Origin of the sequence: Burkholderia pyrrocinia (assembly GCF_018417535.1) — a bacterium.
GTDB classification, from domain to species: domain Bacteria; phylum Pseudomonadota; class Gammaproteobacteria; order Burkholderiales; family Burkholderiaceae; genus Burkholderia; species Burkholderia pyrrocinia_E.
Genome location: NZ_CP070979.1, coordinates 692059 through 807401 on the forward strand (window position 1 = coordinate 692059; position 115343 = coordinate 807401).

General features: G+C 65.2%; 99 protein-coding genes and 2 pseudogenes (2 of these 101 only partly in view). 42 read left to right on the top strand and 59 right to left on the bottom strand.

Annotation, left to right across the window (positions count from 1 at the left end):
• The 4 genes from JYG32_RS36080 to JYG32_RS36095 all read right to left on the bottom strand — a co-directional run.
• Positions 1 to 47: the beginning of an A24 family peptidase gene (locus JYG32_RS36080; RefSeq protein WP_213267565.1), read on the bottom strand. 493 nt of this gene lie to the left of the window's left edge; only the first 47 of its 540 coding nucleotides appear in the window; the start codon lies at positions 45 to 47; its stop codon lies off the left edge, out of view.
• 28 nt (positions 48 to 75) lie between these two features.
• Entirely contained in the window at positions 76 to 282 is a 207-nt protein-coding gene (locus JYG32_RS36085; protein ID WP_174383636.1) for a Flp family type IVb pilin, read from the bottom strand.
• A gap of 82 nt (positions 283 to 364) precedes the next feature.
• Positions 365 to 556: a Flp family type IVb pilin gene (locus JYG32_RS36090; protein WP_213267566.1), complete on the bottom strand. Its 192-nt coding sequence runs from the start codon at positions 554 to 556 to the stop codon at positions 365 to 367.
• A gap of 141 nt (positions 557 to 697) precedes the next feature.
• A complete protein-coding gene (locus JYG32_RS36095) occupies positions 698 to 889 on the bottom strand; it encodes a Flp family type IVb pilin (protein ID WP_213267567.1) in 192 nt (63 codons plus the stop codon).
• A 691-nt stretch (positions 890 to 1580) separates the two neighbouring features.
• Here JYG32_RS36095 and JYG32_RS36100 point away from each other — a divergent pair.
• The 6 genes from JYG32_RS36100 to JYG32_RS39800 all read left to right on the top strand — a co-directional run bounded on the left by JYG32_RS36100 (position 1581) and on the right by JYG32_RS39800 (position 6380).
• Positions 1581 to 1997, top strand: a complete 417-nt coding sequence (locus JYG32_RS36100; RefSeq protein ID WP_213267568.1) for a hypothetical protein — start codon at positions 1581 to 1583, stop codon at positions 1995 to 1997.
• Positions 1940 to 3178 carry a glycosyltransferase family 87 protein gene (locus JYG32_RS36105; protein WP_213267569.1) on the top strand — a complete coding sequence of 413 codons (1239 nt, stop codon included), beginning with the start codon at positions 1940 to 1942 and terminating at the stop codon, positions 3176 to 3178. Before JYG32_RS36100 ends, JYG32_RS36105 begins: the two co-directional genes overlap by 58 nt.
• Positions 3175 to 4554, top strand: coding sequence for a glycosyltransferase family 87 protein (locus JYG32_RS36110; RefSeq protein WP_213267570.1), 1380 nt, complete (start codon positions 3175 to 3177; stop codon positions 4552 to 4554). Before JYG32_RS36105 ends, JYG32_RS36110 begins: the two co-directional genes overlap by 4 nt.
• Before the next feature lie 24 nt (positions 4555 to 4578).
• On the top strand, positions 4579 to 5622 hold the full coding sequence (locus JYG32_RS36115) for a glycosyltransferase family 2 protein (protein WP_174383630.1): 1044 nt from the start codon (positions 4579 to 4581) through the stop codon (positions 5620 to 5622).
• A 16-nt stretch (positions 5623 to 5638) separates the two neighbouring features.
• Positions 5639 to 6022 carry a GtrA family protein gene (locus JYG32_RS36120; protein ID WP_174383629.1) on the top strand — a complete coding sequence of 128 codons (384 nt, stop codon included), beginning with the start codon at positions 5639 to 5641 and terminating at the stop codon, positions 6020 to 6022.
• A 103-nt stretch (positions 6023 to 6125) separates the two neighbouring features.
• Entirely contained in the window at positions 6126 to 6380 is a 255-nt protein-coding gene (locus tag JYG32_RS39800; protein ID WP_433960891.1) for a fucose-binding lectin II, read from the top strand.
• 27 nt (positions 6381 to 6407) lie between these two features.
• Here JYG32_RS39800 and JYG32_RS36130 read toward each other — a convergent pair whose 3' ends face one another.
• Both JYG32_RS36130 and JYG32_RS36135 read right to left on the bottom strand, forming a co-directional pair.
• The gene (locus tag JYG32_RS36130) at positions 6408 to 7346 is read right to left on the bottom strand and encodes an ABC transporter substrate-binding protein (protein WP_213267571.1); all 939 of its coding nucleotides are present in this window, start codon (positions 7344 to 7346) and stop codon (positions 6408 to 6410) included.
• 110 nt (positions 7347 to 7456) lie between these two features.
• Complete coding sequence (locus JYG32_RS36135) at positions 7457 to 8575, bottom strand: TauD/TfdA family dioxygenase (protein ID WP_213267572.1); 1119 nt, start codon at positions 8573 to 8575, stop codon at positions 7457 to 7459.
• Positions 8576 to 9015: 440 nt separating this feature from the next.
• Here JYG32_RS36135 and JYG32_RS36140 point away from each other — a divergent pair, with 440 nt between their 5' ends.
• Both JYG32_RS36140 and JYG32_RS36145 read left to right on the top strand, forming a co-directional pair.
• Positions 9016 to 10449, top strand: a complete 1434-nt coding sequence (locus JYG32_RS36140; RefSeq protein ID WP_213267573.1) for an MFS transporter — start codon at positions 9016 to 9018, stop codon at positions 10447 to 10449.
• 51 nt (positions 10450 to 10500) lie between these two features.
• Positions 10501 to 11778, top strand: coding sequence for an ATP-grasp domain-containing protein (locus JYG32_RS36145; protein WP_213267574.1), 1278 nt, complete (start codon positions 10501 to 10503; stop codon positions 11776 to 11778).
• Positions 11779 to 11801: 23 nt separating this feature from the next.
• Here JYG32_RS36145 and JYG32_RS36150 read toward each other — a convergent pair whose 3' ends face one another.
• Positions 11802 to 12677, bottom strand: coding sequence for a LysR family transcriptional regulator (locus JYG32_RS36150; protein WP_174378209.1), 876 nt, complete (start codon positions 12675 to 12677; stop codon positions 11802 to 11804).
• A gap of 167 nt (positions 12678 to 12844) precedes the next feature.
• Between JYG32_RS36150 and JYG32_RS36155 the strand changes: the two genes are divergently transcribed.
• Both JYG32_RS36155 and JYG32_RS36160 read left to right on the top strand, forming a co-directional pair.
• Positions 12845 to 13789 (top strand): hypothetical protein, encoded by a 945-nt coding sequence (locus JYG32_RS36155; RefSeq protein ID WP_213267575.1) that lies wholly within the window; start codon positions 12845 to 12847, stop codon positions 13787 to 13789.
• A gap of 42 nt (positions 13790 to 13831) precedes the next feature.
• Positions 13832 to 15040, top strand: coding sequence for an ATP-grasp domain-containing protein (locus JYG32_RS36160; RefSeq protein WP_249744900.1), 1209 nt, complete (start codon positions 13832 to 13834; stop codon positions 15038 to 15040).
• 1122 nt (positions 15041 to 16162) lie between these two features.
• Here the strand turns inward: JYG32_RS36160 and JYG32_RS36165 are convergent.
• Positions 16163 to 18232 carry a Na/Pi cotransporter family protein gene (locus tag JYG32_RS36165; protein WP_213267576.1) on the bottom strand — a complete coding sequence of 690 codons (2070 nt, stop codon included), beginning with the start codon at positions 18230 to 18232 and terminating at the stop codon, positions 16163 to 16165.
• Between the two features lie 409 nt (positions 18233 to 18641).
• On the opposite strand from JYG32_RS36165, the gene JYG32_RS39355 reads away from it, so the two are divergent.
• The 3 genes from JYG32_RS39355 (at position 18642) to JYG32_RS36180 (ending at position 21613) form a co-directional block, all read left to right on the top strand.
• The gene (locus JYG32_RS39355; protein ID WP_249744901.1) at positions 18642 to 19052 is read left to right on the top strand and encodes a hypothetical protein; all 411 of its coding nucleotides are present in this window, start codon (positions 18642 to 18644) and stop codon (positions 19050 to 19052) included.
• A gap of 74 nt (positions 19053 to 19126) precedes the next feature.
• Positions 19127 to 19834 (top strand): phosphate signaling complex protein PhoU, encoded by a 708-nt coding sequence (phoU, locus tag JYG32_RS36175; RefSeq protein ID WP_174378205.1) that lies wholly within the window; start codon positions 19127 to 19129, stop codon positions 19832 to 19834.
• Between the two features lie 117 nt (positions 19835 to 19951).
• Positions 19952 to 21613 carry a Na/Pi cotransporter family protein gene (locus JYG32_RS36180; protein ID WP_213267577.1) on the top strand — a complete coding sequence of 554 codons (1662 nt, stop codon included), beginning with the start codon at positions 19952 to 19954 and terminating at the stop codon, positions 21611 to 21613.
• Between the two features lie 116 nt (positions 21614 to 21729).
• Here the strand turns inward: JYG32_RS36180 and JYG32_RS36185 are convergent, their stop codons facing one another.
• The 6 genes from JYG32_RS36185 to JYG32_RS36210 all read right to left on the bottom strand — a co-directional run bounded on the left by JYG32_RS36185 (position 21730) and on the right by JYG32_RS36210 (position 28597).
• Positions 21730 to 22191: a chromate resistance protein ChrB domain-containing protein gene (locus JYG32_RS36185; RefSeq protein ID WP_213267578.1), complete on the bottom strand. Its 462-nt coding sequence runs from the start codon at positions 22189 to 22191 to the stop codon at positions 21730 to 21732.
• A 14-nt stretch (positions 22192 to 22205) separates the two neighbouring features.
• Entirely contained in the window at positions 22206 to 23378 is a 1173-nt protein-coding gene (locus tag JYG32_RS36190) for a chromate transporter (RefSeq protein ID WP_213267579.1), read from the bottom strand.
• Between the two features lie 20 nt (positions 23379 to 23398).
• Positions 23399 to 24361, bottom strand: coding sequence for a chromate resistance protein ChrB domain-containing protein (locus tag JYG32_RS36195; RefSeq protein WP_174378249.1), 963 nt, complete (start codon positions 24359 to 24361; stop codon positions 23399 to 23401).
• Positions 24362 to 24719: 358 nt separating this feature from the next.
• Positions 24720 to 26489 (bottom strand): histidine kinase, encoded by a 1770-nt coding sequence (locus JYG32_RS36200; protein ID WP_213267580.1) that lies wholly within the window; start codon positions 26487 to 26489, stop codon positions 24720 to 24722.
• An 84-nt stretch (positions 26490 to 26573) separates the two neighbouring features.
• Positions 26574 to 27986: an HD domain-containing phosphohydrolase gene (locus JYG32_RS36205; protein ID WP_213267581.1), complete on the bottom strand. Its 1413-nt coding sequence runs from the start codon at positions 27984 to 27986 to the stop codon at positions 26574 to 26576.
• A 221-nt stretch (positions 27987 to 28207) separates the two neighbouring features.
• On the bottom strand, positions 28208 to 28597 hold the full coding sequence (locus JYG32_RS36210; protein ID WP_249744902.1) for a helix-turn-helix domain-containing protein: 390 nt from the start codon (positions 28595 to 28597) through the stop codon (positions 28208 to 28210).
• 932 nt (positions 28598 to 29529) lie between these two features.
• Here JYG32_RS36210 and JYG32_RS36215 point away from each other — a divergent pair.
• The 3 genes from JYG32_RS36215 to JYG32_RS36225 are packed head-to-tail and all read left to right on the top strand — an operon-like array spanning position 29530 to position 31816.
• On the top strand, positions 29530 to 30327 hold the full coding sequence (locus JYG32_RS36215; RefSeq protein WP_174378198.1) for a transporter substrate-binding domain-containing protein: 798 nt from the start codon (positions 29530 to 29532) through the stop codon (positions 30325 to 30327).
• 46 nt (positions 30328 to 30373) lie between these two features.
• Positions 30374 to 31033 carry an amino acid ABC transporter permease gene (locus JYG32_RS36220; protein ID WP_174378197.1) on the top strand — a complete coding sequence of 220 codons (660 nt, stop codon included), beginning with the start codon at positions 30374 to 30376 and terminating at the stop codon, positions 31031 to 31033.
• Positions 31034 to 31090: 57 nt separating this feature from the next.
• A complete protein-coding gene (locus tag JYG32_RS36225; RefSeq protein ID WP_213267582.1) occupies positions 31091 to 31816 on the top strand; it encodes an amino acid ABC transporter ATP-binding protein in 726 nt (241 codons plus the stop codon).
• A gap of 338 nt (positions 31817 to 32154) precedes the next feature.
• On the opposite strand, the gene JYG32_RS36230 is transcribed toward JYG32_RS36225, so the two are convergent.
• Positions 32155 to 33390 carry a pyridoxal phosphate-dependent aminotransferase gene (locus tag JYG32_RS36230; protein WP_213267583.1) on the bottom strand — a complete coding sequence of 412 codons (1236 nt, stop codon included), beginning with the start codon at positions 33388 to 33390 and terminating at the stop codon, positions 32155 to 32157.
• 183 nt (positions 33391 to 33573) lie between these two features.
• The gene (locus JYG32_RS36235; protein ID WP_213268309.1) at positions 33574 to 35115 is read right to left on the bottom strand and encodes an acetolactate synthase large subunit; all 1542 of its coding nucleotides are present in this window, start codon (positions 35113 to 35115) and stop codon (positions 33574 to 33576) included.
• Positions 35116 to 35321: 206 nt separating this feature from the next.
• Here JYG32_RS36235 and JYG32_RS36240 point away from each other — a divergent pair, with 206 nt between their 5' ends.
• Both JYG32_RS36240 and JYG32_RS36245 read left to right on the top strand, forming a co-directional pair.
• Positions 35322 to 36215: a LysR family transcriptional regulator gene (locus tag JYG32_RS36240; RefSeq protein ID WP_213267584.1), complete on the top strand. Its 894-nt coding sequence runs from the start codon at positions 35322 to 35324 to the stop codon at positions 36213 to 36215.
• A 15-nt stretch (positions 36216 to 36230) separates the two neighbouring features.
• Positions 36231 to 36575: pseudogene (locus JYG32_RS36245) on the top strand (aldo/keto reductase); the annotation flags it as partial.
• A 270-nt stretch (positions 36576 to 36845) separates the two neighbouring features.
• Here JYG32_RS36245 and JYG32_RS36250 read toward each other — a convergent pair.
• The gene (locus tag JYG32_RS36250) at positions 36846 to 37160 is read right to left on the bottom strand and encodes a hypothetical protein (RefSeq protein ID WP_213267585.1); all 315 of its coding nucleotides are present in this window, start codon (positions 37158 to 37160) and stop codon (positions 36846 to 36848) included.
• Positions 37161 to 37363: 203 nt separating this feature from the next.
• On the opposite strand from JYG32_RS36250, the gene JYG32_RS36255 reads away from it, so the two are divergent.
• The 3 genes from JYG32_RS36255 (at position 37364) to pstS (ending at position 39170) form a co-directional block, all read left to right on the top strand.
• Positions 37364 to 37579 carry a hypothetical protein gene (locus JYG32_RS36255; protein ID WP_213267586.1) on the top strand — a complete coding sequence of 72 codons (216 nt, stop codon included), beginning with the start codon at positions 37364 to 37366 and terminating at the stop codon, positions 37577 to 37579.
• Positions 37580 to 37674: 95 nt separating this feature from the next.
• On the top strand, positions 37675 to 37941 hold the full coding sequence (locus JYG32_RS36260) for a hypothetical protein (RefSeq protein ID WP_213267587.1): 267 nt from the start codon (positions 37675 to 37677) through the stop codon (positions 37939 to 37941).
• A 203-nt stretch (positions 37942 to 38144) separates the two neighbouring features.
• Positions 38145 to 39170: a phosphate ABC transporter substrate-binding protein PstS gene (gene pstS, locus JYG32_RS36265; RefSeq protein ID WP_213267588.1), complete on the top strand. Its 1026-nt coding sequence runs from the start codon at positions 38145 to 38147 to the stop codon at positions 39168 to 39170.
• Between the two features lie 151 nt (positions 39171 to 39321).
• Here the strand turns inward: pstS and JYG32_RS36270 are convergent, their stop codons facing one another.
• The 4 genes from JYG32_RS36270 to JYG32_RS36285 all read right to left on the bottom strand — a co-directional run bounded on the left by JYG32_RS36270 (position 39322) and on the right by JYG32_RS36285 (position 42521).
• On the bottom strand, positions 39322 to 40029 hold the full coding sequence (locus JYG32_RS36270; RefSeq protein WP_213267589.1) for a methyltransferase family protein: 708 nt from the start codon (positions 40027 to 40029) through the stop codon (positions 39322 to 39324).
• A gap of 489 nt (positions 40030 to 40518) precedes the next feature.
• Positions 40519 to 41322 carry a hypothetical protein gene (locus JYG32_RS36275; RefSeq protein WP_213267590.1) on the bottom strand — a complete coding sequence of 268 codons (804 nt, stop codon included), beginning with the start codon at positions 41320 to 41322 and terminating at the stop codon, positions 40519 to 40521.
• Positions 41323 to 41690: 368 nt separating this feature from the next.
• A complete protein-coding gene (locus JYG32_RS36280; protein WP_213267591.1) occupies positions 41691 to 41981 on the bottom strand; it encodes a toxin-antitoxin system YwqK family antitoxin in 291 nt (96 codons plus the stop codon).
• 36 nt (positions 41982 to 42017) lie between these two features.
• Positions 42018 to 42521 (bottom strand): hypothetical protein, encoded by a 504-nt coding sequence (locus tag JYG32_RS36285; protein ID WP_213267592.1) that lies wholly within the window; start codon positions 42519 to 42521, stop codon positions 42018 to 42020.
• 363 nt (positions 42522 to 42884) lie between these two features.
• On the opposite strand from JYG32_RS36285, the gene JYG32_RS36290 reads away from it, so the two are divergent.
• A complete protein-coding gene (locus JYG32_RS36290; RefSeq protein ID WP_213267593.1) occupies positions 42885 to 43421 on the top strand; it encodes a 2'-5' RNA ligase family protein in 537 nt (178 codons plus the stop codon).
• Between the two features lie 65 nt (positions 43422 to 43486).
• Here JYG32_RS36290 and JYG32_RS36295 read toward each other — a convergent pair whose 3' ends face one another.
• A complete protein-coding gene (locus JYG32_RS36295; protein WP_349631821.1) occupies positions 43487 to 44182 on the bottom strand; it encodes a nucleotidyltransferase family protein in 696 nt (231 codons plus the stop codon).
• Positions 44183 to 45178: 996 nt separating this feature from the next.
• On the opposite strand from JYG32_RS36295, the gene JYG32_RS36300 reads away from it, so the two are divergent.
• Positions 45179 to 45907, top strand: a complete 729-nt coding sequence (locus tag JYG32_RS36300; protein ID WP_213267594.1) for an ABC transporter substrate-binding protein — start codon at positions 45179 to 45181, stop codon at positions 45905 to 45907.
• Between the two features lie 81 nt (positions 45908 to 45988).
• Here the strand turns inward: JYG32_RS36300 and JYG32_RS36305 are convergent, their stop codons facing one another.
• From JYG32_RS36305 to JYG32_RS36320, 4 genes are all read right to left on the bottom strand, one after another.
• Positions 45989 to 47293 carry an MFS family transporter gene (locus JYG32_RS36305; RefSeq protein WP_213267595.1) on the bottom strand — a complete coding sequence of 435 codons (1305 nt, stop codon included), beginning with the start codon at positions 47291 to 47293 and terminating at the stop codon, positions 45989 to 45991.
• 100 nt (positions 47294 to 47393) lie between these two features.
• The gene (locus JYG32_RS36310; protein WP_213267596.1) at positions 47394 to 48872 is read right to left on the bottom strand and encodes an aldehyde dehydrogenase; all 1479 of its coding nucleotides are present in this window, start codon (positions 48870 to 48872) and stop codon (positions 47394 to 47396) included.
• 125 nt (positions 48873 to 48997) lie between these two features.
• Positions 48998 to 49591, bottom strand: coding sequence for a thiamine pyrophosphate-dependent enzyme (locus JYG32_RS36315; protein WP_213267597.1), 594 nt, complete (start codon positions 49589 to 49591; stop codon positions 48998 to 49000).
• Positions 49591 to 50127: a phosphonopyruvate decarboxylase gene (locus tag JYG32_RS36320; RefSeq protein ID WP_213267598.1), complete on the bottom strand. Its 537-nt coding sequence runs from the start codon at positions 50125 to 50127 to the stop codon at positions 49591 to 49593. The genes JYG32_RS36315 and JYG32_RS36320 overlap by 1 nt, the downstream gene beginning before the upstream one ends.
• 96 nt (positions 50128 to 50223) lie before the next feature.
• Between JYG32_RS36320 and JYG32_RS36325 the strand changes: the two genes are divergently transcribed.
• Entirely contained in the window at positions 50224 to 51156 is a 933-nt protein-coding gene (locus JYG32_RS36325) for a LysR family transcriptional regulator (RefSeq protein WP_213267599.1), read from the top strand.
• Between the two features lie 18 nt (positions 51157 to 51174).
• Here JYG32_RS36325 and JYG32_RS36330 read toward each other — a convergent pair whose 3' ends face one another.
• Entirely contained in the window at positions 51175 to 52125 is a 951-nt protein-coding gene (locus JYG32_RS36330; protein WP_213267600.1) for a LysR substrate-binding domain-containing protein, read from the bottom strand.
• 140 nt (positions 52126 to 52265) lie between these two features.
• Here JYG32_RS36330 and JYG32_RS36335 point away from each other — a divergent pair, with 140 nt between their 5' ends.
• The 4 genes from JYG32_RS36335 to JYG32_RS36350 all read left to right on the top strand — a co-directional run bounded on the left by JYG32_RS36335 (position 52266) and on the right by JYG32_RS36350 (position 56990).
• Positions 52266 to 53111: an FAS1-like dehydratase domain-containing protein gene (locus JYG32_RS36335; protein WP_249744903.1), complete on the top strand. Its 846-nt coding sequence runs from the start codon at positions 52266 to 52268 to the stop codon at positions 53109 to 53111.
• A gap of 30 nt (positions 53112 to 53141) precedes the next feature.
• Positions 53142 to 54302, top strand: a complete 1161-nt coding sequence (locus tag JYG32_RS36340) for an acyl-CoA dehydrogenase family protein (RefSeq protein ID WP_213267602.1) — start codon at positions 53142 to 53144, stop codon at positions 54300 to 54302.
• A 15-nt stretch (positions 54303 to 54317) separates the two neighbouring features.
• A complete protein-coding gene (locus tag JYG32_RS36345; protein ID WP_213267603.1) occupies positions 54318 to 55496 on the top strand; it encodes a CaiB/BaiF CoA transferase family protein in 1179 nt (392 codons plus the stop codon).
• Between the two features lie 105 nt (positions 55497 to 55601).
• Entirely contained in the window at positions 55602 to 56990 is a 1389-nt protein-coding gene (locus tag JYG32_RS36350) for an MFS transporter (RefSeq protein WP_213267604.1), read from the top strand.
• A 210-nt stretch (positions 56991 to 57200) separates the two neighbouring features.
• On the opposite strand, the gene JYG32_RS36355 is transcribed toward JYG32_RS36350, so the two are convergent.
• From JYG32_RS36355 to JYG32_RS36380, 6 genes are all read right to left on the bottom strand, one after another.
• Positions 57201 to 58040 carry an HpcH/HpaI aldolase/citrate lyase family protein gene (locus JYG32_RS36355; RefSeq protein ID WP_213268311.1) on the bottom strand — a complete coding sequence of 280 codons (840 nt, stop codon included), beginning with the start codon at positions 58038 to 58040 and terminating at the stop codon, positions 57201 to 57203.
• A gap of 44 nt (positions 58041 to 58084) precedes the next feature.
• Positions 58085 to 59059: an electron transfer flavoprotein subunit alpha/FixB family protein gene (locus tag JYG32_RS36360; protein WP_213267605.1), complete on the bottom strand. Its 975-nt coding sequence runs from the start codon at positions 59057 to 59059 to the stop codon at positions 58085 to 58087.
• Between the two features lie 16 nt (positions 59060 to 59075).
• Positions 59076 to 59825, bottom strand: coding sequence for an electron transfer flavoprotein subunit beta/FixA family protein (locus JYG32_RS36365; protein WP_213267606.1), 750 nt, complete (start codon positions 59823 to 59825; stop codon positions 59076 to 59078).
• A gap of 304 nt (positions 59826 to 60129) precedes the next feature.
• Positions 60130 to 66033, bottom strand: a complete 5904-nt coding sequence (uvrA, locus tag JYG32_RS36370) for an excinuclease ABC subunit UvrA (RefSeq protein WP_213267607.1) — start codon at positions 66031 to 66033, stop codon at positions 60130 to 60132.
• A 249-nt stretch (positions 66034 to 66282) separates the two neighbouring features.
• Complete coding sequence (locus tag JYG32_RS36375; protein WP_213267608.1) at positions 66283 to 66945, bottom strand: OmpA family protein; 663 nt, start codon at positions 66943 to 66945, stop codon at positions 66283 to 66285.
• A gap of 121 nt (positions 66946 to 67066) precedes the next feature.
• Positions 67067 to 71713, bottom strand: coding sequence for a YadA-like family protein (locus JYG32_RS36380; RefSeq protein WP_213267609.1), 4647 nt, complete (start codon positions 71711 to 71713; stop codon positions 67067 to 67069).
• 1480 nt (positions 71714 to 73193) lie between these two features.
• Here JYG32_RS36380 and JYG32_RS36385 point away from each other — a divergent pair.
• The 4 genes from JYG32_RS36385 (at position 73194) to JYG32_RS36400 (ending at position 78435) form a co-directional block, all read left to right on the top strand.
• Positions 73194 to 74018, top strand: coding sequence for a response regulator transcription factor (locus JYG32_RS36385; protein WP_213267610.1), 825 nt, complete (start codon positions 73194 to 73196; stop codon positions 74016 to 74018).
• Positions 74011 to 76362, top strand: a complete 2352-nt coding sequence (locus JYG32_RS36390) for a sensor histidine kinase (RefSeq protein WP_213267611.1) — start codon at positions 74011 to 74013, stop codon at positions 76360 to 76362. Before JYG32_RS36385 ends, JYG32_RS36390 begins: the two co-directional genes overlap by 8 nt.
• Complete coding sequence (locus JYG32_RS36395; protein ID WP_213268353.1) at positions 76316 to 76753, top strand: hypothetical protein; 438 nt, start codon at positions 76316 to 76318, stop codon at positions 76751 to 76753. The genes JYG32_RS36390 and JYG32_RS36395 overlap by 47 nt, the downstream gene beginning before the upstream one ends.
• Positions 76754 to 76914: 161 nt before the next feature.
• Positions 76915 to 78435, top strand: a complete 1521-nt coding sequence (locus JYG32_RS36400; protein ID WP_213268312.1) for a sensor domain-containing diguanylate cyclase — start codon at positions 76915 to 76917, stop codon at positions 78433 to 78435.
• Positions 78436 to 78568: 133 nt separating this feature from the next.
• On the opposite strand, the gene JYG32_RS36405 is transcribed toward JYG32_RS36400, so the two are convergent.
• The 6 genes from JYG32_RS36405 to xylA all read right to left on the bottom strand — a co-directional run bounded on the left by JYG32_RS36405 (position 78569) and on the right by xylA (position 85696).
• Positions 78569 to 78898 (bottom strand): hypothetical protein, encoded by a 330-nt coding sequence (locus JYG32_RS36405; protein ID WP_249744904.1) that lies wholly within the window; start codon positions 78896 to 78898, stop codon positions 78569 to 78571.
• Positions 78899 to 78933: 35 nt separating this feature from the next.
• Positions 78934 to 80139, bottom strand: coding sequence for a sugar ABC transporter permease (locus JYG32_RS36410; RefSeq protein WP_213267612.1), 1206 nt, complete (start codon positions 80137 to 80139; stop codon positions 78934 to 78936).
• Positions 80136 to 81695, bottom strand: coding sequence for a D-xylose ABC transporter ATP-binding protein (xylG, locus tag JYG32_RS36415; RefSeq protein WP_174378181.1), 1560 nt, complete (start codon positions 81693 to 81695; stop codon positions 80136 to 80138). Before xylG ends, JYG32_RS36410 begins: the two co-directional genes overlap by 4 nt.
• Before the next feature lie 60 nt (positions 81696 to 81755).
• Positions 81756 to 82784 (bottom strand): D-xylose ABC transporter substrate-binding protein, encoded by a 1029-nt coding sequence (gene xylF / locus JYG32_RS36420; RefSeq protein ID WP_174378180.1) that lies wholly within the window; start codon positions 82782 to 82784, stop codon positions 81756 to 81758.
• Between the two features lie 85 nt (positions 82785 to 82869).
• Positions 82870 to 84369 (bottom strand): xylulokinase, encoded by a 1500-nt coding sequence (gene xylB, locus JYG32_RS36425; protein WP_213267613.1) that lies wholly within the window; start codon positions 84367 to 84369, stop codon positions 82870 to 82872.
• Between the two features lie 4 nt (positions 84370 to 84373).
• Positions 84374 to 85696, bottom strand: a complete 1323-nt coding sequence (xylA, locus tag JYG32_RS36430) for a xylose isomerase (protein WP_213267614.1) — start codon at positions 85694 to 85696, stop codon at positions 84374 to 84376.
• A gap of 273 nt (positions 85697 to 85969) precedes the next feature.
• On the opposite strand from xylA, the gene JYG32_RS36435 reads away from it, so the two are divergent.
• Together JYG32_RS36435 and JYG32_RS36440 are read left to right on the top strand one after the other, a co-directional pair.
• Positions 85970 to 87163: a XylR family transcriptional regulator gene (locus JYG32_RS36435; protein WP_213267615.1), complete on the top strand. Its 1194-nt coding sequence runs from the start codon at positions 85970 to 85972 to the stop codon at positions 87161 to 87163.
• A gap of 27 nt (positions 87164 to 87190) precedes the next feature.
• Entirely contained in the window at positions 87191 to 88279 is a 1089-nt protein-coding gene (locus JYG32_RS36440; protein ID WP_213267616.1) for an aldose epimerase family protein, read from the top strand.
• A gap of 104 nt (positions 88280 to 88383) precedes the next feature.
• Here the strand turns inward: JYG32_RS36440 and yjfF are convergent, their stop codons facing one another.
• From yjfF to JYG32_RS36475, 7 genes are all read right to left on the bottom strand, one after another.
• Positions 88384 to 89472 (bottom strand): galactofuranose ABC transporter, permease protein YjfF, encoded by a 1089-nt coding sequence (gene yjfF / locus JYG32_RS36445; protein WP_213267617.1) that lies wholly within the window; start codon positions 89470 to 89472, stop codon positions 88384 to 88386.
• On the bottom strand, positions 89469 to 90509 hold the full coding sequence (locus JYG32_RS36450) for an ABC transporter permease (RefSeq protein ID WP_213267618.1): 1041 nt from the start codon (positions 90507 to 90509) through the stop codon (positions 89469 to 89471). Before JYG32_RS36450 ends, yjfF begins: the two co-directional genes overlap by 4 nt.
• Complete coding sequence (locus JYG32_RS36455) at positions 90506 to 92020, bottom strand: sugar ABC transporter ATP-binding protein (RefSeq protein WP_213267619.1); 1515 nt, start codon at positions 92018 to 92020, stop codon at positions 90506 to 90508. Before JYG32_RS36455 ends, JYG32_RS36450 begins: the two co-directional genes overlap by 4 nt.
• Positions 92021 to 92080: 60 nt before the next feature.
• Positions 92081 to 93043, bottom strand: a complete 963-nt coding sequence (locus tag JYG32_RS36460) for an ABC transporter substrate-binding protein (RefSeq protein WP_213267620.1) — start codon at positions 93041 to 93043, stop codon at positions 92081 to 92083.
• 607 nt (positions 93044 to 93650) lie between these two features.
• Entirely contained in the window at positions 93651 to 94499 is an 849-nt protein-coding gene (locus JYG32_RS36465) for a pirin family protein (protein ID WP_213267621.1), read from the bottom strand.
• Between the two features lie 100 nt (positions 94500 to 94599).
• Positions 94600 to 95205: an FMN-dependent NADH-azoreductase gene (locus tag JYG32_RS36470; RefSeq protein ID WP_174378170.1), complete on the bottom strand. Its 606-nt coding sequence runs from the start codon at positions 95203 to 95205 to the stop codon at positions 94600 to 94602.
• 19 nt (positions 95206 to 95224) lie between these two features.
• Positions 95225 to 95803 (bottom strand): YceI family protein, encoded by a 579-nt coding sequence (locus tag JYG32_RS36475; protein WP_174378169.1) that lies wholly within the window; start codon positions 95801 to 95803, stop codon positions 95225 to 95227.
• Positions 95804 to 95921: 118 nt separating this feature from the next.
• Here JYG32_RS36475 and JYG32_RS36480 point away from each other — a divergent pair, with 118 nt between their 5' ends.
• A complete protein-coding gene (locus tag JYG32_RS36480; protein WP_213267622.1) occupies positions 95922 to 96845 on the top strand; it encodes a LysR family transcriptional regulator in 924 nt (307 codons plus the stop codon).
• Between the two features lie 130 nt (positions 96846 to 96975).
• Positions 96976 to 98364 carry an MFS transporter gene (locus JYG32_RS36485; RefSeq protein WP_213267623.1) on the top strand — a complete coding sequence of 463 codons (1389 nt, stop codon included), beginning with the start codon at positions 96976 to 96978 and terminating at the stop codon, positions 98362 to 98364.
• A 98-nt stretch (positions 98365 to 98462) separates the two neighbouring features.
• Here JYG32_RS36485 and JYG32_RS36490 read toward each other — a convergent pair whose 3' ends face one another.
• Together JYG32_RS36490 and JYG32_RS36495 are read right to left on the bottom strand one after the other, a co-directional pair.
• The gene (locus tag JYG32_RS36490; protein WP_213267624.1) at positions 98463 to 98759 is read right to left on the bottom strand and encodes a hypothetical protein; all 297 of its coding nucleotides are present in this window, start codon (positions 98757 to 98759) and stop codon (positions 98463 to 98465) included.
• A 15-nt stretch (positions 98760 to 98774) separates the two neighbouring features.
• Positions 98775 to 99053 (bottom strand): DUF4148 domain-containing protein, encoded by a 279-nt coding sequence (locus tag JYG32_RS36495; RefSeq protein WP_174378165.1) that lies wholly within the window; start codon positions 99051 to 99053, stop codon positions 98775 to 98777.
• Between the two features lie 271 nt (positions 99054 to 99324).
• Here JYG32_RS36495 and JYG32_RS36500 point away from each other — a divergent pair, with 271 nt between their 5' ends.
• Genes JYG32_RS36500 through JYG32_RS36510 form a run of 3 tightly spaced genes read left to right on the top strand, consistent with a single transcriptional unit; the run spans position 99325 to position 105548 of the window.
• Positions 99325 to 102564, top strand: a complete 3240-nt coding sequence (locus JYG32_RS36500; RefSeq protein ID WP_213267625.1) for an efflux RND transporter permease subunit — start codon at positions 99325 to 99327, stop codon at positions 102562 to 102564.
• A gap of 49 nt (positions 102565 to 102613) precedes the next feature.
• Positions 102614 to 103978, top strand: coding sequence for an efflux RND transporter periplasmic adaptor subunit (locus JYG32_RS36505; protein ID WP_213267626.1), 1365 nt, complete (start codon positions 102614 to 102616; stop codon positions 103976 to 103978).
• 31 nt (positions 103979 to 104009) lie between these two features.
• The gene (locus tag JYG32_RS36510) at positions 104010 to 105548 is read left to right on the top strand and encodes an efflux transporter outer membrane subunit (protein WP_213267627.1); all 1539 of its coding nucleotides are present in this window, start codon (positions 104010 to 104012) and stop codon (positions 105546 to 105548) included.
• Here JYG32_RS36510 and JYG32_RS36515 read toward each other — a convergent pair.
• Both JYG32_RS36515 and JYG32_RS36520 read right to left on the bottom strand, forming a co-directional pair.
• Positions 105529 to 107010, bottom strand: a complete 1482-nt coding sequence (locus JYG32_RS36515) for a heavy metal sensor histidine kinase (RefSeq protein ID WP_213267628.1) — start codon at positions 107008 to 107010, stop codon at positions 105529 to 105531. The two genes, JYG32_RS36510 and JYG32_RS36515, sit on opposite strands and share 20 nt — an antisense overlap.
• Positions 107007 to 107684 carry a heavy metal response regulator transcription factor gene (locus JYG32_RS36520; protein ID WP_174378160.1) on the bottom strand — a complete coding sequence of 226 codons (678 nt, stop codon included), beginning with the start codon at positions 107682 to 107684 and terminating at the stop codon, positions 107007 to 107009. Before JYG32_RS36520 ends, JYG32_RS36515 begins: the two co-directional genes overlap by 4 nt.
• Positions 107685 to 107880: 196 nt before the next feature.
• On the opposite strand from JYG32_RS36520, the gene JYG32_RS36525 reads away from it, so the two are divergent.
• A complete protein-coding gene (locus tag JYG32_RS36525) occupies positions 107881 to 108138 on the top strand; it encodes a DUF4148 domain-containing protein (protein ID WP_174378159.1) in 258 nt (85 codons plus the stop codon).
• Between the two features lie 462 nt (positions 108139 to 108600).
• Here the strand turns inward: JYG32_RS36525 and JYG32_RS36530 are convergent, their stop codons facing one another.
• The 3 genes from JYG32_RS36530 to JYG32_RS36540 all read right to left on the bottom strand — a co-directional run bounded on the left by JYG32_RS36530 (position 108601) and on the right by JYG32_RS36540 (position 110710).
• Entirely contained in the window at positions 108601 to 108891 is a 291-nt protein-coding gene (locus JYG32_RS36530) for a DUF1330 domain-containing protein (RefSeq protein WP_213267629.1), read from the bottom strand.
• 100 nt (positions 108892 to 108991) lie between these two features.
• Positions 108992 to 110047, bottom strand: coding sequence for an aldo/keto reductase (locus JYG32_RS36535; protein ID WP_213267630.1), 1056 nt, complete (start codon positions 110045 to 110047; stop codon positions 108992 to 108994).
• Positions 110048 to 110119: 72 nt separating this feature from the next.
• Positions 110120 to 110710, bottom strand: coding sequence for a flavodoxin family protein (locus JYG32_RS36540; RefSeq protein WP_174378156.1), 591 nt, complete (start codon positions 110708 to 110710; stop codon positions 110120 to 110122).
• 118 nt (positions 110711 to 110828) lie between these two features.
• Between JYG32_RS36540 and JYG32_RS36545 the strand changes: the two genes are divergently transcribed.
• Entirely contained in the window at positions 110829 to 111734 is a 906-nt protein-coding gene (locus JYG32_RS36545; RefSeq protein ID WP_174378155.1) for a LysR family transcriptional regulator, read from the top strand.
• Between the two features lie 215 nt (positions 111735 to 111949).
• Here JYG32_RS36545 and JYG32_RS36550 read toward each other — a convergent pair whose 3' ends face one another.
• From JYG32_RS36550 to JYG32_RS36570, 5 genes and pseudogenes are all read right to left on the bottom strand, one after another.
• A complete protein-coding gene (locus JYG32_RS36550; protein WP_096476149.1) occupies positions 111950 to 112114 on the bottom strand; it encodes an FmdB family zinc ribbon protein in 165 nt (54 codons plus the stop codon).
• Between the two features lie 199 nt (positions 112115 to 112313).
• Entirely contained in the window at positions 112314 to 113141 is an 828-nt protein-coding gene (locus JYG32_RS36555) for an SDR family oxidoreductase (RefSeq protein WP_213267631.1), read from the bottom strand.
• Between the two features lie 82 nt (positions 113142 to 113223).
• Positions 113224 to 113364: an NAD(P)H-binding protein gene (locus JYG32_RS39370; RefSeq protein WP_249744905.1), complete on the bottom strand. Its 141-nt coding sequence runs from the start codon at positions 113362 to 113364 to the stop codon at positions 113224 to 113226.
• A 32-nt stretch (positions 113365 to 113396) separates the two neighbouring features.
• Positions 113397 to 113558, bottom strand: a pseudogene (locus tag JYG32_RS36565) (aldo/keto reductase); the annotation flags it as partial.
• A 12-nt stretch (positions 113559 to 113570) separates the two neighbouring features.
• Positions 113571 to 113981, bottom strand: coding sequence for a (R)-mandelonitrile lyase (locus JYG32_RS36570; protein ID WP_213268314.1), 411 nt, complete (start codon positions 113979 to 113981; stop codon positions 113571 to 113573).
• A 101-nt stretch (positions 113982 to 114082) separates the two neighbouring features.
• Here JYG32_RS36570 and JYG32_RS36575 point away from each other — a divergent pair, with 101 nt between their 5' ends.
• Entirely contained in the window at positions 114083 to 114994 is a 912-nt protein-coding gene (locus JYG32_RS36575; RefSeq protein ID WP_213267633.1) for a LysR family transcriptional regulator, read from the top strand.
• Positions 114995 to 115166: 172 nt separating this feature from the next.
• Here the strand turns inward: JYG32_RS36575 and JYG32_RS36580 are convergent, their stop codons facing one another.
• A protein-coding gene (locus JYG32_RS36580; RefSeq protein ID WP_213267634.1) for a hypothetical protein crosses the window boundary here: on the bottom strand, positions 115167 to 115343 show its end. It continues 1119 nt past the right edge of the window; the window shows 177 of its 1296 coding nt (coding positions 1120–1296); its start codon lies off the right edge, out of view — the gene reads right to left on this strand; the stop codon is at positions 115167 to 115169.

Here is a 115343-nt window from a genome sequence, read left to right on the forward strand (position 1 = left end):
AGCGTCACGCACAACGGAACCGGGTAAGGCGGCGCAACAGGTAACATGGCGAACCTCGCGGAGCGAATCGATGGATCAGGAAACCATGGCCAACGCAGTGGTCACGGCCGCCGTCACGGCTGTTGCGATCACCTCGTACGTATCGTCCAGCGAGTCTTTCAGCGTGACGACGCTGCCCAGCACCGCAACGGCGAACATGGCTCCGAGCAACGCATATTCGATCGACGTCACGCCCTGCTCGTCGCTGATCCAGCGACGTACTGCACGCACCCTGGCTTGCATGATGGTCTCCGGTTCCGGGTTGATCAGATGACCGGGGACGGCTCGAGCACTGCACCGGCCGAGCCGCCCGCGGCACGGTCCATCAGATGGCTGCGACCGCTGAATCGAGGTCGTCCGCGATCGTGCTGAACACGGTCTTGAGGTCCTTGCCGACCGTCGACAGCGCGGCGATGATGCCGACGGCGATCAGTGCGGCGATCAGGCCGTATTCGATGGCCGTCACACCGTCTTCATCGCGGACGAAACGGCTGACTTGTTGAATGAACTTGGACATGATGATCTCCTTGCGTAGTCACTTTCAAAGCCCTCGCATGCCGGCAGGATCGATTGATCCGGCGTCGATACGTCGAGGCATGGTGTTGATGCCGTGTGGTGCCGACGAACGATTCGGATGAGCCGTTCGTCGTACCGTCCATCAAATGGCTGCTACTACCGAGTCCAGATCGTCGGCGACCGTGCTGAATACGGTCTTCAGATCCGTACCGACCGTCGTCAGCGCGGCAATGATGCCGATCGCGATCAGCGCGGCGATCAGGCCGTATTCAATGGCCGTCACGCCGCCCTGGTCCTGCATGAACCAGGCGATCTTTTCGATGATTCTTGACATGAGCATTCTCCTTTCGGACTGCTATTAAATACCCTTCGTCGGTCAGGACGTTGGGGACGGGCACCACCGGCACTACAAGAAAATCTAAACGCGACGCTCAGCTGCGAGGGCAGGGATGCACACACCTGTCCGTGCGAACGGATTTCAGAAAGAGGGAACGCAAGAGATGCGCGTACGGTTCGACCAGCCGGATAAACCGGGCATGCCGATCGACCGGAACGGCGTGACTGCCGTTCGGCGCATGGAATCCAGTTGAACGGGAGACAAACTCCCGGCGATGCGGTAATTCGTTTCTAACGCGGCCAGCCGGCCGCGATGTGCTTTGGTCTTTCATTTTTATTCCCCATGTGCTGCCATGCCGATTTTCTTGTTGCCCTGACGCTACCGGGTCTCATCGGTCGATCGACGGCGATTCTCGCGGTTCATCGACCTGGAGCTGCGTGTTCCCCGACGCGCTCCGGCCTTCGTTTCCGCACGTGATTCGAATCCGGCTCCCGCTGTCTGTGGTTGGAACCGGCCGGTCATCCCGTCGTCGACTGCCGTGCCAACGCTTACGCAAAGAGCAGGCCATCCCGAGCGAAATCCAGGCGTATCAAGGGTTCCGGCGATCCCCGCGTTCCCCGGCCTGTGACGCAGTGCAGAAAATGTTTCAGATTTGATATACGCGTTCCCGTCAGCGCTGCAAGCCGGAATGCCCGCCGCCGCGCTGTGCAAAGGACCAAAAATTTTTGCTCGGGATTTTCCCGAACGCGGCAAGCCGGTCGCGTGTCGCCGGATCGGCGGCATGCGAACCCGGCGAAAAACGCGGAATGTTTCAAGCCAGAAACATGAATTCCGGCCGGGTCGTTTGTTCATACCAGAAAACGCGGTTTTCACGCGTATTGCTGAACAATCTAAATACCGGCTTTCAGTGCGCGGTTTGCATCACGCGATTTTTTCTTCAACAATGCATTCACCGGACAACGCCGTTTCAGAGCGAATCGATCCGCAGGCACGACAACATGAAATGGCTGCGACAGACCACGCGGCCTCCACTACAGACGGGGCATCATGTACACAGCCAATCGTGGAACGCGCGATCGCGCAATACGCTGTGCTCAATGGCTGACAGCCGACCGCATCATTCCGTACAGCTGCATCATGCTGATGCTCTTCACGGCGTTGCTGGCCGTCTGGGGCATCGTGACGGACGGCTTCACGTCGACCACCACCGTCCGCCCGGGCACCGACTTCTCGGTCTTCTGGACCGCATCGCATCTCGTGTTGCAAGGCCATGCCGCAGCGGCCTACGACATTTCGTCATTCCAGCAGGCCGAGTTCGCGCACTTCGGTGCGTATCTGCAGCACCGGCCGCTTCCCTGGCTCTATCCGCCGACGATGTTGCTGCTCATCGCGCCGGTTGCCCTTGTGCCTTTCCTGCCCGCATATTTCCTCTTTTTAGCGGGCAGTCTTTTATGCTACGCGTTCGCTGTCTCGCGGTTGTCGGGATTGCGCGCGCATCTTCCCTACCCGCGCGCCGCGGCGCTCGTCGTGGTCGCGTATTCGGGGGTGTGCATGTCCGCCCTGTTCGGCCAGAACAGCGTCCTGACCGCCGGCCTCGCCGCGCTCGCGCTGCATCTGCTCGGCAAGCGCCCGGTGGTTGCCGGCGTGCTGATCGGGCTGCTTGCGATCAAGCCGCAACTGGCCGTCATGTTCCCGTTCGTGCTGATCGCGGCGCGGGCATGGCGTACGTTCGCGGCGGCCGCGATCAGCGCGACGCTGTTCGCGGCGGCCGGGATTGCACTGGCTGGCCCTGGCGCGCTGCACGGCCTGAGCCACGCCATGTCGACGGTGCGCGACCAGCATTTCATGCTCGCGTCGTACTGGCTTGCGTCGCCGACGCCGTTCGCCGCATTGCGGCTCGCGGGTGCGCCGGTGGCCGCCTCGCTGGCCGCGCAAGCGGCAGTCGCACTGCTCGCGATCGCCGCGGCTATCGATGTATGGCGCAGCACGCGCGACATGCGCCTGCGCGGCGCAGTGCTGGCGGTCGCCACGCTGCTGACGACGCCGTATCTGTGGCACTACGAACTGACGTGGCTCGGCATCGCGATCTTCTGCCTGATCGCGCACGGCCTCGATGAAGGCTGGCTGCCCGGCGATCAAGGCATCCTCGTGCTCGCGTGGCTGTTGCCGATCTTCGAGATGTTCAACCGGTTGATGAAGCTGCCGCAGATCGGGCCGGTCGTGCTGCTCGCGGTGCTGTTCGTCGTCGTGCGCCGCACGGCACTCGCGTCACGGAGCACGCAATGAAAGCGCCTTCGTTCGCCCGCCATGCGCATTCCACCGTCGATGTCCATCCGGAACTCCCGATCGCGGGCCCGCGCCGCTATCCGCACTGGCTCAATCGCGAACGCGTGCGCCTCTATGCGGCCGCCGTGCTGCTGACGGAACTGCTGTTCATCGGCATCTACTTGATCCGCGTGTTCCTGTCGAACAACGGTGCACCGGAACCGCTTTCGCCGGATTTCTCGCCGATCTGGAGCGCCGCGTGGCTCGCCGCGCACGGACACGGCGCCGACGCATGGCATTTCCCGGCACTGCTCGCGGTCCAGAAGCTGGCGGTCCCGACGATGACGCTCGCGGACGGCTCGCTGCCGTGGCTCTATCCGCCGACGATGCTGCTGCTCGTGCTGCCGCTCGGCTGGCTGCCGTATACGCTGGCGCTCGTGCTGTGGCTCGGCGTCACATCTGCGCTGTTCGCCGCGACGATCCGCGCGACCGTGCAGCGCGATTCCGCGTGGCTGTGCGCGCTCGCGTTCCCCGGCGCGTTCCTCACCGTGATCGTCGGCCAGACCAGTCTCTTTACCGCGATGCTCGCCGGTGTCGGCCTGCTCGCGCTGAACCGCCGCCCCATCTGCGCCGGAATCTGCTTCGGCTTGCTGACGATGAAGCCACAGCTCGCGGTGCTGTTCCCGCTCGCGCTGCTGTGCGCGGGCCAGTGGCGTTCGCTGGCCGCGTGGGCCGCGACGATCGCCGGCAGCGCCGCGCTCGCGACGCTCGCATTCGGTATCGGCCCGTGGGTGACGTTCGCGCATGTGATCGGCAACGTCTACGCGATCGTCGGCACCGGTCACGCCAGGCTCGCGCGCATGCCGACCGTGTTCGCGCTGGCGACGCTGGCCGGCTGGCCCGCGCTCTTCGCGCGCGGCCTTCAGTTGCTGTCGGCTGCAGGCGCCGCGATCGCCGTCGTCTACGCGTGGCGCGGCGCATGTTCGTACGCGTTGCGCGCCGCGACGCTCGCCTGCGCATGCCTGCTCGTCAGCCCTTATCTGTACGACTACGACCTGACCTGGTACGGCATCGTGATCGCGTGGTACGCGCGCTATGCATGGACGCACGGCTGGCGGCATTTCGATCGCGAATGGCTGATGCTGCTGTGGCCGATGCCGCTCGCGGGCCTCGCGGTCGTGCCGTATCTGTCGTTCCAGTTCATGCCGCTCGTGACGCTCGCCTCGCTCGCGCTGCTCGTCAGCCGGATCGCGCAGGAAAGACACGACGTGCCGTCGATGCCCGACGTACGCGACGACTCGACCGAGACCGGCTTCGCGCATCCGGTCCGACCGCACCACCGCCCGGCGCCCGGATTGCGCCGCTCCGGCCGCCCGACCATCGGCGCCGACCGGTGAAGCGACATCACAAGGGGAATCATCATGCGGGAATCCGCCTACACACCGCTCGTCTCGCTGGTCGTGCCGTTCTATAACGAAGGCGAAGCCGTCGAGCGCTTCTTCGACGTCGTGATTCCGTTGCTGACGGCGATCGACGCGATCCGCTTCGAGATCGTCTGCGTGAACGACGGCAGCCGCGACGACACGCTCGAACGCCTGATCCGGATCAGTACCGGCGAGCGGCGCGTGCGCGTGATCGATCTCACCCGCAACTTCGGCAAGGAAGCCGCGCTGACGGCCGGCCTCGACGAAGCCGCCGGCGACGCGGTGATCCCGCTCGACGCCGATCTGCAGGACCCGCCGAGCCTGATCCCGGTGATGATCGAACACTGGCGCGACGGCGCGGAAGTCGTGGCGGCGAAGCGCAGCAACCGCGCGTGCGATTCGTTCGCGAAACGCACGGCAGCCGCGATCTACTACCGCGTGCACAACCTGCTGTCGGACGTGAAACTGCCCGAGAACGTCGGCGATTTCCGGCTGATGGACCGCAAGGTCGTGAACGCGCTGCGCAGCCTGCCCGAGCGGCACCGCTTCATGAAGGGGCTGTTTGCATGGGTCGGCTACCAGACCGTGATCATCGAATACCAGCGCGACCCGCGCAGCGCCGGGCACTCGAAGTTCTCCGGCTGGAAGCTGTGGAATTTCGCGCTGGAAGGGATCACCAGCTTCAGCACGGTGCCGCTGCGCAGCTGGACCTACATCGGCGTCGGCATCGCCGCGCTCGCCTTTCTGTACGGCACGTTCATCATCTTCCGCACGCTGCTGTTCGGCAATCCGGTGCTCGGTTACGCGTCGCTGATCTCGGTCACGCTGTTCATCGGCGGCATCGAGCTGATCGGGATCGGGGTCGTCGGCGAATACATCGGGCGAATCTACGACGAATCGAAGCAACGGCCCGTCTACCTGATCCGCCGCCGCTACCAGGCGCACGGCAAGGTGATCGAACTCCCGGTCGCGCGCGACGCGCGCCGCCAGCTCGCACGCCGGCGCATGCAGCCGAACCGGGCGCGGATCGACGTTCGCTGAACCCGCGCGAGCAACCATGATCGACCTGCTCCATGCCGAGCGCACGCGGCTCGTGCGCTTCGGCTTGTCCGGGCTCTGTTCGACCGCGCTCCATACGCTGGTCGCGTCGGCGCTGTTCGCGCTGTTCGATGCGACGCTGGTCGCCGCGAATGCCGTCGCGTTCCTCTGCGCCACCGCGTTCTCGTATCTCGCGAATACGCTGTGGAGCTTCTCGTCGACGGTACGCACGCGCAACGCGCTGCGTTTTCTTGTCGTCACGCTGGCCGGCTTCGTCGAAACGCTGCTGCTCGCGCGTGCCGCCGAAGCGCTCGACGTGTCGCGCGCGATGAGCATCGTCGCGATCGCGCTGCTGATCCCGCCGACGACGTTCGTGCTGCATCGGCTCTGGACCTACCGGTAAGCATTGGATAGCCGGCCGCCCGGCGGCCCGATAGCTGTCGCGAATCGGCCCCTTCCCGCTCCCGAAACGTCATGCCGACGACCGGCAGGACCTGAAGCTGTTCATCGACGACGCGCCGGAACCGGCCGCGTCGTTCGTCGGCAATGGCAACGACGGCGTCAGGCTGTTCACGCTGAACTCGAAAGGCGGCAAGATCCGGATCGACGCATCGGCCAACGGCAGGCAATCCGCAACCGATGCGCGCCTCGCGCCGCTGTCCGCGGGCGACCAGGTGTGGCTCGGCTGGCTCGGCGCCGAGGACGGTGCCGACAGCGACTACAACGACGGGATCGTCATTCTCCAGTGGCCGATCACGTGAGCGTCCGAGCGTCGCCGCGTACTGCGCTCAGGTGCCCGGCAGTCCCGGCGGATTGGTCTGCGACCGGTCGATCGCTTCGGCATCGAGGCTCCAGCGGCCGAGCACTTTCCGGTAGCTGCCGTTCGCGATCAGCGCATTGATCGCGATCGTCAGCGGATCGGCAAGGCCGCTGCCCTTGCGCGTCGTGATCGCGATGTCCGCGGTGCGCGGCCAGCCGCCGCTCACGGTGCCGATGAGCTTCGCATCGCCGCGCAGCGACGCCTGGTACGCCAGCATCGAATTCACGCTGAAGATCGTGTCGACGCGGCCCGACTGCAGCGCGACCCAGCGCTCGGCCGCATCGGCGTAGTACTGGATCGCGACCGGCGCGAGGCCGTGCGCGACGTTCTGCCGGTTCCATTCGAGCAGGATCTTTTCCTGGTTCGTGCCCGAGTCGGTGACGACGCGCAGCCCGGCAACGTCCTTCGGCTCGCGGATCGCGGTTATCCGGCTGCTGGTCTTCACGTAGAAGCCGAGCTGATCCTTCCGGTAGGTCGAGAAGTCGAACTTCTCCTTGCGCTGCTCGGTGACCGTCACGTTCGAGATCACCGCGTCGACCTTGCCGGACTGCAGCGCGAGCGGCCAGTCGGCCCACGCGAGCGGCACGATCTTCAGCTTGCGCCCGACGCTGTCCGCGATGAGCTGCGCGAGATCGGGATCGAAGCCGACCACCGTGCGCGCGTCAGTCGCATACGTGCTGAGCGGCGGCAGGTTCGGTGCGATGCCGATCGTCAGCGTGTTCGCTTCGGCAAACCTGAAGCCGCCCGGCCATGCCTGCTCGACCGCCGGGTTCACGGTGCCGCGCGGCCGGCCGGGCTGCTCGGGGCTCAGGTCGAACGTCGCGGCCTGCGCGGCGACGCTGCCGCCGATCAGCACGGCGGCCAGCATGCGAACGACGCGCGCAACGGGGAATGCTGTTCTTGTCATGTTTTCCGGATTCCTTTCTGTTCGATGATGCATGGGGCGAACGCAAGCGGGAGCAGCGCGATGGTCAGCGCTGGAATACGTCGGCGCGCCGCGCTGCGTTCCCGGCCCGCTCAAGCGGGCGTCGCTTCGAGTTCGGCTGCAGCGGTGCGCTGAGGCACCGGTTGCGCGACGGGCGACGGGCGCTTCGCTTGCGACTCGCCCGCATACAGCGCCTTCGGATCGAACACCCGTGCCTGCAGCGGCGTGAACGCACGGAAATTCCACAGGCTGCGCGCGACGAACACGCGCTGCACCCAGCGAAACGCGCGGTCGTTCTCGTCGTATTGCGGATCGAAGCGGTCGCGCGAATGCAACGTGAAATGGTTGTTGATCAGCACCAGCTTGCCCGGCGACACCTGGACGCCGAACGACACCTCGCGCACCGCGCGATACAGGTTGGCCAGTGCTTCCTGCGCACGCGTATTGACCGCCAGCACCATGTCCGGATAGAACGCGACCGTCACGCGCGGCGCGTCGAGCGGCCCCGACAGCACGGCGCTCAGGTCGGTGTTGTCGCGCGGCGTCGGCGCCGCGCCACGCCACCGGTACGGCACGCGGATGATGTAGTGCTCGCCGTAGAGCTGCGCGAGATCGTCCGGCGACAGCAGTTGCAGCGCGCGGCGCGCATCGGCGAGCCGCGTGTACGGGCCGCCGCCGGCTTCGCTGCGCACGCCGAGCAGCAGCAACGCGAACGGCGACGTGTCGCCTTCGGGCATGTGCGCCTGCGCGGCATTCTCGATATGGAAATCCAGTTCGACCTCGGAGCCGAGGCCGGTGTATTCGCGCGCGGTCGTCTTGTGCGGCGTCAGGTTGTTCACGAGCTCGCGGCCTTCGTGCGCAATCGAATACGGCTCGCCGGCCAGCGTGCTCAGCGCGACCAGCACGTTCTCGCTCAGCACGCCGGCCTTGAACGAGCGGCCGGTTTCCTCGAACCTCGGGCTGCCCTTCACGTCGTCGTCGATCGGCAGGTTGTCGATCTCGATCGACCCGTGCGCGTCCGCGGTCGACGCCTTCGCGCGGTCGAACGCGTCGACGATCCGGTCGGGAAACGCGTTGTAGGCCAGCTTGCGGACTGCGCTGATGTAGCCGGCGCCGCCGGCGGGATCGTAAGCGAGCGCGCCGAGCGTCTTCCGGATGTGCCCGGACTCCACTGCCGTCAAGACGATACGTTCATCTGCGAGGTAGGTCATAGGTCTCTCGTAAAAAGATCTTGGATCGAAGTGCGGTAGGCACCACCGCCGCGCTTTGCCGTCCTCGGTGCGAAGCGCTCGACAAGACTAGGAGACCGTCATTGCATTGCGAAATGATATTAAGTCGATTGCAAACAAACATTATCGATATAAGTTCAGCAATGCGGCCGGCATCGTGCCGCGTCGCTCGCGCCGTCCCTTAACACGAATACTTGTTAAAAAATCGCTGGTTATTATTTGTATTCGCTAGCGGGTCGATGCTAGTTTTCTGTCGGATTCGACGACGCGGCCGGCTCTCGACGGGCAGCCGCCCCCATCCGCCCTACGGGAACCCGCCATATGAACCGATACCGCCTGCTGCGCTGCGCCTTTGGATACGTCGGATGCGACACGTCGTTGCCGGCACGCCGCGTCGCGAACCGCGTGGCGCGGGGGCAGCGATGAGCGAACGCGTTCCGGCGCTCGACAGCGCACTGGCCGCCGCCGCGCCGCCGCATCGCACGTCGCTGCGTGCGATCTTCCCGACCGTCGCGGCCGCGAGCCTCGGCTTCGCGATCGTCCAGCTCGACGTGACCGTCGTCAACGTCGCGATTCCGAGCCTCGGCCATTCATTCGGATCGAGCGTCCACGGGCTGCAGTGGATCGTCGATGCGTACACGCTGTCGTTCGCCGCGCTGCTGCTGACGTCCGGCACGCTGGCCGACCGCTTCGGCAGCCGCCGGCTGTTCGCGTACGGCCTCGCGCTGTTCCTGCTCGCATCGCTCGGCTGCGCGCTCGCGCCGTCGCTCGCGGCGCTGATCGCCGCGCGTGTCGCACAGGGCGTCGGCGCCGCGATGATCCTGCCCACGTCGCTCGCGCTGATCACGCACGCTTGCGCGAACGACGCCGCCGCGCGCGTGAAGGCCGTCGCGTGGTGGAGCGCGACCGGCGGCGCGATCAGCGCGGCCGGGCCGACGCTCGGCGGGTTGCTGATCGATTCGCTCGGCTGGCGTGCGATCTTCTTCATCAACCTGCCGATCTGCGCGGCCGGGCTGTGGGTCACGCTGCGCCACGTGCAGGATTCGGCCGCCGCGCGCACGCGGCTGTTCGATCCGGCCGGCCAGATCGTCGCGGTGCTCGTGCTCGGGCTGCTGACGGGCGGGATCATCCGGGCCGGCGCGCATGGGCCGGGTGACCCGTATGCGACCAGCGCGCTGGTTGCGTCGGTCGTGCTCGGTGCGCTGTTTGTCGCGATCGAGCGGCGTGTGGCCGCACCGATGCTGCAACTCGCGTTCTTCAGGATCGCGCGCGTACCGGGCGTGCTCGCGATCGGCGCGGTCACGAATGCCGCGTTCTACGGGCTGATCTTCTCGCTGAGCCTCTATTTCCAGAGCGCACGCGGCTTCACTGCGACCGAATCGGGGCTCGCGCTCGCGCCGCTCACGATCATCATGCTTGCCAACCTCGCGAGTGCTCGGCTCGCCGTCCGGTACGGGTTCCGCGCAACCGTCATCGCCGGCCTCGCCGTGTCGCTCGCCGGCTACGTGTGGCTGTGGCAAACGCTCGCCGCGCACACACCGTACGTGCTGCTGGCGCCGGGGCTCGCGGCGATGGCGATCGGCGGCGGCATCGCGATTCCCGCGCTGACGTCGACGATGCTCGGCAGCGTCGAGGCCGGCCGCTCGGCCACCGCGTCCGCGATCCTCAATACCGCGCGCCAGGTAGGCGCCGCCGTCGGCGTCGCGGCGCTCGGTGCGCTGGTCGCGGGCCAGGGCGCGGCGATCGTCGCAGGCGCGTCGCACGCGTTCGCCGTCGCGGCCACGCTCGTCGCCGTCTGCCTCGTGCTGGCCGCGCGCTGGCCGGGCGACGCGCCGGATGCCGGCACGCGGGCCTGACCCGTACCGACCGCTTCCCTTCAACCGATCCCACAGCCGAGCGAGGAATCCATGCAGCATCGCTTCATCGATACCGTCCTGATCGTCGACGGCGCGTCGACGGCCGCCTATCTGGCGCCCGCGTTTCGCGCATACGGCATCCGTTGCGCGCACGTGATCAGCGACCCCGACTTGCCGGAAATCTACCGGAACCAGTTCGTCGCGTCCGACTACATCCGCCAGATCCAGCATCGCGGCGACATCGACGCGACGCTCGCGCAATTGAGCGACCTGCGGATCGGCGCGGTGCTGCACGGCCTCGACGCGGCGCTCGAACTGGCCGACACGCTCGCCGAGCGGCTCGACGTGCCGTATCGGAACCCGCTCGCGACGTCGGCCGCGCGGCGCGACAAGTTCGCGATGAACGAGCGCATCCGCCAGGCCGGCCTGCGCGCACCCGCGCACTTTCACAGCACGTCGGTCGACGAGGCCCTCGCCTGGGCGCGTGCGCACGGCGCGCTGCCGCTCGTGGTGAAGCCGGCACGCAGCGCGGGCGTGACCGGCGTGAAGATCTGCCGGACGCTCGAGCAGGTCGAGCACGCCGCGCGCGACGTGCTGGCCACCCGTTCGCTGTACAACCAGCCGAACGACGACATCGTGATCCAGAGTTATTCCGAGGGCCAGGAATACATCGTCGATTCGGTGTCGTTCGAGGGCCGCCATCGCGTGGTCAGCCTGTGGGAAGTACATCGCGACCGCTCGCACGCGCCGCGGCTCGACAAGATGCTGGTGCTGAACCATGCCGACCCGCGCTACGCGCCGCTGCTCGATTACGCGGCCGACGTGCTCGACGCGCTCGACGTACGCTTCGGGCCGACCCATCTCGAACTGTTCGATACCGCCGACGGCCCGACGATCGTCGAACTGAACGCGCGGCTGCACGGCAGCCTCGATCCGCGGCTGACGAGTGCGGTCAGCGGCGAGAATCACGTGTCGGCCGCCGTCGAAGCCGTGCTGCATCCGGAGCGGCTGTTCGGCGAGGTCGCCGCGCCGACGGATTTTCGCGGCTACTGCGGACACGTGCTGCTGCTGTCGTCGCGCAACGGCGTGCTCGCGCAGGACTTCACGTGGCAGGCGATCCAGGCGCTGCCGTCGTTCGTCGGGCTCAAGCAGTGGATCAAGGTGGGCGACACGCTGCGCGTGACCACCGACCTGCAGACGGCGCTCGGCACGGTCGGCCTTTACAGCCCGACGTTCGAGCGGCTGCTCGAGGATTGCCGGCGCATCCGCGAAATCGAGGCCGATTTCTTCGCGGACGAGCGCGCTGTCGCGCCGGTCCAGCGTTATTGACGCCGCGCTTCGGCTCTCCGGCGCTAGCGCGCGAGCAACGCGCCCGCCTGCCGGCCCAGCACCGCGCGCAATGCGTCGAGTTCGGGCAGCGCGGGCGCTTCGTCGGGCGTGACGAGGTAGGTCGTCACGCTGTCGAGATCGTCGAACGCGTGCGTGCGCAGTTCCTTGCGCGCCACGTGTTCGGTCGTGATCCGCTTCGGCAGGATCGCGACGCCCATCCCGGCCGCCACGCATCCGAGGATCGCGCCGAACGTGCCGAACGACGACACCGATTCGATCGCGAAACCGCGCGCCTTCAGCCAGTGCTCGGCGACCGCGCGATACGGGCAGCCGTCGTGAAACGCCAGCAGCCGCACCGTGTTGTCGGCCAGCAATTGCCGGCGCGTGACCGTGGCCGCGCTCACCAGCACCATGTCTTCGGCGAACGCGGGCTCGTAGCGCAGCCCGGGCCGGACGACCGCGCGCGCGGTGAGCGCGGCGTCGATCCGGCCGCGCAGCAGCGCGTCGGCCAGTTCCGGCTCGCTGCCGATCTGCACCGCGAGGCCGAGGGCCGGATCGTGCGCCTTCAATGCGGCGGCGAGCGCCGGCAGCCGCGTGGCCGCGGTGCTTTCCATCGAGCCGAGCCGGAAGCTGCGCGCGACCGGCGTCTCGCGCACCACCTGCGTCGCTTCGTCGACGAGGCGCAGGATGCGATCGCAATACGGAATCAGCCGGCGCCCGGCTTCGTTCAGCACCAGCCGCTTGCCGTGCCGGTCGAACAGCGGCGCGTCGAGCGATTCTTCGAGCTGGCGAAGCCGCGCGGTCACGTTCGACTGCGTGCAGCCGAGCCGTTCGGCCGCGCGCAACGCACTGCCCTCCTGCACGACAGCACGGAAGGTTTCGAGCAGAGGTATGTTCATATCAGTTTTTCTTGTTACCGATCCAGTTTATATCATTTTACTTCGCATATCATCCGGATTAGCCTAGCGGACATTCCATGCTGGCCGGCCCCTTTCCGAGGAATCCGCATGCCATCCGCCGTCTGTTCCGGCTTCACCTGCGTTCGCCGTCGGCGCGAGGCTTGCCCGTGCGCGCACTGATCGCCGCACTCGTGCGGCGTGGCCCGACCGTGCTCGCGTGCGGCGTCGGCCTCGGCCTGCTGATTCCGCCGCTCGCGGACCTTGCACGGCCGCTGATGCCCGTCACCGTGTTCCTGTTCGTGCTGGGCACGCTGCTGCGCGTCGAGCCCGGCGCCGTGCGCGCGGTCGCGCGACGGCCGGCCGTGTCGCTGCTGCTGCCCGCCGCGACGATGATCGCGTGCCCGGTCGCGCTCGGCATCGCGGCGCGGTTCGCCGGCATGCCGTACGACTGGGTCGTCGCGCTGGTGATTGCGTACTGCGCGCCGCCGTCGAGCGGCACGTCGACGATCGCACGGATGCTGTCGCTCGACGCGAGCGTCGCGCTCGTCGCGACCCTCGCGTCGATGGCGTTCGTTCCGCTCACCGCGCCGCTGCTGACGGCCTGGTTCAGCCACGATGCGGCCGTGTCGATCTCGCCCGTGAGTCTCGCGTTGCGGCTCGCACTGCTGATCGGCAGCGCCGAAGGCGTTGCACTACTCGTGCGGCGGTTTGCCGGTTCGCGGCTCGATCGCTACGCGACGCCCATCGACGCGATCGTCGTCGTCGCGCTGCTGGTGTTCGCGCTGGGCACGATGGCCGGCATGCAGCAGTCGATCATCGACGCGCCGCACCGCGCGTTGACGGCAATCGCACTCGCGTTCGCCGTCAACGCCGGCTTCCAGATCATCGCGTACGCGCTCACGCCCGGCGACGTCCGCACGCGGCTCAACGTCGCGCTGATCGTCGCCAACCGCAACGTCGGCCTGATGTGGGCCGCGCTCGGGCTCGCGACCACGCCGACCATGGCGCTGGTGTTCACGTGTGCGCAACTGCCGATCTATACGCTGCCGCGCGTCGTCCAGCACCTGTTGCCGCGCCTCGAAGCGCAGCGCCTGCGCAGGCGTGCACGCTAGCCGGCACCACCCCGCTCTCCCGTCCTCGATCAAGGATCCAGCATGAAGCGACTCATCGTGATCGGCGCACGCGCCACCGGCAGCAGCCTCGCACTCGTGCGTGCCGCGCTCGCGCGCCGGGTGGCCGTGACCGTCATCACCGCGCCCGGCCATCGTCTCGACGGCGCGTTTCCCGACGGCGTCGAGACCATCAACCTCGAACCCGACGCCGGCCAGCTCGCCGGCTGGCTGCGCGCGCGTTTTCCGGACGAGCTCGACACGCTGCGCGTAACGACCGCACACGACACCTATGCGCGCACCGCCGCGTGGGTCGCCGACGCGCTCGGCCTGCCCGGCCCCGATGCGCGGCACGTCGCGCACGCGGTGTCGAAGTCGAACCAGAAGGCATTGCTCGCCGCGCACGGCATCCCGGCCGCGCAATTCGTCACGGGCACGCTGGGTGCGCCGGCGGCGCTCGCGGCCGCGGCCGACCCGTTGCGCTTTCCGGTCGTCGTCAAGCCGTCGGAAGGCTCGGCGAGCGATGGCGTCCGGCGCTGCGAGAACATCGCCGAAGTGCGCACGCAACTCGATGCGCTCGCCGCCGCGCAAACCGATGCGCGGGCGCTCGCGATGGAACGTGTCGTCGTCGAGGAATTCCTGAGCGGCAGCGAATACTGCGTCGAGTATTTCGACGGCCGCTACGTCGGCGCGCTGCGCAAGCTGAAGCGGCACGGCGCCGGCTTTCTCGAACGCGGCTATACGTCCGAACTCGATCTCGGTGCCGGCACGCTGCGCGCGCTGATCGACGTCGGCACGCGGGCGACCGCGGCCGCCGGGCTCACGTGGGGGCCCGTGCACCTCGACTGCATCGTGCACGACGGCGTGCCGCACGTGATTGAACTGAATCCGCGCATCGCGGGCAGCTTCATCTGCGACATCGTGCGTGACGGATATGGCTTCAACGTGGTCGAATCGTTGCTCGACAAGCTCGACGGACGGACGGTGACGATTCCCGAACTGTTCGAGCCGCACGCGTATGCGCGCGCCGAATTCCTGCTCGACAGCGATCCGGGCGCGTGGCGTTTCGCGCAGGCGGGCGAGATCAACGATGGCGCGGTCACGATCAGTTACGGGCCGCAAGTGTTGCCGGATCGCGAACGGCGCGCGTTTCTTTATGTGCGTGTCGCGTTGCCGGCCGCGCGGGATGTGGCGAAGAAGCCGGGTTTGTCGACCGATGGCGGCAACGTCCAGCAGCCGACGCTGGCCGGATAGCGCGTCGGCCAGCGTGGCGAGACGGGAGCGGTGCGCGCCCTCCCGTCGCGGCGACGGCGTTCCCTGCCTGCGGCGGGCACGCCAACTGAAACTCCGCCACACCGATACATTCGGGCATCCCCTTGCCGCCGCCCTATGGCTCCTGTTCGCGCCCCGCGTTCCAGCACCATCCAGGCTTGTCTAAGCGCCCGAACTGCACGTCGGCGCGATGAGAAGGGTAATCGTCCATCTCGGTAAAATCTGGGGGTTTCGCCTGAGAGCCTTTTGCAACAAGACTTCCGGGGTAATTCCAACTATCGTCTGCAGACTCGGCAGTGATCTGCGGCAAGCGATCTGCCCGCAATTTCCGATTGCGACCTGGACGGGGGCTGCAGATGCCAGGCCTTGAATTTCGCTATGTGAGCCAGGATCGCTTACCCACGCGGCTGTCGGAGTTTGACGTCGAGCGACTAAACGCGAATCATGCCCCTCGATCAAGCACGCCTGACCTCAAAGAGCGAGCCACCATCGTCTGCCGTCAAGGGCAGAAATGATCCGTACCAGGTTCGGCCTGGCCAGGATTGCAGGGGGCATGTCGGCAACCACGACGGCGAACCCTAGTCGTAGTCGGGATCGTCCGACAGCAGCGACGACACGAAACGCTACTTCGAGTTGATGAAACTGTTTCAGCGACGGTACGGATCGGACCGATCACGCGACCGCATGCGGCGATCGCCAACGCCGAATGTGCCGCCTTCGCACGGCCGAGCGTGCGTGCGAGAGGACGAAAGCACGTTTCAGCGTTGATACGGACTGCTCCACTCATGCGGCTGCATTTGACGACCGCTACCGCCGAGCGTGCCGCATGCGCACGGCCAACCGGCGTACCGGAGACGACGGCGCACGCATCAGATTTCCACCCGCTGGTTGGTTGCAAAAGTGAAATCATGTCGCAATAGACAGCGACGCATTCTTCTGACCACACGGTGCAATGACATTGCTCAAGCGGCCCTTGCACGCACGGACACGCGGGCGATCGCCTACCGCAGGCAATGCTCGTTGGCAATGCAGCGACTAAAGCCGTTTGCCGCAGTCACCGGAACTCGATCTGCAGACTTGGTGCAGACTTGGGCTCCAGGGTCGTCACCGCCCCTTGATCAGAAGAACAACGACAAGGATCGCGACCAGCGCCGCGAGCCACTTCAAGCCGGCAAACACGTTGTCGAGCCTTTCCGTCAGCGCTCCGATGGCATTCCCGTCGCCCGCGCGCACCGGCACCTGCGCTGGCCGGCCATCTCCGGGCAGGCTGACTTTCGGGAGATCGATGGCGAGATACACGACATATCCGCTGGCGGTTGCGGGAGCTTCCAACGTGCTGCCGTCCTGGCCGGGTCTCAGGAACACGGGCAACCCACCGGCCTGCGCGGCACCAGACGGAACCGACGTATAGACGCCCCGCAGGCACAGTCCTACCTTGACAGCGGTCACTCGTCCCGCCTCGATGCCGTCAGCAAGAGCCTGCATGCTGCTTGCCGGCACGTCGCACAATGCCCACCACTGAGACGGCTCCTGCATCTCGTCATCTGGTTGGTTGTAGCCGAGCCTTGCCGTGCCAAGCGGATCGTCGGAAAACGCGATACCCAGTTCGTCCTGCAAGTCGCGAAGGCCGTGCCGTTCAGTCGCACCGATCTCGCGGGCCGCGAAGGTGATATGCACCGTGCGCGTACTGTTCTGCACGTCACCGATGATCGACAAGCAGCAATCATCCGGACTTGAAGTCCCCTGCACATAGGTCGAAAGCGTCGAATGGGTTGTCCCGCCCGCAGGCTCCAGCCGTCTGACGACCTGGATGTCCTGCAGCGTGAGCCACAGCGACTTCGCCGGGTAGTACGCCTGTACGTTGCCATCAGTGCCGATGTGCTCGAGCGCGTGGCCGGCGCACTCCCGGATTTCGACGCGATTTTGCGCGTCCTCGTATAGCCTGTCGCCTCCCTCATGCCGGTGCCGTCCATCGTAACCGGCAAGTTGCCCGGCGTCGGGAAATGTCATGGACGTCCGGGGCGCAATCCTGACGTTATCGAGAACGTCGTCGTGGGTACGGATATCCGTGACGAGCATTCCAGCACGGTCGATCGATACAGGACGGGTTCGCAAGAACATACCGTATTGCGTATCGGCGACAGGAAGCACATCGTGGGCCATGTCGGGTGTTATCTCGGGCACCTGCCCCGCGAGCGGATCGATGTGCTGCGGCCGCGGTGCGTCCGAGAGCGTCACGAGCGAAGGAAGCAGCCGGGTCAACAGGTCTGCGTACGGGGTCAGCAACGGCAGGATCACGCAGGCCAGTGACAGGTTGAACAGCGTATGAAAATCGGCCACCACCCGCCCATTGTCCGGTTCGATCCTGACCATGACGCAGCCGATCGGCGTGAGTGCCGCAAGTGCAAGCACCACACCGATCGACAGAATGAGCAGATTGCCGACCGGCGCGCGCCTGGAAGCCGGATCGTGCGTTACCGTCCCCTCCAGCACCGGGTGGATTGCCGCGCCCAGGTTTGCACCCATCACCAGTGCGAACGCGGTATCGGGCGGAATGACGTTCTGCGCGCAGAGCGACATGATCAGGAGAACGATTGCCACGTTCGAATCGGCGGCCCAGGTCAGACCAGCTGCCAGCAAGACGTCGATCAGCGGCGCCGTGGATACGTCGCCCAGCAACATCCGAAGGCTCGGCGCATCCTCGTAGTCCGTCATCAGTTCCTGCAGATGGTGCAATGCGAGCAGCAGCAGGCCCAGACCGATGAGCATACGCCCCAGTTCATGTGCGCGCGCGTTCGATACCTTGCGAAACATCAGCATGCCGACGAGTATCAGCGCCGGCGAGACCGCCGCAACATCGAACGACAACACCTGCACGATCAACGTCGTCCCGACGTTCGCACCGAGCATGACGGCCAGCGCCGGGACAAGGCCGGCGCGCCCCTGCGCGGTGAATTCCCCCGTCATGACTGCGGTCGTCGCGCTGCCCTGCAGCACCGCCGTCACGCCCATGCCACCGAAGAAGGCAGGGACTCGTCCATAAAGCGCCCGCTCCAGGAGCGACCGAAGGCCAGCGCCGAATGCGCGCTGCATGCCGGTCTGAAGCATCTGCGTGCCGAGCAACACCAGCGCGATCGAACCAGCGAGATCGATCAGTGTGAACGTGAATGTCATGATTCCGGTTCCCCGACGCCGACCGGTTGCACTTGCAACGTTTTCTGTCGCGCGATCCACTCGCATGCGCTGTAGGTCCTGAAGGACACGCGAGTCCGAATGCGTGTTGTTGCGGTGTAGAAAACGCAGCCGCTGGAGAAACACGCTCTACTGGTCTGATACGTTCGGTCGCAAGTCCTCGACAGCGCTTGCTACGCAAGTATCGTTCCCGGTTAGGTAACTCATTGCCTTGTGGGGATATACGAAGTTAAGCAGGTAGTGACGATGGCAAAATCAACCGAATGTGTTTCAGGATTGACACGCTTTGCCGCAAGGGGAATCTGCCCCCGCACAGACCACGACCGCTCCATGCGCCCCATGTAAAAGTCGCTATACTGTTTGTACAGTATTGTCAAGATTGCAGGCAATTATGAAGCACCGCGCCGCCAAGGAACAAAGCCGGGATGTCGCCTCGTCGCGCACGCGTGCAAGCTACGGGGAAATGCCGGAATCCGCTGCCGGGAGGCAATCCGCTCCAGCGAAGGCTGGAAAGAGGCTAACAGCGCGTATCGAGGTAGATTCCGCGGACGTTGCTCCTCAGGTCAAGGACCGTCTGAAGAAGGAGAAGGTTGTACGCGACACCTTCACGATGCCACGATCGGACTACGAAAAGATCACGGTGCTGATCCAGCGGTGTCTCGCTGCGGGCATATCGGTGAACAAGGGTGAGCTTCTTCGGGCTGGCCTGATTCTGCTGGCGTCAGCTCCCCAGAAACACCTGCTTGCAGCCGTGTCGGCGGTCGAAAGAGTCAAGACCGGCCGGCCACCAAAATCGCGTTAGGTCGGTCTTGCGGTTGCTTGGACAGGGGCTCGCGAAGCGCATCCACCCGGCTCCTGGTTAAGGAGGATATTCTCGTGTCAGACAAACACATAACGAGCCGATTCGACACGGACCTTCACCACATTTCGTCCAAGGTATTCGAGATGGGCGGGCTCGTTGAGTCACAATTGACCAATGCGATGCAGGCCCTCAGCTGCTTTGACCTCGAGTTGGTCGATAAAGTCATTGCCGTCGAGCATCGACTCAATACGATGGAAATCGAAATTGATGCGGAGTGCGGCAACATCATCGCGCGGCGGCAGCCGGCTGCATCCGATCTACGCCTGCTGATGGCGATCTCGAAAGCGATCACCAATCTCGAGCGAGCTGGCGACGAAGCACACAAGATCGCGAAGCGGACTCGACGAATCGCGAACGACGATGCAGGCAAGACCGTCGACATGGCGGAAATCCAGTTATCCGGCCAGCTAGCGTCAAACATCCTCCATCGCGCACTCGATGCATTCGCTCGACTCGATGTCGTCGCTGCAGCCCAAATTGTCCGCGAGGACGAAGCGATCGACGAGCAATACCGCGCTTTCATGCGCAAGCTGGCGATGTATATGCCCGAACATCCCCGCACCATCGCTTCTGCGCTGGACTATCTGTCCATCGCATCGGCCATCGAGCGTATCGGGGACCATGCAACGAATCTGGCGGAGCTCGTCATTTATGTCGCCAAGGGCACGGATGTACGCCACCTTTCCTGGGAGCAACTTGAGCGTGAAGCCCTGCGTGATTGAGCACCGGGCAGCAAGGAACACCGAACAGGACCCGCAAGGACTCGCGGGCCGGTAATACCGGGCACGCCCTTGGTGAACGTCATATGAGCAACCGCGCGGCATTGAGGGCTCTGGATCATGACATTTACGTTCACGCTGATCGATCTGGCCGGATCCGTTGCGCTGCTGCTGTGGGGCACCCATATGGTTCAAACCGGCATCCAACGCGCCTTCGGTGCCGGTTTACGTTCACTTCTCGGGCGAGCCCTGCACGGACGACTTCGCGCCTTCCTGGCTGGACTGGGCGTCACGGCGGTATTGCAGAGCAGTACGGCGACCGGGCTCATGACGGCTGGCTTTGCCGCAGGCGGGCTGGTTAAGCTGGTCCCCGCGCTCGCTGTCATGCTCGGCGCAAATGTCGGCACGACACTGATCGTGCAGGTGTTGTCGTTCGATGTTGCGGCGGTCTCGCCGGCGCTGATACTCGTCGGCGTGCTGATGTTCCGCAAGGTGTCGAACACGCGTGCACATGACTTGGGCCGTGTGCTGATCGGTCTGGGCCTGATGCTGCTCGCGCTGCACCAGCTGCTTGGTCTGATGACGGACTACGAGGATGCGCCCAGTTTCCGCATGCTGCTGGGTGCCGCATCCACGGTGCCGCTGGTGGATGTGCTGCTGGCAGCGGGGCTGACCTGGGCCGCGCATTCGAGCGTCGCAATCGTGCTGCTCATCATGTCGCTCTGTGCGCAGAACGTGGTGCCGCCTGATACTGCGTTTGCACTGGTCCTGGGTGCGAACCTCGGCACCGCGATCAACCCGCTGCTGGAAGGGACGGCGGCAACCGACCCCGCATCGAAGCGTTTTCCGGTAGGCAACCTGCTCTCGCGGGCAGTGGGCGTCCTGCTGGCACTCGCGGCGTTGGAGCCGATCGGACGTTTCATGGCTGCGATCGAGCCGGACAATGCGCGGGTGGTGGCCGATTTTCATACGCTGTTCAACCTGATTCTTGCGTGCCTGTTCCTGCCAATCCTCACTCCATTTGCGGGACTGCTAGGGCGGCTGCTGCCGCAGCGTACCGACCCCGCCGATCCGTCGCAGCCGCTGTACCTGGATGCGGCCGCGCTGCAAATTCCGATGGTGGCGCTCGGCAACGCGGCACGTGAGGCGCTTCGACTGGCCGATGTGCTCGGCGAGATGCTGGCAGGTGCCCGTGCAGTCCTGGTGGTTGGTGATCGCAAGCTGATCGCGGAGACCCGCCAGCGCGACGACATCCTGGACAGCCTGAATACCGCGATCAAGACTTACCTGACGTCGCTTGACCCCGAGCAACTCGCTGAAAACGATCATCGGCGTTTGCACGAGATCCTGACCTTCGTCATCAACCTCGAGCAGGCTGGCGATGTGGTGGATCTGAATCTGCTTCCGCACGCCACCAAGCGCCTGAAGCGCGGGCTCGCGTTCTCGAAGGAAGGGGAAGCCGAACTATTGGCCATGCTGGATCGCCTGACGGCCAATCTGCGCACGGCAGCGTCGCTGTTCATGACCGAGGACCCACGTACCGCACGCATGCTGGCTGACGAGAAAGTGGCCTTCCGGGAGGCGGAATCGACAGCGACCGCGGCACACTTTGACAGGTTGCGCTCCGGTCGCCTCGATACGGCCCAGACGAGCGCGCTGCATCTCGATCTGCTCCGTGACATGACGCTCATCAATTCGCATATCGTGGCCGCGGCCGCCTACCCGATTCTTGAGCGCACCGGATCCTTGCTGCCCAGCCGGATTGCCGCGGATGAGATGTAGTCTCGACATGCCGCCCGGTCATGCCGAGCGAACGCATACGGCGCGTGGCCACGACGTTGAACGTCCCAAATCGCGACGTCGCGACGCAAACGCCCGGCGAAGAACCGCACGGCCCGTCAATCCGGCATCTTTGGCGGCCACGTGTGGCTTTCCGCCTGACAATGCCTGCACCATGCGTAGAGTGCGTCGTACATCACCAGACCGTGTTCCAGCATGTCGTGATCGTCGGAAAACACCTGCGACAGACCCAGTGAAATCGCGTAAAGCCCGCTCGACTGCGGCGTCAAGTCGAGCCGCGACGTATCCGCGCCCCGAACGATGCGGGCCATTTGCTGCAAGGCCAGATCGTCGCCCAGACCGTATTTGTCGAGAAACGCGTCGAAGCTGCATTGGTCGCCGACATGAGTCAACTCCACGCCCGGAATGTCGTACGGGATCGCGCCGGTCTCGCCGGCGATTCGCAGGACGTCACCCGGTGGTACGTAGAGGAAGTCCGGTGTCTCGTCGATAAAACGAACAATCAGCCAGGGACAGGCCACCCTGTCGATCTTGGGACGTTCGCGCGTAATCCATTGCATGACAGCCTCCTCGGTCAGTGATGCAACAGCGGATACACCACCAGGCCAATCGCGGCGGCCCCGGCGACGAGCGCCGGCTCCGACAGTTTCTTGAACCTGACCAGCAGCACGATAGTCGCGAGCGCCATCAATGCCGTCGGCACATCGACGATCGAACGCCTGGCCAGGACAATCACCGAACCCGTAATAGCGCCCACGGCTGCCGCCGTCACGCCGTCGACAAACGCCTGAATCGCCGGCAGCTTGCCGTACTTCTTGAAATACGGGGCCGGCAACACCGTGAACAGATAGCACGGCAGGAACGTGCCGGCTGCCGCCACGCACGCACCGGGCAGACCCGCTACCAGATAGCCTATGAAGCCCACCGTGATGACGACCGGCCCCGGCGTGATCATCGCGACCGCAACGGCGTCGACGAACTGCTTTTCGTTGAGCCACTGATGCTCCGTGACCACGCCGCCATAGAGGAACGGCACGATGGCGAGCCCGGAGCCGAACACAAAGGCACCTGCCTTGGCAAAGAAGACGGCAAGGTGTGCAAGCTGCGGCCAATCGACGGCACCCAGCAACGCGCTGGCGGCGGATACGGGCACGGCGACAACCGCATCGACGCGCCGTTGGCGTATCCACTTGGGCGGCGAGCGCCTGAACCAGACGAGCAGGCCCGCCGCAAGAAACAGCCACGCCACTTCCGATTCGGTCACGACCGTCACGACAACCAGACCCAGATAGATCGCCCACAGCAGCTTGTCTTTGCCGATGCTCTTTGCGGTCAGCTTGCGCGCGCTGATCGCGATAATTCCGATCACCGCCGCGCCGACGCCGTAGAACACCGACTGCATCCAGGTCAGGCCACCGAATCGGGTGTACGCATAGCCAAGCAGCACGACCATCAGAAACGACGGGAGCACGAAAGCGATCCCGACCAGCGTGGCACCGACGATACGGTAATGCACGTAGCCGAGATAAATCGCCAATTGCGCTGCCAGCGGACCGGGGGCGAGCTGCGCGAGCGCGAGACCTTCCTTGTAGTCTGCGTCGGCGATCCATTTGCGGGTGTCCACGAGGTCTCGATGCATATAGCCGGCGAGCGCAACCGGCCCGCCGAAACCCGTGGTACCGAGCCGGGCGAAGTACCCGATCAGTTGCCACAGCGTATAGGCGGGGTCGTCGCGACGTGTATTCATGTTGCGGGCGAGTAGCAGGGTTACGGCTTTCGATTGCCGCGAAAATGCGCGTACAACGAATCGAGTACGGTGCCGATCTCCTGCAGCAACGCGTCGTCGCCGACAACGCGCTTTCGGGCACCCGCCAGAATGGCCTCGAACCCGCCGGCTTCCGGCACGGTCGAACCGCCCACGTCCAGCGCATGCACCATTGCGCCCAACCGGACGAGTCCTTCGTTGTCGTCCAGTCCGAAGCTGGCGACCAGTACCTCGAATGAAACGCGATCGCCCACATGCGTGAACGGGGCGCCATCGAAATCGAAGCCAAGGGCATCAACCGGACATTCGGCGAGGTTTTCCAGCCACACGAAGCGCGCATGCGGATCGATGAAGCGCTGAATCAGCCACGCGCTGGCGACCCTGTCCACCCAAAGGTGACGGCGCGTCGCCCACAGCCGCCCTTGATACCGGGCAGGATCGCGGCGTGGTATGCCGCCTTGAGCGGCATGCGGCTCGCCGGGGGAGCGCAACGCTTCGACCGCGGTGGTGAAATCCCGCCATTGCGCACTCGCGCGTAGCGCGGTCTCGCCGGGAAAGAAATCGATACGCCGAATCGCGTCATACGTGCGAGCGTGGCGACGCTGCAGGCGATTGAGATCGGCCGCCGCGAGATCGGACAGTGTCTTGCGGTCTTCCGAAAGCTCGGCAAGCCAGTCGGCGTAGTCTCCGGTGCGATCGAACAGTGCCCGGTACGCGTCCTCGTCGGCAGAATCGTCCGCACGGACCTGCAACAACCAGGCTTGCCCCTCTCCGTTACGCGCCTCGTCAGCCAGATCGCGCAACTGCGCTGCCTGCTCGGCATGAGCCGGCAACAGGTATGCGCCGTCCCGCAGTGCGCCACAGCCGAGCGCCTTGACGGCACGCCATATACGCATGCGCGCGGTCGCGCCGGCCGTAGGCAGACTGACGATCAGCAGGAGCCAGGAACGAGAGATCGTATTCATGACGGCAGCATAGGCTGCCGTCATATGTGCTGCAACACTGTAGAGATTGCTACACTACACCACTTCTACCGCAACCGTTGCCGGGCCAACGCCTCCCTCAACTGCCAGCCGGCGGCCATGCTGCCAGCGCACTTCCCGGCACGTGACCGAACCGGACACCCCCGCCGAAACGGTTTTTTCTGGAGGCGCGAACCGGAATCAAACCTGCCGAAACGGCTTGGCGGCTGTCATCGCTTCCTGTTGATCAATCGTCTACTGAAACGTCAGCGTCGCAAGCGACTGCCGCGGCATCCTCCCCGAACGCCACGGCGACGCGCGAAACCCGCCGTGCCTGATGCGGACGACCGCTGTCGCATCCTCATGCCCGCTGCTCCAGTGCCGCCGCGTTCGCGTTGTCGCGAGCCCGCCGGACCGGCAGCCGAACGCAGAATGTCGTGCCGCGCCCGGGTTCGCTCGTCACGTCGATTGCGCCGCGATGGCGCTCGACGATGCCGTGCGATACCGACAAGCCAAGCCCGGTTCCCTGCCCGACCGGCTTCGTCGTGTAGAACGGATCGAAGATCCGCCGGACGACGTCGGGCGTCATGCCCGTTCCGGTGTCGCTGATCGCGATCGACACCTGTTCGCCATCGCTCGACGTGCGGATCGTGATGACGCCACGCTCGGGAATCGCCTGCGCCGCGTTGACCAGCAGGTTCATGAATACCTGGTTCAACTGCGACGGCAGGCATTCGACCTGCGGCACGTCGCCGTAATCGCGCACGATGTCGGCCTTGTACTTGAGTTCGTTATGGACGACGTTGAGCGTGCTCTCGAGGCCCGCACGGAGATCGACCACGCTCCACTCGTCGCTGACCGGGCGCGAGAAATCGCGCAGGTCCTGCACGATGCGCCGCACCCGCACCGCGCCATCGATCGATTCGTCGATCAGCGTCACGATCTCGTCGCGGACGTAGTCCAGATCCGCGGCGCGGCCCCTCGCCGTCAACGCGTCGCGGGCGGCGGGGTCGAGCTGCGGCAGCACGGCTTCATGCGCCGCGACCACATCGAGCAGGCTTCGCACCCACGTCTTCAATGTATTGAGGTTCGCGCTGACGAAGCCGATCGGATTGTTGATCTCGTGCGCGACGCCCGCCGCGAGCTGGCCGATCGACGCGAGTTTTTCCGATTGCAGCAACTGCACGTGGGTTTCCTCGAGCGCATGCAGCAGGCGCCGCTGCTCTTCCTTCTCCTGTTCGAGCCGTGCCTGCGCGGCCTTGCGTTCGTCGATCTCGGTCGCCATGTTCTCGCGCGTGCGCTGCAGCATCTCCGTCGTCTGCTCGTAGCGGTGCAGCGCGCGTTCGAGTTCCGCGGTTCGCATTTGCACGAGCCGCTCGAGCGTATCGGTCATCCCGCGCAGAAAGGTTGTGCGCGCATCGAATCTGGAAAGCAGCAGCGTGACGATCAGCGTCGCCATCGTAAACAGCGCGACGGTCGTCGCAAGCCACGGCGTGTCGATCCCGTTCGCGGCGCCGCATCGCGCGTCCGGCGCGAAATGGGCGGCCGCCATCCCCGTATAGTGCATGCCGGTAATGGCGATGCCCATGATGACGGCCGCGCCGACGCGTTGCGCGGTCGCATGACGCGCCTGCTGCGCGCGCAGCGCCTGCGCAATCCATAGCGCGGCGGTCGATGCGATCACGGCAATGCCGATCGATGCGGCGAACAGCGCGGGGGCGTAGCGAATGCCGGGTTGCATGTGCATCGCGGCCATCCCCGTGTAGTGCATGCCGGCAATCCCGCCGCCCATCAGCGCACCGCCCGCGAACAGTCGCCGCCAGCCCAGCCGTGCGCGCGTGACGACGTTCAGCGCGAAATACGACACGAGCACGGCGATCGCGAGCGACGCGCCCGTGTCCGGCAGTGCATAGCCGAGCGGGATCGGCAGCGAGAACGCGAGCATGCCGACGAAATGCATCGACCAGATCCCGGTTCCCATTGCAGCCGCGCCGCCGCCCAGCCACGCACGCTTGAGTGTCGGGTTGTCGAGCAGCGAAATGAACGCGGCCAGGTCGAGCGTCGTATAGGAGGCCAGCGTCGCGATCGCGAGCGACAGCAGGACGAGCAGGAGGTTATAGGTGCCGTGCATGATCGAGCGCCCGAGTCGGTATGAATGCGTTGCCGCGACGCGCGGTCGAGCGCGCACCGCGGCCATCAGGCCGCGGGTCCGATGTCAGGCCGGCGGCGTACCCGCGGTGGGCGTCTGCGATGACGCGGCCGCGCCGGCCAGGACAAGGATGTCGAACGGCGTCCCTTCCCGCGTCTCGAAGCGGCGCACCAGCTCGATCTGGTGCGCCGACATCACGCTGCCTTTCGTCATCAGCAGCACGCCGCGATGCGTGCGCAGATCGTCGGCGAGCTGCATCCCTTCGCGCAACTGCGCGGACCGGATCTCCGCGACGGACGCCGCGATGCCGAGACTCGCCGGATCCCGCATCAGCTCGATGAAGCGCTCGACGAGCTGCGGGTCATACCGCACGCCGGCCTGCGAGCGCAACGCATCGAGCGCCTGCTCGACCGAATGCGGCGCGCCGATGTCGCCGTTGCGCAGCCCTTCGAAATCGCGCGCGATCGCCACGAGCCGCGAGCCGAGCGGGATCGCATCGCCGGCCAGCCCGTCCGGCGTGCCGCGTCCGTTGAAGCGCTCGTACTGGTGAAGCACGATCGACGCGACCTTGTGCAATTGCGCGACCGGCGTCAGCACCATCTGCGCGCGCAGCGGATGCTGCTGGAACAGCCGGTGTTCGTCCGTCGTCATCCGCGTGAGCGGCTTGTGCAGCAATTCGTCGGGCAGCGACAACTTGCCGATGCCGTGCAGCAGCCCCGCGAAATAGACGTCCTGCGCGTGCAGACTGCTCATCCCGGACGACAGCGCGAGCCGGCGCGCAATCTCGCCGACCCGCATCGCGTGTCCGCCGGCGGTCCCGCAACGCAGCTCGATCATGCTCGCGCAAACCTGGACCATCGCCGTGAAACTGCTTTTCAGGTCGCGTTGCGCCGCTTCGAGGAACATCACGGTCTGGCCGAGTTCCTCGGTGCGCGCGCGCACCTGCGTTTCGAGTTCCGTGTTGAAACGGCGCAGCGCCTCGTTCTGCGCTTCCGTCAGCGCGGCCAGCCGGTCCGCTTCGCGGCGCAAACGCCGCTGCTCCAGCGCCTGTTCGATGGTCAGCAACAGGTCGTGATCGTCCCACGGCTTGTTCAGGTAGCGATACACGCCGCCTTCGTTGACGGCCTGCACGACCGACGCGATCTCCGCATAACCGGTCAGCAGGATGCGCATCGTGTCCGGGTACAGCGCCCGCACGCGGGCCAGAAATTCAGCACCGCTCATGCGCGGCATCCGCATGTCGGACACGATCAGGTCGACTTCGGTCGACGCCAGGATCTCGAGCGCGGCCTCGCCGCTGTCGGCAGTCAGGATGTCGTAATGCGCGGGACGGAACACGCGCTTGAGCGCCGACAGCACGTTCGGCTCGTCGTCGACCAGCAGGATCGACGGTGCGGGGCGTGCGTCGCCGGATGCCGCTGCCGCGTCGGGCGTTTCAATCGATATGGCATTCACACCGTTTGTTGCAGATGTCGTCATAATCGGCCTCGGATCAATTATTTGCATCTTCTCTCCCTGCAACATCGGCTTGTACGGCAGTTTTTATATCGGGAGAAACGCTGATACGTGCCTGTCAGCGGGTCTTGATTCCTTCCGCCCGCGTGGCCAGGAATCGCAGGTACTTGTCGTGCTCGTCCTCGAAGAGCTCCGGGCCGCCGCCCATGTAGGCGCGCATCAGTTCGTCCGCGGCGCGGTCGAGATTACCGAGTTCGAATTGGCACTGCCCGAGCCTCAGGTGCAGAAACAGACAGATCGGCCTTCGCCCTGGACAATTTGGCGACGGTCTCCGCCGTAGTGACGCGCAACCGCTGCCCGGCCTCGGTCAGCCGGCTCGGTATCGAGCCTCGCTCCACCAGCGGCACGCCCGCCCAGCTTTCGAGCGCCTGAATCCGGCGGCTGAACGCTGCTTGCGACACATGGCGCAACTCGGCGGCACGAGTGAAGTTGCCGGTAGCGGCCAATGCCAGGAAATCCTGCAGGAGCTTCATATCCGTAAAAAACAGCGATGCACGATCAGAGGTGATGCGTGATTTGCATGGCATCGGCTCCGCCGCGGTCAACGTTCGTCGTGAGCATTGCGATGTTTGCATAGAATCGGTCTTTTGTCGCGGCATCATCTTTTCATCACTTGGTCATGGTGCTGGCTCGCTAGGTCTATTGCAGGCTGGCGTTCAAGCTGACTTATATGCCCTTGCTTTCGATGCAGATCAAGTATTTCCCCGACGCGGTGGCCGGACAGGTAACAGGGATCATGAATTTTGGCGTGCAACTGTCCGGAGCCACGAGTGTCTGGGGCTGAAATTACGCTCCTTTTTTCACGAGCCGTGTAAACGTCGCAGAGACGTCCGCCCGCTGCCATTGAACGATATTGCCATCATGTTGCAGCACTTTGTCCATCCAAGTTCCAAAGTTCTACAACTGTTCCTCTATCGACTGACATGCCTCTCTGGAAAATTGTTGTGAAATTTTAACAAATTACAGTATTTGATTCAGTTGGTTTTTCGCTCGAGGATTATTCGGCATCGACGTTTATCCGCGATATGGCGCAGGATCACAATATCAGCAAAACGGTTGAGCTGATTCTCGCGTTAAATGACCCGAAGAATCCCTTTGAGTTACTTGCAATGTAGAACGAGCGACGGGGATCAATAATGGTCAAAAACGAACTATTGCGTACAAGATACCCTTCTACCCGTATAGCAACCATCCCGCGCTGAAGTTCATCGCTACATTGATAATTTGTATCACCGTACTGCCGGATATGCGCATGTCTTTGGTTGTGTCGGACGCCCGGGTAGTTGTCGTGTTATCCACCTGAAGATTTATACAAGGAGCGAAGCAAACCCTACTGAATTGTCCATTAATTTATAGTTAAAGGCATATTTTCGGAATTATAACATTCGCAATGCATTGATCAAATTTATGATAATTCTATCTATATTTTTATTACCACCCTATAGATTGTTGAATTTCATCTATCACCTGTCCATAGTGTCATTCAAATAGCGTTGGAGACGAATTCGTGAAGATCCGAAAAACATTTATTTTTGCAGCCATCTCGGCATCAACGATCTGCGCGTCTTTCGGTGCGTATGCGGAAGACCTGCTCGACGCCGTCAAAGCTCGAGGCACGTTGATGATCGGTATGGAGGGAACGTATCCTCCGTTCAATTATCGCGACTCCCAGGGAACACTCCAGGGCTTCGACATCGATATCGCCAGGGCGCTAGCCGCAAAGCTGGGTGTCAAGCCTGACTTCTATGCCGGAGAGTGGTCAGGGCTGATTGGCGGTCTTCAGGCCGGGAAATTCGATGTGGTGGTGAACCAAGTGACCATCACGGAGAAGCGACGGCAATCTCTTGACTTCAGCCCTCCATACGCGTACTCGTCAGTCCAAGTCCTAGAGAAAAATAGCGACAAGAACGAGTACCAAAGTCTCGATCAACTGAAGGGAAAGCGCGTTGCAGTCGCGCTGGGTTCTAACTTTGCCGACTTGGCCAAGTCGGTTCCCGGCATCGTCGTGCAGACTTACCCTGGAATGTCGGAGGCGCTCAGTGATGTCGTGGGCGGTAGAGCCGACGTGTACCTGAACGACCGGTTGTTGGTTCCTTATCTCATCAAAACCTCAAACGTGCCGATTCGTGGCGGCGGCCTTTTGAAGAATACCAGCTATGACATCGGCATTCCTTTTCGAAAGGGAAATCCGAAATTCTCGGCTGCGGTAAACGAAGCGCTAACTTCAATGCGGAACGACGGCACGCTCGCCGCGATCTCAAAGAAGTGGTTCGGCGTGGATGTCAGCCGTCCGGTTGGCAATTAACGATGCTGGGCACCCGGAGGTGCGTCGTACGCTGGAGAGTGACAAGATGGATCGATTCGATTTGGTGGTCAATTCGGCCCCAGTGTTATTGATGGGTGTGCTGTTGACCGTTAAGTTTGCGGTCGCAGCGATGGCCTTCGGGCTCGTAGTCGGTATGCTCACCGCAGTATTGAGAATCAGCCGCAATCGCGGTCTGGGTCGGGTTGCACAAGCCTACGTCAGTGTCATGCGTGGCACGCCGCTTCTGGTGCAGTTGTTCGTCGTGTACTACGGATTGCCTGATGTCGGGATCTCTCTGTCGCCAACGATAGCGGGGATTCTGACACTGACGTTGAATGCCGGGGCTTATTTGTCCGAGAGCATGCGTGGCGCGATTCTGGGTATCCCGCGCGGCCAATGGAGCGCATCGCATAGCTTGGGGCTGACTTATTTCCAAACGTTGCGGTATGTCGTCGGCCCGCAGGCGCTGCGTCTTGCCGTTCCATCGATGGGCAATACGCTGATCAGCCTGATCAAGGATACGTCACTGGTTTCGGTGATCACGGTGACAGAGTTGCTTCGTTCTGCCCAGGAGATCATTGCAACGACATTTCAGCCGTTGCCGTTGTACATCGCTGCAGCAGCGCTGTATTGGGTGCTCAGCTCGCTGTTGGCGGCTGTTCAGAATCGTTTGGAAGGGCGCCTTGCTTTGCAGAGCCGTCACTAAGATCGCGCAGGAATCGCTGCCGGCCATGGAGCAACTTTTCAGATCGGGAGACGCAACGTGATTGATATCGACAACGTTTCAAAGTGGTACGGCCAACATCGTGTACTGGATAGCTGCACGACGGCCGTTCAAAAAGGCGAGGTAGTGGTAATCTGTGGGCCCTCGGGATCCGGAAAATCGACGCTGATCAAGACCATCAATGGGCTGGAAGGATTCCAGCAAGGTTCGATAACCGTCGACGGCGTCAGTGTGGGACACTCGAAAGCAGACCTCACGTCACTGCGCACCCGAGTGGGAATGGTTTTCCAGCATTTCGAGCTGTTCCCCCATATGAGCATTCTTCAGAACCTCACGTTGGCACAGATGAAGGTGCTTCATCGGTCCCGCGAAGAATCCTACTCGAAGGCGATGACGTTGCTCGATCGGGTGGGTCTCAAATCGCATACACATAAGTACCCTGGGCAGATGTCGGGCGGGCAGCAGCAGCGTGTTGCTATCGCGCGTGCATTGTCGATGGACCCGACGGCGATTCTGTTCGACGAGCCTACATCCGCGCTAGATCCCGAGATGATCAACGAAGTGTTGGACGTCATGATCGAGCTTGCGCAAGAAGGAATGACGATGATCTGCGTGACGCATGAGATGGGTTTTGCACGCAAGGTCGCGGATCGTGTGCTTTTCATGGATGCGGGCGTTATCGTGGAGGACTGCGTCAAGGACAGCTTTTTCGATATGCCTCGATCGGAACGGGCGCGGGATTTTCTGGCGAAGGTCCTGCATTGACGTGGATAGGGACCGCGGAAGAGGACGACGGATTCGTCAGCGTTACTTCTGAAGCACAACAAGGCAAATCAGCAATGGAATATCGTGCGGTCATCACGTGCAAGCCCGGGTTCGCAGGTTGTTGCGAAACAGAGTGGATTGTGCATGACACCGTCGGCTAGCGGCGCATTGAGCTTGCAGGCCTGCGCGTCGTCCAATAGCAACTGGACGACGCCGGGAAAGAGCTTCGACTACTAGACATCCTGATGTGAGGACACCGAGCGACGCCTGCATTTCTGGCGTCGTTCGGTATCCTTAGTACTACGTGCAACGGTTCTCGATCGTGTTGCAAAACGGTACTAAGCGAGAGCAGCGCAGGCGGTTCTCAGTAAGGCCATGCCCTCAGAAAGAACGGGAATCGCACCGGCGAATGACACGCGAAAATACCCTGGTGCGCCGAACGGTGCGCCAGGCACAACCCCGACCCCGTACTCGTCCAGCAGATATCGGCAAAATTCCTCATCGGTCCACAGACATTCGCCAGCCTCGGTTGTCTTGCCCATCAGCTCCTTCCAGTCGACAAGCGCGTAGAACGCCCCCTTCGGGGCGATGCAGGAAAGTCCGGGAATGGCGTTGAGGTCCCGAATCACCAGTTCGCGCCGCTCGGCGTATTCCAGCCGGTACCGTTCGACCACGTCCTGCGGCCCCCGTAGTGCTTCGACCGCCGCGGCCTGCGCGATCGAGCAGGCGCATGACGTGGACTGGCTGATGATTGCGACGATCGCCTGCATGAGCGCAGCGGGTCCAACCGCGTAACCGATGCGCCAGCCAGTCATCGCATAGGCCTTCGAAACGCCGTTCACCGTCAGCATGCGGCTGCGCAGATTCGGGCGTATCTGGGAAGGCGTCACGAACTTCACGTCGTCGTAGACAATGTGTTCGTACATGTCGTCCGCCATCAGCCAGACATGCGGATGATTCTCGAGAACGACCAGAAGAGGCACATAGTGTTCGAGTTCGTAAACCGTTCCGGACGGATTCGAAGGTGAATTCAGCAGCAGCCATCGCGTTCTGGGCGTGATCGCTTTTTCGAGATCGTCCGCGTGCAGGCGAAATGCGTCCTCTGGTCGGGTCGGCACCACAACGGCCGTCGCTCCCATCATCTCGATGATGTCGATATAGCTGCCCCAATAGGGGGCGGGCAAAATGACCTCGTCTCCCCGTTCGAGGGTCGCAAAGAGCGCCATGAAGATCAGTGTCTTGGCGCCGGGTGCGATGACGATCTCGTTGAGTTCGATTTTCAGGTCATAGTCGCGGTGAAACTTGTGCTGGACCGCTTCCTTCATGGCGGGGCTGCCGTCCGGCGCCGTATAGTGAGTGTCGCCTGCCTGAATAGCGCGAATCGCCGTCTCCTTGATATGGTCAGGCGTGTCGAAGTCCGGTTCGCCGACATGCAGGCCAATGACTTTTTTTCCATTGCGCTTGCGCTCCGCCACCGCCGCCATCACGCGGGAAATCGCCGAAGGTCCGGTCTTGCCCATATGACTCGACAGATGCAGCAGCGAACGCGAAACGATGTTTGGTACGTGGGTCATGATCGATCCGGAAATTGGAATTCTGTACGCACGCTGCTTGATACACGTGCGCCGCACCTTTGAATTTATATGCAATCCTTACCGCTTGAGCGTCGTGCGGCGACAGGCTTGCCAAATATATGACCGGCAGCGGCGAACTGCATCGCTGGCGTATCGACGCCGACGATTGCGCCGCCGCTTCGGTCAAACCATCAGTTCGATCAGGAACGGGCCCTCCCGCCCGAAGCTTCGGGCCATCAGGTCGGCACATTCTTCCATCGTGGTCGCGCGTGCCGCCTCGACGCCAAGGCCGTCGGCGATCTTCGTCCAGTTGAGCGCCGGGTTGCCGAGGTCGAGCATGCTCATGGCGGTCGGGCCAGGTGTCGCGCCAACGTTCCGATATTCGCCGACGAGAATGTTGTACTTGCTGTTGTTCAGCAGGATCGTCGTGCACGGGAGACGCTCCCGAGCTTGCGTCCATAGCGCCTGCAACGAATACATGGCCGAGCCGTCGGCTTGCAAACTGATCACCCGACGGTTGCCACGCGCACCCATGGCGGCGCCCGTCGCAACCGGCAGACCATCGCCGATTGCGCCGCCGGTCAGCTGAAGCCAATCGTGCGGCGCAGCGGCATGCGTATGACGGTAAAACGAACGGCCGTAGGAAATACTTTCGTCGGAGACGATCGCGTCGTCGGGCATCAGCGCGGCCAGCGTGCGCGCCAGGCCTTCAGGGGTCGGCGCGCCGCTTGCGATCTCCGGACGTGGGCCCGGGTCGGGCATCGCTGCCACTGGCGCGTTCAGCGCGTCGACCAGTGCCTGCAATGCGGCTTCGGGATCTTGGTCATAGCGCGACAGGACATGCAGTTGCGCATGCGACGGATATTGCCTGGACGGCTTGTCCGGGTAGGCGAAAAAGCCGACGGGCGGCTTCGCGTTGACGAGAATGATGTGGTCAAAGCTGGCGAGCGACTCGATGGCGTGATCGGTGCCGTACGGTACGCGTTCGACCGGAAGCCGCCCCTGGCCGCGCGCGAGGCGTCCGTTTACAAAGTCGTAACGAACGGCCGCACCGGTGGCCCGCGCGATGCGCCATGCAAGCGCCTGCGATTTGGCGAGCACGCCGCGCCCGGCCAACAGGATCAGCACATTCTTGCGCTCGCGCAGCACGCGCGCGGCTTGTTCGACTGCGAACGGATCGATCGCCGGCGCGACCGGAACGACGAGCGCTTCGGCCACGACGCCGCCCGCACTCCACGATGCATCGGCCGGCAGGATCATCGTGGCGATCTGACCTGGCGCGGTGCGGGCCGCCTGCACCGCGCTGGCTGCATCATGTCCGACCTCGGCCGAGCTGCCGCTCGTGCGCACCCAACTCGACACCGTGCGCGCGAGGCTGTCGGTGTCCGCCGTCAACGGCGCATCGAACTGGCGGTGATAGGTCGCCTGATCGCCGACGATGTTGACGATGCCGCTGCGTGCACGCCTCGCGTTGTGGAGATTTGCGAGGCCGTTGGCAAGGCCGGGACCACAGTGCAGCAACGTGCAGGCTGGCTTTTCGGCGATCCGGTAGTAGCCATCCGCCATGCCGGTGACGACGTTCTCCTGCAGGCCCAGCACGCAGTGCATGCCGGGGATCTGATCGAGCGCCGCGACGAAATGCATCTCGCTCGTACCGGGATTCGCGAAACAGGTGTCGACACCCGACTGCAACAGCGTTCTTACCAGACTTTCCGCACCATTCACCAAGAACTCCTTATGTGTGGGTGATGCCGTGATGATGAAAAGATGATGCCGCGACAAAAGACCGATTCTATGCAAACATCGCAATGCTCACGACGAACGTTGACCGCGGCGGAGCCGATGCCATGCAAATCACGCATTGAACCGCCCCGGGAATGTAGGAGACTTCGGATCCTGGCTGTCACCTTTGATCGTGCATCCCTATTTTTATGGATACGAAGCTCCTGCAGGATTTCCTGGCATTGGCCGCTACCGGCAACTTCACTCGTGCCGCCGAGTTGCGCCATGTGTCGCAAGCAGCGTTCAGCCGCCGGATTCAGGCGCTCGAAAGCTGGGCGGGCGTGCCGCTGGTGGAGCGAGGCTCGATACCGAGCCGGCTGACCGAGGCCGGGCAGCGGTTGCGCGTCACTGCGGCGGAGACCGTCGCCAAACTGTCCAGGGCGAAGGCCGATCTGTCCGGAGCCGCGCCGCGTCAACAAGAACACATTCGGGTTGGGATCAGCTCGTCGCTGGCCACGCTGTTTTTGCCGCAGTGGTGGTCAGCGTGGACTCGTGACATCCAGTTGACCGCTGAAGTCATGGTCGGCGATATCTATGATCTTGTGACGGCGCTCGCGTCGAATCACGTCGACATCCTGATCACATACGAATGCAACGAATTGCCGCTGCCGTTTTCACCGGAGCGCTACGAGTCGAAGTGGATCAGAGGCGACTGCCTAAAACCGTTCGCATCCCGGCAGTGGATCCAAGAAAAGGGCGTTGTCTGGCCGGGCACGGCTGCTGCCCCCATTCCACTGTTGATGTGGACGAGGGGTCATTATATGGATCGGCTCGTCGAGCGCGTCATCGAAAAAGCGCCGTTTCCGCTGATCGGGACGAGAGTATTCGAGAATCGCTCGCTCGAAGTGCTCCACGCGATGACGTCCCACGGGCATGGGGTAGCCTGGATGCTTGAAACCCTGGTGCTGGCCGCCGGCAATGATTGCGTATCGCTGGGAGGCGCGGCCTGGAGCTTACCGATGTCGGTCCGGGCATTTCGCGAGATAGAGAACGCGAATCCTGCGCTGGAGTGCCTGTGGCAAATGCTTCCGCATAGCACGTGAAAGCGAGGCAGGGTCATCGATTTCATGCGCGGGCTTGGCGTTCAGCCAGAGGCTTGGGCGCCTTTCGCCGAAGGTCGCAACAACCTGTTCGACAACGCGCAACTCGTGGCGATTGCGCAGCGCCACGGCAAGACCGTGGGACAAGTCGTGCTGCGATGGGTGGTTCAGCGCGGAATCGTCGCTCTGGCAAAGTCCGTGCGAAAAGAGCGAATGCTGGAAAACCTGGCCGTCTTCGACTTCGAACTATCCGAGGAAGACATGCAGGCCATCGCAACGCTGGAGACTGGCACGAGCAGTTTCTTCTCCCATCGCGATCCGGCGATCGTGAAGTGGATGAGCGAACGGAAGCTCGGCCTCTGACGCGCAATCGGGGGCCGTCCGGCCAGTCAAACGGGCGGCCCCATCACCGGAAGCGATGACGCGCATGCGTCGAGTTCGCTGCCCTCGGACGACACGTAACCTTCCCTTCCGCGGACCCAACGTTCGCGAACGCACGCAACAGAACCGACGTTCAACCTGAAACAGCAAGGGACCGTTCCGGCACGACAATAGTCGTGCCGTTACGCGTGAACAAACCGTCGTACTGCGCTCAGGCTTCGGCCTTGAGGCTCGTCAACGTCTCTACGGCGCTCATCGTGTCACCGCCCAGGAATCGCGCCCGGCCGACGTCCTGCCCGCTCGGACGAAATGGGAAATGCTCAGAGGGACAGTATCCGCCTTGGCACTCGAACGCGTCTTCCGGGCGGCGCCCAGGATCGGACGCAAGTGCTCATAAAAGCACTCAAGCTGTCGCGCATCGGATGCCAATCGCTCAAGATCGAGCGCCTTCTCGAGAATCGTCCGCGCAATATGAAAACGCTGAAGTCCGCGCCCCACGCGAACCTGAAAGACCACGCCATCGCTGTTGTGCGGCACTCCTGCCCAAACAAGCGAACCGCTATCCATGAAGCCTCCGAAAAATCGCAATCGTCACATCAATATGCCAGCAAGCTCTCGCGGCGCATATTGGTATTTCAAAATTGTGACGCTTGAGGCATCGGTATTTTTACAGCAACCCGAATATTGCGATGCAACAAAAATGCCCGTAGACTGGGTTCGCACCTTCGATGCAGTTGCCCCGCAGTCGCTCCATGACGGGAGAGCACGCCATGACGACTTCTTCACCAGCACGGAGCCACACGCCCCCCGCCCTCCACGTATTCGAACAAGATGGGGGTTGGCATTGGGGCATCACGGTTCCTCGCCCGACGGGATGCGGCTTCAAACTGATCGCATTCAGTGAGCACATCTTTTCCGCTGAAGACACTGCCCAACGCGACGGCGATCGAGCGCTGGCCTCCATCGTGGCGAGCGACGAGTACTGAACTCGGCGTATCGGGCAGTCGCACGCTCCTTGAGTTTTCACATCCGGATGCAATACTCCTATCACCCTTCGATGCAAGACCACCTACCGCGCGCCATGACCGACTCAGCCACTTGTCTGACATACCCGGTCGTCTGCGACGATCTGAGCCTGTCGTTCTCTGCCTATGGCACCGGTTGGGGGTACGTTGCAATCAAGCTCCCGGCGGACGTCATTCGAGAAAAGCTCGACGCAAACACGGCTACACCCGAGCAATTGCTCACCGCGTTCGAAAGCAATCGCGGGAAGATCGCTGTCGCGATCAACCGACACGCATTACCGAACGACGGCCGGCACATCCAGCTCGGCAAATCAGACTTCTAGATCAGAACCAGCATGTGGGCGGCGCATGGATCTTTACCTGTTGCCTGAGCCGACAACCTGGGTCGCCAATTCCGGGCTGCCTGCCGGCTGCGGCTATGCGCGCAGCGGCAGGTGACACAACGATGTCGTCGCAAGTCGCGAAGTAGTCATAAGCCGGCAGTAGCGTGTGGACCAGCATGCCGATAGTAGACGGGAGGTGTTACATGAACATCCGGATCCTGGTTCCCTGCACCCTTGCGCTCGTTGCCATCGCCGCACAAGCTGCCGATATCACCGGCGCAGGCAGCACTTTTGCCGCACCGATTTACACGAAATGGGCCGATGCGTACAAGAAGGCGGGCGGCGGCAAGGTCAACTATCAAGGCATCGGTTCGTCGGGCGGCCTGAAGCGGATCGTCGCGAAGACGGTCGATTTTGCCGGTTCGGACGCGCCGCTGAAGGATGACGAACTCGCGAAGGAAGGCCTGTTCCAGTTCCCGACGGTGATCGGCGGCGTGGTGCCGGTCGTCAACGTGCCGGGCGTGAAGTCGGGCGAGCTGACGCTGTCGGGCCCGCTGCTCGGCGACATCTACCTCGGCAAGATCAAGAAGTGGAACGACCCGGCGATCGCCGCGCTGAACCCGAAGGTCAAGCTGCCGGATACGGACGTCGCGGTGGTTCGCCGCGCTGACGGCTCGGGCACCAGCTTCATCTGGACGAACTACCTGTCGAAGGTCAACGGCGAGTGGAAGTCGAAGATCGGCGAAGGCACGACGGTCAACTGGCCGACGGGCACGGGCGGCAAGGGCAACGACGGCGTCGCGGCCTTCGTGCAGCGCCTGCCGGGCGCGATCGGCTACGTCGAGTGGGCGTACGCGAAGAAGAACAACATGACCTACACCGCGCTGAAGAACTCGACGGGCACGGTGGTCGAGCCGAAGACGGAAACGTTCAAGGCCGCGGCTGCCGGCGCGAACTGGTCGAAATCGTTCTACCAGATCCTGACGGACGAGCCGGGCAAGGACGCATGGCCGGTCGTCGGCGCGACGTTCGTGCTGCTGCACGCGAAGCAGGACAAGCCGGAACAGGGCACGGAAACGCTGAAGTTCTTCGACTGGGCATTCCGCAATGGCAACCAGGCCGCCACGGATCTCGACTACATCTCGCTTCCTGATCCGGTCGTGTCCGAAATCCGCAAGCAATGGAAGGCGAAAATCAAGGACGCCTCCGGTAAAGCGCTTGTGGACTGAGATCGCCGGGTGGGGCGCGATATCGACCGCGTACGTCGCTTGGCGAAGCGGGAGCGTCCCTTCAAAAATCCGTCTCAAATGTCCGTTTGAGCAGCAGCTGTTGGTCGTGATCATCGGAAGCCGGGCGAAAGACGAGCTTTCGGTGTTCCCGTCAAAACACGCCCGGAATCAACCGGTACCGAACTTTCGTCTTGTACGCGCGATAATCCGCATCCTCCGACAACACTCGCTCCTCCATACTGATTCGCCCGATCTGCAACAGCATCCAGATGCTGATCACGAGCAAGTTTCGAGTACTGAAGTTTGCGAGCAGGAAACCGATTTCGGACAACAAGTAACCGGCATAGATCGGGTGACGCATGAACCGGTACGCACCGGTCGAGACCACCCCGCGATTGGCTGGCAGCAGACCGAACGAGCGCCCCAGCGACAGCTTCGCGAACAGCTGCCACGCAATCCCGCAAATTTGCCAGCCTCCTCCGGCCCACTCCGGAATCAGTTGTGTACTGGCGGTCAACTGATACGTGAGGCAGTAGAACGAACCGCCAAGAGAAAAGCACATCGCGACGGGATGCCAGTCGCGCCGCGTCGGCAAATTCGCAAAGGCTGACATTCCGACGGTCAGTACTGCGGAGACCAGCAGCAGGAGCAGCGTGATCCGACTCGGATCCAATCGCCACGGCAGGTAGATCAGATAAGCAAATACGCCCAGCACGGTCACCGAAGACACGCGAGCGCCAAGCTCGATCAGACTGATCCGCTTCGACTCCCCTCCGACAGCTGTCGAGTGCGGCACTAGCGTACTCTGCGCGCACGCTCCCCGCACCCCTGCATCCTGTATGGCCTGTGCCTGCTTCATCTTATTTATCCGTAATTTATTGCGGATTTTTTATATTGCCGAGTCAGACTAGCATGCCCTCTCCATTGAAGAGTGCCCAAGTTGCAATTTTGTGGGGGTGATTAGTGTAAGTCCCGAGGGCAACGCTCGAATAGCGAGCCCGAAGGGCTGGGTTGCGCGGCCTGCCAAACAGTTCGCGGCTCGTATCGTTCTCCGGGCGGACGAGATCATCCCCGCTCTCCGGCAATTGGTTGGCTTGTATCCCGGACGACATGGGTGCCGAGTGAAAGCCACGCACTTCGTGGTCATGATCGAAACCGAACAATGGTGCGACGCCGCGAACTTCGCACCGGCACCCTTTGCGCTGCAGCCGCTGCGTGGCCAATCTACCCGCGTTCCAGGCATACCCTTGGCAGCAGCGACATCTGTCGAAAGGCAACTTCACTGTCGCGCGTCTGGGCCGCGGGTAAACTCGGCCACCGCCGACGGCCTGCTTTTCGTCGACTTCGGTCAGGGCTTCACCTCCCCTTGCCTGGAGCCCAGGGTCGCAGCAATGCGGCTTTGCGCAGCGACGAGTTGGTCATCCGTGGTCGCCACCAGCCACAGACGTGTCTGCTCCTCGATCTGGCGGTTGTGGTCCTTCAACGGGCCCATCGCGGCAGCGGCCTTCCAGACCACTGGGCCGATTCGGCTTTTCCTGCCCGACGGCGCGCCTACCAGCAGGCAGTAAGGCCCCAGCGGAAGCGATACGAACGGAAGTGCCGGACTGGCGCGCACGCGCCAGTCAATGAAGGGCGTGTCGCCGATAAGCAGCGGCATGGGCAGGCCGTGGAGCACGCTGAAATCGTACAGCGCCAGTTGCTCCCGCATGCCGACGTAAATACGCCGGATGTCGCCGACAACCGCCGCGCGGATCTCGTCATCGAACATCGGTTCCTGCGCGTAACGAGCAAATGCCTTTCGAGCCTCCCATTGATATGCGCTGAACAGGCCAATCTCCACGCAATCCTGCACTGCGCGCTGAACATCCGCCACGGAACCGGCTTCCTCTGGCTTACCCAACTGAGCAGCCCGCAAAAACCGGGCAAGTCCTGCCTCGTGGATCGCAGGACGATCCGCGGATGCATCGTCGTCAGCGCCGTTGCCGAGGGGCACGTAGACATATTCCTCGGCTGCGAAATGCGATTTCTTGCCTTCATCAAACTTGATTTCGCCATCAACGCAGTCCAGATAGCGAGTCCCGATTCGACCATGCTCCCAAACCCAATTTTTCAGGAACGGACGTAGTGGATGCGGCCTGTCGTGATCGGTCATTGAATCCTCCAAGTTGCCCAGTATAGTTCCAAGTTGTCGATTGTTCCGTGGAGGGCATGGCGATCGATCAAACCGATGGATCAGCGCTTTCCAATCAGCCGAGCGGAGCCCTGCGAGCTCGGCAGCGACCAGCACACTTGAGAAAGCATTTGCAGAATTGCTGAGCTCGCGGCCAGTTGTCGTGCCCAAGATTTCCTCAGATTGCCTTCCTCTCCCAAGGACGATGCTTGAGATGTCGTTGGGCGTACCAAAGTGCTGACTCGATTCGCGGCGCCCACATCCCGTAGGAATTCGAGGGAATAACTTGGCCGAGCCGTGCACGTCCCGAGCGCTTCGTCATTGAGGCAAAAGCACGACTCCCCCCATAGCTACGCCTCCAGTCGCCCCTCAGCATCCCAGTACGCCCATTTTTCAGCTTCCGTTCCGTGGTCGTAGTTGCCAAGCGCAGCCAGTTGTCCGTTTGGATGGAAATCCTTCCAGGCTCCGTGCTCAACTCCGTGTTCGTAGGTCCCTTCAGATGCGAGCGTACGGTCCTCTCTATAGGCGACAAAAGGACCGTGCCGAATCCATCGGCTCCCATCAGCAGCCAGGTATCTGCAATAGCGGTATCTAAGTGCACCGCTTGCATAAAAGACTTCTGCGATATCCAATTCCGCCATTGCGACATCCCCTTGAACCTACGCCAAGTCCTACGCTCACCCATCTTTGCCCGTTGGCTTGTCTCTGACGTACGGGGCGGCGAAGTCCGCATCGAAAGTGCCTCTCCAAGAACGCACGCGCATCGAGGAGGTGTAGTAATACTCGTAGTTTGCGCGTGGAATCTTGTCCGCTGGAACTGCGGCGCTTGAAAAAACCCCATCTCGTATGATTGAGTCGCCGGTGCAAATGTAAGAGACCACGACAAGTTTTTCGTCGAGTATCTTCCGGATGAACTCGATTGCACCGCCAGCCTCGTCAGCATTGCCCAACACGGAGAAAAAATGCCGATGGGTCGTCGCATAGAAAACCGTCACCTCCTCGTTGTATAAGGAAGAAACCTCCAAGGGACCACCTTTCGATGCCGCGAGCGACGGCACCAGAACTTTGAAGTAGTTCTCTCCAGCGTTGGCAACAATAGAAAGATGGCTCCTCCAGTTCGGGAAAACCGAGAGAAGGTCTCCCGCCATTTGGCGAGAGAAAGGCTCAAGCAGTTCGATCATGATGCCCCCGTAGCTTGCGTATAGAGCAGCGAGACTGCCGGCAATCCTACGCCACAAGTCGATCGACTCTGCTGCTGGCGGATCATGTCCGGCACCCGGCCGGTCACGATCTCCGACAACTGCCCGAACGGCGAACTTCGCGCAGGCACGTTCGAGCCGCTGGTAAACTCGGACTGCCAAGGCAACTTTTCCCGGTCACATGAGCACCCAACCCACCGCCGCACCTGCCAACGTCGCTCCAATGATGCAGCAGTACCTGTGCCTTATCTAATAAGGCTCTGATCGTAAGTTACGCTGCAAGCTACGCCACCGAATTCCTAAAGTATTGCCGTAATACGGCGACCGCCAGAAGGGGATCGTAGTATGTTCACGACAGCGTTTGTCGTTGAGGTTTCCGCAGCCGAACCTGCAGTCGCTGACCTGCGGCGCCGCTTCGATGCTTCCGCAAGCTTGGGGGTCCCGGCACATATCACGCTTCTGTTTCCGTTCATGTCACCCGACGAAATTACGTCGGACGTAATTCGACAATCCGAAAGCGCGTTGAGCCTTGTGCCATCGTTCGATTTTTCGTTGACGCAAATTGGTCGGTTTCCGACCACCACCTATCTCACCCCAGATCCTGTCGAGCCGTTCGTCGCACTGACAACTGCCCTGGTCAAACGCTTTCCCAAATATCGTCCGTACGGCGGCGTACACGATGGCACAATTCCGCATCTGACTGTCGCGCACGGAGACGCCGCAACAGCAAATTCCGCCGCCACCGCGCTGGAAGAACGTCTGCGCATTCTTGAGCCGATTCGAACACGATGTAGTTCCGTGTCTTTGCTTGAAAACTCCTCAGGATGTTGGAAACAGATGCGTGTATTCGATCTTCCCGCAATCAACATGCGGAGCCAGTAGACCGGGCCCCCGCCACGTCCGAAGACCTATTGAACGCCCCTGCCACACCGGTATTCCTCGGATAATCAGCAAGGTACGACGACTACTTGGGGCCAGCGCTTTCGGTATTGCTTTTCCGCTACACGCTTTCGATACGTATCAACACTAACTCGCTGCGGGTTGCGCCGAATGACCATCGAGAAAAGATCGTCCAGCCCATGCGGCGCAATAACGTCGACCGAGTCATCATCACGAAGCACGATCCCGACCGAGGTCGCAAATTCGGGCCAAGATGCGACTGCGTCTTCCAACGAACCAAGCGGTGGAACTGGATGACCAAAGGTTCGCTCGAACCAGAGGTGAACGGTGGCTTGATTGGTAACCTCCCACGGCACACCGGGAAGCATGTCGGTCAAACAACGCTTGAGGCTCGCGTCCCGCGCGGCGGAGAAATCGGTCGAGTCAAAGTAAGCAACATCGATGTCCGATAGCGCGGATGGCGTCCGAAACGCGTGCAGTTCATCCCACACGAGGTTGCGTATCACCCCGGCCCCGATACACCATGAGGATAGATTTAGGCTACGCGCGGCGACGAGTGCAGGCCAGAACCATGCCGATTGGCGCGCGATACTCGTAAGACGTGCTTCCAAGTTGGCTGCTGACATGGACGATTGCTCTCCATTAACGACGCGCTGACTGCCGTCCAAACAGCGCAAGATCCAATGGCGGACATCGGCGATCAGCTTGCCCGCCCCTTTCTGAACGATTGTCGTCCCATCCACGCGTCATCGTCCAACCGTTCGAGCAAGTGATCTGCCACTCGCCCTCACCGGCAACTGGCCGAATGACGAACTTCGAGTAGTCCCGTTCGGGCCGCTGGTAAACTCAGGCTGCCAAAGCAACTTTTCCCGATCACATGAGCACGCACCACGCCGCAGCACCTGCAACCGCCACTCCAATGATGCAGCAGTACCTGCGGCTTATCTGACAAGCCTCAACGAACAAACCTACGCCAATACCTACGCTCAACCTCGTGAAGTCACTACTCATTCTGGCCGCGTTTACGAGCTTGTCAGTCGTTTCGACAGCGCAAGCGCAGAGCACCGCGGCGCTCATTGGACTTTCAAAGGATCTATCGAGGCATATGAGTGGCCCGAACGGCGAGCATGGTTTAACTCGTGTCGAACTGCCACACTGCCTTCAGTTTGGCCTCGGATCTCGTGGGGATCTTCCGCCTCCAAATCAATATCATTTCGTAGATTTTAATCATGCGCAAAATGCGACCGTTGGCACGCGCGACGTGACGTTTACGATGCCATCGATACCTTTGCCCTGGTGCAAGCGGGGAGAAGGCATGTACTGATCGTCCGCCTCCGATATTTTGTGAATCTTTGTTCGCCGCCTGTCGTAGCAACAATTTGGGGACGCTTAGCTGCCGCTCGCCATCGACGACAACTAGCCGGATGGCGAACTTCGAGCAGCACCGCTTGGGCCGCTGGTAAACTCGGGGCAGCCAAAGCAACTTTTCCCGGCCACATGAGCACCCAACCCACCGCCGCACCTGCCAACGTCACTCCAATGATGCAGCAGTACCTGCGCACCAGCCCTGACGAGAGCGCAAACGAAGTGCAAAGCGATCATGTGCACCCGGATAGCATGGCGACCAACCATGAAGCAGGCACGCACCGCAACACGCAGCCCCCTACGGCCCGGTGATAAGCTCAACGTCGATGCACCCGTCAGCCCCGACCGCCCACCCGCCCCCAACGAGCTCCCTCATGCCCCTCGCCCCCGCCGTCCTCTCCGCCTTCACCCCAACCGGCAAGCTGCGCGCGTCGATCAATCTCGGCAACCCGATCCTCGCGAACCGCGACCCTGCAACAGGCGAACCGTTCGGTGTGTCGATCGACCTGGCGCGCGCGTTCGCGGAACGCCTGTCGGCCGAGCTGGAACTCGTCGTATTCGACACCGCCGGAAAATCGGTGCAGGCGCTGACCGAAGAGCGCGCCGATTTCGGCTTCTTCGCGGTCGACCCGCTGCGCGGCGAAACGGTTTCGTTCACCGCGCCGTACGTGCTGATCGAGGGTTTCTACCTCGTGCGCGACGCTTCGCCGATCCTCACGAACGCCGACGTCGACCAGCCGCACAACCGCGTGACCGTCGGCAAGGGCAGCGCGTATGACCTGTTCCTCACGCGCGAACTGAAGGCCGCGCAGATCGTGCGCGCGCCGACGTCGCAGGCCGTCGTGCAGACGTTCGTCGAACAGCAACTGGAAGTGGCGGCCGGCGTGAAGCAACAGCTCGAAGCCGATGCGGCAAAGACGGCAGGCCTGCGCCTGCTCGACGAGCGGTTCATGGTGATCCGGCAGGCGATGGGCGTGCCGAAGAGCCGCGGCGAGGCGGCCGCGGCGGCGCTGAACGAATTCGTCGAGGACATGAAGGCGTCGGGCTTCGTCGCCGATTCGCTGCGGCGGCACGGCATCACCGGCGCGTCGGTTGCGCCGTAACGCCGACCATCGCATCACCGTCGGGTCCGTCGATGACGCCTGTCGGCCGACGCGACCCGAGACAATCCTGTCCTCGTCCGGTCAGTCGCACAAGTAGCTGCCCTTTCGCGGATCCGGCATCGCGAACGACACCAGGAAGACCACTGCGCCGAGCGCCGCGACGTACCAGAAAAACACCGACTCGATGCCGGCGGACTTCAGCGACAGCGCCGCATATTCCGCCGATCCGCCGAATATTGCGTTCGCAATCGCGTACGGCAGGCCGACACCGAGCGCGCGCACTTCGGGCGGAAACAATTCGGCCTTCGCGATGCCGCTGATCGATGTGTAGAAACTCACGGCCGCAAGCGCTCCAACGATCAATGCGAACGCGACAAGCGGATCGTGCGTCGCTTTCAGCAGCGTGAAGAAGGGCACCGTGCCGACAGCGGCGAACAAGCCGAACAGCATCAGCGAGCGTCGCCTGCCGATCCGGTCGGACAGCGCGCCGAACGCCGGTTGCATCAGCATGAAGACGACGAGCGCGCCCGTCATGATCGCGCTGGCGGTCTTCGCGTGCATGCCGACGGTATTCACCAGATACTTCTGCATGTACGCAGTGAACGTGTAGAAGATCAGCGACCCGCCCGCGGTGAAGCCGATCACCGTCCACAACGCTCGACGATGCACGACGAGCCCTTTCAACGAGCCCGCATCGTCGCGACCGCGCGTACGAGCCGTCGTCGTTTCGTCGAGCGATCGGCGCAGAAAGATCGACACGACGGCGCCCACCGCGCCGAGCGCGAACGGAATTCGCCAGCCCCACGCGGCCAGTTCGTCGTGCGTCAGCCATTGCTGCAGCACGACCACCACGGCAAGCGCGGCAACCTGGCCGCCAATGACCGTCACGTACTGGAACGACGAAAAGAAGCCACGTCGACCGGGTTGCGCGATTTCGCTCATATAGGTCGCGCTGGTGCCGTACTCGCCGCCGACCGACAGGCCCTGCAGGCATCGGGCAACGACCAGCAGCGCCGGCGCGGCGGCGCCGATCTGCGCGTAGGTCGGCAACAACGCAATCGCGAACGAACCGCCGCACATCATCAGCACGGACATCACCATCGACTGCTTGCGGCCATGCCGATCGGCAATGCGGCCGAACAACCAGCCGCCGATCGGTCGCATCAGGAAGCCGGCCGCGAACACGCCGGCCGCATTCAGCAGTTGCGTGGTCCGATCGCCGGACGGAAAGAACGCATGCGCGAAATACAGCGAGCAAAACGAATAGACGAAGAAGTCGAACCACTCGACCAGGTTGCCGGACGATGCGCCGACGATCGCCCGGATGCGGCGCCGCGTGTCGGCGGACGTGGCCGTCGCATCGGACGGTACGGTGTTGGCTTTCATTGATGTCTCCTGTCCCGCGAAGTCCCGCTGCCGGTCTGACGCCGGGTCGGAATCTCCTCTGCTGGCGTGACGAGCGCGTGCGATCGCGCCCGCCGGTCGGTCAACGCATCACGAACGGATTCCCGGTCGGTGCGCCCGTGTTGATCCAGACGCTTTTGGTTTGCAGATACTCGTCGATCGCGTCGATGCCGTTCTCGCGCCCGAGCCCCGAATCCTTGTACCCGCCGAACGGCGACATGAAGCTCACCGCACGATACGTGTTCACCCACACGGTGCCCGACTCGATGCGCTCGGCCATCCGGAACACGCGACCGATATCGCTCGTCCACACGCCCGCGCCCAGCCCGAAGCGCACGTCGTTGGCGATCGCGACCGCCTCCTCCTCCGTATCGAAGCGGATCACGGACAGCACCGGCCCGAAGACCTCTTCCTGCGCGATGCGCATGCCGTTGTGCACGCCGGTGAAGATCGTCGGCTCGACGAACCAGCCGTCGCCGCACTCGGCGTGCGTGGCCGCATGGCCGCCGAGCGCGAGGTGTGCGCCCTCGTTGCGCGCGACGTCGATATAGTTCAGCACCTTGTCGTACTGCGGCCGCGTCGTGACGGGGCCGACCTGCGTGCCCGCGTCCATCGGATTGCCCATCCGCGCGGTGCGCGCCAGCGCCACCACGCGTTCGACGACCTCGTCATGAACCTTCGACTGCACGAGCAGCCGCGAGCCCGCGATGCAGGTCTGGCCGGTCGCCCCGAAAATGCCCGACACGGCGCCATTTACGGCATCGTCGAGATTCGCGTCGTCGAACACGATGTTCGGCGATTTGCCGCCGAGCTCGAGGCTCACATGCTTGAAATCGCGCGCGGCCTGTTCATTGATGCGGCGCCCGGTCGAATCGGCGCCGGTGAACGTCACCTTGCGGACCAGCGGATGGGCGACGAGTGCGCTGCCGACTTCGTTTCCGAAGCCGGTCACGACGTTGACGACGCCGCGCGGAAAGCCGACTTCATGCAGCAGCTCGACGAATTCGAGCGTCGATGCGGACGTGAACTCGGACGGCTTGATCACCGCGGTGCAGCCGGCCGCGAGCGCGGGCGCGAGCTTCCACGCGAGCAGCATCAGCGGCGAATTCCACGGCGTGATGATCGCGACCACGCCGAGCGGCTCGCGCCGCGTGAAATTGAAATAGCCCTTCTTGTCGAGCGGGATCGCGTCGCCCTGGATCTTGTCCGAGAGGCCGCCGTAATAGCGATACCACTGCGGCAGGTACGCAAGCTGGCCGCGCATTTCCGCGTACAGCTTGCCGTTGTCGCGCACCTCGATCGCGGCGAGACGCTCGGCCTCCTCGGCGATGCGATCCGCGAGCCGGCAGAGCAACTGGCCACGCGCGGTCGCGGACATTTCGCGCCATTCGCCGCCGACAAACGCACGATGCGCGGCACGTACCGCGAGCTCGGCGTCGGCTTCGTTACCGCGCGCGATTTCAGCCCATGGCTGGCCGGTAAACGGATTCTCGGTGTCGAACCATTGGCGGCCCTCGGGCTCGCGCCGTTCGCCGTCGATATAGTGAAGGTAGCGTTGCATGACCGGCTCGCTGACATCGGGGTGGATCTCCCGGGATCGATGCCGGATGCGTTCATCCAGCGATCCCGGAACGGATTGCGCCGCCATTCGACGAGATGCGCCGGGCGGCGGCGCGTGAATCGCGCTCAGAACGGCGCGTAGCCGAGCGCTTCGCGGAAGCGGTTCTTGATGTAGACGCCGTCTCGTGGCGGGAGCGCGCGCGGCGGCTCGTCCGCGCGGATGTGAACCTGCGCGAACACCGGCCCGCTGCGTGCCTTCACGCGCTCGACGATCTGCACGTAGTCGCGCTCGTCTCGAACCGCGAACGCGTCGGCCACGCCGAAACCCTTCGCGACCGCGACGAGATCCGTGCCGAGGCTCGAATGGCTCTGCTGCATGCCGGTTTCGCCGTAGTGGCCGTTGTCGAGAACGACAATCGCCAGGTTCTTCGGCTGTTTCGCGCCGATCGTGCCCAGCGCCCCGATGCCCATCAGCTGCTCGCCATCGCCGGTGACCACAACGACCGGCTTCGCCGGCTGCGCCAACGCGAGGCCCAGGCCGAGGGCGGCCGCGCCGCCCATCGCGCCCCACAGATAGAAGTTGCCGGCACGATCGCCGGCCGCGAATACGTCGTACGATGCCGAGCCGAGGCCGCTGACGACGAGCGCGTCCGGTGTGCCGGCCAGCAGGTTCTTCACGAACGCACGGCGATCGATCGTCTTGTTGTCTTGCACGCTCATTATTTCCGCTCCCACTTCTTGCGACCGATCAGGCTCTGCGACAACAGCACGGCAACCTGCTCGCCGGCTTCGAATGCGGCGTCGAACCCCGCACCGACGATTTCCTCCACGTCCTCCGGGCGATCCGCGCGCATCACCGTGATGCCCATCAGCTCGAGCGCGGCCTGCGTCGTCTTGCCCATCGGGCCCTGCCACGGATTGAATTCCGCGAATTCGCCGCGCATCGTGACGACGGTGAAGAACGGAAAATTGCAACTGCGCAACAGCGAGAACATGTTCACGCAGTTGCCCACGCCGCTGCTCTGCATCAGCAGCGCCGCGCGCTGGCCGCCGAGCCATGCACCGCTCGTGAGCGCCACCCCCTCTTCCTCGGTGGTCAATGCAATCGCCTCGATCTCGTCGTCCGCGATGGCGCGACGGATCACCTCGGTATGCCCGGCGTCCGGCACATAGGCAACCTGCCTGACGCCGCCGGCCTTCAGGACCGAAAAGACGGACGCCTGCCACGCCGGCTCGTGTCCCGTTGCTGTGCTCATCGGATACGCTCCTTCACAAAGTTGTTTCAGAAATCATAAAATGCAATTACTCCCATCTAGAAATAGAGTTTTCTGATACTTGGATCACAATTCGGCATGGACATCAAGCAACTGCGCGCGCTGCTGGCGGTCGCGGAAACCGGCAGCGTCACGCGTGCGGCCGACGTGCTGCACATCGTTCAGCCTGCCGTGTCGCGCCAGCTGAAGCTGCTCGAGGAAGACGTCGGGATCGCGCTGTTCGAGCGCGGTCGATACGGGATGGAACTGACGGAATCCGGCGAGATTCTCGCCGGGCATGCGCGGCGCGCGCTGCTCGAACTCGATCGCGCGCGGGCGGAAATCCAGCCGTCGGACGCACGGATTTCCGGCGTCGTGACGATCGGCCTGCTGCCGAGCACCGCGGATTTGCTGGCCGGACCGCTGCTGACCGAGGTGAAGGCCCGGCATCCGGCGGTCAGCCTGCGGATCTCGGTCGGCTATGCGGGACATTTGCGCGAATGGCTCGAATCCGGCGAAATCGACGCGACGTTGCTGTACAACCCGAAAGCCGCCCCGACCATTCAGGTACAGCCGCTACTCGGCGAGAGCCTGTGCGTGGTCGGGCCGCCATCGTCGCCGCTCTCGCCCGACCGGCCGCTCGCGCTCGCGGACATCGCCGCATGGCCGATGATCCTGCCGAGCGCGCCGCACGGCATTCGCAACATGCTGGAACAGGCGCGCCCGGGAAGCGGGGCAACGCTGAACGTCGTCGCGGAAACGAATGCGATGAGCGTGCAGAAAAATCTCGTCGCGCGCGGACACGGCTTCACGATTCTGCCCGGCATCGCGGTCACGGAGGATGTTGCGCGTGAAGAACTGCGGGCGGCGCCGCTGTCCGATCCGGGGCTTCAGCGCACGATCGTGCTGGCATTGCCGAATACGCGCAGGATCGCGGCGGCCGTGCGAGCCGTCACCGCGCGACTCGTCGACGTGATGCGCGCGTCGGTCGAACACGGAGACTGGCCGTCCGCGCACTGGCTCGCGGAATGAGCCGGCGCGTGCCGCGCGTCATGACGGCGAGGAATCGTTCGCGCGCAGCGTGATGCCGGTCCACGTTCCGCTCGCGGCCAATTCGCCGATCAACTCGACGATCGTTTGCCGCACGGCCAGCGCGGCAGAATTCACGGGCGACGTGGTCGACCAGCACAGGCTCGCGGGCCGCCGGATCTCCGGATCGACGATCCGGCGCATTTTCGGCCGGTTCGACGGGTCGCGCAGCGCCATCGCCGACGCGGGCAGGATCGTGCACGCCATGCCCGACTGCGCGAGCGATATCAGCGTCGGCAGCGAATCGACATCGGCAATGATGTTGAGCGGCACCTCTTCGCGGGCAAACGTGCGCTCGAGCAGCAAGCGCAGCCCGTTCTGCACGCCGGGCGCAACCAGCGGCACGCCGGCGAGCGATGCCAGGCTGCAGGTGCGCGCACGCGGCGCCACGGCGCCGCCCGGCTCGCCGAGCAGATGCAGCACTTCGTCGAACAGCGGCATCGCGGTAATCCCCGTCGTGTTCGACTCGCGGAACAGGATCGCGAGATCGAGCCGCCCGTTCGCCAGCAACTCGTTGATGAACCCACTCATGCTTTCGACGTACTGCAGCCGGATGCCCGGATAACGTTCCCTCACGCGTTCGAACAACGGAACCGCGAGGATCGATGTCATCGTCGTCGGAAAGCCCACTGCGACGGTGCCCGACTCGCTGCCCGCGCCTTCCCGCACTTCCTGACGCAGTTGCTCCATCTGATGGAGCACGAGCCGCGCATGCCGGTAGAGCGCTTGCCCCGCCGCGGTCGGTTTGACGCCCTGGGGGCTACGCACCAGCAGCGTGACGCCGATGTCGTCTTCGAGCTTCGCGATTTGCTGGCTCAGCGACGGTTGCGCGACGAACAATTTTTCGGCCGCCTTCCCGAGGCTCCCGTATTCGACGATGCTGACAAAGTAACGGAGCTGGCGAATGTCCATGGCGGTTCGGGCGACGCGAAAGTCATAGGATACCCCTATGACCGGCACATTCAAACGGTATTTCCGCTGCGCTTGCGCTTCCCATACAGTCGCCTCTGGCCTAGTAAAAACAGCCGGCCTGCCCGGCGATGGAGGTGACAGTGAATGCTCCCCGGTCGCATCCCAGCGACGATGTCAAACAGGTCGCGACCGACCTGATCAGCGCCGAACGTGCCGTCGCCTTCGCGGCCACGCTCGACCATCCGATCGTTCCCGCGGCCGGCGATGCGCTGCTGCCCGCATGGCACTGGCTGTATTTCTGGTCGATCGCGCAGCAGGCCGAGCTCGGCCCGGACGGCCATCCGCGCAAGGGCGGCTTCCTGCCGGACCTCGGGCTGCCGCGGCGCATGTGGGCCGGCGGCCGGCTGACGTTCGAACGCCCGCTGACGATCGGCGCGATCGCGACGCGCACGTCGCGCGTGCTGTCGATCGAACGCAAGGAAGGCCGCAGCGGCACGCTCGGCTTCGTCACGGTCGAACACGTGATCGAGTCCGCCGGCGCGGTTGCGATCCGCGAAGAACACGACATCGTCTATCGCGGCGCGGCCGCACCCGGCGCCGCCGCGCCCGCGCCGCAGGCCGCGCCCGATCATGCGCAATGGCAACGCGACATCACGCCGGACGAGGTGCTGCTGTTTCGCTACTCCGCGCTGACGTTCAATGGCCATCGCATTCACTACGACCGGACCTACGCGCGCGACGTCGAAGGCTATCCGGACCTCGTCGTGCACGGGCCGCTGATCTCGACGCTGCTGCTCGACCTCGCGGCGCGCTCGCTGCCCGGCGCGACCGTTCGCGAATACGCATACCGCGCGGTGCGGCCGACGTTCCTGGGCAACACGTTCAGCGTGTGCGGTCGCGTTGCCAACGACGGCACGACCGTCGAACTCTGGGCGAAGGACCACGAAGGCTGGCTGACCATGTCCGCCCGCGCGACCCTCGCGTGACCCTTCCCGACGATTATCCCGATACCCGTGATGAACCACCATACTGACGCTTACCAAGACATCCGTGAAGCCGTTCGCGACCTGTGCGGCGAGTTTTCCGCGGAATACTTCCGCAAGATCGACGAAGAACGCGGCTATCCCGAAGCGTTCGTCGACGCACTGACGAAAGCCGGCTGGCTCGCCGCGCTGATTCCGCAGGAATACGGCGGCTCCGGCCTCGGTCTGACCGAAGCATCGGTCATCATGGAGGAAATCAACCGCGCGGGCGGCAACTCCGGCGCGTGTCACGGCCAGATGTACAACATGGGCACGCTGCTGCGCCACGGTTCGGCCGAGCAGAAGCAGCGGTATCTGCCGAAGATCGCGAGCGGCGCGCTGCGCCTGCAGTCGATGGGCGTGACCGAACCGACCACCGGCACCGACACGACGAAGATCAAGACGACAGCGGTACGCAACGGCGACCGCTACGTGATCAATGGCCAGAAGGTCTGGATCTCGCGCGTCCAGCACTCCGACCTGATGATCCTGCTCGCCCGCACGACACCGTTGTCGGACGTGAAGAAGAAGTCGGAAGGCATGTCGATCTTCATCGTCGACCTCCATCACGCGATCGGCAACGGGATGACGGTCCGGCCGATCCCGAACATGGTCAACCACGAGACGAACGAGCTGTTCTTCGACAACCTCGAAATCCCCGCGGAGAACCTGATCGGCGAGGAAGGCCAGGGCTTCCGGTACATCCTCGACGGACTGAACGCCGAGCGCACGCTGATCGCGGCCGAATGCATCGGCGACGGCTACTGGTTCGTCGACAAGGTGTCGCAGTACGTGAAGGATCGCGTCGTGTTCGGCCGCCCGATCGGCCAGAACCAGGGCGTGCAGTTTCCGATCGCCCGCTCGTTCGTCAACGTCGAGGCCGCCAGCCTGATGCGTTTCGAGGCCGCGCGCCGGTTCGACGCGCACGAGCCGTGCGGCGCGCAGGCGAACATGGCGAAGCTGCTCGCGGCCGATGCGTCGTGGGAAGCGGCCAATGCCTGCCTGCAGTTTCACGGCGGCTTCGGCTTCGCATGCGAATACGACGTCGAGCGCAAGTTCCGCGAGACGCGCCTGTACCAGGTCGCGCCGATCTCGACGAACCTGATCCTGTCGTATGTCGCCGAGCATATCCTCGGCCTGCCGCGTTCGTTCTGACCAGGAGTGCCCGACATGCGCCCACTTGAAGGCATCAAGGTCGTCACGTTCGAGCACGCCATCGCCGCGCCGTTCTGCACGCGCCAGCTCGCGGATCTCGGCGCGCGCGTGATCAAGGTCGAACGGCCGGGGGTTGGCGATTTCGCGCGAAACTACGACGAAAGAGTCTCGGGGCTGGCCTCCCACTTCGTGTGGACCAACCGTTCGAAGGAAAGCATCACGCTCGACGTCAAGCAGCCCGCGGCGCTCGAGATCGTGCACGAACTGCTGGCGGATGCCGACGTGTTCGTGCAGAACCTCGCACCCGGCGCGACGCGGCGCCTGGGGCTCGACTACGACACGCTGCGCGAACGCTATCCGCGGTTGATCGTCTGCGATATCTCGGGGTATGGGCTCGACGGCCCGTTCCGCGACAAGAAGGCGTACGACCTGCTGATCCAGAGCGAATCCGGATTCCTGAGCATCACCGGCGCCGACGGCGAGCCGGCCAAGGCAGGCTGTTCGATTGCCGACATCGCGGCAGGCATGTACGGCTATACGAACATCCTCGCCGCGCTCATCGAACGCGGGCGCACCGGGCGAGGCCGGCACATCGACGTGTCGATGCTCGAAAGCATGGCCGAGTGGATGAGCTATCCGCTCTATTACGCGATCGACGGCCAGTCGCCGCCGCGGCAAGCCGGCGCATCGCACGCGACGATCTTTCCGTACGGTCCGTTCAAGGCGGGCGACGGCAACACCGTGATGCTGGGCCTGCAGAACGAGCGCGAATGGAAAAGCTTCTGCGATACCGTGATCGGCATGCCCGCACTGGCAACGGACGAACGCTTCGGCTCGAACAGCCGCCGCGTCGCGAATCGCGACGAGCTCGCTGCCGTCATCACTCGCGCGTTCTCGACCCTGACGGCCGCCGACGTGATCGACCGGCTGGAGGAAGCCGGTATCGCGAACGCGCGGATGAACGACATGCATGCCGTCTGGAAGCATGAGCAGCTCGCCGCCCGGCATCGATGGACCCGGATCGAGACGCCTGCCGGCGAGATTCCCGCTCTTTTGCCGCCGGGTGTCGGACCAGCGGACCACCCGCGCATGGATCCGGTACCGGCGCTCGGCCAGCATACCGATGCCGTCCTGCGCGAACTCGGCCATACCGACGAACAGATTCACACGTTGCACGCATCCGGTGCCGTCTGACCGGCCCCTTCCGCGCTGATCGAAGCGCGCCCGCCACCTACCAATCGAAGCGTCTCCGCGTCTGCCCATCGACACGAGAGCGCCCCACACACAACTGGAGACATCATGGCCCATACCGTCAATGCCGCCGGCCGGCTCGATCGGCTGCCGATTTCAAGGTTCCACTGGAAGATCCTAGGACTAATCGGGGGCGGCGCATTCCTCGACGCATTCGACATCTACCTCGCCAATGGCTCGGTCGCAGCCATGGTCAAGGAAGGATTCACCGATCTGCGGCATGGTGCGATGTTCGTGTCGTCGACGTTCGTCGGCATGATGATCGGCGCGTTCGTTGCCGGTTACGTCGGCGACCGGCTCGGCCGCCGATACTCGTACCAGCTCAATCTTGCGGTGTTCGGGCTCGCGTCGATCGCCGCATGCTTCGCACCCGACATCGAGTGGCTGATCGTCCTGCGCTTCATCATGGGTATCGGTCTCGGCGCGGAACTGGTGGTCGCGGCCGGCACGCTGGCCGAATTCGTGCCGCCCGAGACGCGCGGCAAATGGGTCTCCCTGCTCGCGATCATCACCAACAGCGGACTCTTCGCCGCGCTGGCGGCAGGGTACTGGATCATTCCGCATCTCGGCTGGCGCTACATGTTCGCGCTGGCCGGCGCGGGCGCGCTGGTCGTCTGGTTCATGCGCAAGCGGATGCCGGAATCGCCGCGCTGGCTCGAATCCGTCGGCCGGCTCGACGAAGCCGAAGCGACGCTTTCGGCTATCGAGCTCGAGGTCGGCAAACAGGTCGGCAAGCTGCCGCCGGTGCGGCGCACGATCGATCTCCACGTGGGCAAGGTGCCGCTCGGCGTGCTCTTTTCCCGGGGGATGCGCGGGCGCACCGCCGTCGCCGCGCTGACCGCCATCGGCGTCAACGTGGGCCTCTATGGCTTCATTGCATGGTTGCCGACGTTTTTCGTCGCGGAGGGGCTGTCCGTCGTCAAATCGCTCGGGTTCGTGTTCCTGATGTCGATCGGTTCGCCGGTGGGCGGCCTGATCGGCTACCTGATCGCAGACCGTCTCGGCCGCGCCAGGGGAATCGTCATTGCATCGATTCTCAGCATCGCGCTCGGCTGGCTCTACGTGTCGCTGCGCGATACGACGGCGATCATCCTGGTCGGATTCTGCCTGGTCAGCGCCATCTACACGATCACCACGCTCGGACTGTTCGGCTACATTCCCGAACTGTTTCCGACCGAAGTCCGTCTGCGTGGCACGGGTGTCGCCGGCATGTGCGGGCGGATGTCGTCGATCGGCACGCCGGCGCTGGCACTGGCGCTGTACCAGCAATTCGGCGTATCGGGCGTGATCGCGATGGTCAGCGCGACCCTTGGCGTCCTGTGCGTCGCGATCGGGCTGCTGCGCGTGGAAACCGGACGACAGGCACTCGAAGAGGTCGCACCGGGCACGAACGACGCAGAAGGTGCAGCGGTCAACCCTGGCATCACGCAAGCCTGATTGCCGACCTACCGACCGCGACGAAGCTTCGACATTCGCACTCGAGCGCCGGCAACGAGCCGGCGCGTGACCGCGTGGCAGGTCGCGCAAGAAGAACGCCGGCCGCGATTCACGCTCGCGGCCGGCGTCTTCGTCGAAGTTGCCTGTCGTCTTTTCAGATCCTTCGGCGTACAGCCGCGACTGCCTGAAAACCAGCCGTCGGGAGCCGGGTCAGGCGGCCGGCATCACGTTGCGGCGCGCCGCGGAGGCAAGAACCTGTTGCGCACGCAACACAACCGGGCGGTCGACCATCTTTCCATCGACCGTCGTTGCGGCGCCGTCCGCACGCGACACCGCGTCGACCACGCGCATCGCCCACTCCACATCGCGGGCGCTCGGGCTATAGCACTCATGTACCGCCGCGATCTGCGCGGGATGGATGCACAGCTTCGCGCCGAAGCCATGACGCTTGCCGTTCCGCGTATCGGCCACGAGCCGATCGGTGTCGTGGATATCGGGCGTGACGCCGTCGACCGGTGGTTCGATCCCGGCGACACGCGAAACCAGCGCAAGCTGCGCTCGGTACGGATTCAACGCTTCGTGATCGTCGTCGGTGCCCATCTCCGCGATGAAATCCAGCGTACCGAACATCAGGCGCTTCACATAGGGCGCTTTCGCGATATCCATCGCCGACCACATCCCTCGTGCCGTTTCGATGAGCGGAAAAACCGGAACCTTGCGTTTAGCCGCCGATACGACCTCGACAATGTCGTCGAGGCCTTCCGTTTTGGGAATGACGACGCCCGCGATGCCGTCGAGCGCAACGAGTTTCGCATCCTCGTCGAACCACGGCGTACCGCGTCCGTTGATCCGCACAAGCACCGGTCGATCGCGCGACACCCACGTCTTCACGATTTCCCGGGCATGGACCTTGGCCGCGGGCTCCACGGCATCCTCGAGATCGATGATGACCGCGTCGGCGCCACTCGCCAGCGCACTCGCAAAACGCTCCGGCCGATTGCCGGGAACAAACAGATAAGACTGTGCGGAGAAGGCAGCTTCGGATGACATGGCAATCTTCTGTAAGAGAAACGAACAGGAGGCTGATGCGCAGCTCACTGCAGTGCTTCGCCCAGCTCCGGCACGAGCGCGAACAGATCGCCGACGAGGCCGTAGTCGGCCACGCTGAAGATCGGCGCTTCCGGATCCTTGTTGATCGCGACGATCACCTTCGAATCCTTCATGCCGGCCAGGTGCTGGATCGCACCGGAGATGCCGACCGCGATGTACAACTGCGGCGCGACGATCTTGCCGGTCTGGCCGACCTGGTAGTCGTTCGGCACGTAGCCCGCGTCGACTGCCGCGCGCGATGCGCCCAGTGCCGCGCTCAGCTTGTCGGCCAGCGGCTCCAGCACCAACGCGAAGTTCTCGCCGCTGCCCAGACCGCGGCCGCCCGACACGATGATCTTCGCGCTGGTGAGTTCCGGACGGTCCAGCTTCGTCACTTCACGGCTCACGAACTGCGACACGCCGGCGTCGGCCGCCGCTTCGATCTTCTCGATCGCTGCGCTGCCGCCTTCGGCCGCAACCGGATCGAAACCCGTCGCACGCACCGTGACGACCTTGATCGGGTCGCTCGACTGCACCGTCGCGATCGCGTTGCCGGCGTAGATCGGGCGCTCGAACGTATCGGCACTATCGACAGCGGTGATGTCCGAGATCTGCGCGACGTCCAGCTTCGCGGCGATGCGCGGCGCGATATTCTTGCCGTAGGCCGTCGCCGGCGCGAGGATGTGCGAGTAGTCCTTCGCGATGTTCATTACCGTCGCTTCGACGTTTTCCGCCAGGCCTGCTTCGAGCTGCGGCGCGTCGGCCAGCAGCACCTTCGAAACACCCGCGATCTTCGCTGCCGCGTCTGCCGCCGCTTGCGCGTTGTGGCCCGCGACCAGCACGTGAATGTCGCCGCCGACGAATTTGCCAACCTCGGCCGCCGCCGCCACCGTGTTCAGCGTCGCCGCCTTGATCGACGCGTTGCCCCCCAAGGGGGCTTCCTTCGGGGCGTCGTACTCTGCAATCACCAGAATCGTCATTTCTATCCGCTCCCTCTTACAGCACCTTGGCTTCGGTCTTCAGCTTCTCGACCAGCGTCTTCACGTCCGGCACCTTCACGCCGGCCGCACGCTTCGGCGGCTCGACCACCTTCAGCGTCTTCAGACGCGGCGTCACATCCACGCCCAGGTCTTCCGGCTTCACGATTTCCAGCGGCTTCTTCTTCGCCTTCATGATGTTCGGCAGCGTCACGTAGCGCGGCTCGTTCAGGCGCAGGTCCGTGGTGACCACGGCAGGCAGTTGAAGCGACAGCGTTTCCGCGCCGCCGTCGACTTCACGTGCGACCGTGGCCTTGCCGTCGGCGATCGTCACCTTCGACGCGAACGTCGCTTGCGGCAGGCCGGCCAGCGCGGCCAGCATCTGGCCCGTCTGGTTCGAATCGTCGTCGATCGCCTGCTTGCCGAGGATCACCAGTTGCGGCTGTTCCTTGTCGACCAGCGCCTTCAGGATCTTCGCGACGGCCAGCGGCTCGACGCTGTCGTTCGACTCGACGAGGACCGCGCGATCCGCACCGATCGCCAGCGCCGTGCGCAGCGTTTCCTGCGCCTGCGTGACGCCCACCGACACGGCGATCACTTCGGTCGCGACGCCCGCTTCCTTCAGGCGCACGGCTTCTTCGACGGCGATTTCGTCGAACGGGTTCATCGACATCTTCACGTTCGCGATGTCGACGCCCGTGTTGTCCGACTTCACGCGGACCTTCACGTTGTAATCGACCACTCTTTTCACGGCTACTACGATCTTCACGTGTCGCTCCTCCATCGATTCGCTGGCATCGTCCAGTGTCGCAGCGCATTACACGCGGAATCCCGTACGCCGACAACTATCGATTGACTCTGCCGGCCATAGCCCAAACCTATTGGCCGGCCCGCTTCCCGGCGATCGACATCTTCGTGACGGCAAGCAGGCAGGTCGGGATCCGTGCGAGCAGTACGTTCGAAATGCCGAGCCGGCAGCAGTATCCCGGCGCGCATCCGTCGATGTCGTTGTGACCTAAAAACGGCTCCGGTATCTCGCCAGACACCGGAGCCGCTCATTCGAAGCGCCGCATTCAACCGACCCGCGCTTCTCCCTGCCGCTCGGCTTCACCGTCGTCCGCCGCCGTGCGCGCGAGCACCGGCTTCAGCGCCTGCCCCGTATGGCTCGCGCTCACCTTCACAAGCGCTTCCGGCGGCGCCGCCGCGACGATCGTGCCGCCGCCCACGCCACCCTCCGGCCCGAGATCGATGATCCAGTCGGCTTCCGCGATCACGTCGAGGTCATGCTCGATCACGACGACGCTATGCCCCGCATCGACCAGCCGGTGCAGCACGCGAATCAGCTTCGCGACGTCCGCCATGTGCAGGCCGACCGTCGGTTCGTCGAGCACGTACAGCGTGTGCGGCGCCTTCTGGCCGCGCCGCGTGATGTCGTCGCGCACCTTCGTCAGCTCGGTGACGAGCTTGATGCGCTGCGCCTCGCCGCCGGACAACGTCGGCGACGGCTGGCCGAGCGTCAGGTAGCCGAGGCCGACATCCTTCATCAACTGCAGCGGATGCGCGATGTTCGAGATCGGCGCGAAAAACGCCACGGCCTCGTCGATCTCCATCGTCAGCACGTCGCCGATATTCCGGCCGCGCCACGTCACGGCAAGCGTCTCCGGGTTGAAGCGCTGCCCGTGGCACACGTCGCACGGCACCTTCACGTCGGGCAGGAAGCTCATGCCGATGGTACGCACGCCTTGCCCTTCGCACGCGGGGCAGCGCCCGTCGCCGGTATTGAACGAGAAACGCGACGCCGTATAACCGCGCGCACGCGCTTCCAGCGTGTCCGCGAACAGCTTGCGGATCGTGTCCCACACACCGATGTAGGTGGCCGGGCACGAACGCGGCGTCTTGCCGATCGGTGTTTGATCGACTTCGAGCACGCGATCGATCTGCTCCCAGCCGCTCAACGACTCGCAGCCCTGCCACGCATGCGTGACGTTCAGCGACGGCCGCGGTGCACTGCGCGCAAGCACGCTCGAGCGGCGGTTGGCCGCCGGCGCGTCCTGCTGCGCGGCCTTGCGCGCTCGCCGCGTGGCCGGCGACGACAGCACCGAGCGGCCGACCGCGTCGAGCAGGTTCGTCATCAGCACGTCGCGCGCGAGCGTCGACTTGCCCGACCCGCTGACACCCGTCACCGCGACGAGCCGCGCGAGCGGAATACCGACCGTGACGTCGCGCAGGTTGTGCAGCCGTGCGCCATGCACGGTCAGCCAGGCCTCCGGCACCGCGGCCCCACTCTTCTTACCCGGCAGGCTCACGCTGCGGCGCGGCTGCAACGGATGCGTCATCGGCTGCGCGAGCAGGCGCCCCGTCACCGAATCGGACTGCGCGGCCAGATCCGCGACCGCGCCCTGCGCGACCAGCGTGCCGCCGCGCTTGCCGGCGCCCGGGCCGATGTCGATGATGTGATCGGCGCGGCGGATCGTGTCCTCGTCATGCTCGACGACGACCAGCGTATTGCCCTTGTCGCCGAGCTTGCGCAGCGCGTCCAGCAGGATCTGGTTGTCGCGCGGATGCAGGCCGATCGTCGGTTCGTCGAGCACGTAGCAGACGCCCTGCAGGTTGCTGCCGAGCTGCGCGGCGAGCCGGATGCGCTGCGCTTCGCCGCCCGACAGGCTCGGCGCCGCGCGGTCGAGGCTCAGGTAGCCGAGCCCGACTTCCTCGAGAAACGCGAGGCGGCTGCCGATCTCGCTGACGATGTCGCGCGCGATCTGCGCGTCGCGCCCGGCAAGTTCCAGCCCGTCGATCCAGCGCCTCGTGTCCGACACCGTCCACTGCGCGACCTCGACGATCGGATGCGCATCGAACGTGACCGCGCGCGCGGACGGGTTCAGCCGCGTGCCGCCGCAATCCGGGCACGGCTCGTTGCCGACGCCTTCCGGCTCCTGCTCGTCCGACGGCAGCGTCTGTTCGCGGCCGCGGCCGTCCTCGGCAAGCACCGTGTCGTCGTACGCCGCACGCTGTTCGCGCGTGAGCGTGACGCCGGTGCCGACGCAGGTCGTGCACCAGCCGTGCTTGCTGTTGTACGAGAACATCCGCGGGTCCAGCTCCGGGTAGCTCGTGCCGCACACCGGGCACGCACGCTTGACCGACAGCACCTTGACCGCGCCGACGCGCGCGGTCGAATGATCGTTCTGCATCGCATCGTGCAGCCCGTCGAGCGGCGCGAGCAGATGCATCACGCCCTTGCCGAGTTCGAGCGTCTCGTCGAGCACGCGCCGCAACTCGGCCTCGTTGTCCGGCGACACGACGATATCGGCGACCGGCAGCTCGATCGTGTGCTCGCGGAAGCGGTCGAGCTTCGGCCACGGATCGACCGTGACGAACTCGCCGTCGACGCGCAGATGCGTACTGCCGCGCGCCTTCGCCCACTTCGCGAGATCCGTGTACACGCCCTTGCGGTTGACGACGAGCGGCGCGAGCAGCCCGACGTGCTCGCCGCGATGATCGCGCAGCAACTGCGCGGCGATCGATTCGACGGATTGCGACGTGACCGGCGTGCCGTCGTGGATGCAATGCTGCAGGCCGAGCTTCACATACAGCAGCCGCAGGAAGTGCCAGACTTCGGACGTCGTCGCGACCGTGCTCTTGCGGCCGCCGCGCGACAGCCGCTGCTCGATCGCCACCGTCGGCGGAATGCCGTACACCGCGTCGACTTCGGGGCGCCCGGCCGGCTGCACGATCGAGCGCGCATAGGCATTCAGCGATTCGAGGTAGCGGCGCTGGCCCTCGTGGAACAGGATGTCGAACGCGAGCGTCGACTTGCCGGAACCGGACACGCCGGTGATCACGTTGAACTTGCCGTGCGGGATGTCGACGTCGAGCGCCTTCAGGTTGTGCTCGCGCGCGTTGACGATCCGCACGACGTCCTCGCCTTCGATCGCACGCCGCTCGCGCGCCGCGTTCAGCACGGCCTGCAACGGCACGCCTTCGTCGGCGAGCGCCGCGTCGGTATCCATCGCGCGGTCGTATTGCAGCAGCGCCACGCCAGTATGCGATTCGGCGCAGGCCTTCACGTCGTCGGGCGTGCCCGCGCACAGCACGAGGCCGCCGCCGTCGCCGCCTTCCGGGCCGAGATCGATCAGCCAGTCGGCCGCGCGGATCACGTCGAGGTTGTGTTCGATCACGATCAGCGAGTGGCCGGCCGCGAGCAGCTTGCCGAACGCCAGCATCAGCTTCGCGATGTCGTCGAAGTGCAGCCCGGTGGTCGGCTCGTCGAACATGAACAACTTCGCACGCGCGACGCGCGCCTCTTCCGTGACGACCCGGCGGCCGTTGACCGCCGCCGCGGATTCGGCGAGGAAGCCGGCCAGCTTCAGACGCTGCGCTTCGCCGCCCGACAGCGTCGGCACCGGCTGGCCGAGCTTCACGTATTCGAGCCCGACATCGACGATCGGCTGCAGCACGCGCAGCACCTCGGCGTCGGTCGCGAAGAACGCGGCCGCTTCGCTGACGGTCAGGTCGAGCACGTCGGCGATGTTCAGCGCACGGCCGTCGCGCTCGATGCGCACTTCGAGAATCTCGGCGCGGTAGCGGCTGCCGTCGCAGTCCGGGCAACGCAGGTACACGTCGCTCAGGAACTGCATCTCGATGTGCTCGAAGCCCGAGCCGCCGCAGGTCGGGCAACGGCCGTCGCCCGAGTTGAAGCTGAACGTGCCGGCGCCGTAGCCGCGTTGCAGCGCGAGCGGCGCCTTCGCGAACAGCTTGCGAATCTCGTCGAACGCGCCGACATAGCTCGCCGGGTTCGAACGCGTGGTCTTGCCGATCGGCGACTGGTCGACGAATACGACGTCGCCCACCTGGTCGGCGCCCGTCAGGCTGCGGTACGCGCCCGGCGACTCGGTCGCCTTGCCGTGGTGCCGCGCCATCGCCGGATAGAGCACGTCCTGCACCAGCGTCGACTTGCCGGACCCGGACACGCCCGTCACGCACACGAGCCGTTGCAGCGGAATCTCGACCGTCACGTCGCGCAGGTTGTGTTCGCTCGCGCCGTCGAGCACGATGCGCGGCGTATGCGCGTCGACCGGACGGCGCGCCCAGTTCGACGCGTGCGCGACGTGCTTGCGGCCGCCGAGATATTCGCCTGTCAGCGTGTGCGCCGAACGAATGTCGCCCGGCGTGCCGTCGTAGACGATCGTGCCGCCGCGCTCGCCCGGCCCGGGCCCCATGTCGATCAGCCGGTCGGCCGCGAGCATCACCGACGGATCGTGCTCGACGACGACCAGCGTATTGCCCGCGTCGCGCAGCCGCTGCATCGCCTCGACGATCCGCGTGAGATCGCGCGGATGCAGCCCGATGCTCGGTTCGTCGAGCACGAACAGGGTTTTGGTGAGCGACGTGCCGAGCGCCGTCGTCAGGTTGATCCGCTGCACCTCGCCGCCCGACAGCGTGCGGCTCTGCCGGTCGAGCGTCAGGTAGCCGAGCCCCACGTCGCACAGGTATTTCAGGCGCGTGCGCACTTCGGCGAGCAGCAGCTTCAGCGCATCGTCGAGCAACGCGCTCGGCAGGCTGACCTCGTCGAAGAAGCGGCGGATGCGCTCGATCGGCAGCAGCATCAGGTCGTGCACGGTCAGGCCCGGCAGCGCTTCGAGCTGCGCACGGCTCCAGTCGACGCCGCGCGGCAAGAAGCGGCCGGCCGGCGCGAGCACGCCGTCGGCATTCTCTTTCGAGCCGAGCCGCCATTGCAGCGATTCCGTCTTCAGGCGCGCGCCGCCGCACACGTCGCACGGCGTGTAGCTGCGGTATTTCGACAGCAGCACGCGGATATGCATCTTGTACGCTTTCGATTCGAGGTAACCGAAGAAGCGCTTCACGCCGTACCACTGGCTTTGCCACTTGCCGTTCCAGTCCGGCGAACCGTTGACGACCCAGTCGCGCTCGGCGTCCGTCAGCTCGGCCCACGGCGTATCGCGCCGGATATCGGCCTTCGCCGCATAGCGCATCAGGTCGTCCTGGCACTCCTTCCACGCGGGCGTCTGCATCGGCTTGATCGCGCCGCCGCGCAGCGTCTTGCGCGCATCGGGAATCACCAGGCCGAGATCGACGCCGATCACGCGGCCGAAGCCGCGGCAGGTTTCGCACGCGCCGTAGGCCGAGTTGAACGAGAACAGCGCCGCCTGCGGCTCCGCGTAGCGCAGGTCGCTGTCGGGATCATGAAGCCCGGTGGAGAAGCGCCACACCTGCGGCTCCGCGGCCGCGCCGACTGCGTTTTCCGGTTCCGGCGCGAGCACGTAGACGTTCACGCGCCCGCCGCCGCGCTTCAGCGACGCCTCGATCGCCTCGACGACACGCACCTTGTCGGCCTGCTGCACGCGGAAGCGATCGGCCACCACGTCGAGCACCTTGCGCGGCCCGGTGGGCGACGCGACTTCGCGCTGCGCCTGCACGCGCGTATAGCCGCTCGCGGACAGCCACTGCGCGACCTCTTCGTCGGTCACCGTGTCCGGCAGCTCGACCGGGAACGTGACGACGACGCGCGGATCGTCCGCCTGCGTGCGCGCGACGAGCTCCGCATGGATCGTTTCCGGCGTATCGTGCCGCACCCGCCGCGCCGTCTTGCGGTCGAACAGCTCGGCCGCGCGCGCGTACAGCAGCTTCAGGTGATCGTTCAGCTCGGTCATCGTGCCGACGGTCGAGCGCGAACTGCGCACCGGGTTGGTCTGGTCGATCGCGATCGCGGGCGGCACGCCGTCGACGCGCTCGACCTGCGGGCGGTCCATCCGGTCGAGGAACTGCCGCGCGTACGCGCTGAACGTCTCGACATAGCGCCGCTGGCCTTCCGCGTACAGCGTGTCGAACACGAGACTCGACTTGCCGGAGCCCGACGGGCCGGTGACGACCGTCATTTCGCCGGTGCGCAGGTCGAGATCGATATTCTTGAGGTTGTGCTGACGTGCTCCGCGAATGCGGATCAGATTGCTGGATGACAATTTGCCTGCCCGTCTGAATGAGTTGGCCAGAGTTCACGGTGCCGGAACGCTGCGGCGGATGCCCGCCCGCGCGGCGCACGTGTCGCAAGGGTCGCACCTGTGCGGCTCGATTTCGACGGGTACTATACTGTATATTCATACAGTTTTCCATGACGGGATCGCCATCCTCGCCACCGCGCAGGCCGGCAAAGCGCGCAGCGGCACGCGAGCCGTCCGGTTTCGACGGCCACGCGTGCGATCGCCATGTCGTTACTTCTGCAGCGAAATTTCCACGCGGCGGTTGCGCGCCCGCCCTTCTGCGGTATCGTTCGAGGCCGCCGGATCGGCTTCGCCGCGCCCCGTCGCCGCAAACGAATCCGCCTTCAGGCCATGTTCGCGCAAATACGATGCGACGGCCTCGGCGCGACGCCGCGACAGCGACAGATTGTGCGCATCCGAGCCGGTCGAGTCGGTATAGCCGGTCACCTCCACACGCGAGAAATGCTTGTCGCCCTGATGATCCAGCAATGTGTCGAGCGCGGCCTGCGCGGTGGGCGTCAGCGTGGCGGAGTCGGTCGCGAAGTACGCATCGCCCGTCAGGCTGACTTTCTCGGCGGCCACGGGCGCGGCCGGCGCGGGTGCCGGGGCCGGTGCGACGAGCGCGCCGCACTGGAACACGAGCGAACGCGGGTCGGCGCCTTCGCGGAACGGCGCCGCGGAATCGACCACGCGCACGGCGTCGCTGCCGCACATGCGCGTCGCGACCTTCATGCAGGTCTTCTCGCTCGACAGGATGCCGTGGCAGTCGACGCGGAAGGTCCGGATGCCGTCGCGCGGTTGCAGTTCGTATGCGTTGTACGTCGGCCCCGATGCGCTCGAACACGCAGCCAGGGAAACGACGGACGCCAGCAATGCAAGATGGTGGTTTTTCACTTGATAACTCCGAAAATGCGATGGGCGCAGCGAAGGCGACGCGACAGCGCAGCCGCATTCGCATGCGTTCCGTGTGGTTCGCTCCGGCAGCGCGTGCCGGAGCGAACCGCTGCGCGCTCGATCACTTCCACTGATACAACATGCCGGCGCCGACGACGCGCTGGCTGCCGGCGAAACCGCCGTTCAACGTCGCCTTCAGGTTCTCCGTGATGCGCGCCTGCATGCCGACCGCCATGGCCTTCTGGCCCTGGAACGTCGCCGTACCGACACCCATCGCGAAGTTCGAATCGCGATCCATGTGCGGGATCGACGCCATCGCGGCCGTTGCGGCGATACCCTCACGCGCCATCGAATCGGTCTGCTGGATCTGCTGCTGCATCTGCGTGAGCTGGTTGTTGACCGTGTTCAGCGACTGCGTGAACTGGTTCGATACGGCATTCAGCTGATTGACGTTCACCGCGTCGGTGCCCTGCGTGCCCGCCGCGACGTTGGCGACCTGCCGCGGCGAATCCGCCGAGCCGACCGCGACCACGTTCGACCGGCCGCCGTCGTTGCTGCCGGCGCCGACTGCAACCGAATTGTTGCCCGACGCGGTCGAGCCGACGCCGATCGCGGTCGAGCCGTTGCCGGACGCCGTCGACGCGTTGCCGACCGCCGTGCTGTTCGAGCCCGATGCCACCGAGCCCGAGCCGCCCGCCGACGAGTTCGGGCCGGCCGTCACCGGCGCCACGTTCGTGCCAGACGGATTGGTCGAATACGAGCCGTTCGCCGTGCGCTGGTCGATCAGCGTCGTCAGCTGATTCGCGACCGAGTCGAGCTGCGACACGTTCACCGCATCCGTGCCGCTCTTCCCTGCGGCGAGACCGGTGATCTGCCGGTTGCCGACGTTCACCTCGCCTGCCGACGATTGCGGGCTGGTCAGGCCGTACGCGATGTAGTTCGTCAGTGCGCCGACCGTCGTCAACGAACCCGCGCCGAGCGCCACGCTGTTCGCGAACGTCGCCGATGCCCCGGCCCCGAGCGCGAGCGCATCGGTCGCCGTGCCGCGCGCGCCGGAACCGAGCGCGACACTGCCCACGCTGACCGCGGCCGCATTGGCGCCCTGCGCGACGGACTGCGCGCCGGTCGCCGTCGCGCCGCTGCCGAGCGCGATCGCGTCGGCTTGCGCGGAATGCGCGGCCTGCCCGATTGCAACGCCGCCAGGAGCGGTCTGGTCGACGATCGCGCCGTTGCCGATGCCCACGCCGTTATCGCCGTTGACGACCGTCGTCGGCCCCACCGCGACCGATTCCGCGCCGACCGCGAGCGAATCCGCCGCAGTCGAATTCGCGTGGAAGTACTTCTGGGGCGTGACCGCGAACGACTGCAACGCGCCGGTCAGCTGCCGCACCGTCACCGCGTCATGTTGCCCCGTGCCGTCCGCGACATTGGTGATCTGGCGATAGGTCTTGCCGGTCGCATCGCCGACCGACACCGCGCCGAGCAGCGTCTGGTCGGTCGTATCGAACGGAATCGACGCGCTGCCGTTGCGCATGATCCCGGATGACGGCACGGTCGGGCGATCGGCCACCGAACCCGAGCCGAGCGCGATGCCGCCGTCCACCCGCGAGATCGCATTCGGCCCGATCGCCACGCTGTCGACGCCGAGCGCCTGGCTGTCCGGTGCGGTCGAGTTCGCGTGGAAATACTTGATGCCGTTCGCGTTGATGTTGTCGATCGCCGAACCGACGTTGTTGTTGACCGTCGTCGAACCGTCGCTGTTGTACGTCACGTAGGACGGCGCCGAGATCGTGCCGGTCGTCGGGTTGTAGGTCGCGCCGCCGCCGAGCGCACCGGCCGTGCTGTTGCCGAGATTGCTGTTGTTCGACGCGATCGAGCTGAGGCCGGTCGACAACGAACCGATGCCCGTCGACGTCGCGGTGGACAGCGATGTCAGGTTGCTGTTGGTGCTGGACAGGCCGGTCGACAGCGAGCTCACGCCCGTCGACAGCGAACTGAGCCCGGTCGACGTCGAGCTAGACAGCGACGTGATCGTGCTGTTCGTCGAGCTCAATCCGGTCGACAACGAGCTGATGCCCGTCGACGTCGAGGTCGACAGCGACGTCACCGTGCTGTTCGTCGAACTCAGGCCGGTGGACAGCGAGCTGATGCCCGTGGACGTCGACGTCGACAGCGACGTCACCGTGCTGTTCGTCGAACTCAGGCCGGTGGACAGCGAGCTGATGCCCGTCGATGTCGAGGTCGACAGCGACGTGACCGTGCTGTTCGTCGAGCTCAGGCCGGTGGACAGCGAGCTGATGCCCGTCGATGTCGAGGTCGACAGCGACGTGACCGTGCTGTTCGTCGAGCTCAGGCCGGTCGACAACGAGCTGATGCCCGTCGACGTCGACGTCGACAACGACGTGATCGAACTATTGGCCGACGACAGGCCGGTGGACGTGGACGTCGACAGCGAAGTCACGGAGCTGTTGGTCGAACTCAGACCGGTCGACAGCGAGCTGATCCCCGTCGACGTCGACGTCGACAGCGACGCGATCGAACTATTGGCCGACGACAGGCCGGTGGACGTGGACGTCGACAGCGAAGTCACGGAGCTGTTGGTCGAACTCAGACCAGTCGACAGCGAGCTGATGCCCGTCGACGTCGACGTCGACAGCGACGTGATCGCGCTATTGGCCGACGACAGGCCGGTGGACGTGGACGTCGACAGCGAAGTCACGGAACTGTTGGTCGAACTCAGACCAGTCGACAACGACGTGATCGCGCTATTGGCCGACGACAGGCCGGTGGACGTGGACGTCGACAACGATGTCACGGAGCTGTTGGTCGAACTCAGACCGGTCGACAGCGAGCTGATCCCCGTCGACGTCGACGTCGACAGCGACGTGATCGAACTATTGGCCGACGACAGGCCGGTCGACGTGGACGTCGACAACGATGTCACGGAACTGTTGGTCGAGCTGAGGCCGGTCGACAACGAGCTGATCCCCGTCGAAGTCGACGTCGACAACGACGTGATGCTCGACAACGTCGACGTCGACAGCGAAGTCACCGCCTGGTTCGTCGCATCGAGCTGCGAGCCGTTGATCGCGTCCGTGCTCGACGAACTGATCCGCCCCGCGGCGACGTTGGTGATCTGGCGCTCGCGGCCTGCCGCGCCGACGCTGACCACGCTGGTCGGGTTGACGCCGTTGAACGTATACGTGACGCCGCCGATGGTGCCGGTCGCGGTCGGATTCGGCGCGGCCGTCACCGACCCGGAGCCGAGCGCGACGTCGTTCGTATTGTTCGCCACCGCCGACGCGCCGAACGCCACCGCGCCCGCTGCCGCCGCGGTCGACGTATTGCCGAGCGCGATCGAGCCGGTGCCCTGCGCATTGTTCGTGTTGCCGATCGCCACCGCGCCGTCGCCGTTCGCGGTGTTGTTCGAACCGGCCGTCACCGCGCCGGTGCCGATCGCGGTGCTCGGATCGCCGATTGCCACCGCGCCGTTGCCGCTGACGGTCTGGCCAAACCCGAGCGCCACCGCACCGATGCCGCCCAGCACCTTCGAGCCGTACCCGCCGGCAATCGAGCCCGCGCCTGCCGCGGCGGCAACCGAGTTGCTGTCGCCCAGCGCCACGGTGGAACCCGCCGCCGCGACACTGTTGATGCCGATCGCCGTCGCATTGACGGCCGACGCCGTCGCGCCGGGGCCCAGCGCCGTCGCCGATATGCCGGTTGCGAGCGCGAGATTGCCGAGCGCCACGCCGAACTGCTGCGTCGCGCTCGACTGAACGCCCATCGCGACCGAACTGAGGCCCGACGCATTGGCGCTCAAGCCGAACGCAATCGCATTGTCGGCGCCGGCCGTCGTTTTCGAACCCATCGCGATCGAACTGGTGCCGAGCGACTGCGTGCCCGATCCGGGCACGCCTGCAATGCCGCCCCAGCCGATCGCGATCGACGTACCGCCCTTCGCGCCGCTGTTGACGCCCATCGCCACGGCGGAATTTCCGGAAGCCAGCGCGCCGCTGCCCACCGCAACGCCGGCCGCGCCCGAACTCGTCGACTGGTTGCCGAGCGCGACCGAGCCCGTATTGGTTGCATTCGACGCATAGCCGAGCGAGACGCTTTGAGCCCCCACCGCGCTCGCCCCGAGACCGAGCGCGGCCGCATACTGGCCGGACGCCAGCGCATTGTTGCCGAGCCCGACCGCCGACACGCCGGTCGCGGCTGCACCGCTGCCCATCGCCACCGAGCCGCTTTGGGTCGCGCTCGACAGATTGCCGATGGCAACCGAGTAAGCGCCGCTGCCGATCGCCTGCACGCCGAGCGCCGCGCTGTTCACGCCGGTCGCCTGCGAGTTGATGCCGACGGCCGTCGAACCGTCGGCCATCGCGTGCGCGCCCGGGCCCAGCGCGGTCGAGGAAACGCCCGCTGCCGTCGACAGGTTGCCCAGCGCCGTGGCGTTCACCTGGGTGGCAATCGACCCGACGCCGATCGATATCGAACTCACGCCCCCGGTTGCGGAACCGCCGTCCTGAGAATATTGCGCATGGACGCTCGTCTGAAACAACCCGAGAAACACGGACGCCATCAGCATGGCCAGCCGCCGCGGCGAAACGGTCGAAGGCATGCCCGCGTGGGTCGCGGCCCCTCCGTTCACGGCCTGCTCCGGTGCCCGGCTCGACGACGCAACGCGCTTGCCGCGCGCACGGTCAAGCTCCGAAGCCGCAACCCAGGCCCCCAATGCTTCGTTCCAGATCGACTTGAACGACTTGTTCATCTTGTCTTCCCTCGGTTCTCATGTGTGCTGGATGACGCAACAACGAACGCGACGGCAGGCGAACACGCATTCCTCCGCGTTCCCGCTCGCCTCGCGACGCTCCGCTATTTCACTTTGGATACCTAACTACGCCAACGAACATCACTGCGCGACACTCGCGATATCAATCGCGATCACGCGACCGCACGCCGCGCCCGTGCCTGTCCGACACGATGCGCCACGCCGATCGCCCTGTTATCGAATCATGGAAGTCGGCCTCGCCGACCCGGCGGCAGCACGATGCGCGACGCACCGCGAATCCGCGCGTGCGTGCGCCGTCGCACCCAACCAGGGGCGACTTCGAATCTCATGGGAAGGCGTCGAAACGACGCCGGATGGGACGGATGCCGGCCCGCACCGCGGGCGGCCCGTCATGTTTCATTCAGGAGGAGGATGACGCCGTGGAGTCCCCGGGTCTGAAGCATGCGCCGCCGGATCGCTGACGCTGACGGCCGACCCCGGTTCGATCGAACCGGTGCCCTGACCTGCCATGCTTGTCGTGCTCATATTTTTCGTGCCCGCCTGATTCGATGGAGCACTGCGCGCGACCGCCCCCGGATGGATCAAACTGCCGGCTGCCAACGCGAAGTCACTCACCCTTTTTCGTTCGGCGGCCACACGAACTTTCCGGATTTCCGGAAAAATCCGCTGGTCCGCCGAACAACCCCTTCACCCAATTAATCGATCGAATTTCTTTGACGATTTTTTCTTGCATGGGCATTACACCCGAACAACCTTCAGAATCCTCCAGCCCATCTTATATATCAACACATGCGGGAGGATCGTGAAGTTTGCATTACCCTCGTGCCTGCAATTATCTTGTTGCCACACTCCCGGACATTGAGAATTACATTAGCCAATGTCACATTTTAATATCGGATGCCAGGGAGGTCGCAGCGGCAAAAACCAGACGGAATCCGTCCGTGTCAAAAGAACCGATTCCAGCCGCTTCCGGCCTAGTTTGCAGGCATTCTCACCGGCAAACCTTTTCCGGAGCGGAAAAAATCTTTTCCAGAGCGGACGGCATTCACATTCATACGCACCGGCACGAGCGCCGATTTCAATTCGAAATATTTTTCGACCGGCCGTCGATTAAATCTTAATCGCCCGAGCGATGAATTGACACATTCACCTCCCTCGCGACACGTCAGCTGTTCGACACAAAATGCCTGCACTCATCGTTCGGGCCAATTTGTTTATCTGCCAATTGAAACGGAAATAACGACCGGAATTTAATGCGCCATTCGGCATGTTTTTCCGCTATTTTTCTTTCGAACCGCCTACCGCGGCCGCGACGCGGCGGCCCCGATCGAACATGCCCCCACCGGCCGCACGGAATCCCCACAATCGGCGCTGCCGTCGGCATATAATTTTTCGCAACAATCGCGCGCACAGCGATGCTTTCCGTCCGACAGGCCCACCTCCCAACGCGTCCGCAACCATGTCATCCCGCTCGTCCAGTCCGGCGTCGCTTCGCTCCACGCCGGATCTCGCTGACGCACATATTCTTGTCGTCGACGATCGCCCGAACGACCTGCGGCTCCTGACCGAGATCCTGCGTGCCGCGCGGTGCCGGATCAGCGTCGCGTTCGACGGCCTGCAGGCCTATCACCGTGCACAGGCGATCTCTCCCGACCTGATCCTGATGGACGTGCGCATGCCGCGCATGGACGGGTTCGCCGCGTGCCGGCTGCTGGCGTCGACGCCGTCGACACAGTCCATCCCGGTCATCATCCTGACGGCCGCGGGCGATCTTGAGGACCGCATCGCGGGGCTCGAAACCGGCGCGATCGACTACATCGTCAAACCGTTCGAACCAGCCGAAGTGATTGTGCGGATCCGCAATCACCTGAAGCGCGCGCGGCGCAGCCAGCCGTTTGCGCACCTGCCCGAACTGCCCGACAACCCCGATACGGCGCTCGTGCGCGCGGCGACCGACGTACTCTTGCGCGACCTGCGCCATCCGCCCGCGCTCGAGGATCTCGCCAAACAGGTCGGCACGCACGAAAAACGCCTGTCCCGCGTGTTCCGCGACCATCTCGGCCAGACCGTGTTCGAGTATCTGCGTGACACGCGCCTGCGCGCCGCGATGCACTTTCTCGCGGAGACGTCGATGGGGATCGGCGACATCGCCGAGGAAATCGGCTTTTCCACGCCCGGCAATTTCGCGACGGCGTTCCGCGAGCGCTTCGGCATCACGCCGTCCGACTGGCGGCGCCAGCGCCACGCGGTCCATGTGCGACCGGAGCACCATCACGATGCCTAGACGATACGCGGCATGGGCAGCCGGATGTCGCGCGTTGCTGCTGCTCCTGATGGCGATGGCCGTCACCTGCGCGACGGCCCGGGCCGCGTCGGCGCCCAACCCCGCGCAGCTGGAAGCCGTAGCGGTATTCGAGGACGCCAGCACGACGATGACCGTCGATCGGGTCGCCGCCCGGCTTGCCGATCCGTCCCGCGGCGTTGCCACCGCAACTCGTCCATCGTTCAACGTCACATTCTCGCGGTCGGCATGGTGGGTCCGCGCGACGCTGACCAATCGCGACAGCACGGCGCGCCCGCTGGTACTGGTGATTCGCGACGCGCGCATCGACCGGGCCGACTTCTATATCGGCCAGAACGGCATGTGGGCACTCGCCAGCCGCTTCCCCGCTGCCGACGGCAACGGCGACGCGAACCGGCTGCGTTCGCGGTATCCGGCACTCGACGTCACGCTGCGCGCCGGCGAAAGCGTACCCGTGCTGATCCGCGTCACGTCCCGCAAGGAAATGCGGCTCGCGCCGGCCGCGTTCGTCCGCGAAGCATGGAATGCACAAGAATTGCACGCCGCGATGTGGGATTTCGGTTTCTTCGGCGGGCTCCTCGCGCTCGTGTGGTGCGCGTTGCTGATCGGGTTCTTTTCGCGCAGCCGCGTGTTCCATGTGCTGGCCGCGATGGGCTTGAGCACGGCGCTGTTCGAAGCGGGGTCCCGCGGTTATACGGCGTTGTATCTGTGGCCCGGCGCGCGCGAGTGGTCCGCGCGCAGCGACGTGATCTTCGCGTACCTGGCGGTCTCGCTCTTCATCGTGTTCATCCTGCTGGTCGCGCATCGCGAGAAGGCGCGGCTCCCGCTGCGCGCCGTCTACGTGACGATCCTCGGCCTCGAATGCGCGGGGATGGCCGGCGCCGCGTTCGGCGACCTGCTGACCTTCGCGTGGTTCTGCCTGCGGCTGAACGCCGTGCTGTCGGTCGTGAACATCGGCATCGCGCTGACGCTCGCGATCCGCCGGACGCCGACGGGCCGCGTGATGCTGATCGCGGTCACGTTCGCCAGCTTCACCATCCTGCTGCGCACGCTCGACGGCCTGGACGCGCTGCCGCCGATGCTGTCCTGGCTGAAGTCCGACATCACGCCCAACCCGGTCATCGCGATCATCGGGCTCGCCACGCACCTGCTGGTGCTGGCCGCGTGGATCCACCACGTGGGCCGCCAACGCACCGACGCAAGAAAACGGCTCGAGCATTTCCAGCTCACCGAACAGGATCGCCTGCGCGACGAAGTCGCGAGACGCACGGTCGCGCTCAACGACGCGCTGCAGCAGGTGACGACGCACATGCAGCAGAAGGTCGAGACGCTCGGCTATGTCAGCCACGACCTGCGCGCGCCGCTGTCCACGATCAACGGCTACGCGAAGCTGCTGCTGCAAACCGCGACGCGCAGCCAGGCGCGGCTGATCCGGTCGATCGACCGGAGCATCCGCTACCAGCTCGCGCTGATCGACGAACTGCTCGCGTTCACGAAGGCCGAGCTGCAGCCGCTCGGCGTGTCGCCGGACACGACCGACCTGCCCGGCCTGCTCGACGACATCGGCCACTACGCGATCGCACTGTGCGCGCAGCAGGACAACCGGTTCGTCTACCGGCCGGCCACGCCGCTGCCGCGCACGGTGTCGATCGACGGGATGCGGTTGCAGCAGGTGCTGCTCAACCTGTTGTCCAACGCATCGAAATTCACGCGCGACGGCACGGTCACGCTGTCGGTTCACGCGTCGCGCGAAGCCGATACGTGGCGGCTGCTGTTCGAGGTCGCCGATACGGGCATCGGCATCGACATCAGCGGGACCCGCGACATCTTCCGTGCGTACCAGCAGGTGCAGGCCGTCAACGGCGGAACGGGGCTCGGCCTGTTCATCGCGCAGCGCATCGTCGGCGCGATGGGTGGCGAGCTGGCCGTCGCCAGCCGGCCGGGCGTCGGCACGTCGTTCTCGTTCCCGATCGTCGCGCCGGCCGTCGGACACGCGCTCGTGCCGGTGCCGGAACTCGTCCGCCGGTTTCATCCGGCCGACGAGACCGAACCGGAGACCGCTGCGCCCGTGCTGCACGGTCCGCCCGACGATGCGCTCGACGCGCTGATCCTGCTCGCCGGCGAGGGCCGGTTCACCGATATCGAGGAATGGCTCGGCCAGTATGCGGACGAGCCGGAGCATGCGGTCTTCGTACAGGACGTGCGCGAGCACCTCGATGCACTGGACCTGCACGCGATCGAGAAGATGGCCGGTTCGCTGAAACGCTCGCGTATCGCTGATGCGTCGTTCGACGCCGAGACGGACGCGGCCGGGCCAGCCCGATAGCGGGGGGACGTGCCGGCTCCTCATCCAGCCGGGCGCCTCGTTCAACCGCCGTTCAACGCCGCTGGCAATCGGCCCGCTCGACGACCCGGGCGCCGCGAATGATGTCGGCCAGCCCGCATTCGCCGGAATCCGGGCGCGGGCGGCCGTGCCCGTCGGCGACGCGCACCGCAATCGCCAGCGCTTCCGGGCAAACGGCTGGTGCGTTGATCCCCTCGGACGCCGCCGGCTCGATCTTTCCGGCACGGGGCCGGTCGGCTGGTCGAACGATGTACCGGTCGTGACGCCCTATCCCGATTGCGTGCTCGTGATGCCGTCGCTGCGGCAATTGCGGCCCGGTGTCACCGTCGTACGGCTCAGTCGGCTCGTCGACAAATCCGGCCCGCCCGCCTGACGTATCGGCTTCGACGGAATCGGCGGGGGCCGCACACGTTTGCGGCCACGCTCCGCCGATTCGCGTCGCATGCGAGCCTCGATTTCCTCGCCGACCTGCCGTTAACCCGGATTTCAGCGCAGTCTGATTCATCGCACCGGGCTTCCCCTACGAGCGCGAACATGTCCGCATCCACTTCCATCGAGAAAATCGCCGACTGGGCGGGACGAAACCATCTGGTCGTCGGCGCGCTGGGCACACTGATGTCGCTCGCGGCGCTGAGCATCAGCGCGATGACGCTCTGGGCCACGAGAAGCGAAGCCGTCGAGCATGCGCACGAGACCTCGCGCAACGTCGCCGCCGTGCTGGTCAGCGAGATCGCGCGAACCGTCGAAACGTCCAACAACGCACTGATCGCGCTCGCATCCGATCTCGGCAAGCCGGCGGTCCGGCGCATGGACGCCGGGCTGCGGCACGATCTGCTGTTCCAGCGTGCGGCCGCGCAATACCTGACCGGCATGGGCGTGACGGACCAGTATGGCCGGCTGATCGACGGGTGTTGCGGCCCGTCTCACCATTGGGACTTCAGCGATCGCGACTACTTCAAGGTCCATCGCGACACGGCGAATCTCGGCCTTTATGTGTCCGAGGCCTATCGCGCGCGCTCGCGCGGCGGCACGAAGTCCATCGCGCTCTCCCGCCGCATCGAACGGCCGGACCATGCGTTCAATGGCATCGCGGTGGTCGCCATCGACCTGGCCTATTTCGATCAGCTGCTTGCCCGATTGAACGTCGGGCCGAACGGCATCAGCGCGATCCTGCGCGCGGACGGCACCATCCTCGCCAGAAATCCGCCGCTGAGCGACCGCCAGATGGTCCGCCTGAGCCGATCGAAGGTCTTCGATCGCATGCTGAACCAGGACTCGGGCTTCTATGCCGCGTACTCGCGCATCGACGGAACCTTGCGGCTGTATACGTTCCAGCGGGTGCCGGGCACACCGCTGATTGCCGTCGTCGCCCCTGCCGAGCACGACGTGCTGGCCGGCTTCACGCGCATGTCATGGTCGGTCGGCGTGTCGGCATCGCTCATCTGCGCGCTCTTCTGCGCCGTCGTCTGGCTGCTCGCGTTCGCGTTGCGGGACAATCTTCGCAAGCAGACATTGCTGACCGACCTCACCCGCACCGATCCGCTCACGGGCCTGCACAACCGCCGCGCGCTCGACGTCGCGCTGGCCGACGAATGGGAGCGAGTCCAGCGCAGCAACGACGGCAGCCTGTCCGTGCTGTTCATCGATGCCGACCACTTCAAGCAGTACAACGACAGATACGGACATGCACAGGGCGACACGGCGCTCAGATTCCTGGCCGAATGCATCCGTGCTCACACGCGGCGGCGCGGTGATCTCGCCGCGCGTTACGGCGGCGAAGAGTTCGTCGCGGTACTGCCGGACACGGACGAAAGCGGCGCCGCGAAGGTCGCGGAGGCGATTCGCCGGGAAGTGGAACGCAACCGGCTCGCAGAATTCGCCGAGACGGTTCCGGCTTTCACGGTCAGCATCGGGTACGCGACCGGACATCGCGCACGCCCGGCGTCCGTCGACGCGCTCACGCATCAAGCAGATCTTGCGTTGTATGCGGCGAAACGCCAGGGTAGAAACCGCGTGTGCCGCGGGGACGCGGAACCTGTCCCGCATCCGGTTTGACGATGGCTCGCCGGCTCCGGCGATCCGGGGAACGCGCTGAATAGCGCGTTCTCAACTATTCCGCGCATGCGGACCGGCGCGAGCAACCGAACCACACGGCACGCAGACGGCGCCCCGTCGCGCCTCTCGTGCGTCAGCGCGCCGCGACAGGCTCAGCTTCGCGCGTGGCGTCGCCGTATCGCTCCGCCCGCTCGACGATACGCGCCAGCCGAATGATGTCGGTCAGCGCGAAATCGCTCGCGTCGGGCCTCGGCTGGTTGCGCTCGTCCGCCATGCGCATCGCGAACGCGAGCGCTTCGGAGCGCTCGCGCAGCAGCGAGCGCAGCGCATCCGCGATGACGCGGCGGTCGCGCGGATCGCCCAGGCCGAGCGCCGGCCCGTGGTCGTGTTCGACGTCCGGCTTCGCGAGCGGCGCGGCCGCCAGCGCGGAAATACCGGGCATGGGAACCGGGTTCAGTTTCATGGTTTCCTCTCGTTGACCGGCGGCCGGGCGCCGCCTCACCGCCGGTTCGACCGCGACACCACGTCGATCCACACCGCCAGCACCAGCACCGCGCCCTTGACGATCATCTGCCAGTACGCGTCGACGTCCAGCATCGACATGCCGTTGTCGAGGCTCGCCATCACGAGCGCGCCGATCAGCGCGCCGTAGACGGTGCCCGACCCGCCGCGCATCGACGTGCCGCCGATGAAGCACGCGGCGATCGCGTCGAGTTCGCCCATCGTGCCCGCGGACGGCGAGCCGGCCGCGAGCCGCGCGGTGTTCACGATGCCGGCGAACGCGCACATCAGCCCCATCAGCGCGAAGATCGCGAGCTTCACGCGATCGGTATCGACGCCCGACAGCCGCGTCGCCTCGAGATTCGAGCCGACCGCGTAGATGCGGCGGCCGAACACGGTCTGCGTCGCGATCCACGAGAAGATGCCGAGCAGCGCGAGCAGCAGCAGCACCGGCACCGGAATGCCGCCGTAGCGGTCGAGCGTCGCGACGAACGCGAACAGCACCGCGCCCGCGCCCGCGATCTTCACGACGTCCTGCCACGGCGGCGCGACCGCGAGCCGGTAGCGGCGCCGCGTACCGCGCTGTCGCACGACCAGCAGCACGACGAGCGCGAACAGCAGCAGCGCGAGGCCGTCCCCCGCCACGCGCGGCAGATAGCCCTGCCCGAGGAACACGAAGCCGTCCGACACGGGCGCGATCGTCGAGCCGCCCGTCACGCCGAGCAGGATCCCGCGAAACGCGAGCATCCCGCCCAGCCCGACGATGAACGACGGCACGCGCCGGTAGGTCGACCACCAGCCGTTGAAGAGCCCGACCAGCACGCCGAGCGCGAGCACGGCCGGCACCGTCGCGGCGAGCGGCCAGTGGCGGTTCACGTCGAGGATCGCCGCGACGCCGCCGAGCAGCCCGAGCAGCGAACCGACCGACAGGTCGATCTCGCCCGCGATGATCACGAACACCATCCCGCACGCGAGCATGCCCGTGATCGACATCTGCCGCAGCAGGTTCGACACGTTGCGCGGCGTGACGAACGCGCCGTCGGTCAGCACCGAGAAGAACGTCCAGATCGCCACGACCGCGAACAGCAGCGCGAGCACCTTGTAGCGCACGAAGATCTGGCGAAGCGGGTGGCCGTATGCGCGGCGCGCGTCGGTGTCCGGTGCCGGTGCGGAAGACGAAGAGGAAGAAAGTTCGGTATTCACGTTGCACTCGCTGCGATAGGTTCGGTCGGACGCCGCGCGGGCTTCAGCGCGGCGCCGAGGATCTGTTCCTGCGTGAGGCCGTCGTTGACGAAATCGCCGCGCAGCTCGCCTTCGCCGATCACCAGCACGCGGTCGGCAAGCCCGAGCACCTCGGGCATTTCCGACGACACGACGATCAGCGCGACGCCGCGCTTCGCGAGCGCGAACACGAGCCGGTAGATCTCGGCCTTCGCGCCCACGTCGACGCCGCGCGTCGGCTCGTCGAGAATCAGCACCTGCGGCTCGGCCAGCAGCATCTTGGCGAGCACGGCCTTCTGCTGGTTGCCGCCGGACAGGCTCGAGATCGGCAAAAACGGGTGCGCGGCGCGCACCGACAGCCGCTGCATCTCGGTGCGGATCGCGTCCAGCTCGGCGGCCGCGTCGATCCGCCCGCGCGTCGCGAAGCGCCGCAGCACCGCCAGCGTGATGTTGTGGCCGACGCCGAGCTGCGGCACGATGCCGTGGCGCTTGCGATCCTCGGGCACCATCGCGATGCCGGCGCGGATCGCGTCGGCCGGCGAGCGGATCGTGAGCGGCCGGCCGTTCATCAGCACGGTCGCCGTGCACGCCCCCGGATACGCGCCGAAGATCGCCTGCATCAGCTCGGTGCGGCCCGCGCCGACCAGCCCCGCGACGCCGAGGATCTCGCCGCGCCGCACGCTGAACGACACGTCGTCGACCCGCTTGCGGCGCGTGTTCGTCACGTCGCGGCAGGTCACGTGGCGCGCTTCCAGCACGACGTCGCCGATCTCGTGCGGCTCGCGCGGATACAGGTCGCGGATCTCGCGGCCGACCATCATCGCGATGATCCGGTCGGTCGTCAGCGCACGCATCGGCTCGGTCGCGACATGGCGGCCGTCGCGGATCACGGTCACGGTGTCGCACACGGCCTCGACCTCGTCGAGCTTGTGCGAGATGTACACGCACGCGACGCCGCGGCGCTTCAGGTCGCGCACGATGTCGAGCAGGATGCGCGTTTCCGACGCGCTCAGCGACGACGAAGGCTCGTCGAGGATCAGCAGCTTCGCGCGCTTGTTCAGCGCCTTCGCGATCTCGATCAACTGCTGGTGGCCGCCGCCGTAGTTCATCACCGGCTGCGCGACGTTGATCGAGTCGATCCGCAACTCGTGCAGCAGTTCCTCGGCGCGCCGGACCATCGCCGCGTAGTGCATGCGCCCGCCCGGCAGCGTGATCTCGTTGCCGAGGAATATGTTCTCGGCCACCGACAGTTCGGGCACGAGCATCAATTCCTGGTGGATGATCACGATGCCCGCGCGCTCGGTGTCGCGCACGCCGGACGCGACGAGCGGCGCGCCTTCCCAGCGGATCTCGCCGTCCCACGTGCCGTGTGGATAGACGCCCGACAGCACCTTCATCAGCGTCGATTTGCCCGCGCCGTTCTCGCCGCACAGCCCCACGCACTCGCCCGGCCGCACCATCAGGTCGATGCCGTCGAGCGCCTTCACGCCGTTGAAATCCTTGACGATGCCGCGCATCGTCAGCAAGGGTTCGGTCATTCGCTCATGCCTCGCAGTATGCGCGCGGACGCACCGGAAGGCCGTCCGCGCGCCGCGCCGTTACTGGCTCGCCAGCTGCGCCTGGGTATAGAAGCCGTCCTTCACGACGATGTCGACGTTGCGCCTGGTCAACAGCGTCGGCTGCAGCAGCACCGTGTCGACCTTCTTCTTGCCGTTGTCGTATTGCGCGTTGAAGGCGGGCTTCGCGCCCTTCGCGAGATCCACCGCAAGCTTCGCCGCTTCGCTCGCGATCAGCTTGAGCGGCTTGTAGACGGTCATCGTCTGCGTGCCGGCGATCACGCGCTTGACCGCCGCGAGGTCCGCATCCTGCCCGGATACCGGCACCTTGCCGGCCAGATGCTGCGCGGCGAGCGCCTGGATCGCGCCGCCCGCGGTGCCGTCGTTCGACGCGACGATCGCGTCGATCCGGTTGTTGTTCGCGGTCAGCGCATCCTCGACGATCCGCAGCGCGGTCGACGCGCTCCACTCGGGCACCCACTGCTGGCCGACGACCTTGATGTCGCCGCGATCGATCGCCGGCTTCAGCACCTTCAGTTGTCCTTCGCGCAGCATCTTCGCATTGTTGTCGGTCGGCGCGCCGCCGAGCAGGAAATAGTTGCCCTTCGGCTTCGCATCGTAGACGCCCTGCGCCTGCAGCTCGCCCACCTTCTGGTTGTCGAACGAGATATACGCATCGACGTCGGCGTCGAGGATCAGCCGGTCGTACGACACCACCTTGATGCCCGCCTTGCGCGCTTCGGCGACGACGTTGCCGAGCGTCTTCGAATTGAACGGCACGATCACGATCACGTCCACGCCGCGCGAGATCAGGTTCTCGATCTGCGAGATCTGCCGCGCCTCGCTCGCGTCCGCGGACTGCACGGACACTTTCGCGCCGAGTTGCGTGGCGGCGGCCACGAAATAGTCGCGGTCGCGCGACCAGCGCTCGACGCGCAGGTCGTCGATGCAGAAGCCGATCTCCGGCTTGTCCTTGCTCGCATGCGCGAGCGGCGCGCCAAGCGCGAGGGCCGCCAACGCAGCGGCGCCTGCCAGCGCACTCAATACGGTACGACGCGTTACGGATTGCATGTCTCCACTCCTCTCTTTATTGGACAACCCCACGAACGCCGGGCGGCCGCCGAAGCACGCCGCCCGTCGTCCTGCCAGTACACGGCTACGCGTCATGCGCGGCATGACCCGCGCCAGCCGCAAACACCGGTTCGAGCGCGCGATACAGCGCGCGAAACGTCGGCCGCCGCGCGTCGCGATACCACGCGTGGCGCGCCATGTCGGGCTCGCGCACGGCCACCACCGGCAGCTGCGGGCACACCGCGTCGAGCGGCGCATCCGGTTCGAGCGCGAGATGCGCGAGCCGCGCGGCGCCGAGCGCCGGGCCGACTTCGCCACCCGCACGCAATGTCAGCGCGCGACCGCTGAGATCCGCGAGCATCTGTGTCCAGTACGCGCTGCGCGAGCCGCCGCCGATGACCGTGATGCCGTCGGGCGCGAGCCCGGCCGCATGGAGCGCGTCGATCCCGTCGAGCAGCGCGAAGCCGACGCCTTCGAGCGTCGCGTTCGCGAGATCGGCGCGCTGCGTGTCGGGCGTCAGCCCGTAAAACACGCCCTTCGCGTTCACGTCGTTGTGCGGCGTGCGCTCGCCGCTCAGATAAGGCAGGAACCACGGGCGATCCGCGCGCGCGTTCGTCTCGGCGTCGGCGAGCAGCGCGGCAACGCCGTCGTAGCCGGCCAGTTGCGCGGTGAAATCGACGCAGCCGGCCGCATTCAGCATCACCGACATCAGGTGCCAGGTGCGCGGTAACGCATGACAGAAGCTGTGGACCGCCGATTCCGGATTCGCGCGAAAACCGTCCGACACCGCGAAATAAACGCCCGACGTGCCGAGCGACAGCAGCGCATCGCCGGGCCGCACGATGCCGACGCCGACCGCACCGGCCGCGTTGTCGCCACCACCCGCGACGACCGGGATCTCGCGCAGCCCCAGCGCGCGCGCGACTGCCGGCAGCAGCGTGCCGGTGATGCGGTTGCCCTCGAACACGGCGGGCACCTGCGCGCGCGACAGCCCGCACGCGGCAAGCAGCGTGTCGTCGTAGTCGCGCTTCTCGACATCGAGCCACAGCGTGCCGGCGGCATCCGACGGATCGGTCGCGAACACGCCGGTCAGCCGGTAGCGCAGATAATCCTTCGGCAACAGCACGTGTGCGATCCGCGCGAACACGTCCGGCTCGTGCCGGCGCACCCACAGCAGCTTCGGCGCGGTGAAGCCCGGCATCGCAAGGTTGCCGGCGACGGCGCGCAGCGCGGGCGCCAGCCGCCCGAGTTCCGCGCACTCGGCATCCGCGCGACCGTCGTTCCACAGGATCGCGGGACGCAGCACGTCGCCGTGCGCATCGAGCAGCGTCGCGCCGTGCATCTGCCCGGTCAGGCCGAGCGCGCCGATGTCATGCGGATCGACGCCGGCCGCGCGCGCATCCGCAACGAGCTCGGCAAGCGCGCCGCATGCCGCGTCCCACCAGTCGCGCGGCGCCTGTTCGGACCAGCGCGGCCGCGGCCGACTCACCGACAGCGGCCGGCTCGCGCTGGCCCGCACCGCACCGTCGCGGTCGAGCAGCACGGCCTTCACGCCCGACGTGCCAAGATCGAGTCCGATGACCATGGTGTCAGCGCAGCCCGTAGATCGCCTGGTTCACGATGTTCTCGAGCCGTTCCTGCGCGCCGCTCGCATGCTGCGGGTTCACGCCGCGCGCGAGCGCGTCGGCGGCGAGCGACTCCAGCGTGTAGCCGCCCGCCAGGATCTCGCGGCCGAAAGCGCTGTCCCACTGCGCGTAGCGCTGCCGGCGCAGCGCGTCGAGCCGGTCGTTCCCGACCAGCACGGCCGCGCGCTCGAGCGCAAGCGCGAGCACGTCGATCGCGCCGACATGGCCGTAGAACAGGTCTTCCGGATCGACGCTCTGGCGCCGCACCTTCGCATCGAAGTTCATGCCGCCGGTGGTAAAACCGCCATGCCGCAGGATCTCGTAGAACGCGAGCGTCAGTTCCTCGACGCTGTTCGGGAACTGGTCGGTGTCCCAGCCGTTCTGCGGATCGCCGCGATTCGCATCGACGCTGCCGAACACGCCGAGCGCGAACGCGTTCGCGATCTCGTGATGGAACGAATGGCCGGCGAGCGTCGCGTGGTTAGCCTCGATATTCACGCGGATTTCGTTCTGCAATCCGTATTGCGTGAGGAAGCCGTGTACGGTCGCAACGTCGTAGTCGTACTGGTGCTTGGTCGGCTCCTGCGGCTTGGGCTCGATCAGCAGCGCCCCTTTGAAGCCGATCCGGTGCTTGTGCTCGACGACCATCGACAGGAAGCGGGCGAACTGCTCGCGCTCGCGCACGAGATCGGTATTGAGCAGCGTCTCGTACCCTTCGCGGCCGCCCCACAGCACGTAGTTCTCGCCGCCGAGCCGATGCGTCGCGTCGAGCGCATGGCGCACCTGGGTGGCGGCCCACGCGAACACGTCGGGGTTCGGGTTGGTCGCCGCGCCCGCCGCGAAGCGCGGATGCGAGAACAGGTTCGCGGTGCCCCACAGCAGCCGGACGCCCGTCGCCTGCTGACGCTCGCCCAGGTAGTCGGTCATCCGCGCGAAGTTCTCGGTGTACTCGTGCAGGCTGTCGCCCTCCGGCGAGACGTCGGTGTCGTGAAACGTGTAGAACGGCGTGCCGAGCTTCGTGAAGAACTCGAATGCCGCATCCGCCTTCTGGCGCGCGCGCTCTAACGGGTCGCCCGGCTGTTGCCATGGCCGCCGGAACGCGCCCTGGCCGAAGATGTCGTGGCCGGGCCACACGAACGTGTGCCAGTAGCAGACCGCGATCCGCAGGTGCTCCTCGAGCGTCTTGCCGAGCACCCGCTTCGTGCGGTCGTAATACCGGTATGCAAGCGGGTTGTCCGATTGCGGACCTTCGTAGCGAATCGCGGGAATATGTTCGAAATACGACATGGCGTCTCCGTCCGGTTTCTTGTTGCGGTGCGGCGTGCATCGCGATGGCGTGCGGGCCGAATTCGATCTGGCTGGATCGTGCCCGCGTGCCCCCGCGCCCGCAATTGCGAAATTGCGCAGCACCCTTAACGTTTCTTGCCAGCGCACTGCGCACGGCACGCGTTCCGTCCTACAATCGCCGGACACCAGGCCAACCTGACAGCCGCGCGGCTCGGCCCGCGCGCCCGGAGACAACGGCGCGACGCCACGTACGGCGCGCGCTTCGAGACCGAGATGAACCGCGCCCGTTCCACCCAGACGCCGCACCGCATCGCGCTGCTGTTCAACGCCAACAAGGTCTACGACCGCGAGATCATCAGCGGCATCGGCCAGTACCTGCGCTCGACGCGCGTGGTCTGGGACCTGTTCCTCGAAGACGACTTCCGCTGCCGGCTCGCCGGCATCGAGCGCTTCGACGGCGACGGCATCATCGCGGACTTCGACGATCCGGCCGTCGCCGATGCACTCGCCGGCTCGCCGCTGCCGATCGTCGCGGTCGGATCGTCGTACGAGGATCCGGCGCAGTATCCGGACGATGTGCCGTATATCGCGACCGACAACGCAAAGCTCGTGTCGCTCGCGTACACGCACCTGATCGGCGCCGGGCTGCCGCACTTCGCGATGTACAGCCTGCCCGTCGCGCAAGAGAACCGCTGGGCGCAGCAGCGCGAACTCGCATTCGACCGGCTCGCGCGCGCGGACGGCGTCGATGCGGCGATCTACCGCGGGCTGTCGACGAGCGCGTCGGGGTGGAACCACGCGATCGAGCAGTTGATCGGCTGGCTGCATGCGCTGCCGAAGCCCGTCGGCGTCATTGCGGTGACCGACGCGCGCGCGCGGCACCTGCTGCAGGCGTGCCTGATCGCGGGCCTCGCGGTGCCGGAACAGGTCGCGATCATCGGCATCGACAACGACCCGCTCACGCGCACGCTCACGCGCATTCCGCTGTCGTCCGTGATCCAGGGCACCGAGGAAATGGGCCGTACCGCCGCGCACCTGCTGCACCGGATGCTGCGCGGCGCGCGTTTTCCGGACCGGCGGATTCTCGTGCCGCCCGTCGGGATCAACGTGCTCGAATCGACCCGCCACCAGCCGCTCGCGAGTCCGTACGTGATGCACGCACGCCACTTCATTCGCCAGTACGCGTGCCAGGGCATCAAGACCGATCAGGTCGCCGACTACGTCGGCGTGTCGCGCTCGCTGCTCGAAGAGCACTTCCGGCGCGAACTGCAGCGCACCGTGCACCAGGAAATCCTGCGCCACAAGCTCGAAGCGGCGCAGGCGCTGCTCGCGGGCCGGCAGGCGTCGAGCGCCGAGGTCGCGATCCGCTGCGGGTTCACGTCGCTCCAGTACATGTACGCGGTGTTCCGGCGCGAGCTGGGCTGCACGCCGCGCGAATACCAGGAACGCGCCGTCGCCGCGCACTGAAGCCCGCCGTTCACATCGAATCCGCCCATGCACATCGATACCGATTCTCCCCGCCTGACACCCGGCGTCGCACGCGTGTCCTCCGAACCGTGGGGCACGCTGCCCGACGGCGACCCGGTGCGGCGCTACACGCTGCGCAACGCGCACGGGATGCGCGTCGTCGTCAGCGACCTCGGCGCGACCGTCGTGTCGTGGCTCGCGCCCGACCGCACCGGACGCTTCGCCGATATCGTGCTCGCGCACGACACGCCCGCCGAGTATGTCGAATCGGGCGCCTACCTCGGCGCGACGATCGGCCGCTGGGCGAACCGGATCGCCGGCGCGCGCTTCACGCTCGACGGTATCGACTACCTGCTCGATCGCAACGAGAACGGCAATCTGCTGCACGGCGGCGCGAGCGGCTTCCACCGCCAGCGCTGGGCAGTCGTCGACGACTGCGGCGGGCTGACGCTGCGGCTCGATTCGCCCGAAGGCGACGCGGGCTTTCCGGGCAACGTGAGCGTGCAGGTTCGCTACGCGCTCGACGACGACGGCACGCTGACGATCGACTACACCGGCGTCACCGACGCGCCCACGCCGCTCAACCTCACGAATCACGGCTACTTCAACCTCAGCGGCCGCGCGGGCAGCGACGTGCGCGGCCATGTGCTGAGCATCGACGCCGACGCGTTCCTCGAAGTCGACGACGCGCTGATCCCGACCGGCACCGCGGACGTGACCGGCACGGCCTTCGATTTTCGGCAGAGCGCGCCGCTCGGCGCGCGCCTCGACTGGCCGCATGCGCAACTTGCAAGGGCGCGCGGCTTCGATCACTGCTTCGTGCTGCGCGACGGCGCATGCGCGGTCAGGCCCGTCGCACGCATCTACGATCCGGAAAGCGGCCGCGAGCTGGTCGTATCGACCGATCAGCGCGGCCTCCAGCTCTATACGGGCAACTATCTGGACGGCGTGCGCGTGAGCGGCGGCACGCATTGCGCGCGACACGCCGCGTTGTGCGTCGAAGCCGGCGGCTTTCCGGATCAGGTCAACATGGCCGACCTGCGCGACGATGTCATCCTGCATCCGGGCGCCGTCTATCGACAGACCACGCTGTACCGGGTAGCCGTTCGCGCGTAACACGTGCGCCGGCCGCCTTCGACAGGCACCGGCGGCAAGCATCGGCCACGCCGCACGCCGCTGCGCGACGGCCCGTCACGGCGCGGTGTGCGTCGTGCGATCCACTACACGCGCCGCATCGGCGATACGAGCGCCGCGTCCTCGCCAGGCTCGGCCGGCCGCGCGTGCGCGGTATCGCGCTTCGGCTGCTGCGCGCCTAGCCCCGTGCCGCCCGTGCGCCGCCGCGTTGCGTGCCGCTCGATGACCCGCTGCAGCACGCAGAACACGCACAGCAGCGCGCCGATCACGATCCGCGTCCACCACGAACTCAACGTGCCGTCGAACGTGATCAACACCTGGATCGTGCCGAGGATGCCGACGCCGAACACCGAACCGATCACGTAGCCCACGCCGCCCGTGAGCAACGTGCCACCGATCACGGTCGCGGCGATCGCGTCGAGCTCCATCCCCTGCGCCTGCAGCCCGTAGCCCGACAGCACGTACAGCGTGAACACCACGCCGCCGAGCGCCGAGCACAGCCCGCTCAGCGCATAGACGCCGATCTTCGTGCGCGCCACCGGCAGCCCCATCAGCAGCGCCGAGCGCTCGTTGCCGCCGATCGCATAGACATTGCGGCCGAAACGCGTGAAATGCGCGACGTAGATCGCGACGGCCAGCGTCGCGAGTGCGATCAGCGCACCCGCGCTCAGCGTGCCGCCGCCGACCGGCACGCTGATGCCCGCGATCGCATGAAAGGTCGGCTCGTTGATCGTGATCGACTGCGTCGTGATCAGGAAGCACGCGCCGCGCGCGAGAAACATCCCCGCCAGCGTGACGATGAACGGCTGCAGCCGGAAGTAATGGATCAGCGCGCCCATCGCGGCGCCGTACAGCGCGCCGAACGCGAGCACGAGCGGCACGATCGCCCAGACGGGCCAGCGCAGCCGCTCGGCGCCGACCGCGCAGAAGATCGTCGTCAGCGCGACGACCGAGCCGACCGACAGGTCGATGCCGCCCGACACGATCACGAACGTCATCCCGATCGCGACGATCAGCAGGAACGCGTTGTCGACAAGCAAGCCGGTGAGCACCTGCATCGAGAAAAAACCCGTGTACATCACGGATCCGAAGCCGAACAGCGCGGCGAACAGCACGATCGTCACGACGATCGGCAGTGTGCGCGGGTCGGCGAGCCGGCCAAGGAATCGGGTCATCGGGGCGTTGCTCCGGAGGTGGCGCGCGAACGCGCAGAGGGCAGCAGCCGCGACGCGTGCCGGACCACAAGCGCACGCGCCGCGTCCGACTGGATCAGCGTCACGACGATCACGACGATCGCCTTGACGACGAGCGTCGCCTCCGGCGGCACGCCGATCGAATAGGTCGTGTAGGTGAGCGTCTGGATGATCAGCGCGCCGAGCACGGAGCCGGCCAGGCTGAAGCGGCCGCCGAGCAGCGACGTGCCGCCGAGCGTCACCGCGAGGATCGCGTCGAGTTCGAGCAGCAGCCCCGCGTTGTTGCCGTCGGCGCTGCGCAAGTTCGAGCTCGCGAGGATGCCGGCGATCGCCGACATCACGCCGGAACACAGATACACGCCGAACACGACCGCGCCCGAGCGCAGCCCGACGAGCCGCGTGGCGACCGGGTTCACGCCGATCGCGCGGATGAACAGCCCGAGCGCCGTGCGGTTCACCAGCAGCGCGACGGCAGCGATCACCGCGACCGCGATCCACACCGAACACGGCACGGTCGCCAGATAGCCGCCGCCGAGCGCGAGGTAGCCGGGCGCGCCGATCGGAATGATCTGGCCGCCCGTCAGCAACTGCGCGACGCCGCGGCCGGCCACCATCAGGATCAGCGTCGCGATGATCGGCTGCATCCCGACGAACGCGACGAGCAGGCCGTTCCATGCGCCCGCCAGCAGTCCGACGCCGAGCGCGGCGGCCAGCGCCATGCCGACCCGAGAAGGGTCTGCATCGAGCACGATCGCCGCGGCCGCGCCGGCGATCGCGACGATCGCGCCGACGGAAATGTCGATCCCGCGCGTCGCGATCACGAGCGTCATCCCGAGCGACACGATCACGAGCGGCGCCGCGCGGTTCAGGATGTCGATCGGCGCGCCGAACAGGTGGCCGTCGAGCAGCGCGATCGACAGGAAGCCCGGACGATGCGCGACGTCGAGCGCGAACAGCAGCGCGAGCGTCAGCACCGGCCACGCAAGCGAATGACGAAACAGCGTGCGCAGCCGCGTCATGACTGGCCTCCCGCGATCAGCCGGTAAACCTGCTCCTCGGACGCGTCGGCACCGGTCAGCTCGGCGACCTTGCGCCGGTCGCGCAGCACCGCGATCCGGTGGCTCACGCGCACGACCTCGCCGATCTCCGACGAGATGAACAGGATCGCGAGCCCGGTCGCGCACAGCGCGAGCACGCGCTCCATGATGTCGAACTTCGCGGCGACGTCGATGCCGCGCGTCGGCTCGTCGAGGATCAGCAGCTTCGGGTCCGTCGCGAGCCAGCGCGCGAGCAGCACCTTCTGCTGGTTGCCGCCCGACAGCAGGCCGATCGGCTGCTCCGCGTCGCGCGCCTTGACGCCGAGCCGCGCGATATACGTGTCGGCGATCTCGCGCTGGCGCGCCCGCCCGATCAGCCGCCACCAGCCGCGCCGCGCCTGCAGCGCGAGGATGATGTTCTCGCGGATCGACAGCGCGGCGACGATGCCCTCCTTCTTGCGGTCCTCCGGGCAATACGCGATCCCGTGCCGGACCGCGTCGTGCGGCGACGCCAGCCGCTTGCGCGTGCCGTCAATCTCGATCGCACCGGTGTCCGGGCGCTCCGCCGCGAACGCGAGCTGCGCCGTTTCGGTGCGCCCCGAGCCGAGCAGCCCGGCCAGCCCGACGATTTCGCCAGGCCGCACGTCGAGATCGAGCGCACCCATCATCCCGCGCCGGCCGACCTGCTGCATCGACAGGAACGGCGCGGCAGTGCCGGCGGTGCGCTCGACCGCGGCGGCACCCGCCTGCAGCGTGTCGGACATCCGTTCGCGGCCGGTCATCTTCGCGACCAGCGCGTCGACCGGCAGGTCGCGCGCCAGGTACTCGCCTTCGCGCTCGCCGTTGCGCATCACGGTGATCCGGTCGGACACCGCATAGGTCTGTTCAAGGAAGTGCGTGACGAACAGGATCGCGATGCCCGACGCCTTCAGCCGGCGCAGCACGTCGAACAGCCGCGCGACCTCGCCGTCGTCGAGGCTCGACGTCGGCTCGTCGAGAATCAGCACGCGCGCATCGACGGAAACGGCGCGCGCGATCGCGACCATCTGCTGCACGGCGATCGGATACGCGTCGAGCGAACGCGTGACGTCGAGCGCAAGGTCGAGTTCGGCCAGCGCCGCGCGTGCCCGCGCATGGATCGCGTTCCAGTCGATCGCGCCGCGCCGCATCGGCTGCCGGCCCGCGAAGATGTTCTCGGCGACCGACAGGTTCGCGCACAGGTTCACTTCCTGGTAAAGCGTCTGGATCCCGGCCGCCTCGGCCTCGCGCGGCGCGGCGAAACGCACGGGCTTGCCGCCGACGCGAATCTCGCCCGCATCGTGCGCATGCACGCCGGTGAGCACGTTGATCAGCGTCGACTTGCCCGCGCCGTTCTGGCCCATCAGCGCATGGATCTCGCCCGGAAACAGCCGGAAGCTCACGCGCTGCAGCGCGCTGACGCCCGGAAACGCCTTGTCGATGCCGATCATCTCGACCACCGGCGGACTCGTCATGAACCCTCCCTCGAAGCGGTTGCCGGACGACGGCGTGCCACGCCGCCGCCCGCGCGGACCTCAGTATTTGCGGGTCGGCAGCACCTGCGCCGCGACGTTCATCGGGAACACGGTCTCGTTCGTCACGATGCGCTTGGGCAGCGACTTGCCGGCGACGACGTCCTTCACCGCGCTCATCAGTTGCGGGCCGAGCAGCGGGCTGCATTCGACGTCGACGTTGATCTTGCCGGCGACCATCGCCTGGAAGCCGCCCTTCGTCGCATCGAACGACACGACGCTCATGTCCTTGCCGGGCTTGATCCCGGCTTCCTCCATCGCCTGGATCGCGCCGAGCGCCATGTCGTCGTTGTGCGCGTAGACGACGTTGATCTGCTTGCCGTAGGTCTTCGCGAACGCTTCCATCACCTGCTTGCCGCCGGCGAGCGTGAAGTCGCCGCTCTGCGACGCGATCACCTTGAATTTCGGATTGCTTTTGATCACTTCGAGCAGGCCCGCGCGGCGATCGTTGGCCGGCGCCGAGCCGACCGTGCCCTGCAGCTCGACGATATTGATCGGACCTGCGTCGTTCCTGTAGTGCTCTTCCATCCAGTGGCCCGCGCGCCGCCCTTCCTCGAGGAAGTCCGAACCGATCATCGTCACGTACAGCGACGGGTCCTTCACGTCGACCCCGCGATCGGTCAGGATCACCGGGATGTGCGCGGCCTTCGCTTCGGTCAGCACCGGCTCCCAGCCCGATTCGACGACCGGCGAGAACGCGATCACGTCGACCTTCTGCGCGATGAACGAGCGGATCGCGCGGATCTGGTTCTCCTGCTTCTGCTGCGCGTCCGAGAATTTCAGGTTGATGCCGGCGTCCTTTGCCGCGCCCTTCACCGACACGGTGTTCGCGGTGCGCCACGCGCTTTCCGCGCCGACCTGCGAGAACCCGAGCGTGATCGGCTTTTGCTGCGCGAACGTGCCGGGCGCGAGTACCGTCGCCGCGGCGACGATCGCACCGGCCGCCAGCTTCCTGATGAATGTCATGGTCCGTCTCCGATGATGTCGTTGTATGCCGCTGCGCTGTTCTGGTTCTGCTTGGCGCGCGCGGTTCAGGGCTGTGCCTGCCGGCCCGGTGTGTATGCCCCGGATTAGTCTAGGAACAAGTCCGATAACCTTCCAATGAAATCTTGGATTGAGGCGATATCGGAATCGGCATACGTATAAACACCTAAGCGCGGGGACGCCTGGAGCGGCGGCGGCGGCGGGCGGGCCGGCCGGGTCGTTTCGAATGCGTGAAAGCCGGCGCATTCGGGCAATGCGCCGGCCTCGTCAGGATTCCGTGGGCGGAATGACGGCAGGCCGGGCCGAAAGGAAGACGTTGGTTTGCTTCAGATGGAAGCGGCGGATGGCGCGTCGCCGGGTACCGGCGCAGGCATGCGGGCCCGCATGAACACGCCGGCCAGCACCGACGCCGCTACTGCGGCCCCGGCGCCCAACAGGAACGCGAGGTGGTAGCCGCCGACGTGTCGATCGCGCCCGCCCCCAGACCGATCGGCACCATGACGGGCAGCATGTCCGTCATGAATCGGCTCCTGTCGGTTGCCGCGCGGTTCAGGGCCACGCGGCGGATATCAACTTGCGCGCTTTCCGATCAGCGCATCACTCCCTTGGCGCGCAGCTCGCGGCCGATGCGCACGATTTCGCGCTCGCCTTCCACCAGCGCGGCGGCACTCGTGTGCACCGAGTAGTTGCCCAGATGGAGGTCGTGCGGATGCGGGATGGCCGTACCGACCACGAAGCGCGCATCGGTCACCGCGTCGAATTCGATCGCGGTGTCGGACCGGTCGAAGACGACCAGCTCGCCCTGGCCGACCGGGTCCGGCGTACGCAGGCTGCCGTCCATCACGGCGGTCCAGCCGACCCGGTAGCCCTGCGGCGGCCGGCAGGTCCAGCGCTCGCCGGCCTTCAGTTGCACGACGACGTAGTTGATGCCCGGCGGCGCATCGATCGGGCTGACCGCGTCGCCGCTGCGGCCGAGCAGCACGCGCGCCGGCCCGTCCGACGGGATGTCGTCGATCGACAGGTGCTGGCTGAACGCCGGCGCCAGCTCGCGCCCCGGCGGCAACGCGACCCACAGCTGGAACGCCTTGACCGGCGGCACGACGGAACCCGTATGCCAGACGCCGCGCCCGGCGCTCATCCATTCGATGTCGCCCGCCTCCATCGTGCCTTCGTGACCGGTGGATTCGGCGTAGGTGCCGCGTCCGTCGATCACGAGCGTCAGCGTGGCGATACCCGAATGCGGATGCCAGCCGAAGGCCGGCTGCCCCAACGGTGCTTGCGTATCGACCAGGTCGAGAAAGACGAACGGCTTGATCATCTCGCCGACGTCGGACGGGCTCGCCATCCGGACGACCGGCCCGTGGGCGCGGCCGCGCGTGCGGAAGACGACGTGACGGCCGGTGACGGCGGTCTGCAAAACGGGATCGACGGCATTCATCGGGTGTGCTCCAGCGTATCGAGGTACGACAGGCGGCATGGCCGGGTCAGGCGTCCGCCTCGGTTTGTGCGCAATTGAGAAAGTAAGCCGGCAAACACCGTCAGGCCGCGAGCGCCGCCGCGGCTTCCTTCGCCGACGCGATGGCACCGCTGCGCATGTCCTGCCCCATCGCCACGCCTTCCGCGCGAATGAACGTGATGTCCGTGATGCCGAGGAAGCCGAACGCCGCTTTCAGATAGGTTTCCTGATGATCGAACGCGGCCACGGGCGAGCCTTCGCTGTACACGCCGCCGCGCGAAGACGCGACGACCAGCTTCTTGCCGACGCACAATCCGACCGGCCCGCTCTCGCCGTAGCGGAACGTCTTGCCGGCGACGGAGATGCGGTCGATCCACGCCTTCAACTGCGAAGCGATGCCGAAGTTGTACATCGGCGCGCCGACGACCACGATGTCGGCCGCGAGGAATTCGTCAAGCGCGCGCCGGCCGATCTCGACGTCCGCCTGCAGCGCGTCGTCGACTGGCGCGCCTTGCGCGGCGGCCAGGTGTTCGGCCGTCAGATGGCCGATCGGCGTAGCGGCGAGATCGAGGCGCGTCACCGTGAGGCCGGGGTCGCGGCCACGGAAGGTCGCGACGGCTTCCGCCGACAGTTCGCGGCTGACCGAGCCTTGGCCGAGGATACTGGAATCGATATGCAGCAGTTTCATGAGTGTTCTCCGAAAGGGGTTACTGCTTGAGGGCTTCGGCCGTGATCAGCAGGCGCGTCTTCATGCTGAAGCCGTACGCCTTGCCGAAGTCGACGCCGAATTCGCTGCGATCGAACTCGCCCATCGCGTCGACGCCGCACACTTCGCGCTTGAGCATCGGATGCGGCATGCACTTGAACGAGTCGATCTTCAGCGTCAGCGGCCGGGTCACGCCGTGCATCGTGAGATTGCCGACGACCGTCGCCGGCTTGTCGCCGTTGAACGTGATCGCACCCTTGTAGGTCGCTTCCGGGAACTTCGACGCGTCGAAGAACTGGTTCGACTGCAGGTCCTGGTCGAGCTTCGTGCTGCCCGTATGAACCGACGCAATCGCGGTCGTCACTTCGACGGTGCCGGTCTTTGCCGCGCGGTCGAGCGTCACGGTGCCGCCCGATTTGTCGAACTTGCCGCGCCAGACCGACAGGCCGCCGATGTGGTCGGCCTCGAAGCTCGGGTACGTATGGTCCGGATCGAGCCGGTACGTCGACGCGGCCGCGAATGCGGACAACGACAGCAATGCGGCGAGTGCGCCCGCCGCGATCGTCAGAGTCTTGTTCAATTCAATCTCCTTGGGAAGTCGGGTGCTTGTCTGTAGCGTGATACCAGTATGGAGACGGAAGCTGCTTTACACTAGATGGATAAATAGGATTTGATTGATCCATTTTTGGAGGAATCCGATGCTCGATCTGAACGATCTCGCGCTGTTCGTCCAGGTCGTCCGCGCCGGCAGCTTCTCGGAGGCCGCGCGGCGCCTGCGCATGCCGGCCAATACGCTGAGCCGGCGCATCGACCAGCTCGAAGGGCAACTCGGCACGCGCCTGCTGCATCGCTCGACCCGCAAGCTCGCGCCAAGCACCGAAGGCCAGGCGCTGTTCGAGCGTTATGCGCCGGCGCTCGACCGGGTCTTCGAGATCGAACGGCTGCATGCGGGCGGGCAGGCGCCTTCCGGCAAGGTTCGCGTGACGGCGATGGGCGGTCTGTTCGAACTTTTCCGGCTGGAATGGCTGGCCGAGTTCTATGCGCGCTATCCGCAGATCAGCATCGACTTCCTGCTCGACGACACGCCGGCCGACCTGATCGGCGAGCGCATCGATCTCGCATTGCGGATGGGCATCGAGACCGGCGGCAGCTTCCGCGTGCGCCGGATCGCGCCGGGCACGATGATCCTCGCGGCGAGCCCTGCCTATCTCGAACGGCGCGCCGCGCCGCGCACGCCGCGAGAACTGGCCGACCACGATTGCCTGACGGTGTCCAGTCGCCAGGGCCGCAGCATGTGGCGCCTGCAGGGGCCGCGCGGCACCCAGGAGATTTCGATCGACGGCCGCTTCTCGGTCAACGACATGCGCGTGGTGATACAGGCCTGCATCGCCGGGCTGGGGATCGCGCTGCTGCCGCAGTTGCTCGCCGAGCTGGCAATCGAGCAGGGAAAACTGGTGCGCGTGCTGCCGTCGTATCGACGTTCGGGCACCGGCCTCGGGCTGCAACTCGTCTATACGAGCCGCCCGCCGTTGCCGCCCGCGGTGTCGGTGTTCGCCGATTTCCTGCTGGAGAAACTGGGGAACGGGATGCCCGGGCAACCGAAAGGCCCTGCCGATCGATAACGTTTCCTTGTCGCGGTAAACGGAATTTCTTGTTGGACGCGGAATTTCGGCGATCGAACACTGCGGGGCATCGCGTCGGGTACCGACCGACGCAATGCAAGGGCCCGGAGCCCCAACGCAGGAGACAACCATGCCGGTATCAGGAAGCGCCATCAACGTTCGCGAATTCATCGACGAGCGCCCGGTCAGCCCGTTTCAGTGGCTGGTCGGATTGCTGACCTTCGTCGTGATCTCGCTGGACGGCTGGGATACCGTCATCATCGGCTTTGTCGTGCCGGAGCTGATCAAGGAATGGGGCGTCACGAAGAACGCGCTGGCGCCGGTGCTCAGCGCCGCGTTGTTCGGCCTCGCGGCCGGTGCGCTGCTCGGCGGGCCGATTGCCGACCGGTTCGGGCGCAAGCGCGTGCTGGTCGCCAGCGTGCTGATCATCGGCGTCGGGACGCTGGCCACCGCGCACGCGACGTCGCTCGGGACGATGTTGCCGATCCGGTTCATCACCGGGCTCGGCCTGGGCGCCGTGATGCCGAACGTGGTGACGCTGTGGTCCGAATACGTGCCGGAACGCCGGCGCTCGTTCCTCGTGACGGTCGTGTACAGCGGGTTCACGGTCGGTGCCGCGCTGTGCGGCTTCATCGCGGCGTGGATCATTCCGGGTTACGGATGGCGCACGATGCTCACGGTGGGCGGTGCGCTTGCCGTGGTCTGCGTGCCGATCCTGATGCGCTGGCTGCCCGAATCGGTCGCATTCCTGACGGTTCAGAACAAGCGTCCCGACCTGATCGCGCGGATTCTTTCCGCGATCGGCCGTACGCGCGTGCCCGCCGATACGCGATTCTTCCTGCCCGCGCAGCCGAGGGTGAAAGGCGGTGCGATCGGCACGATCCTGTCGAAGCGCTACATCGCCGGCACGGTCCTGATCTGGCTGTGCTATTTCGTCGGGCTGTTCGTCACCTACCTGCTTTACAACTGGCTGCCGACGATGGCGAAAGACGCCGGTTATACGAGTGCCCAGGGCGCCATCATGGTCGGCTTCCTGAACTGGGGCGGCACGCTGGGTTCGATCGCGATCGGCTGGCTGATGGATCGTTTCGATCGCTACTACACGGTCGCGGCGAGCTTCTGCCTGGCGGCACTGTCGCTGTGGGCCGTGCACGGGATGCAGTCGACCTTCTGGGCGTTGCAGGTCCTCGCCTTTGCGTGGGGATGGTTCATTCCCGGCACCAATACCGGCATGAACGCGCTGACCGCGCGTTTCTACCCGACCGTTGCGCGCTCAACCGGATTGAGCTGGATGCACGCGTTCGGGCGGCTGGGCGCCATCGGCAGCGCGTTTGCCGGCGCGGCGATCCTGAGCGCGGGGCTGGGACTCAGCCAGATTCTGCCGATCATGGCCGTTGCGCCGCTGACCGGTGCGGTGGCCGTGCTCGTGATCGCGAGTCTCGTGAAGCGTTGGGCGCTCGCCGATGAATCGGCGGCGGCAGCCGTGCCTTCGGCGGCCGAGGTTTCGCCGAATACCTGACGACGGGTTCAGCCCGGGCGGCCGTGCGTTGTGAGCAGGCGCAGCGTGAAAGCGCATTCGCCGCATGAGCCGCGCCGCTCGGCCGGATGACGATTGGGTCACGCACGACGATCCGGATTTCCGGATGTTCCCGGCAACGCCTTGCTGCCACTCGGACTCGACGAGACTCTGTTCCGGCGGGTCGCCGCCTTCCTGTCGGTCTCGCCGCCTTGATTCGAAACGACGCCGGCGGCGTGCGCCCGCGCATCGCCGTCCACCCGCGTCGGGTTCAACTCGCGCAGCACGCTGGCGCGCCCGCCGTCGTCGTCGGGCAGCTGCGGCATCCCGCGCGCAAAGGCCGGCGCGACCGCCGCCGCGAGCAGCGCGGCGATCGCCAGTCGGGAAAGGAGCTTCATCGCCCGACTCCCGTTTCACTGCGCGCTGACGGTCGGCACGGACGTCGACGCGGTCGCGGTGCCCTGCTCGCCGTGCGCGATCGCATACAGCTCGCGATTGCGCGCGATCGTCTGCGTACTCGGCGGATAGTCCCAGTTCGACGTGGGCACGGTGCCGTCGCGCTGCGCCTGGACGAGCTCGGCGATCACGTCGGCGCGCGTCAGGCCCGACGACGACGTCTGTGCGAAAGCCGCGACCGGCGTGCCGATTGCGAGGGCGAGCAGCGCGGCGGCTGCGATCAGTCTGCGATTCATGATGAAACTCCCCAGAACGGTTCGATGAGGACGCATCGTCGATGCGCCGCCGGCGGGACTGCGGATGCGTTTTCGCCGCCTGACGCATTCATTCTGGTGATCGCGGCCGGCGCGACGCTGACCGCCGGATGACAATCCTGAAATCTGCGCTGCCGCGCGCGGATAACAGCTTCGTAATCTTCGGGTCAGGGCCGGGTCAACGCGGCGCCGGCAGACTGCACGCTCGTCGCATCGAATGCGGCGCCCCTGCCCTGCTTCGAGGAACAACATCATGTGGATCGTCCGGCTGGCGTTGCGCAGGCCCTATACGTTCGTCGTGCTCGCGCTGCTGATCTTCATCGCGGGACCGCTCGCGATCCTGCGCACGCCGACCGACATCTTCCCGAACATCGACATCCCGGTCGTCAGCATCGTCTGGTCGTACAACGGCTTCTCCGCCGAGGACATGGCCAAGCGGATCACGTCGAACTACGAGCGCGCGCTCACGTCCGACGTCGACGACATCGAGCACATCGAATCGCAGTCGCTGAACGGCGTGTCGGTCGTGAAGATCTTCTTCCACCCCGGCGCGGACATCAATCGCGCGATCGCGGAAGCCGCAAGCAACTCCGCATCGATCCTGCGGATCCTGCCGCCCGGCACGCTGCCGCCGAACATCATCACGTACAACGCGTCGACGGTGCCGATCCTGCAACTCGGGCTGTCGAGCGACACGCTCGCCGAGCAGCAGCTCTACGACCTCGGCAACAGCTTCATCCGCACGCAGCTCGCGACCGTCCAGGGCGCGGCGGTGCCGCTGCCGTTCGGCGGCAAGATCCGCCAGATCGTCGTCGATCTCGACACGCGCGCGCTGCAGGCGAAAGGGCTCGCGCCGATCGACGTCGTGAACGCGATCAACGCGCAGAACCTGATCCTGCCCGGCGGCACCGCGAAAATCGGCACGCGCGAGTACAACGTGCAGATGAACGGCAGCACGCAGACGGTCGCCGCGCTGAACAACCTGCCGGTGAAGACGATCGGCGGCAGCGTCGTTTACGTGCGCGACGTCGCGCACGTTCGCGACGGCTACGCGCCGCAGACCAACATCGTGCGCGCCGACGGCAAGCGCGCGGCGCTGCTGACCGTCGAGAAAACCGGCAGCGCATCGACGCTGACGATCATCGACCAGGTCAAGGCGATGCTGCCGAAGATCGCGGCCGGCCTGCCGAAGGCGCTGCACATCTCGGCGCTCGGCGATCAGTCGCTGTTCGTGAAAGCGGCGGTCCAGGGCGTCGTGCGCGAGGCGCTGATCGCCGCGTGCCTCACCGCGCTGATGATCCTGCTGTTCCTCGGGAGCTGGCGCGCGACGCTGATCATCGCGGTATCGATTCCGCTCGCGGTGCTGACGTCGCTGCTCGCGCTGGCCGCGCTCGGCCAGACGATCAACATCATGACGCTCGGCGGGCTCGCGCTAGCGGTCGGGATTCTCGTCGACGATGCCACCGTCGCGATCGAGAACATCACGCACCACCTCGAACGCGGCGCGCCGCTCGAAGACGCGATCCTGACCGGCGCGGGCGAGATCGCGGTGCCGACCTTCGTGTCGACGCTGTCGATCTGCATCGTGTTCGTGCCGATGTTCCTGCTGACGGGCGTCGCGCGCTATCTGTTCGTGCCGATGGCCGAGGCGGTGATCTTCGCGATGGTCGCATCGTATTTCTTCTCACGCACGCTGGTGCCGACGCTCGCGATGGCGCTGATGCGCGCGAAGGGGCTCGGCCGGCCGCCGCGCGGCGTGTTCGCACCCCTCGTGCATTTGGCGCGTTTCCAGGCCGCGTTCGAACATCGCTTCGAGGCGGTCCGGCTGCGCTATCGCGCGCTGCTGTCGGCGGCGATCGCGCGCCGCCGCCGTTTCGCGGCGGCCTTCCTGCTCGCATGTGTCGCGTCGACCGGGCTGTTCGCGTTCGCCGGGCAGGATTTCTTCCCGTCGGTCGACACGGGCGAGATCCGCCTGCACCTGCGCGCGCCGACCGGCACGCGGATCGAGGAAACCGCGCGCCTGACCGACGAAGTGGAAGCGCGCATCCACGACGTGATTCCCGCGAACGACATCGCGAGCGTGCTCGACAACATCGGCGTGCCAGTGAGCGGGATCAACCTCACGTACGACTCGTCCGACCCGATCGGCACCGAGGATGCCGACGTGATGATCACGCTGAAGCCGAACCATGCGCCGACCGCCGCCTACGTCGCGAAGCTGCGCAACCTGCTCGCGCAGTCGTTCCCCGGCGTGACGTTCGCGTTCCTGCCGGCCGACATCGTCAGCCAGATCCTCAACTTCGGGCTGCCCGCGCCGATCGACATCCAGATCGTCGGCAACCAGCTCGACCAGAACCGCGCGGTCGCGAACGCGCTGCTCGCGAAGCTGCGCGGCGTGCGCGGCCTCGTCGACGCGCGCATCCAGCAGCCCGGCGACGAGCCGGCCATCAACGTGAACGTGGACCGCACGAAGGCGATCCAGGCCGGCCTCGAACAGCGCGACGTCGCGCAGAGCCTGCTGATCGCGCTGTCCGGCAGTTCGCAGACGACGCCGAACTTCTGGCTCGACCCGCGCAACGGCGTCAGTTATCCGCTGATGGTGCAGACGCCGCAGTATTCGGTCGATTCGCTGCAGGCGCTCGCGAACGTGCCGCTGCCGGCGGGCACCGCCCGTTCGCCGCAGACGCCGGCCGGCGGCCCGGCCGCCGGCGCGCCCGCGCAGAACCTGCTCGGCGCGCTCGGCAGCTTCTCGCGCGCGACGCAGCAGGCGGTCGTCTCGCACTACAACGTGCAGCCGGTGCTCGACATCTTCGCGTCGGTGCAGGGCCGCGATCTCGGCGGCGTCACGGCCGACGTGACGAAGCTCGTCGACGCCGCGCGCGTGCAGTTGCCGCCCGGTTCGTCGATCGTGCTGCGCGGCCAGGTGCAGGCGATGCACGAGTCGTTTGCCGGGCTGCTCGGCGGCCTCGCGCTCGCGATCGCGCTCGTCTACCTGCTGATGGTCGTCAACTTCCAGTCGTGGCTCGATCCGCTCGTGATCGTCGGCGGCCTGCCCGCGTCGCTCGCCGGCATCGCATGGATGCTGTTCGTCACGCGCACGACGCTGTCGGTGCCCGCGCTGACCGGCACGATCCTGTGCATCGGCATCGCGACCGCGAACAGCATCCTGGTCGTCAACGCGGCGCGCGAGCTGATCGCGGGCGGCGCGCCGCCGTGGCAGGCCGCGCTCGACGCGGGTTTCAGCCGCTTCCGCCCGGTCGTGATGACCGCGCTCGCGATGCTGATCGGCATGCTGCCGATGGCGCTGGGCCTCGGCGACGGCGGCGAGCAGAACGCGCCGCTCGGCCGCGCGGTGATCGGCGGGCTCGCGTTCGGCACGCTGTCGACGCTGCTGTTCGTGCCCGTCGTATTCGGCTTCGTCCACGCGTGGCTCGACCGGCGCCGCGATGCGGCCGCCGCGCGCCGCGCGCAGGACACGCCGGCGTTGCCCTGATCGCGGCCTCACCTCGACTCCCTTCGACTCGCCCGACCCAGAACCCATCATGAACGACTCGACCGAACCCCTCGCCCCGCCGCCGGCCGCCGAAGCGGACACGGCACCGCCTACCGTGCGCGACACAACACCCGAAGCATCGCCGCGCGGCCGCGCTCGCAAACTCGCCGTGCCGCTAGCCGCGCTCGCGGTGGCCGCCGCGCTGCTGGCCGCCGGCATCGTGCCGCGCGTCGACGCGCGGGCCGCGCAACGCGTGCAGGTGGCCGCGCAGCAGGCGCTGCCGGTCTCGGTGATCCTGCCGCGCGCCGCGCCTACCGACCAGACGCTGACGCTGCCGGGCTCGGTGATGCCGTACGCGGAGGCATCGATCTATGCGCGCACGAGCGGCTATATCGCGCACTGGAACGCCGACATCGGCGCGCACGTGAAAGCCGGGCAGACGCTCGCGCAGATCACGGCGCCCGACCTCGACGCGCAGTTGCGGCAGGCGCGCGCCGACGCGGCGACCGCGCAGGCGAACTACGACTACGCGAAATCGACCGCGCAGCGCTGGCAGGACATGCTGAAGACGCAATCGGTATCGCAGCAGGACACCGACACGAAGGTCGCCGACATGAACGCGAAGCGCGCGATGCTGGCCTCCGCGCAGGCGAATGTCGCGCACCTGACCGAGCTGGTGTCGTACGAATCGGTCGCGGCGCCGTTCGACGGCGTGATCACCGCGCGCAACGTCGACGTCGGCACGCTCGTCACCGCGGGCGGCACGCCGGGCAGCCCCGGCCTGTCCGGCGAACTGTTCCATCTCGAACAGACCGGCACGCTGCGCGTGTTCGTCGACGTGCCGCAGGACAGCGCGGCAGGCGTGACGACCGGCACCTCCGTCTACCTGACCACGCAGCAGTATCCGGGGTGGCGCTTCGCCGCGCGCGTCGCGCGCAGCGCAGGCGCGATCGATCCGGTCACGCGCACGCTGCGCGTCGAGATCGACGTCGACAACGGCGACGGCGCGCTGATGCCCGGCGCGTATGCGCAGGCGCACCTGCTCGTGCCGAGCGCGGCCCCCGCGTTCGAGCTGCCGGTCAGCGCGCTGCTGTTCCGGCCGAACGGCGTGACGGTCGCGACCGTCGCCGCGAACGGCACCACCGCGCTGAAGACCGTGCAGATCGGGCGCGATTTCGGCACGCGCGTCGAGATCGTGTCGGGGCTCGCCGCGACCGATCGCGTGATCGACAACCCGGGCGATTCGATTGCCGCCGGCGAGGTCGTGAAGATCGTGTCGGCCGCGCCGGTGGTGCAAACGGACCCGGCAACCGGCGCGACGGCGGCGCCCGGCGCGGCTGCGTCGACGCCCGCCGCCGTCGCGGCGCCGGCTTCGATGCCTGCAGCAGCAGCTTCAACGCACGCCCGAGGCTGATCCGCCCATGAAAACCCGCGAGATACCCGTCATGCGCTTCCTCCATCCGCTCCCGTTCGCCCGCCGCGTCGTCGCGCCAGGCGTCGCCGCCGCTTTGACCGCGTTGTCCGCGTGCTCGACGTTGCCGCCCTATTCGCCGCCCACCGTCGCGGTGCCCGCGCACTATGCGGGCATACCGGCTTCGGGCGTACCGGCTACGGGCGTACCGGCTTCGGGCACGCCCGCCGCGCAGCCGGGCTGGAACGTCGCTGCGCCGGCCGATGCCGCACCGCGCGGCGCGTGGTGGACCGTCTTCGACGATGCCGGCCTGAACGCGCTCGAAGCGCGTGTCGACATCTCGAACCAGACCGTGAAGAAGGCCGTCGCCGATCTCCAGCAGGCGCGCGCGATGGTCGACTACCAGCATGCGGGGTTCCTGCCGACCGTCACGGCCGGCATCGCGCAGAGCCGCGCGCGCGTGTCGCAGAACAAGCTCGGCTCGTCGCTCGCCGGTAAAACGACCCCCGACTATCAGGCCGGCGTGGCCGCGAGCTGGGAACCCGACCTGTTCGGCCGCGTGCGCGACGCGGTGACCGGCGCGCAGGCGAACGCCGACGCGAGCGCGGCCGACCTGCAGGCCGTGAAGCTGTCGGTCACGGCCACGCTCGCGACCGACTATTTCGCGCTGCGCTCGCTCGATACGCAGAAGCAGTTGCTCGACGATACGGTGCGTGCGTATGCGAACGCGCTGAAGCTGCTGAAACAGCAGCTCGCGGCCGGCGCGATCGATGCGTCGGCCGTCGCGCAGGCCGCGACGCAACTCGAATCGACCCGCACGCAGGACACCGACATCGATGCGTCGCGTGCGCAGCTCCAGCATGCGATCGCGACGCTCGTCGGCGAAAGCGCGTCGACGTTCGCGCTGCCGCCGCGCGTGCAATCGTTCGACGTGCCGGCGATCCCGGCCGGCGTGCCGTCGCAACTGCTCGAGCGGCGGCCCGACATCGCGGCGGCCGAACGCCGCGTCGCGGCCGCGAACGCGCAGATCGGCGAGGCGCGCGCCGCGTTCTTTCCCGACCTCGTGCTGTCGGCGAGCGCGGGGCTCGAAAGCGGGTTCTTCGCGCCGTGGCTCGCCGCGCCGAGCCTGTTCTGGTCGCTCGGCTCGCAGCTCGCCGGCACGCTGTTCGACGGCGGCCGCCGCAGCGCGTCGCTGCGCGGCGCGCATGCGCAATACGACGGGGTGGTCGCCGACTATCGGCAGACGGTGCTCGTTGCGTTCCAGCAGGTCGAGGATCAGCTTTCCGCGCTCGATGCGCTCGCATCGGAGGCCGGCAGCCAGCAGCGCGCGACCGATGCGGCCGACCTGTCGCTGCGGCTGACGACCAACCGCTACAACGCGGGCGCCGTCAGCTACCTCGATGTCGTGACCGCGCAGACGATCGCGCTGACCAACCGGCGCCTGGCCGACCAGATCGCCGCGCGCCGGATGGAAGCGGCGGTCGGGTTGCTGACGGCGCTCGGCGGCGGCTGGCACACGGGGGCGCACGTAACCGCCGCCGGGCACCCGGCCGCTACGCCGTCGGCGTCTTGATGAACGTCAGGATGAACCGCGTGCCGCCCGCGTCGCTCTCGACGCGCGCGGTGCCGCCGTGCAGTTCCATCACCGAACGCACGATCGCGAGGCCGAGCCCGGCCGTCCCGCCCGGCACGCCGCCGCTGCGCGCGGGGTCGCCGCGCACGAAGCGGTCGAAGATGCGCGGCAGCAGCGCGGGATCGATCGGCTCGCCCGGGTTCGAGACGACCACGTACACCGCGTCCGCCGTTTCGTCGACGCGCAGCGCGATCACGCCGCCCGCCGGCGTATAGCGCAGCGCGTTCGCGAGCAGGTTGCTGACCGCGCGGCGGAACAGTTCGAGATCGGCGGTCAGACGGCCGTGCCCGTCGACCCGCAGCGTCGACCCGGCTTCGTCGGCGAGCCCTTCGAAATAACCGGCGATGCGTTCCAGTTCGTCATGAACGTCGAATGCACGTTGCCGCGTGACGAAGCCGGGATGCTCGGCGCGCGCGAGAAACAGCACGTTCTCGATCATTCGCGCGAGACGGTCGTATTCCTCGAGATGCGATTCGAGCAGCGCCTGGTATTCGTCGACGGAACGCGGCCGCGCCAATGCCACCTCGGTCGCGCCGCGCATGTTGTTCAGCGGCGTGCGCAGGTCGTGCGCGAGATCCGCGCTGAATTGCGACAGGTGCCCGAACGCCTGCTGCAGGCGGCCGAGCATCGCGTTCTGCGCGTCGACGAGCGCCGTCAGCTCGCGCGGCGCGCGCGATGCATCGAGCCGCGTATCGAGCTTGTCGACGGTGATCCGGCCCGTGTTCGCGACGATCTCGCGCAGCGGCGCGAGCGACTTGCGGATCAGCCAGTAGCTGAGCAGCATCGCGAACAGCGCGCCCAGGCCGCCGGCGATCTTCAGCTTGTCGCGGTAGCCGTCGAGCAGTGCGGCGCGATCGCTCATGTTGCGCGCGATCGCGATCCGGATCTTCGTATGGTCCCGCAACTCGGCATCGGTAACGACGCCGCGCACGGACACGCCGCCGTCGGCGGTCCACGTCGCGATCCGGTCGGCGGTAATCCGTTCGTTCGCGGGCACCGGCGTCGCGTGCGGCGGAAACAGTTCGGCGTCGGGTAACGCGGGCTGCGCGGGCGACGATACACCGGCCGCCGTCTCGGGCAGATCCTCGAGTTCGGTCCGCTCGACGTTGTGGCGCGCGAGCACGTTGCCCTGCCCGTCGACGACGGCCAGCGACAGCGCCGCGTTGCCGAGCACCTGGCTCGTCAACCGGTCCGCATGCGTGCGCACCGCGTCGACCGAATCGAGTTCGCCCGCCAGCCGGCGCGTGTGCCGCGCGGCGAGCACGATGTCGAGGTCGTCCTGCGCGCTCACCTGCCGCTGCAGGCCGGTGTACACATACGCGCCGACGAGCGCGAAGACGGCGAGCGTGGTCGCGCCGAACGCGAGCGCGAGCGTCGCGCCGAGCGAGCGGCCGAGCATCATGCGGCGTCCTTCGGTTCGAGCACGTAGCCGACGCCGCGCACCGTGTGGATCAGCTTGACGGGGAACGCGTCGTCGATCTTCGCGCGCAGCCGCCGGATCGCGACTTCGACGACGTTGGTGTCGCTGTCGAAATTCATGTCCCATACGTACGACGCGATCTGCGTGCGGCTCAGCACCTCGCCCTGCCGGCGCGCGAGCAGTTGCAGCAGCGAGAATTCGCGCGGCGTCAGGTCGATCCGCACCGTGCCGCGCTTCACGCGGCGGCGCACGACGTCGATCTCCAGGTCGCCCACTGCAATGCGCTCCGTCTCGCGCGGCGGCCCGCGGCGCGCCAGCGTGCGGATGCGCGCGAGCAGTTCGACGAACGCGAACGGCTTCACGAGGTAGTCGTCCGCGCCGAGTTCGAGGCCGTGCACGCGGTCCTGCACGTCGTCGCGCGCGGTCAGGAACAGCACGGGCGTCGTATGCGTGTCGCGCAGCCGCTTGAGCACGCTCCAGCCGTCGAGCACGGGCAGCATCACGTCGAGCACGATCACGTCGTAGCTTTCTTCCTGCGCGAGCGTCAGCCCCTCGCCGCCGTCCTTTGCGAGATCGACGCTGAAGCCGGATTCCTCGAGCCCCTTCTTCAGGTATGCGCCGGTCTTCGGTTCGTCTTCGACTATCAGGATGCGCATGATCGACTCCGTCGCATTCGGTGGTGACATGCGCCGATGTTACCGGGAAACGGGGCGGGCGAACCGCGTCGCGCCCGCGCGGCACGGCCTGATTACGAAACTGTAATCAGCGGGTCAGTGTGGTGACTGCCGCGGCGACCAGAATTCGAAGCGTGGGCCCCTCCCCACTCGTCCGTTCAACCACCAAGGAGTTGCCATGAAACTCGTCGCCGCTTTCGTCGTTGCCGCACTGAGCCTGCCGTTCGGCACGCAGGCCTTCGCCCAGTCCACGCAGGCGCCGCTCACGCGCGCCGAAGTCCGCCAGCAACTGATCGATGCCGAAGCCGACGGCCTGCTGCCGTCGAACCGGAACGACTACCCGCCGTCGGCCTCGCAGATCGCGCGCAATCGCCAGCTCTATGCGATCCAGCATCACGACGCGATGCCGACCGCGACGGCATCGGCCGACAATTGATCTCAGCCTGTTCCGCGGCGCCCGCAACCGCGTCCGCGGAATCCTTTTTCAATCGAGCGCTCGAGCGCACCGGATCAACGGCTGTAATACCGTCTAACGATCGACCGGCACACGTGAAAGCCGCTCGTGAGCGTCACTTCCCCGGCCCCGCCATTTTTCGACATCCGACGTTGGCTCTTCGTGGATTTCCGGGGATATCTGTCGGATAACGACTCATTTCGACTCACCGCTCTCGCACATTTTCAGCGGCAGCTTCCAAGGTACAAGAGTCGCTCATCCGATAGCATGGGCTGGTGGACGCTCGGCGGAATAAATAATTTGGCGCCGCAAGGTATGCGTCGACAACCTCGAATACTCGCTTTCACAAACCATGCCCCCAAAGATGGGCGACACGGATTCGCAAGAGTGCTTGGCAACAGATCAAAGCGAGCGGCCCGGTATTCGAGCGCTTCGCGGCCAGCGTTATGAAGTCCCCTCGAGAATGACAAAGGTTCCGGTTGCTGCCCCGGCACGGAGCGCCTTGGCCGCCTGGTATTCGGGGCTCTCATAGAAACGCCTGGCCTTGACGAACGAATCAAACTCAAGGACCACATGCCGCTCGTGGGCCTCGCCTTCGAGGTTTTCATACGCTCCCCAAGCCGCAATGACCTTGGGGCCGAAAGCTTTTATTGCATCGCCTGCGGCTTTTGCGTAGGCGGCATAGGCGGTCGGGTCTGAAACGCTGACATGTGCGATTAGATAAGCTTTTGGCATGTCGATCTCTCTTTTGTTTTGTAGTGGACACACGCACTTCAACGCGGGGCGGGTATTGGCAACCACCTTCGTCGAAGGGATTGATGTGCGGTAGCCGGTTCTATTTCGACGCGACGCGCCGGAAAGGTTGGGGGCGCCTGCCAGCCTCCTGACGATCAATCATCCAGCCGGGATAGCAGGGCGGCAGAGCACTCACGGCATCAAGACGCGCAAGCTCCTCCTCGGTAAGAACGACATCGACCGCGCCGAGATTATCTTCGAGCTGTTCGACCCGTTTGGCGCCGATAATGACGCTCGTGACATGCGGCTTGGCGAGCAACCAGGCCAGCGCGATCCGGGCGACCGAGATACCGCGCGCGTCGGCGATGGCGCGCATCTCTGCAACGCACGGCCAGGCTCGATCAAGATCGACCGGCGGAAAATCGAAATGGCTGCGCCGCGAACCTTCTTCGGTTGGCGCACCGGGGCCAAACTTCCCCGAAAGCAATCCGCCGGCGAGCGGCGACCAGACGAGCAGCCCCATCTGCTCCTCGATAACGAGTGGCACCAGTTCGCGCTCGACGTCACGTCCGGCGATCGAATAGTAGGCCTGGAGCGTCTCGAAGCGCGTGGCGTGAAGCGCTGCACTCAGCCCGAGCGCCTTGCCGATCTTGCCTGCGCGCCAATTCGAAACGCCGACATAACGGACCAGCCCCTGCCGCGTCAGATCGTCGACGGCGCGCAGCGTCTCTTCGATCGGCGTGACAGGATCGCTGGCGTGAATCTGGTAAAGGTCGATATGGTCGACCTGGAGCCGTTCCAGGCTTCTCTGCACGGAATCCATGATATGGCCGCGCGACGCCCCCTGATCGTTGGGTTTCGGGCCCATCACGCCGGCCGTCTTCGTAGCCAGCACGATCTCGCTGCGCGGTACGCCGACGTCTCTGAGCGCCTGTCCGACGACGCGTTCGGACTGGCCAAAGGAATAAATGTCGGCGGTATCGATGAAATTGATTCCCTCGGCAAGCGCACGGGCGATCAACTGGTTCGCCTCGTCCTGACCGACAGCGCCGATCGCCTTCCACATACCCGCGTCGGCATTGCCGCCCAGCGTCATCGTGCCGAGGCACAGCTCGGATACATACAGGCCGGTGCGGCCAAGTTGCTTGTATTTCATGGCTATTCCCTTCAAGCGTGGCTGGATGACATGTGGCGGCGTCCGTTCTGTCGCGTCGCGCGCGCCAGGATTTCAGTTGCTTCGAGATTTGCCGGACCGAAACTGTCCGGCGATCATGGCGACGCGCGCGCCATAGCGGCGTGCCGTCTCGAGGTCCCCCGGCGACATCTCTGCAGGCGACGCATCGGCAGGTGTCTGCGCCATCGGCGCGATGTAGGAGCCCATGCGATTCAGGTCGTCACGCATTGAAGCTTTTACGTTCGCCGGCTTGATATCCATGCTGACCCAGATGCCGCCGTGCTGCCCGGCGAGCAGAAAGAAGTATTCGAGCGTGTTGAGCTTGTCGCCGTTGATACTCGCGCTATTGGTGAAGCCGCCAAAGGTCTTGTTCCGCCACCCGCCTTCGAACCAGGCCTTCGAGGATGCGTCTGCAAACTTCTTGAACTGCCAGCTCGGGCCGCCCATGTAGGTCGGCGAGCCGAACAGGATCGCATCCGCGCCGGCGAGCGTATCCCAGGCATCCTCTGCGATGTTTCCCTCAGTGTCGATTGCGACGAGTGCGGCGCCGGCGCCTTCGGCGACAGCGCTTGCCATACGCTCGGTATGCCCATAGCCGGAGTGGTATACGACGACCGTTTTGATCGGAGAGGTGTGTGGTGTCATGGTGGCTCCCTTTCGTTCGAGTTGTCCGCTGTGGACGACATGGGAAGCCACTCTAACGAGTCACAACTGAGTTATAAATGATGACAAATTGAACGTTCTGTTACTCCCTGGGTGAACAATGCAAAACCTTGACGCGCTTTTGATCTTTGCCCGTGTCGCCGAAATGACGAGCTTCACGCGTGCGGCCGAAAGCCTCGGTATTCAGAAGGGTCGTGTCTCAATGGTGATTCGTGGACTTGAGCGAGATGTGGGTGTTGCGCTGTTGCATAGGACCACGAGGCGTGTGCAGCTTACTGAAGACGGACGCGCCTTTTATTCGCGCGCACGGGACCTGCTGGCCGAAGTACAGGAATTGCAATCGATGTTCTCGGGTAACGGCACACCACTGCGGGGAAGGTTGCGCGTGGACATGCCCACCGAGTTGGCACGAAGCGTCGTGATTCCCGCACTCCCGCAACTGATGGCGGCGCATCCAGAGCTGGAACTGGAACTTTCCAGCACCGATCGGCGTGTCGATCTCGTCCAGGAAGGGTTCGATTGCGTGATCCGTCTGGGTCCGATCGTCGACGAGACGCTGATAGCCCGACCGCTGGGCAAACTGCGCATGACAAATGCGGCGAGCCCGAGCTATCTGGCACGGTACGGCATACCGCACACGCTCGATGATCTGCGCACGCAAGGACACCGGATGGTCCACTACACGCTGACGCTCGGCGCCAAGCATGCCGGATGGGAATACCCGGACGGCGACGGTTATGCGTCGCTTCCGTTGCCAAGCGCGATGCAAGTCAACAGTGTGCAGACCTATCATGCCGCCGGGCTTGCGGGCATTGGGTTGATCCAGGCGGGATACCCAACTCTCGCGCATCACGTCGAAAGCGGCGCGCTCGTGGAGGTTCTGCCCGACTTACGTCCTGAGCCCCTCGCCGCGTCGCTCGTCGTAGCACATCGGCGTAATCTGTCGCCCCGTGTCCGGGCCTTCATGGATTGGATCGAGGGGGTATTGGAGCCCTATTTTGATTAGCGAGTAGGGGCAGCGAAAAATTCTCCGGTGTCCGGGGCATGGCAGCCGTTGGAACGTCAGCGCCGGCGCGCAACCGAACGGCAGAAGCTGGCCGAACTCAGTCAATTTAGCCAGCGAACAGGTTTGATGCGCCACCGTTAATCCGCCGGGCAGTCGTCCCTCTCTTCGGGAAGGATCTCCGCATAAAAAAGTGAATTGATGCTCGCGGACCGAGCTCAGCTCTTGCTCGACGTCTTTGCTACAAACGGCGTGGGCGCATGTTGAACCTGTTCGCTTCCACACTTTGGGCAGTGCGGGTGAGCGGTTTCATGCTCCGCGAGATGTTCGACATGTTCGAACGTCTCGCCACACTTCTCACAACGGTATTGGTAAGTCGGCATGGCATCCCTCCGGCATGAAGCTTGCAAGTGGCGCCACGGACGAAGCCCGGACGGCGTGCAGCACCCCAGATCAGGCATTGTAGTGCAGGACATGTGCAGACACTAATCGGCCAGGAAGGGCCGTACCCGACCCGTTGCTGCCATAGAGAGTAGTGAGCCGGCGATGGCCGCTTTCAATGCACGACACGCCGTTCAATTGCTACTGCGAAACCAGTGGCCCGAACCAATAGGAAGCGGTAACGCCTCCATCCATCAGGAAGTCACTGCCGGTTATGAAACCGCCGTCCGGCCCCATGAGCATCGCCGCGACATTGCCGACTTCGTCGGGTGTGCCAGCGCGCTTTGCCGAGCAGCCGTCAATCATGCGGCGATACCCTTCTCCGCGCGGGCCGGACAATTCATCTTTCGCAAGCGGCGTAATGATGATCCCGGGGCTGATCGTGTTGACGCGCGCACCCCTCTTGCCCCAACGAACGGCCTCGTACATCACGCGCAGCGCGTTGCCGCGCTTCGACAGTTGGTAGGCGTGCAGCGAATCTTTGACCTGATCGAGCTGAAGCAAAGGCAGCTTTAGCAAGTCCTCGACGGGCGTTGTCGCCAGCGCCTTGTTATCGTCGGTCGATAGCGGCGGCAGCCGGTGTCCTGACTGTGATGCAATGACAACCCCGGAACCGCCCTCGGCGATCACCTTACCGAACTCTTCAAGAATGACCGCGGTGCCGTAGAGATCGACCTTCAGAATCGTTTCGACTGAGGCTTGCGACGGCGAGACGCCCGCCGCATGGATAAGGCCGTGAATTTCTCCGAGCGACGTTGCTTTTGAAACGAGGGTTTCGATGGACGCGCGCGATGAGATATCGACGGATGTCGTGGTTACCTCGAACCCGGCTTCGCTCAATGTCTTTGCCGCCGCTTCCGCGTTTTCCTGTCGCAGATCAGCGAGCAGAAGATGCTTGCCGGCACCGACCCGGCGCGCGATCGCTTGCCCAATTGATCCAGGCCCGATTACAACGATGACTTTCTGCATGATGTCCTTCTTTCTGTTTAGCGATCGCTGACGCCGATGCTGTTGCGAATGTAGAGGCGGGGCGTGGTCGCAATCTTTACGATCAGCCTGACAGGCTGTCGAGCGAAACAGCGTGACCCCGGAACGGCTCACCCTTGTGCGTGATGGTGTACGGCCCTTGCGGCTCTCGGGTGAACCAGCCTGGCCGAAAGATCGTATAGTCGAGATCGGATACCTCGATCAACGCAGCCGAATCCCGGTAAGGGTCGAGAATGCTGCGATATCGAAGAACGTCACGCCGCGTTCAAACGCGGTGCGGATCAGCTTGCTTGCTTCAGTCTTGTCGACGACGGGACCATAGCCATAGCTAAGACCCAAGCAGCCGGGACCGATAGCGGACGCTTCGAGCATGCTTTTTTCAACAGTGCGTGTCCTCATCATTCAAGCGCATCATTTGTCCAGCGCGGCCGGGCCAACCTGGTATTGCTTGTCGGTGACCTTCTCCATCCACGTGACGGGACCGCCGTTCTGCGATTCAGCGATGGCGATGTGCGTCATGGCCGTCGTCGCCGTCGCACCGTGCCAGTGCTTTTCACCTGGGGCGATCCAGACGATGTCTCCCGGTCGGATCGTTTCGACGGGACCGCCGTCGCGCTGCACCCAGCCAAGGCCGGCAATTACGATCAGCGTCTGACCCAGCGGATGCGGATGCCATGCAGTCCGTGCGCCGAAGGTGACGGTCGCCCCGCCGATTCGGGCCGGCTCCTCGCCTGAAAACGGCGCATCGATCCTGACCGTTCCTGTGAAGTATTCAGCCGGCCCCTTCGCGGACGGCTGCGATCCGCATTTCCTGATCTGCACGAGCGTTCCTTTGCGGTAATTGCCTTGGCTTTCAATGTAGCAGCGCGGCTTCATGCCATTAAGAGCTAAAATCCGCATGAAGCTAGAAGGTAGGCTTATAAATGACGCGCTCTAATCTTTCCGATATCACCGCATTCCTGGCTGTCGCACGTGAGGGCAGCTTCACGAAAGCAGCCGCAAAGCTCGGCGTCTCGCAGTCGGCGCTCAGTCAGACTGTGCGCAATCTGGAGTCGCGGCTCGGGCTGCGGCTTTTAACCAGGACCACTCGCAAGATCTCGCCGACGCAAGCTGGCGAACGGCTGATACAGTCGGTCGGTCCCCACCTGGACGAGATCGAGGCCGAACTGAGCGCGCTCACCGCTTTGCGTGATACGCCTGCGGGCGTCGTCCGCATCGCCGCGGGAGAGCATGCAGCGGAACTGCTTTTGTGGCCGGTGATCTTGCGGCTGTTGCCTAACTACCCGGACATCACGATAGAAATCGTCATCGACAATGGACTCACCGATATCGTCGAGGAGAGGCTCGATGCAGGTGTACGGCTTGGTGAACAGGTTGCCAAAGATATGGTCGCCGTTCGCATCGGGCCCGATGTGCGAATGGCGGTGGTCGGTACGCCGGAGTATTTCGCAACGCACATGAAGCCCAAGACGCCGCAGGACTTGACCGCGCACAACTGCATCAACATCCGGCTACCGACGGCCGGTGGAATATATGCGTGGGAGTTCAGAAAAGGCGGACGCGAACTGAACGTGCGCGTCGAAGGGCAACTCGTGTTCAACACGGCAACGATGGCAGTGAAAGCCGCGCTCGCAGGCGTCGGTCTTGCCTTCGTTCCGGAGCAACGTGTGTTATCGCAACTCGAAAACGGACAGCTTCTACGGGTGCTGTCTGACTGGTGCCCATCATTTTCGGGCTTCCATCTGTACTATCCGAGCCGCCGACAACCCACTCCGGCTTTCGTCGTCGTTGCGAATGCGCTTCGTCAAGGCGCGACGGGCCCCGGCATGAAATGAAACATATAGGCTGTCGTCGCTGACTGCTTGGCAGTCCGCTATCGGTGGTCGAGCTGCCTCTCGGATGTCTTGTCGTTGTTGTACGCTGACGGCGGCTAATGGCCGAACACGGACAAACGGTATCGCGCGCCCCGGAAACCCGCGATGAGCCTTTTTTCCTCGCGGCCGCTTTCTACAGCCGCGTCGCCAGAAAATTGCGCGCGGTGCTCGTCAACCTCGACCACGGCCCCGGCCGCCGCTCGCTCCCCTGCTCGGCCAACCCACCCAGCGCCGCCTTCATCATCGCGAGTTCGCTCGCGAGCACCGCATCGCAGCCGAAACTGCCAGCCGCCGCGAGATCGACGATCCT

Coding starts and splice junctions, on each gene's coding strand:
- JYG32_RS36085 (WP_174383636.1), bottom strand. CDS start 282: ATGCAAGCCAGGGTGCGTGCAGTACGTCGCTGGATCAGCGACGAGCAG.
- JYG32_RS36090 (WP_213267566.1), bottom strand. CDS start 556: ATGTCCAAGTTCATTCAACAAGTCAGCCGTTTCGTCCGCGATGAAGAC.
- JYG32_RS36095 (WP_213267567.1), bottom strand. CDS start 889: ATGTCAAGAATCATCGAAAAGATCGCCTGGTTCATGCAGGACCAGGGC.
- JYG32_RS36100 (WP_213267568.1), top strand. CDS start 1,581: ATGCCCGCCGCCGCGCTGTGCAAAGGACCAAAAATTTTTGCTCGGGAT.
- JYG32_RS36105 (WP_213267569.1), top strand. CDS start 1,940: ATGTACACAGCCAATCGTGGAACGCGCGATCGCGCAATACGCTGTGCT.
- JYG32_RS36110 (WP_213267570.1), top strand. CDS start 3,175: ATGAAAGCGCCTTCGTTCGCCCGCCATGCGCATTCCACCGTCGATGTC.
- JYG32_RS36115 (WP_174383630.1), top strand. CDS start 4,579: ATGCGGGAATCCGCCTACACACCGCTCGTCTCGCTGGTCGTGCCGTTC.
- JYG32_RS36120 (WP_174383629.1), top strand. CDS start 5,639: ATGATCGACCTGCTCCATGCCGAGCGCACGCGGCTCGTGCGCTTCGGC.
- JYG32_RS36130 (WP_213267571.1), bottom strand. CDS start 7,346: ATGACAAGAACAGCATTCCCCGTTGCGCGCGTCGTTCGCATGCTGGCC.
- JYG32_RS36135 (WP_213267572.1), bottom strand. CDS start 8,575: ATGACCTACCTCGCAGATGAACGTATCGTCTTGACGGCAGTGGAGTCC.
- JYG32_RS36140 (WP_213267573.1), top strand. CDS start 9,016: ATGAGCGAACGCGTTCCGGCGCTCGACAGCGCACTGGCCGCCGCCGCG.
- JYG32_RS36145 (WP_213267574.1), top strand. CDS start 10,501: ATGCAGCATCGCTTCATCGATACCGTCCTGATCGTCGACGGCGCGTCG.
- JYG32_RS36150 (WP_174378209.1), bottom strand. CDS start 12,677: ATGAACATACCTCTGCTCGAAACCTTCCGTGCTGTCGTGCAGGAGGGC.
- JYG32_RS36160 (WP_249744900.1), top strand. CDS start 13,832: ATGAAGCGACTCATCGTGATCGGCGCACGCGCCACCGGCAGCAGCCTC.
- JYG32_RS36165 (WP_213267576.1), bottom strand. CDS start 18,232: ATGACATTCACGTTCACACTGATCGATCTCGCTGGTTCGATCGCGCTG.
- JYG32_RS39355 (WP_249744901.1), top strand. CDS start 18,642: ATGAAGCACCGCGCCGCCAAGGAACAAAGCCGGGATGTCGCCTCGTCG.
- JYG32_RS36180 (WP_213267577.1), top strand. CDS start 19,952: ATGACATTTACGTTCACGCTGATCGATCTGGCCGGATCCGTTGCGCTG.
- JYG32_RS36185 (WP_213267578.1), bottom strand. CDS start 22,191: ATGCAATGGATTACGCGCGAACGTCCCAAGATCGACAGGGTGGCCTGT.
- JYG32_RS36190 (WP_213267579.1), bottom strand. CDS start 23,378: ATGAATACACGTCGCGACGACCCCGCCTATACGCTGTGGCAACTGATC.
- JYG32_RS36195 (WP_174378249.1), bottom strand. CDS start 24,361: ATGAATACGATCTCTCGTTCCTGGCTCCTGCTGATCGTCAGTCTGCCT.
- JYG32_RS36200 (WP_213267580.1), bottom strand. CDS start 26,489: ATGCACGGCACCTATAACCTCCTGCTCGTCCTGCTGTCGCTCGCGATC.
- JYG32_RS36205 (WP_213267581.1), bottom strand. CDS start 27,986: ATGACGACATCTGCAACAAACGGTGTGAATGCCATATCGATTGAAACG.
- JYG32_RS36210 (WP_249744902.1), bottom strand. CDS start 28,597: ATGCAAACATCGCAATGCTCACGACGAACGTTGACCGCGGCGGAGCCG.
- JYG32_RS36220 (WP_174378197.1), top strand. CDS start 30,374: ATGGATCGATTCGATTTGGTGGTCAATTCGGCCCCAGTGTTATTGATG.
- JYG32_RS36230 (WP_213267583.1), bottom strand. CDS start 33,390: ATGACCCACGTACCAAACATCGTTTCGCGTTCGCTGCTGCATCTGTCG.
- JYG32_RS36240 (WP_213267584.1), top strand. CDS start 35,322: ATGGATACGAAGCTCCTGCAGGATTTCCTGGCATTGGCCGCTACCGGC.
- JYG32_RS36250 (WP_213267585.1), bottom strand. CDS start 37,160: ATGGATAGCGGTTCGCTTGTTTGGGCAGGAGTGCCGCACAACAGCGAT.
- JYG32_RS36255 (WP_213267586.1), top strand. CDS start 37,364: ATGACGACTTCTTCACCAGCACGGAGCCACACGCCCCCCGCCCTCCAC.
- JYG32_RS36260 (WP_213267587.1), top strand. CDS start 37,675: ATGACCGACTCAGCCACTTGTCTGACATACCCGGTCGTCTGCGACGAT.
- pstS (WP_213267588.1), top strand. CDS start 38,145: ATGAACATCCGGATCCTGGTTCCCTGCACCCTTGCGCTCGTTGCCATC.
- JYG32_RS36270 (WP_213267589.1), bottom strand. CDS start 40,029: ATGAAGCAGGCACAGGCCATACAGGATGCAGGGGTGCGGGGAGCGTGC.
- JYG32_RS36275 (WP_213267590.1), bottom strand. CDS start 41,322: ATGACCGATCACGACAGGCCGCATCCACTACGTCCGTTCCTGAAAAAT.
- JYG32_RS36280 (WP_213267591.1), bottom strand. CDS start 41,981: ATGGCGGAATTGGATATCGCAGAAGTCTTTTATGCAAGCGGTGCACTT.
- JYG32_RS36285 (WP_213267592.1), bottom strand. CDS start 42,521: ATGATCGAACTGCTTGAGCCTTTCTCTCGCCAAATGGCGGGAGACCTT.
- JYG32_RS36290 (WP_213267593.1), top strand. CDS start 42,885: ATGTTCACGACAGCGTTTGTCGTTGAGGTTTCCGCAGCCGAACCTGCA.
- JYG32_RS36300 (WP_213267594.1), top strand. CDS start 45,179: ATGCCCCTCGCCCCCGCCGTCCTCTCCGCCTTCACCCCAACCGGCAAG.
- JYG32_RS36305 (WP_213267595.1), bottom strand. CDS start 47,293: ATGAAAGCCAACACCGTACCGTCCGATGCGACGGCCACGTCCGCCGAC.
- JYG32_RS36310 (WP_213267596.1), bottom strand. CDS start 48,872: ATGCAACGCTACCTTCACTATATCGACGGCGAACGGCGCGAGCCCGAG.
- JYG32_RS36315 (WP_213267597.1), bottom strand. CDS start 49,591: ATGAGCGTGCAAGACAACAAGACGATCGATCGCCGTGCGTTCGTGAAG.
- JYG32_RS36320 (WP_213267598.1), bottom strand. CDS start 50,127: ATGAGCACAGCAACGGGACACGAGCCGGCGTGGCAGGCGTCCGTCTTT.
- JYG32_RS36325 (WP_213267599.1), top strand. CDS start 50,224: ATGGACATCAAGCAACTGCGCGCGCTGCTGGCGGTCGCGGAAACCGGC.
- JYG32_RS36330 (WP_213267600.1), bottom strand. CDS start 52,125: ATGGACATTCGCCAGCTCCGTTACTTTGTCAGCATCGTCGAATACGGG.
- JYG32_RS36340 (WP_213267602.1), top strand. CDS start 53,142: ATGAACCACCATACTGACGCTTACCAAGACATCCGTGAAGCCGTTCGC.
- JYG32_RS36345 (WP_213267603.1), top strand. CDS start 54,318: ATGCGCCCACTTGAAGGCATCAAGGTCGTCACGTTCGAGCACGCCATC.
- JYG32_RS36350 (WP_213267604.1), top strand. CDS start 55,602: ATGGCCCATACCGTCAATGCCGCCGGCCGGCTCGATCGGCTGCCGATT.
- JYG32_RS36355 (WP_213268311.1), bottom strand. CDS start 58,040: ATGTCATCCGAAGCTGCCTTCTCCGCACAGTCTTATCTGTTTGTTCCC.
- JYG32_RS36360 (WP_213267605.1), bottom strand. CDS start 59,059: ATGACGATTCTGGTGATTGCAGAGTACGACGCCCCGAAGGAAGCCCCC.
- JYG32_RS36380 (WP_213267609.1), bottom strand. CDS start 71,713: ATGAACAAGTCGTTCAAGTCGATCTGGAACGAAGCATTGGGGGCCTGG.
- JYG32_RS36385 (WP_213267610.1), top strand. CDS start 73,194: ATGTCATCCCGCTCGTCCAGTCCGGCGTCGCTTCGCTCCACGCCGGAT.
- JYG32_RS36390 (WP_213267611.1), top strand. CDS start 74,011: ATGCCTAGACGATACGCGGCATGGGCAGCCGGATGTCGCGCGTTGCTG.
- JYG32_RS36395 (WP_213268353.1), top strand. CDS start 76,316: ATGCGTCGTTCGACGCCGAGACGGACGCGGCCGGGCCAGCCCGATAGC.
- JYG32_RS36400 (WP_213268312.1), top strand. CDS start 76,915: ATGTCCGCATCCACTTCCATCGAGAAAATCGCCGACTGGGCGGGACGA.
- JYG32_RS36405 (WP_249744904.1), bottom strand. CDS start 78,898: ATGAAACTGAACCCGGTTCCCATGCCCGGTATTTCCGCGCTGGCGGCC.
- xylG (WP_174378181.1), bottom strand. CDS start 81,695: ATGACCGAACCCTTGCTGACGATGCGCGGCATCGTCAAGGATTTCAAC.
- xylF (WP_174378180.1), bottom strand. CDS start 82,784: ATGCAATCCGTAACGCGTCGTACCGTATTGAGTGCGCTGGCAGGCGCC.
- xylB (WP_213267613.1), bottom strand. CDS start 84,369: ATGGTCATCGGACTCGATCTTGGCACGTCGGGCGTGAAGGCCGTGCTG.
- xylA (WP_213267614.1), bottom strand. CDS start 85,696: ATGTCGTATTTCGAACATATTCCCGCGATTCGCTACGAAGGTCCGCAA.
- JYG32_RS36435 (WP_213267615.1), top strand. CDS start 85,970: ATGAACCGCGCCCGTTCCACCCAGACGCCGCACCGCATCGCGCTGCTG.
- JYG32_RS36440 (WP_213267616.1), top strand. CDS start 87,191: ATGCACATCGATACCGATTCTCCCCGCCTGACACCCGGCGTCGCACGC.
- yjfF (WP_213267617.1), bottom strand. CDS start 89,472: ATGACCCGATTCCTTGGCCGGCTCGCCGACCCGCGCACACTGCCGATC.
- JYG32_RS36450 (WP_213267618.1), bottom strand. CDS start 90,509: ATGACGCGGCTGCGCACGCTGTTTCGTCATTCGCTTGCGTGGCCGGTG.
- JYG32_RS36455 (WP_213267619.1), bottom strand. CDS start 92,020: ATGACGAGTCCGCCGGTGGTCGAGATGATCGGCATCGACAAGGCGTTT.
- JYG32_RS36460 (WP_213267620.1), bottom strand. CDS start 93,043: ATGACATTCATCAGGAAGCTGGCGGCCGGTGCGATCGTCGCCGCGGCG.
- JYG32_RS36465 (WP_213267621.1), bottom strand. CDS start 94,499: ATGAATGCCGTCGATCCCGTTTTGCAGACCGCCGTCACCGGCCGTCAC.
- JYG32_RS36470 (WP_174378170.1), bottom strand. CDS start 95,205: ATGAAACTGCTGCATATCGATTCCAGTATCCTCGGCCAAGGCTCGGTC.
- JYG32_RS36480 (WP_213267622.1), top strand. CDS start 95,922: ATGCTCGATCTGAACGATCTCGCGCTGTTCGTCCAGGTCGTCCGCGCC.
- JYG32_RS36485 (WP_213267623.1), top strand. CDS start 96,976: ATGCCGGTATCAGGAAGCGCCATCAACGTTCGCGAATTCATCGACGAG.
- JYG32_RS36490 (WP_213267624.1), bottom strand. CDS start 98,759: ATGAAGCTCCTTTCCCGACTGGCGATCGCCGCGCTGCTCGCGGCGGCG.
- JYG32_RS36495 (WP_174378165.1), bottom strand. CDS start 99,053: ATGAATCGCAGACTGATCGCAGCCGCCGCGCTGCTCGCCCTCGCAATC.
- JYG32_RS36500 (WP_213267625.1), top strand. CDS start 99,325: ATGTGGATCGTCCGGCTGGCGTTGCGCAGGCCCTATACGTTCGTCGTG.
- JYG32_RS36505 (WP_213267626.1), top strand. CDS start 102,614: ATGAACGACTCGACCGAACCCCTCGCCCCGCCGCCGGCCGCCGAAGCG.
- JYG32_RS36510 (WP_213267627.1), top strand. CDS start 104,010: ATGCGCTTCCTCCATCCGCTCCCGTTCGCCCGCCGCGTCGTCGCGCCA.
- JYG32_RS36515 (WP_213267628.1), bottom strand. CDS start 107,010: ATGATGCTCGGCCGCTCGCTCGGCGCGACGCTCGCGCTCGCGTTCGGC.
- JYG32_RS36520 (WP_174378160.1), bottom strand. CDS start 107,684: ATGCGCATCCTGATAGTCGAAGACGAACCGAAGACCGGCGCATACCTG.
- JYG32_RS36525 (WP_174378159.1), top strand. CDS start 107,881: ATGAAACTCGTCGCCGCTTTCGTCGTTGCCGCACTGAGCCTGCCGTTC.
- JYG32_RS36530 (WP_213267629.1), bottom strand. CDS start 108,891: ATGCCAAAAGCTTATCTAATCGCACATGTCAGCGTTTCAGACCCGACC.
- JYG32_RS36535 (WP_213267630.1), bottom strand. CDS start 110,047: ATGAAATACAAGCAACTTGGCCGCACCGGCCTGTATGTATCCGAGCTG.
- JYG32_RS36540 (WP_174378156.1), bottom strand. CDS start 110,710: ATGACACCACACACCTCTCCGATCAAAACGGTCGTCGTATACCACTCC.
- JYG32_RS36545 (WP_174378155.1), top strand. CDS start 110,829: ATGCAAAACCTTGACGCGCTTTTGATCTTTGCCCGTGTCGCCGAAATG.
- JYG32_RS36550 (WP_096476149.1), bottom strand. CDS start 112,114: ATGCCGACTTACCAATACCGTTGTGAGAAGTGTGGCGAGACGTTCGAA.
- JYG32_RS36555 (WP_213267631.1), bottom strand. CDS start 113,141: ATGCAGAAAGTCATCGTTGTAATCGGGCCTGGATCAATTGGGCAAGCG.
- JYG32_RS36575 (WP_213267633.1), top strand. CDS start 114,083: ATGACGCGCTCTAATCTTTCCGATATCACCGCATTCCTGGCTGTCGCA.